The sequence below is a fragment of the Paenibacillus gallinarum genome (genome assembly GCF_014836635.1).
Taxonomy (GTDB): domain Bacteria; phylum Bacillota; class Bacilli; order Paenibacillales; family Paenibacillaceae; genus Paenibacillus; species Paenibacillus gallinarum.
Window position 1 is genome coordinate 173,014 of the sequence record NZ_JACSQL010000001.1, and the last position, 115,343, is coordinate 288,356.

116 protein-coding genes, 2 pseudogenes and 1 riboswitch (1 of these 119 running past the window's edge) are annotated in these 115,343 nt (G+C 40.7%); of the genes and pseudogenes, 82 read left to right on the forward strand and 36 right to left on the reverse strand.

The window, feature by feature from the left end:
- Window positions 1-285, reverse strand: partial view of a hypothetical protein gene (locus H9647_RS00815; RefSeq protein WP_191797280.1) — the start only. It extends 318 nt beyond the left edge of the window; 285 of the gene's 603 nt are visible here — the first part of the coding sequence; it begins with the start codon at window positions 283-285; its stop codon lies off the left edge, out of view.
- A 243-nt stretch (window positions 286-528) separates the two neighbouring features.
- On the opposite strand from H9647_RS00815, the gene H9647_RS00820 reads away from it, so the two are divergent.
- Complete coding sequence (locus H9647_RS00820) at window positions 529-1,362, forward strand: leucine-rich repeat domain-containing protein (protein WP_191797282.1); 834 nt, start codon at window positions 529-531, stop codon at window positions 1,360-1,362.
- A 150-nt stretch (window positions 1,363-1,512) separates the two neighbouring features.
- Window positions 1,513-2,142 carry a hypothetical protein gene (locus H9647_RS00825; RefSeq protein ID WP_191797284.1) on the forward strand — a complete coding sequence of 210 codons (630 nt, stop codon included), beginning with the start codon at window positions 1,513-1,515 and terminating at the stop codon, window positions 2,140-2,142.
- 357 nt (window positions 2,143-2,499) lie between these two features.
- On the opposite strand, the gene H9647_RS00830 is transcribed toward H9647_RS00825, so the two are convergent.
- Entirely contained in the window at window positions 2,500-3,300 is an 801-nt protein-coding gene (locus H9647_RS00830) for a Cof-type HAD-IIB family hydrolase (protein ID WP_191797286.1), read from the reverse strand.
- Window positions 3,301-3,359: 59 nt separating this feature from the next.
- Window positions 3,360-4,361: a lipoate--protein ligase gene (locus H9647_RS00835; protein ID WP_191797288.1), complete on the reverse strand. Its 1,002-nt coding sequence runs from the start codon at window positions 4,359-4,361 to the stop codon at window positions 3,360-3,362.
- A 214-nt stretch (window positions 4,362-4,575) separates the two neighbouring features.
- On the opposite strand from H9647_RS00835, the gene cobD reads away from it, so the two are divergent.
- From cobD to H9647_RS00895, 12 genes are all read left to right on the forward strand, one after another.
- The gene (cobD, locus tag H9647_RS00840; RefSeq protein WP_191797290.1) at window positions 4,576-5,667 is read left to right on the forward strand and encodes a threonine-phosphate decarboxylase CobD; all 1,092 of its coding nucleotides are present in this window, start codon (window positions 4,576-4,578) and stop codon (window positions 5,665-5,667) included.
- A complete protein-coding gene (locus H9647_RS00845) occupies window positions 5,667-6,431 on the forward strand; it encodes an adenosylcobinamide amidohydrolase (protein ID WP_191797292.1) in 765 nt (254 codons plus the stop codon). The genes cobD and H9647_RS00845 overlap by 1 nt, the downstream gene beginning before the upstream one ends.
- Window positions 6,432-6,433: 2 nt before the next feature.
- On the forward strand, window positions 6,434-7,411 hold the full coding sequence (cbiB, locus tag H9647_RS00850; protein WP_191797293.1) for an adenosylcobinamide-phosphate synthase CbiB: 978 nt from the start codon (window positions 6,434-6,436) through the stop codon (window positions 7,409-7,411).
- Entirely contained in the window at window positions 7,405-8,067 is a 663-nt protein-coding gene (locus H9647_RS00855; protein ID WP_191797296.1) for a histidine phosphatase family protein, read from the forward strand. The genes cbiB and H9647_RS00855 overlap by 7 nt, the downstream gene beginning before the upstream one ends.
- 271 nt (window positions 8,068-8,338) lie before the next feature.
- A riboswitch (cobalamin riboswitch) is annotated at window positions 8,339-8,551 on the forward strand.
- Between the two features lie 162 nt (window positions 8,552-8,713).
- Complete coding sequence (locus tag H9647_RS00860) at window positions 8,714-9,712, forward strand: ABC transporter substrate-binding protein (RefSeq protein ID WP_404822562.1); 999 nt, start codon at window positions 8,714-8,716, stop codon at window positions 9,710-9,712.
- Window positions 9,709-10,755 (forward strand): FecCD family ABC transporter permease, encoded by a 1,047-nt coding sequence (locus H9647_RS00865; RefSeq protein WP_191797298.1) that lies wholly within the window; start codon window positions 9,709-9,711, stop codon window positions 10,753-10,755. Before H9647_RS00860 ends, H9647_RS00865 begins: the two co-directional genes overlap by 4 nt.
- A complete protein-coding gene (locus H9647_RS00870) occupies window positions 10,752-11,579 on the forward strand; it encodes an ABC transporter ATP-binding protein (RefSeq protein WP_191797300.1) in 828 nt (275 codons plus the stop codon). Before H9647_RS00865 ends, H9647_RS00870 begins: the two co-directional genes overlap by 4 nt.
- A gap of 201 nt (window positions 11,580-11,780) precedes the next feature.
- Window positions 11,781-12,863 (forward strand): nicotinate-nucleotide--dimethylbenzimidazole phosphoribosyltransferase, encoded by a 1,083-nt coding sequence (cobT, locus tag H9647_RS00875; protein WP_191797302.1) that lies wholly within the window; start codon window positions 11,781-11,783, stop codon window positions 12,861-12,863.
- On the forward strand, window positions 12,860-13,414 hold the full coding sequence (gene cobU / locus H9647_RS00880; RefSeq protein WP_191797304.1) for a bifunctional adenosylcobinamide kinase/adenosylcobinamide-phosphate guanylyltransferase: 555 nt from the start codon (window positions 12,860-12,862) through the stop codon (window positions 13,412-13,414). Before cobT ends, cobU begins: the two co-directional genes overlap by 4 nt.
- Window positions 13,411-14,244 (forward strand): adenosylcobinamide-GDP ribazoletransferase, encoded by an 834-nt coding sequence (gene cobS / locus H9647_RS00885; protein ID WP_191797306.1) that lies wholly within the window; start codon window positions 13,411-13,413, stop codon window positions 14,242-14,244. The genes cobU and cobS overlap by 4 nt, the downstream gene beginning before the upstream one ends.
- A gap of 145 nt (window positions 14,245-14,389) precedes the next feature.
- Window positions 14,390-15,982 carry a cobyric acid synthase gene (locus tag H9647_RS00890; protein ID WP_191798598.1) on the forward strand — a complete coding sequence of 531 codons (1,593 nt, stop codon included), beginning with the start codon at window positions 14,390-14,392 and terminating at the stop codon, window positions 15,980-15,982.
- A 625-nt stretch (window positions 15,983-16,607) separates the two neighbouring features.
- Window positions 16,608-18,002 carry an L-cystine transporter gene (locus H9647_RS00895; protein WP_191797308.1) on the forward strand — a complete coding sequence of 465 codons (1,395 nt, stop codon included), beginning with the start codon at window positions 16,608-16,610 and terminating at the stop codon, window positions 18,000-18,002.
- 112 nt (window positions 18,003-18,114) lie between these two features.
- On the opposite strand, the gene H9647_RS00900 is transcribed toward H9647_RS00895, so the two are convergent.
- Window positions 18,115-19,206, reverse strand: a complete 1,092-nt coding sequence (locus H9647_RS00900; RefSeq protein ID WP_191797310.1) for a M24 family metallopeptidase — start codon at window positions 19,204-19,206, stop codon at window positions 18,115-18,117.
- A 220-nt stretch (window positions 19,207-19,426) separates the two neighbouring features.
- On the opposite strand from H9647_RS00900, the gene H9647_RS00905 reads away from it, so the two are divergent.
- Together H9647_RS00905 and H9647_RS00910 are read left to right on the forward strand one after the other, a co-directional pair.
- Entirely contained in the window at window positions 19,427-20,287 is an 861-nt protein-coding gene (locus H9647_RS00905) for an SDR family oxidoreductase (RefSeq protein WP_191797312.1), read from the forward strand.
- Window positions 20,288-20,396: 109 nt separating this feature from the next.
- Window positions 20,397-20,942 carry a GNAT family N-acetyltransferase gene (locus H9647_RS00910; RefSeq protein WP_191797314.1) on the forward strand — a complete coding sequence of 182 codons (546 nt, stop codon included), beginning with the start codon at window positions 20,397-20,399 and terminating at the stop codon, window positions 20,940-20,942.
- 44 nt (window positions 20,943-20,986) lie between these two features.
- Here the strand turns inward: H9647_RS00910 and H9647_RS00915 are convergent, their stop codons facing one another.
- From H9647_RS00915 to H9647_RS00925, 3 genes are all read right to left on the reverse strand, one after another.
- Window positions 20,987-21,424, reverse strand: coding sequence for a threonine/serine exporter family protein (locus tag H9647_RS00915; protein ID WP_191797316.1), 438 nt, complete (start codon window positions 21,422-21,424; stop codon window positions 20,987-20,989).
- A gap of 69 nt (window positions 21,425-21,493) precedes the next feature.
- Window positions 21,494-22,240 carry a threonine/serine exporter family protein gene (locus H9647_RS00920; protein ID WP_160032494.1) on the reverse strand — a complete coding sequence of 249 codons (747 nt, stop codon included), beginning with the start codon at window positions 22,238-22,240 and terminating at the stop codon, window positions 21,494-21,496.
- A 231-nt stretch (window positions 22,241-22,471) separates the two neighbouring features.
- Window positions 22,472-23,389, reverse strand: a complete 918-nt coding sequence (locus H9647_RS00925; RefSeq protein ID WP_191797318.1) for an ArsR/SmtB family transcription factor — start codon at window positions 23,387-23,389, stop codon at window positions 22,472-22,474.
- 364 nt (window positions 23,390-23,753) lie between these two features.
- Here H9647_RS00925 and H9647_RS00930 point away from each other — a divergent pair, with 364 nt between their 5' ends.
- A complete protein-coding gene (locus H9647_RS00930; RefSeq protein ID WP_191797320.1) occupies window positions 23,754-24,704 on the forward strand; it encodes a glycoside hydrolase family 43 protein in 951 nt (316 codons plus the stop codon).
- 328 nt (window positions 24,705-25,032) lie between these two features.
- Window positions 25,033-26,040: a glycoside hydrolase family 43 protein gene (locus H9647_RS00935; protein WP_191797322.1), complete on the forward strand. Its 1,008-nt coding sequence runs from the start codon at window positions 25,033-25,035 to the stop codon at window positions 26,038-26,040.
- 84 nt (window positions 26,041-26,124) lie between these two features.
- Here the strand turns inward: H9647_RS00935 and H9647_RS00940 are convergent, their stop codons facing one another.
- Both H9647_RS00940 and H9647_RS00945 read right to left on the reverse strand, forming a co-directional pair.
- Window positions 26,125-26,976, reverse strand: coding sequence for an FG-GAP repeat domain-containing protein (locus H9647_RS00940; RefSeq protein WP_191797324.1), 852 nt, complete (start codon window positions 26,974-26,976; stop codon window positions 26,125-26,127).
- 111 nt (window positions 26,977-27,087) lie between these two features.
- Entirely contained in the window at window positions 27,088-27,354 is a 267-nt protein-coding gene (locus tag H9647_RS00945; RefSeq protein WP_191797326.1) for a hypothetical protein, read from the reverse strand.
- 293 nt (window positions 27,355-27,647) lie between these two features.
- On the opposite strand from H9647_RS00945, the gene H9647_RS00950 reads away from it, so the two are divergent.
- Window positions 27,648-28,037, forward strand: a complete 390-nt coding sequence (locus H9647_RS00950; protein ID WP_191797328.1) for a hypothetical protein — start codon at window positions 27,648-27,650, stop codon at window positions 28,035-28,037.
- 89 nt (window positions 28,038-28,126) lie between these two features.
- Here the strand turns inward: H9647_RS00950 and H9647_RS00955 are convergent, their stop codons facing one another.
- Together H9647_RS00955 and uxuA are read right to left on the reverse strand one after the other, a co-directional pair.
- Window positions 28,127-28,990, reverse strand: coding sequence for an SDR family oxidoreductase (locus H9647_RS00955; RefSeq protein WP_191797330.1), 864 nt, complete (start codon window positions 28,988-28,990; stop codon window positions 28,127-28,129).
- Window positions 28,987-30,084 (reverse strand): mannonate dehydratase, encoded by a 1,098-nt coding sequence (gene uxuA / locus H9647_RS00960; RefSeq protein WP_191797332.1) that lies wholly within the window; start codon window positions 30,082-30,084, stop codon window positions 28,987-28,989. Before uxuA ends, H9647_RS00955 begins: the two co-directional genes overlap by 4 nt.
- Window positions 30,085-30,327: 243 nt before the next feature.
- Between uxuA and H9647_RS00965 the strand changes: the two genes are divergently transcribed.
- The 3 genes from H9647_RS00965 (at window position 30,328) to H9647_RS00975 (ending at window position 32,742) form a co-directional block, all read left to right on the forward strand.
- Window positions 30,328-31,368, forward strand: a complete 1,041-nt coding sequence (locus tag H9647_RS00965) for an NAD(P)-dependent alcohol dehydrogenase (protein WP_191798599.1) — start codon at window positions 30,328-30,330, stop codon at window positions 31,366-31,368.
- 168 nt (window positions 31,369-31,536) lie between these two features.
- Window positions 31,537-32,313, forward strand: coding sequence for a class I SAM-dependent methyltransferase (locus H9647_RS00970; protein WP_191797334.1), 777 nt, complete (start codon window positions 31,537-31,539; stop codon window positions 32,311-32,313).
- Between the two features lie 135 nt (window positions 32,314-32,448).
- Window positions 32,449-32,742, forward strand: coding sequence for a GNAT family N-acetyltransferase (locus tag H9647_RS00975; RefSeq protein ID WP_191797336.1), 294 nt, complete (start codon window positions 32,449-32,451; stop codon window positions 32,740-32,742).
- 106 nt (window positions 32,743-32,848) lie between these two features.
- Here H9647_RS00975 and H9647_RS00980 read toward each other — a convergent pair whose 3' ends face one another.
- Window positions 32,849-33,406, reverse strand: a complete 558-nt coding sequence (locus H9647_RS00980) for a GNAT family N-acetyltransferase (protein WP_191797338.1) — start codon at window positions 33,404-33,406, stop codon at window positions 32,849-32,851.
- 162 nt (window positions 33,407-33,568) lie between these two features.
- Between H9647_RS00980 and H9647_RS00985 the strand changes: the two genes are divergently transcribed.
- The gene (locus H9647_RS00985; protein WP_191797340.1) at window positions 33,569-33,895 is read left to right on the forward strand and encodes a hypothetical protein; all 327 of its coding nucleotides are present in this window, start codon (window positions 33,569-33,571) and stop codon (window positions 33,893-33,895) included.
- Window positions 33,896-33,969: 74 nt separating this feature from the next.
- Here H9647_RS00985 and speD read toward each other — a convergent pair whose 3' ends face one another.
- Window positions 33,970-34,839, reverse strand: coding sequence for an adenosylmethionine decarboxylase (gene speD / locus H9647_RS00990; protein WP_191797342.1), 870 nt, complete (start codon window positions 34,837-34,839; stop codon window positions 33,970-33,972).
- Between the two features lie 208 nt (window positions 34,840-35,047).
- Here speD and H9647_RS00995 point away from each other — a divergent pair, with 208 nt between their 5' ends.
- The gene (locus H9647_RS00995) at window positions 35,048-35,836 is read left to right on the forward strand and encodes a class I SAM-dependent DNA methyltransferase (protein ID WP_191797344.1); all 789 of its coding nucleotides are present in this window, start codon (window positions 35,048-35,050) and stop codon (window positions 35,834-35,836) included.
- Between the two features lie 21 nt (window positions 35,837-35,857).
- Window positions 35,858-36,619 (forward strand): hypothetical protein, encoded by a 762-nt coding sequence (locus H9647_RS01000; RefSeq protein WP_191797347.1) that lies wholly within the window; start codon window positions 35,858-35,860, stop codon window positions 36,617-36,619.
- 139 nt (window positions 36,620-36,758) lie between these two features.
- Here the strand turns inward: H9647_RS01000 and H9647_RS01005 are convergent, their stop codons facing one another.
- Window positions 36,759-37,790, reverse strand: coding sequence for an RluA family pseudouridine synthase (locus tag H9647_RS01005; RefSeq protein ID WP_191797349.1), 1,032 nt, complete (start codon window positions 37,788-37,790; stop codon window positions 36,759-36,761).
- A gap of 186 nt (window positions 37,791-37,976) precedes the next feature.
- Here H9647_RS01005 and H9647_RS01010 point away from each other — a divergent pair, with 186 nt between their 5' ends.
- On the forward strand, window positions 37,977-38,816 hold the full coding sequence (locus tag H9647_RS01010) for a MetQ/NlpA family ABC transporter substrate-binding protein (RefSeq protein ID WP_191797351.1): 840 nt from the start codon (window positions 37,977-37,979) through the stop codon (window positions 38,814-38,816).
- Window positions 38,817-38,995: 179 nt separating this feature from the next.
- Here the strand turns inward: H9647_RS01010 and H9647_RS01015 are convergent, their stop codons facing one another.
- The gene (locus H9647_RS01015) at window positions 38,996-40,366 is read right to left on the reverse strand and encodes an alkaline phosphatase (protein WP_225228985.1); all 1,371 of its coding nucleotides are present in this window, start codon (window positions 40,364-40,366) and stop codon (window positions 38,996-38,998) included.
- 340 nt (window positions 40,367-40,706) lie between these two features.
- Between H9647_RS01015 and recQ the strand changes: the two genes are divergently transcribed.
- The 3 genes from recQ to H9647_RS01030 all read left to right on the forward strand — a co-directional run bounded on the left by recQ (window position 40,707) and on the right by H9647_RS01030 (window position 44,918).
- Entirely contained in the window at window positions 40,707-42,584 is a 1,878-nt protein-coding gene (recQ, locus tag H9647_RS01020) for a DNA helicase RecQ (protein WP_191797353.1), read from the forward strand.
- 73 nt (window positions 42,585-42,657) lie between these two features.
- The gene (locus H9647_RS01025; protein ID WP_191798601.1) at window positions 42,658-44,427 is read left to right on the forward strand and encodes a B12-binding domain-containing radical SAM protein; all 1,770 of its coding nucleotides are present in this window, start codon (window positions 42,658-42,660) and stop codon (window positions 44,425-44,427) included.
- A 212-nt stretch (window positions 44,428-44,639) separates the two neighbouring features.
- Window positions 44,640-44,918 carry a hypothetical protein gene (locus tag H9647_RS01030; protein ID WP_191797355.1) on the forward strand — a complete coding sequence of 93 codons (279 nt, stop codon included), beginning with the start codon at window positions 44,640-44,642 and terminating at the stop codon, window positions 44,916-44,918.
- A gap of 309 nt (window positions 44,919-45,227) precedes the next feature.
- On the opposite strand, the gene H9647_RS01035 is transcribed toward H9647_RS01030, so the two are convergent.
- Entirely contained in the window at window positions 45,228-48,206 is a 2,979-nt protein-coding gene (locus tag H9647_RS01035; protein ID WP_191797356.1) for a DEAD/DEAH box helicase, read from the reverse strand.
- Window positions 48,203-49,945 carry an SWIM zinc finger family protein gene (locus H9647_RS01040; RefSeq protein ID WP_191797358.1) on the reverse strand — a complete coding sequence of 581 codons (1,743 nt, stop codon included), beginning with the start codon at window positions 49,943-49,945 and terminating at the stop codon, window positions 48,203-48,205. The genes H9647_RS01035 and H9647_RS01040 overlap by 4 nt, the downstream gene beginning before the upstream one ends.
- A 199-nt stretch (window positions 49,946-50,144) precedes the next feature.
- On the opposite strand from H9647_RS01040, the gene H9647_RS01045 reads away from it, so the two are divergent.
- Window positions 50,145-50,714 carry an NUDIX domain-containing protein gene (locus H9647_RS01045; protein WP_191797360.1) on the forward strand — a complete coding sequence of 190 codons (570 nt, stop codon included), beginning with the start codon at window positions 50,145-50,147 and terminating at the stop codon, window positions 50,712-50,714.
- 135 nt (window positions 50,715-50,849) lie between these two features.
- Here the strand turns inward: H9647_RS01045 and H9647_RS01050 are convergent, their stop codons facing one another.
- Together H9647_RS01050 and msrA are read right to left on the reverse strand one after the other, a co-directional pair.
- Entirely contained in the window at window positions 50,850-51,032 is a 183-nt protein-coding gene (locus tag H9647_RS01050; RefSeq protein ID WP_191797362.1) for a hypothetical protein, read from the reverse strand.
- Between the two features lie 432 nt (window positions 51,033-51,464).
- Window positions 51,465-51,983: a peptide-methionine (S)-S-oxide reductase MsrA gene (gene msrA / locus H9647_RS01055; RefSeq protein ID WP_191797364.1), complete on the reverse strand. Its 519-nt coding sequence runs from the start codon at window positions 51,981-51,983 to the stop codon at window positions 51,465-51,467.
- Between the two features lie 679 nt (window positions 51,984-52,662).
- Here msrA and H9647_RS25625 point away from each other — a divergent pair.
- The 7 genes from H9647_RS25625 (at window position 52,663) to H9647_RS01090 (ending at window position 60,423) form a co-directional block, all read left to right on the forward strand.
- A complete protein-coding gene (locus H9647_RS25625; RefSeq protein ID WP_225229051.1) occupies window positions 52,663-52,800 on the forward strand; it encodes a tyrosine-type recombinase/integrase in 138 nt (45 codons plus the stop codon).
- Between the two features lie 509 nt (window positions 52,801-53,309).
- Window positions 53,310-53,855, forward strand: coding sequence for an SMI1/KNR4 family protein (locus H9647_RS01065; protein WP_191797366.1), 546 nt, complete (start codon window positions 53,310-53,312; stop codon window positions 53,853-53,855).
- 265 nt (window positions 53,856-54,120) lie between these two features.
- A complete protein-coding gene (locus tag H9647_RS01070) occupies window positions 54,121-55,299 on the forward strand; it encodes a hypothetical protein (RefSeq protein WP_191797368.1) in 1,179 nt (392 codons plus the stop codon).
- A gap of 173 nt (window positions 55,300-55,472) precedes the next feature.
- Entirely contained in the window at window positions 55,473-56,609 is a 1,137-nt protein-coding gene (locus tag H9647_RS01075) for a hypothetical protein (RefSeq protein WP_191797370.1), read from the forward strand.
- A 258-nt stretch (window positions 56,610-56,867) separates the two neighbouring features.
- Window positions 56,868-57,251: a hypothetical protein gene (locus H9647_RS01080; RefSeq protein WP_191797372.1), complete on the forward strand. Its 384-nt coding sequence runs from the start codon at window positions 56,868-56,870 to the stop codon at window positions 57,249-57,251.
- A gap of 349 nt (window positions 57,252-57,600) precedes the next feature.
- Entirely contained in the window at window positions 57,601-58,929 is a 1,329-nt protein-coding gene (locus H9647_RS01085) for a GIY-YIG nuclease family protein (protein ID WP_191797374.1), read from the forward strand.
- An 813-nt stretch (window positions 58,930-59,742) separates the two neighbouring features.
- On the forward strand, window positions 59,743-60,423 hold the full coding sequence (locus H9647_RS01090) for a DUF4145 domain-containing protein (RefSeq protein WP_191797376.1): 681 nt from the start codon (window positions 59,743-59,745) through the stop codon (window positions 60,421-60,423).
- Window positions 60,424-60,840: 417 nt separating this feature from the next.
- Here H9647_RS01090 and H9647_RS01095 read toward each other — a convergent pair whose 3' ends face one another.
- Window positions 60,841-62,169: an MATE family efflux transporter gene (locus H9647_RS01095; protein WP_191797378.1), complete on the reverse strand. Its 1,329-nt coding sequence runs from the start codon at window positions 62,167-62,169 to the stop codon at window positions 60,841-60,843.
- A 254-nt stretch (window positions 62,170-62,423) separates the two neighbouring features.
- Here H9647_RS01095 and H9647_RS01100 point away from each other — a divergent pair, with 254 nt between their 5' ends.
- Window positions 62,424-62,708, forward strand: coding sequence for a hypothetical protein (locus H9647_RS01100; protein WP_191797380.1), 285 nt, complete (start codon window positions 62,424-62,426; stop codon window positions 62,706-62,708).
- A gap of 44 nt (window positions 62,709-62,752) precedes the next feature.
- On the forward strand, window positions 62,753-63,181 hold the full coding sequence (locus H9647_RS01105; protein ID WP_191797382.1) for a GNAT family N-acetyltransferase: 429 nt from the start codon (window positions 62,753-62,755) through the stop codon (window positions 63,179-63,181).
- 158 nt (window positions 63,182-63,339) lie between these two features.
- Here the strand turns inward: H9647_RS01105 and H9647_RS01110 are convergent, their stop codons facing one another.
- Together H9647_RS01110 and H9647_RS01115 are read right to left on the reverse strand one after the other, a co-directional pair.
- Entirely contained in the window at window positions 63,340-63,879 is a 540-nt protein-coding gene (locus H9647_RS01110) for a PadR family transcriptional regulator (RefSeq protein WP_191797384.1), read from the reverse strand.
- Window positions 63,876-64,307: pseudogene (locus H9647_RS01115) on the reverse strand (sialate O-acetylesterase); the annotation flags it as partial. The pseudogene H9647_RS01115 and the gene H9647_RS01110, both read right to left, overlap by 4 nt.
- 7 nt (window positions 64,308-64,314) lie before the next feature.
- On the opposite strand from H9647_RS01115, the pseudogene H9647_RS01120 reads away from it, so the two are divergent.
- Window positions 64,315-64,584: pseudogene (locus tag H9647_RS01120) on the forward strand (IS3 family transposase); the annotation flags it as partial.
- Between the two features lie 145 nt (window positions 64,585-64,729).
- On the opposite strand, the gene H9647_RS01125 reads toward H9647_RS01120, so the two are convergent.
- Complete coding sequence (locus tag H9647_RS01125; protein ID WP_191797387.1) at window positions 64,730-66,208, reverse strand: methyl-accepting chemotaxis protein; 1,479 nt, start codon at window positions 66,206-66,208, stop codon at window positions 64,730-64,732.
- Window positions 66,209-66,424: 216 nt separating this feature from the next.
- Here H9647_RS01125 and H9647_RS26265 point away from each other — a divergent pair, with 216 nt between their 5' ends.
- On the forward strand, window positions 66,425-66,679 hold the full coding sequence (locus H9647_RS26265) for a DUF5680 domain-containing protein (RefSeq protein WP_225229052.1): 255 nt from the start codon (window positions 66,425-66,427) through the stop codon (window positions 66,677-66,679).
- A gap of 800 nt (window positions 66,680-67,479) precedes the next feature.
- Complete coding sequence (comI, locus tag H9647_RS25635; RefSeq protein ID WP_225228986.1) at window positions 67,480-67,575, forward strand: competence inhibitor ComI; 96 nt, start codon at window positions 67,480-67,482, stop codon at window positions 67,573-67,575.
- Between the two features lie 323 nt (window positions 67,576-67,898).
- On the opposite strand, the gene H9647_RS01130 is transcribed toward comI, so the two are convergent.
- On the reverse strand, window positions 67,899-68,297 hold the full coding sequence (locus tag H9647_RS01130) for a hypothetical protein (protein WP_191797389.1): 399 nt from the start codon (window positions 68,295-68,297) through the stop codon (window positions 67,899-67,901).
- A gap of 645 nt (window positions 68,298-68,942) precedes the next feature.
- Between H9647_RS01130 and H9647_RS01135 the strand changes: the two genes are divergently transcribed.
- Window positions 68,943-71,153 carry an S-layer homology domain-containing protein gene (locus H9647_RS01135; RefSeq protein WP_191797391.1) on the forward strand — a complete coding sequence of 737 codons (2,211 nt, stop codon included), beginning with the start codon at window positions 68,943-68,945 and terminating at the stop codon, window positions 71,151-71,153.
- 218 nt (window positions 71,154-71,371) lie between these two features.
- A complete protein-coding gene (locus H9647_RS01140) occupies window positions 71,372-71,533 on the forward strand; it encodes a hypothetical protein (RefSeq protein WP_191797393.1) in 162 nt (53 codons plus the stop codon).
- A 159-nt stretch (window positions 71,534-71,692) separates the two neighbouring features.
- Here H9647_RS01140 and H9647_RS01145 read toward each other — a convergent pair whose 3' ends face one another.
- The gene (locus tag H9647_RS01145) at window positions 71,693-72,085 is read right to left on the reverse strand and encodes a hypothetical protein (protein WP_191797395.1); all 393 of its coding nucleotides are present in this window, start codon (window positions 72,083-72,085) and stop codon (window positions 71,693-71,695) included.
- 182 nt (window positions 72,086-72,267) lie between these two features.
- Here H9647_RS01145 and H9647_RS01150 point away from each other — a divergent pair, with 182 nt between their 5' ends.
- The 4 genes from H9647_RS01150 to H9647_RS01165 all read left to right on the forward strand — a co-directional run bounded on the left by H9647_RS01150 (window position 72,268) and on the right by H9647_RS01165 (window position 75,010).
- Complete coding sequence (locus H9647_RS01150; RefSeq protein WP_191797397.1) at window positions 72,268-72,645, forward strand: DUF6508 domain-containing protein; 378 nt, start codon at window positions 72,268-72,270, stop codon at window positions 72,643-72,645.
- Window positions 72,646-72,843: 198 nt separating this feature from the next.
- On the forward strand, window positions 72,844-73,575 hold the full coding sequence (locus H9647_RS01155) for a hypothetical protein (protein WP_191797399.1): 732 nt from the start codon (window positions 72,844-72,846) through the stop codon (window positions 73,573-73,575).
- Window positions 73,576-73,651: 76 nt separating this feature from the next.
- Window positions 73,652-73,834, forward strand: coding sequence for a DUF4083 family protein (locus H9647_RS01160; RefSeq protein WP_191797401.1), 183 nt, complete (start codon window positions 73,652-73,654; stop codon window positions 73,832-73,834).
- 549 nt (window positions 73,835-74,383) lie between these two features.
- A complete protein-coding gene (locus H9647_RS01165; RefSeq protein ID WP_191797403.1) occupies window positions 74,384-75,010 on the forward strand; it encodes a hypothetical protein in 627 nt (208 codons plus the stop codon).
- 131 nt (window positions 75,011-75,141) lie between these two features.
- Here H9647_RS01165 and H9647_RS01170 read toward each other — a convergent pair whose 3' ends face one another.
- From H9647_RS01170 to H9647_RS01185, 4 genes are all read right to left on the reverse strand, one after another.
- Window positions 75,142-75,588 (reverse strand): GNAT family N-acetyltransferase, encoded by a 447-nt coding sequence (locus tag H9647_RS01170; protein ID WP_191797405.1) that lies wholly within the window; start codon window positions 75,586-75,588, stop codon window positions 75,142-75,144.
- A 204-nt stretch (window positions 75,589-75,792) separates the two neighbouring features.
- Window positions 75,793-76,569, reverse strand: coding sequence for an AraC family transcriptional regulator (locus tag H9647_RS01175; protein WP_191797407.1), 777 nt, complete (start codon window positions 76,567-76,569; stop codon window positions 75,793-75,795).
- An 18-nt stretch (window positions 76,570-76,587) separates the two neighbouring features.
- Entirely contained in the window at window positions 76,588-77,163 is a 576-nt protein-coding gene (locus H9647_RS01180; RefSeq protein ID WP_191797409.1) for a LysE family translocator, read from the reverse strand.
- A 177-nt stretch (window positions 77,164-77,340) separates the two neighbouring features.
- Entirely contained in the window at window positions 77,341-77,955 is a 615-nt protein-coding gene (locus H9647_RS01185) for an acetate uptake transporter (protein ID WP_191797411.1), read from the reverse strand.
- A 292-nt stretch (window positions 77,956-78,247) separates the two neighbouring features.
- Here H9647_RS01185 and H9647_RS01190 point away from each other — a divergent pair, with 292 nt between their 5' ends.
- Window positions 78,248-78,439, forward strand: coding sequence for an NUDIX domain-containing protein (locus tag H9647_RS01190; RefSeq protein ID WP_191797413.1), 192 nt, complete (start codon window positions 78,248-78,250; stop codon window positions 78,437-78,439).
- A gap of 190 nt (window positions 78,440-78,629) precedes the next feature.
- Entirely contained in the window at window positions 78,630-78,926 is a 297-nt protein-coding gene (locus H9647_RS01195; protein ID WP_225228988.1) for a hypothetical protein, read from the forward strand.
- Window positions 78,927-79,056: 130 nt separating this feature from the next.
- On the opposite strand, the gene H9647_RS01200 is transcribed toward H9647_RS01195, so the two are convergent.
- On the reverse strand, window positions 79,057-79,671 hold the full coding sequence (locus H9647_RS01200; RefSeq protein WP_191797415.1) for a hypothetical protein: 615 nt from the start codon (window positions 79,669-79,671) through the stop codon (window positions 79,057-79,059).
- A 294-nt stretch (window positions 79,672-79,965) separates the two neighbouring features.
- Between H9647_RS01200 and H9647_RS01205 the strand changes: the two genes are divergently transcribed.
- From H9647_RS01205 to H9647_RS01225, 5 genes are all read left to right on the forward strand, one after another.
- Entirely contained in the window at window positions 79,966-80,478 is a 513-nt protein-coding gene (locus H9647_RS01205) for an AAA family ATPase (RefSeq protein ID WP_191797417.1), read from the forward strand.
- A gap of 38 nt (window positions 80,479-80,516) precedes the next feature.
- Window positions 80,517-81,185, forward strand: coding sequence for an HAD family hydrolase (locus tag H9647_RS01210; RefSeq protein ID WP_225229054.1), 669 nt, complete (start codon window positions 80,517-80,519; stop codon window positions 81,183-81,185).
- An 86-nt stretch (window positions 81,186-81,271) separates the two neighbouring features.
- A complete protein-coding gene (locus H9647_RS01215; RefSeq protein WP_191797421.1) occupies window positions 81,272-81,892 on the forward strand; it encodes a class I SAM-dependent methyltransferase in 621 nt (206 codons plus the stop codon).
- Window positions 81,893-81,950: 58 nt separating this feature from the next.
- Window positions 81,951-82,835 (forward strand): class I SAM-dependent methyltransferase, encoded by an 885-nt coding sequence (locus H9647_RS01220; protein ID WP_191797423.1) that lies wholly within the window; start codon window positions 81,951-81,953, stop codon window positions 82,833-82,835.
- A gap of 254 nt (window positions 82,836-83,089) precedes the next feature.
- The gene (locus H9647_RS01225; RefSeq protein ID WP_191797425.1) at window positions 83,090-83,662 is read left to right on the forward strand and encodes a DUF6241 domain-containing protein; all 573 of its coding nucleotides are present in this window, start codon (window positions 83,090-83,092) and stop codon (window positions 83,660-83,662) included.
- Between the two features lie 88 nt (window positions 83,663-83,750).
- Here H9647_RS01225 and H9647_RS01230 read toward each other — a convergent pair whose 3' ends face one another.
- On the reverse strand, window positions 83,751-84,107 hold the full coding sequence (locus H9647_RS01230; protein ID WP_191797427.1) for a hypothetical protein: 357 nt from the start codon (window positions 84,105-84,107) through the stop codon (window positions 83,751-83,753).
- Between the two features lie 219 nt (window positions 84,108-84,326).
- Between H9647_RS01230 and H9647_RS01235 the strand changes: the two genes are divergently transcribed.
- The 21 genes from H9647_RS01235 to H9647_RS01335 all read left to right on the forward strand — a co-directional run bounded on the left by H9647_RS01235 (window position 84,327) and on the right by H9647_RS01335 (window position 104,714).
- Window positions 84,327-84,920: a histidine phosphatase family protein gene (locus H9647_RS01235; RefSeq protein ID WP_191797429.1), complete on the forward strand. Its 594-nt coding sequence runs from the start codon at window positions 84,327-84,329 to the stop codon at window positions 84,918-84,920.
- 10 nt (window positions 84,921-84,930) lie between these two features.
- On the forward strand, window positions 84,931-85,326 hold the full coding sequence (locus tag H9647_RS01240; RefSeq protein WP_191797431.1) for a hypothetical protein: 396 nt from the start codon (window positions 84,931-84,933) through the stop codon (window positions 85,324-85,326).
- A gap of 75 nt (window positions 85,327-85,401) precedes the next feature.
- Window positions 85,402-86,199 (forward strand): aminoglycoside adenylyltransferase domain-containing protein, encoded by a 798-nt coding sequence (locus H9647_RS01245; protein WP_191797433.1) that lies wholly within the window; start codon window positions 85,402-85,404, stop codon window positions 86,197-86,199.
- Between the two features lie 35 nt (window positions 86,200-86,234).
- Window positions 86,235-86,783, forward strand: coding sequence for a hypothetical protein (locus tag H9647_RS01250; RefSeq protein ID WP_191797435.1), 549 nt, complete (start codon window positions 86,235-86,237; stop codon window positions 86,781-86,783).
- Between the two features lie 213 nt (window positions 86,784-86,996).
- The gene (locus H9647_RS01255) at window positions 86,997-88,247 is read left to right on the forward strand and encodes a sensor histidine kinase (RefSeq protein ID WP_225229055.1); all 1,251 of its coding nucleotides are present in this window, start codon (window positions 86,997-86,999) and stop codon (window positions 88,245-88,247) included.
- A gap of 23 nt (window positions 88,248-88,270) precedes the next feature.
- Window positions 88,271-88,924, forward strand: a complete 654-nt coding sequence (locus H9647_RS01260; RefSeq protein ID WP_191797438.1) for a response regulator — start codon at window positions 88,271-88,273, stop codon at window positions 88,922-88,924.
- Complete coding sequence (locus tag H9647_RS01265; RefSeq protein ID WP_191797440.1) at window positions 88,917-89,813, forward strand: hypothetical protein; 897 nt, start codon at window positions 88,917-88,919, stop codon at window positions 89,811-89,813. The genes H9647_RS01260 and H9647_RS01265 overlap by 8 nt, the downstream gene beginning before the upstream one ends.
- Window positions 89,814-89,941: 128 nt before the next feature.
- Window positions 89,942-91,483, forward strand: coding sequence for a nitrate/nitrite transporter (locus H9647_RS01270; RefSeq protein ID WP_191797442.1), 1,542 nt, complete (start codon window positions 89,942-89,944; stop codon window positions 91,481-91,483).
- Between the two features lie 260 nt (window positions 91,484-91,743).
- Complete coding sequence (gene mobB, locus H9647_RS01275; protein WP_191797444.1) at window positions 91,744-92,325, forward strand: molybdopterin-guanine dinucleotide biosynthesis protein B; 582 nt, start codon at window positions 91,744-91,746, stop codon at window positions 92,323-92,325.
- A gap of 127 nt (window positions 92,326-92,452) precedes the next feature.
- Window positions 92,453-96,133 (forward strand): nitrate reductase subunit alpha, encoded by a 3,681-nt coding sequence (locus tag H9647_RS01280; RefSeq protein ID WP_191797446.1) that lies wholly within the window; start codon window positions 92,453-92,455, stop codon window positions 96,131-96,133.
- A complete protein-coding gene (narH, locus tag H9647_RS01285; RefSeq protein WP_191797448.1) occupies window positions 96,123-97,595 on the forward strand; it encodes a nitrate reductase subunit beta in 1,473 nt (490 codons plus the stop codon). Before H9647_RS01280 ends, narH begins: the two co-directional genes overlap by 11 nt.
- A gap of 39 nt (window positions 97,596-97,634) precedes the next feature.
- Entirely contained in the window at window positions 97,635-98,297 is a 663-nt protein-coding gene (narJ, locus tag H9647_RS01290) for a nitrate reductase molybdenum cofactor assembly chaperone (protein ID WP_191797449.1), read from the forward strand.
- The gene (narI, locus tag H9647_RS01295; RefSeq protein ID WP_191797451.1) at window positions 98,294-98,974 is read left to right on the forward strand and encodes a respiratory nitrate reductase subunit gamma; all 681 of its coding nucleotides are present in this window, start codon (window positions 98,294-98,296) and stop codon (window positions 98,972-98,974) included. Before narJ ends, narI begins: the two co-directional genes overlap by 4 nt.
- A 125-nt stretch (window positions 98,975-99,099) precedes the next feature.
- Window positions 99,100-100,131: a ThiF family adenylyltransferase gene (locus H9647_RS01300; RefSeq protein WP_191797453.1), complete on the forward strand. Its 1,032-nt coding sequence runs from the start codon at window positions 99,100-99,102 to the stop codon at window positions 100,129-100,131.
- A 25-nt stretch (window positions 100,132-100,156) separates the two neighbouring features.
- Complete coding sequence (gene moaD, locus H9647_RS01305; protein ID WP_191797455.1) at window positions 100,157-100,387, forward strand: molybdopterin converting factor subunit 1; 231 nt, start codon at window positions 100,157-100,159, stop codon at window positions 100,385-100,387.
- A gap of 13 nt (window positions 100,388-100,400) precedes the next feature.
- On the forward strand, window positions 100,401-100,886 hold the full coding sequence (gene moaC / locus H9647_RS01310; protein ID WP_191797457.1) for a cyclic pyranopterin monophosphate synthase MoaC: 486 nt from the start codon (window positions 100,401-100,403) through the stop codon (window positions 100,884-100,886).
- 27 nt (window positions 100,887-100,913) lie between these two features.
- Window positions 100,914-101,405, forward strand: a complete 492-nt coding sequence (locus H9647_RS01315; RefSeq protein WP_191797459.1) for a molybdenum cofactor biosynthesis protein MoaE — start codon at window positions 100,914-100,916, stop codon at window positions 101,403-101,405.
- A gap of 51 nt (window positions 101,406-101,456) precedes the next feature.
- Window positions 101,457-102,467, forward strand: a complete 1,011-nt coding sequence (gene moaA, locus H9647_RS01320; protein ID WP_191797461.1) for a GTP 3',8-cyclase MoaA — start codon at window positions 101,457-101,459, stop codon at window positions 102,465-102,467.
- Between the two features lie 12 nt (window positions 102,468-102,479).
- Window positions 102,480-103,289 carry a molybdate ABC transporter substrate-binding protein gene (gene modA, locus H9647_RS01325; RefSeq protein WP_191797463.1) on the forward strand — a complete coding sequence of 270 codons (810 nt, stop codon included), beginning with the start codon at window positions 102,480-102,482 and terminating at the stop codon, window positions 103,287-103,289.
- 2 nt (window positions 103,290-103,291) lie between these two features.
- Window positions 103,292-103,960, forward strand: coding sequence for a molybdate ABC transporter permease subunit (gene modB, locus H9647_RS01330; RefSeq protein WP_191797465.1), 669 nt, complete (start codon window positions 103,292-103,294; stop codon window positions 103,958-103,960).
- A 28-nt stretch (window positions 103,961-103,988) separates the two neighbouring features.
- Window positions 103,989-104,714 (forward strand): YwiC-like family protein, encoded by a 726-nt coding sequence (locus tag H9647_RS01335; RefSeq protein ID WP_191797468.1) that lies wholly within the window; start codon window positions 103,989-103,991, stop codon window positions 104,712-104,714.
- Between the two features lie 200 nt (window positions 104,715-104,914).
- On the opposite strand, the gene H9647_RS01340 is transcribed toward H9647_RS01335, so the two are convergent.
- A complete protein-coding gene (locus H9647_RS01340; protein ID WP_191797470.1) occupies window positions 104,915-105,280 on the reverse strand; it encodes a DUF4181 domain-containing protein in 366 nt (121 codons plus the stop codon).
- 280 nt (window positions 105,281-105,560) lie between these two features.
- On the reverse strand, window positions 105,561-106,577 hold the full coding sequence (locus H9647_RS01345) for a phosphotransferase enzyme family protein (protein WP_191797472.1): 1,017 nt from the start codon (window positions 106,575-106,577) through the stop codon (window positions 105,561-105,563).
- A gap of 381 nt (window positions 106,578-106,958) precedes the next feature.
- Here H9647_RS01345 and H9647_RS01350 point away from each other — a divergent pair, with 381 nt between their 5' ends.
- Together H9647_RS01350 and H9647_RS01355 are read left to right on the forward strand one after the other, a co-directional pair.
- The gene (locus H9647_RS01350) at window positions 106,959-107,309 is read left to right on the forward strand and encodes a hypothetical protein (RefSeq protein ID WP_191797474.1); all 351 of its coding nucleotides are present in this window, start codon (window positions 106,959-106,961) and stop codon (window positions 107,307-107,309) included.
- Window positions 107,310-107,388: 79 nt separating this feature from the next.
- Window positions 107,389-108,045 carry a hypothetical protein gene (locus H9647_RS01355; protein ID WP_191797476.1) on the forward strand — a complete coding sequence of 219 codons (657 nt, stop codon included), beginning with the start codon at window positions 107,389-107,391 and terminating at the stop codon, window positions 108,043-108,045.
- A gap of 73 nt (window positions 108,046-108,118) precedes the next feature.
- Here H9647_RS01355 and H9647_RS01360 read toward each other — a convergent pair whose 3' ends face one another.
- The 3 genes from H9647_RS01360 to nirB form a co-directional block, all read right to left on the reverse strand.
- Window positions 108,119-108,904: a formate/nitrite transporter family protein gene (locus tag H9647_RS01360; RefSeq protein ID WP_191797478.1), complete on the reverse strand. Its 786-nt coding sequence runs from the start codon at window positions 108,902-108,904 to the stop codon at window positions 108,119-108,121.
- 66 nt (window positions 108,905-108,970) lie between these two features.
- Window positions 108,971-109,297: a nitrite reductase small subunit NirD gene (gene nirD, locus H9647_RS01365; protein ID WP_191797480.1), complete on the reverse strand. Its 327-nt coding sequence runs from the start codon at window positions 109,295-109,297 to the stop codon at window positions 108,971-108,973.
- Between the two features lie 28 nt (window positions 109,298-109,325).
- Window positions 109,326-111,755 carry a nitrite reductase large subunit NirB gene (gene nirB / locus H9647_RS01370; protein ID WP_191797482.1) on the reverse strand — a complete coding sequence of 810 codons (2,430 nt, stop codon included), beginning with the start codon at window positions 111,753-111,755 and terminating at the stop codon, window positions 109,326-109,328.
- A gap of 386 nt (window positions 111,756-112,141) precedes the next feature.
- On the opposite strand from nirB, the gene H9647_RS01375 reads away from it, so the two are divergent.
- From H9647_RS01375 to H9647_RS01390, 4 genes are all read left to right on the forward strand, one after another.
- Window positions 112,142-112,687 carry a GNAT family N-acetyltransferase gene (locus H9647_RS01375; protein ID WP_191797484.1) on the forward strand — a complete coding sequence of 182 codons (546 nt, stop codon included), beginning with the start codon at window positions 112,142-112,144 and terminating at the stop codon, window positions 112,685-112,687.
- Between the two features lie 34 nt (window positions 112,688-112,721).
- Window positions 112,722-113,285 (forward strand): hypothetical protein, encoded by a 564-nt coding sequence (locus H9647_RS01380; protein WP_191797486.1) that lies wholly within the window; start codon window positions 112,722-112,724, stop codon window positions 113,283-113,285.
- Between the two features lie 210 nt (window positions 113,286-113,495).
- Window positions 113,496-114,179, forward strand: a complete 684-nt coding sequence (locus H9647_RS01385; RefSeq protein ID WP_191797488.1) for a class I SAM-dependent methyltransferase — start codon at window positions 113,496-113,498, stop codon at window positions 114,177-114,179.
- A gap of 33 nt (window positions 114,180-114,212) precedes the next feature.
- Window positions 114,213-114,809 carry a DJ-1/PfpI family protein gene (locus tag H9647_RS01390; RefSeq protein ID WP_191797490.1) on the forward strand — a complete coding sequence of 199 codons (597 nt, stop codon included), beginning with the start codon at window positions 114,213-114,215 and terminating at the stop codon, window positions 114,807-114,809.
- Window positions 114,810-115,343: the final 534 nt, after the last annotated feature.

Here is a 115,343-nt window from a genome sequence, read left to right on the forward strand (position 1 = left end):
TACGTAGTACAATTGTTTGCGTCTAGAATTTTCGATTTTTGTAACTTCATAAGGCAGTGTGCACATTTCTGAAAAAAGATCATAAAATCCATGATCTGAGATTACGCAATAATAGACAGGAAACTCATCTAAGTTGTCGATCCATTCTGCTAATGGTTTGATTCTAAAACTTCCTGCTCTGGATAGAGTGATTACATATTTAATCTCCTCATCTATTCCGAATTCGAAATCATTCACTATATGATTTATTTTGATATGCTCATTGGCGGCATAACCAATATCCATTTAAATCGCTCCTAATATCTAAATTCCTCTTTAGTAAAATCATATTATGAAACAAAACCTGAATCTTTTGAGGAATCAGTGTCGCATGTTTCAGTAAGAAAACAAACTTTTAATCCCTTAGATTTTTTCCGTTTCGTGGTTGATCAATTATGTATGATAAAATTAGAAGAGTGACAAGTGAAAAATCATTTTTAATGAAGTTAATATCAACTGAATTTGAAGAGAGTTACAGGAGGCAACGAATTGCTATTACCAGAAGAACATCCTGAATATATTTTCCATATCGACGTAAAACCACGACTTATTGAAGATTTAGATAAAGTAGATGATTTTTCTACTGAATTGTTTATTCATGGCAAGACAAAGAACATCCAGAAGCTAAAATCCTTTTCAAAATTAACCAAACTATGGATTGAGACTGTAAACCAAAATGAATTTGATACTTTAATGAGTCTAGTGAATCCTAATTTGAAGATGCTATATATACACGAAATGAGAGTAAAAGATTTAACTTGTCTTGGTTCACTCGTCCACGTTGAAGTATTGTCACTTAGTTGGAATACAAAAGCAACCAGTTTATGGGACATATCTCAAAACACATCCTTAAAATCCTTATTAATCAAAGACTTTTCTAAGATACATGAAATTAAAGCTCTGCAGAATTGTACAAATTTAGAGCAGTTAGATTTATCAGGTGGCCAGTGGAATTCATTAAAAATAGATAGTCTTGAGTCACTAAGATCACTTCATAATTTAAAATATCTTGGCTTATCAAATATTAGTGTACAAGATCAGTCTCTAGAGCCAATCTCTCATTTAAAAGGACTTGGAGAATTTGCAGTCTCTAATCAATTTCCGACAGAACAATATGCAATGTTATCTGTAGCTCTACCGCATACTCAGTGTGATTATTTTCAATCCTATACATATCTGTATCATCCCATTGATGGTAAAGATGTTATCGTAACAGGTAAGCGAAAGCCATTTCTAAATTCAACACGTGATGCAAAAAAGTTACAAAAATACGATGAGAAATTTAAGGAACTTCAGAATAGTTACAGAAAAGATCAATTTTAGGATTGCTTTCTTTTGACTATTAGACAAACCCAACTCCATAAATATGCAGCTGATCGAATCAGCTGTTTTTTTTGCATCACGAATAAAATTAGAGGATTTGAGTTAATTTACAGTAAGCAAAGAAATACATAGAAGAGAGGGTTACTACTAGTGGAAGAAAATAATATTGTCGTTGCCGTATTCAATGATGACAGCAAAGCTTATCAAGTTCTATCTGAATCTAAATCAAAAAGTCATGAACAATATAAAATATTGGATGCAGCCGTTATTCAGAAAGAAAACGGAAAGATTGTTTTCAAAGATGGGTTTAGCTCACCAAGTGAAGCAGACGCTTCGGCATTAAAAAGCAGCCTGATTGGTTCCATGATTGGAATTTTGGGTGGTCCGATCGGTATTCTGCTTGGCGGAAGCATTGGTTCGATGATTGGGGCAAGCAAAGTCGTAAACCGTCACAAGGAAGGATTCAGCCTGATTGAGCGGACAGTCGCAGAATTATATAACGGAGAGACTGCTTTTGTCGCCAATATACAAGAAAACAACGAGGTCGCTTTTAATTACTTTCTTCAGCAGTATGATCCCAAATTTGTGTACCGAAAAGAAGTATCGATGATGGAACATGAAATGAATAAGGCAAGGGAGATGGAGCAGCAATTAGCTCAGGAGGAGGAAGAACGTAAAAGAAAAGAACGAGTAGAAGACATACAAGAAAAGGCAGAGGAAATGAAAGAACGGATTAAGTCGGAGTTTCATCGAATTAAAGAAAAATTAACAGAAAAATAAAAGGCAGGGCTTAAGAATGGAGGGTGAAACTTTAATCCTTATCTTATGCCCTTTTTTATAAGAATGTATGTATGAATTAGGAGTCTTCTTCATCCCATTTTTTTGAATAACCTTTCTTGATCGCATAGAAGAAGGAGTACATCAAAAGCGCAGACACGACGACAACGAGTCCAATAAGCAGTCCTGATTCCAAGGATATATCCCCCCTGACATTTCGTATTAACTGATTAATAACGTATTCCTTTACTATACTGGAAAGGTATATTTTTACAAGTGGAGCGAATATTCTATATCTCTTTTAACAAACAAATAACCCCGAGACCATGATAGGTTTCGGGGTTAACTTATGGTAAGAGCTTAAGCGTTCAAGACAAATTTCTCAATGACTTGCTTGATTCCATCTTCATTGTTACTGAGCGTAACATAGTCAGCAATTTCTTTCAGTGCAGGAATGGCATTACCCATAGCTACACCTAGGCCGGCAGCTTCAAGCATTTCATGGTCATTCCAGGAATCACCTACAGCAATGGTATCTTTAAGATCCACTCCAAAATGGTTCGCAAGGAACGTTAGCGCATGGCCTTTGGTTCCTTCATGATGCATGATTTCAAGGAAGTGAGGCTTGGATTTCGTAATATGAACCTCGCTGCCCAGCAGCTCACGCAGCTGTGGAGCGATTTCGTCCAGCAATTCCGGTGTATCGATCATGAGCAGTTTTGGTGCTGGCTGCTCAATCATTTTCATGAAATCAGGTTCAATATAATAAGGTGTCTTGTTCAGATTGCAGTAGTCAATCAGCTTCTCGTTCTCCTCGCGGGAGTACAGCTTGTCATCAACATAAGTTTGAAGATGCAGATTCCGCTCAAGACAGAACTCGTAAAGCTTGCGAGCTGCATCTTTGGGAACATAACGCTCATAAAGAACTTCTTCGTCCATCAGGTTCTTGATGAGTGCACCTTGATACGTAATGATGGGAACGTTGAGTCCTGTTTGTCTAGCAATCGCTTGAGCAGAAGCATAGGCACGTCCCGTTGCAAGGGTAACAACTACATCTTTCGCTACAGCTGCTTCTAGTGCACTTTGTGTTGCAGGCGTTACTTCTTTGTCGTCATTAATGAGGGTGTCGTCAATATCAATTGCAATCAGTTTATAAGTCATGGTCTCTCTCCTCTATATCTTGTTCTATTATTAGTGTGGTATAACTCTAAAGGGTAGCTCTACTCTTCAAGAAAAACAAGACCGATGAAGTCATCCATATCGAGATTACCAAAATAATGCTTTATATCAACGTCTTTGAGTGCTTCTCTAACTTCCGCATCCTCATAACGTTTACCACGAAGCAAGTTCTCGATATCAGCGACATCTCCTACACCAAAGAAATCACCGTAGATTTTAATATCCTCGATTCGACCTTCTTTGATATTCATACGAAGATCGATAATACCGACCGGGAATTTCTTAGAATGTTTCACGTTACTCTCCGGAGACTGTCCATAGTTCCAATCCCAGTTCTGATAACGTTCTTTAGAAATTTCATGGATCTTCTTCCAATCTTCTTCTGTCAGATGATACTGAGGAACTTCACTTGCTTCCATGCCAAAGATATGACGAAGAAGTTCTTCGCGGAATTCCACAATAGTCATGTCTTTATCCATCAGAGAGCGAATATTCGTTACGCGGCTGCGTACGGATTTGGTGCTCTTCGATTTGAACTTCTCTGGATTGACCTTCAATGAAGCTTGTACATCGTCGAGGTTCAGATCAAACATGAGCGTACCATGGCTGAACATCCGGCCGCGAGTTGCAAACTGGGCATTACCTGAAATTTTTTGTTCTCCGACTTGCAGATCATTACGTCCCGTAAGTTCTGCGTTTACTCCAAGATGGTGGAGTGCTTCAACAACAGGCTGGGTGAACTTACGGAAGTTGTGGAACGAATTTCCGTCATCTTTTGTAATAAAGCTGAAGTTAAGATTGCCTAAATCATGATATACCGCACCGCCACCAGAAAGTCTGCGCACGACGGTAATTCCATTCTGCTGTACATACTCCTGGTTAATTTCTTCAATGGTATTCTGATGTTTCCCAATGATAATAGAGGGAGCGTTGATATAAAACAGCAGGTAACTCTCGTCCAAAGACAAGTGTTTAAGGGCATATTCCTCGATAGCGAGGTTGATCCGGGGATCTGTAATGCCTTGATTGTCAATAAACAACATGGTGATTTCCTCCGATACCTTATAAAATATGTAAGCAAGAATCATAAGCGGGATATACCCCGAACGATTCTGATGAATACAAGAAGACTCTATTCTTATTGTAAACCAATAACGCAAACGATACAAAAGGGAAATCCCATTGACGCTATCTAAAATCTGCCATCATAATGGGTACGTGATACTGTAACGCAGCAAAGAAAGGAAGGACATGCCTTTGATTGAAATCTATGGACATGGCGGGGACGTAGAAACCGCAGCGCGTAGGTACGGAAAGAAACCTGCCGATTTTCTTGATTATAGTGCAAATATCAATCCTCTTGGACCACCGGAGGAAGTAAAAGAAGCCCTGAAAGAGGGCTGGAAAGCAATTATTCGTTACCCCGATCCAGGACACCGGGCGCTGAAGCAGGGATTATCAGCACAAGTAAAGCTTGGAGAAGAACACATTCTCATTGGAAATGGTGCGGCGGAATGTATGGCTCTTTTGCTTATGGCACTGTCACCGGAATCAGTGGGAACGATTGAACCTGGCTTTTCCGAATACCGTTCACTTGCCCTTCAATTTGGAGCCAAAGTAGATTCTATATATGGTCAACAGGATCTTGAATACCGGGCAGACGTAAACGACATTGCTACGCTTATGGAAAGGGTGCAGGTTCTTTTTATCGGTCAGCCAAATAATCCAAACGGGGTTCAGTATTCGCTAACAGATCTTGTGACGCTGGCGAAGAAGGCGCATCTAACAAAAACGAAGCTAGTTATTGATGAAGCCTTTATTGATTTTATCCCGGAGGAAGAGCGTAATTCCATTGCATCTTCACTAGAAAAATATCCGGAAGTTATCATCATTCGATCAATGACGAAATTTTATGCCATTCCGGGGCTACGGCTTGGTTATGCGCTTGCAAGTCCTGACCTCATTCGTTCTATGACGCAGAAGCAAGTAACTTGGAGCGTGAATGGTCTTGCCCTCCTAGCAGGGGAAGCTTGTCTTCAGGCAGGCTCTTCCTACGAACAGAATACGATATCGCTGATTAAAGCAGAGAGAAAAAGGCTTGCAGAGGGTCTTAGAAAATATGGGTTTACTGTATATCCAGGAGAAGCGAATTATCTGCTGGCTGAGGCAAGAGCCCCATGGACTGCGGGTTCACTGCAGGAAGCAATGGGACGACAGGGGATTCTGATTCGCAGCTGTGCGATGTACCCAGGGCTTACTGAGCACGCTTTTCGTATTGCTGTTAAGAGTACGGAACAAAATACACAGTTTTTAGAGACATTTGGGCAGATCATGGAGGGAGCAAAGTAATGGCGACGCCATTTCTACATACAGATTCTGAATCCGAAGGTTTACCGGTCTTGTCCTCATCTAGACGATGGCCAGGGATGACCATCTCACGTTATGAACGGCATCTGCTTCTAAAGTCTCCTCATATGCTGGATACGATCTCCAGCAGCATTCATGGAGGGGGGATGAGTCGTTTAGACCGTGCTGTCAACATTTATGTGGATCGGCACTATGATTCTAATGACCCTGCCCGTGATATTCATCAGTTGCTTAAAAAATGGGGACATCCGGCTCATCAGACCGCAGGGCTGTTAACTGCCGTGAGACTAGAGCATGCTTCTATTGTGGAAGAAGAGGCCGATGGAGCGGTTCTGTTATGCTGCACAACTGCAGGAGTATCTAACGGGGCAAGAGCAGGTTCAACGCGGACGGTATTTAATGCTGGCTATACGCCAGGTACGATTAATATCATGCTGTTCATAGCCGGAAAATTAACTCCATTTGCACTCGTGAACGCTTTGCAAACAGCGGTTGAGGCGAAGGTAGCTGCTCTTCAGGATTTAGGTGTAAGAGATGCAGAGAATGGACGATCTGCTACGGGAACAACAACCGATGCCATCGTTATTGGAACCAGTGGACTTGCTGCGGACGGAACAGAGGCGAGACTAACGCATGCTTATGCGGGTACGGCAACTCGACTCGGTGACAGTATTGGACGGCTTGTATATCAGTCCGTTACCGAGAGTTTATGTGCTTCAGGTTATACGGCAGAGAGGAGGCAATGATCATGATGGGAGCTTGGATTGTTCTAGCTGCTTATACACTGGACCTTATCATCGGTGACCCGAGGTGGATTCCTCATCCGGTTATTGCGATGGGGAAGGCGATTACGGGTCTTGAGAATATCATTCGCAAAAAAGTAACAACGGATCGAGGTCTGCGTTATGCAGGGTTTCTTTTTCCTTTATTGATTGTTACTGGGGCGTTTGTTCTGACTTGGGCGCTGTTAAAGTTACTATTTTATATCCATCCTGCGCTTGCTGTAGCGGGTGAAATCCTGCTGATTGCAACAACGATCGCTACAAAAGGATTACGAGATGCAGGTATAGATGTATATAAACATCTTAGGGCCGGCAAATTGCCGGAAGCAAGAGCTGCACTTGGTATGATTGTAGGCCGAGATACAAAACAGCTGGAATCCTCTGAAGTAGTAAGGGGAACCATTGAAACGGTAGCTGAAAATATTGTAGATGCGATTATATCGCCGCTATTCTTCGCTTTTTTTGGCGGAGCACCTCTTGCAATGGCTTATCGTGCAGTGAACACACTCGATTCCATGGTCGGCTATAAAAATGAAAAGTATAAATCGCTAGGTATGGCCTCTGCTAGACTAGACGATATTGCAAACTTCATCCCAGCGCGGATCACAGCACTCCTGCTATTTGCTTCCGCTGGGGTATTAGGTCTTCATGTGAAAAATAGTGTGCGCACAGTGAAACAGGATGCACGCAAGCACCCGAGTCCAAACGGCGGGTATCCGGAATCAGCCGTAGCCGGTGCACTTGGGATCCGGCTCGGGGGATATAACGTCTATCATGGGGTTCGTTCGTTTCGTGCTTATATGGGGGTTCCTTATCATGAGATGGAAGCGAGTCATATTCGGACAACAATTACGATGATGTATATTTCATCCAGTCTATTTGTGGTCATCCTCGTGTTTTTATTATGGCTGATGTCGATTACAGGAGTCGGTTGGCTGTGGTGAGTACGTTTCGTAAAAATATGCCTTCTGTTGATGTTTATTTGGTCCGGCATGGACGAACACTTTGGAATCAGCAAAAAAGATATTTGGGACACACGGATATTCCGTTGCTTCCTGAAGCGGGAGAAGAACTTGCGGAGCTACGTGCCTCCTTTGGGCAAATTCCGTTTGACCAAATCTACGTAAGTGATCTTGTCCGCTGCATAGAGACACTGGATATTATTGCCCCGGAACGGGCTCATACAGCCGTGCTGGACGCAAGGCTCAGGGAGTATCACTTTGGAGAATATGAAGGACAGACGTATGAGATGCTGCAGTATGATCCGAATTATCGCCAGTGGATTGATGATCCTCTCGGTGTGACTCCGCCGGGCGCAGAGACGTTTTCCCACTTTTCCGAAAGAATGGTGGAGTTTGTGGAAGAACGGATCAGACCTTATTTATATGAGACTAGACGGAGTAACCATCAGGATAGGGGAGATCATAACGAAGTACCTAAGATGCTTGTGGTAACTCATGGCGGAGTGATCAGGCAATGGGCTGCCAAATGGCTTGCTAAAGCTGAATTTAATACGTTTATGCCTCGCCCAGGGGAATGTCTCGTGCTTCGTTTTACTTTGTCAGGCGGAGAACTTTCGGCACAGAAACTGGATTTTTGAACCAATTTCACAACTCATTAAAACGATAAATTTGTAACGATATATAGACAAATAGAAGCGTTTTGATCTATATATCGTCCTGATTGAAGCTACTAAAGGTATTATGAAATTGATTCTCTTACACATAAAATAGATGTTTTTGGAATATAAAGGGAAAGATTGGTTGTCGAAAATTCCGCTTTCCCCTATAATGGCAAAAGATGTGAAGGCATGATACGAATTGAAATGAACATCTGAGTACATAAAGACTTCATGTGAATGCATATGAAAAGTCGATCATACTGAGCAAGGTCCAGAAGAATAAAGACACTACATTCTTTTGGTTAAAAGGGAAGCCGGTGCAAATCCGGCACGGTCCCGCCACTGTATACTAGGGACAGCTGCTAATCATCCACTGTTTTCGTCTATAGCGAAAATGGGAAGGGAGCAAGCTGTTACTTTAAACTTGGATAGTCAGGAGACCTGCCTTGCCTTTGGTAAACGTGTAATCCTTCGAGGAAAGGATACGTTTTGCATATTTGTTGTGCCTTTCTATTAGAGGGAGCAGCTGCGAGACGTAACCTTGTTCTTATGATAGGAGCAGGGTTTTTTGGTGTTCATACCTGATAAGATCGTTGGCTTCACTTATAAAGAGAGGGAGAGAAGAATGAAAAAAATGAATGGTCGATTTTTATCAATTTTGATGTCACTCATGCTCGCAATCATGCTTGCGGCGTGCGGTAATGAGACAGGTACAGAAGGACAAGGTACAGGTCAGACAACGGAGCAAGGTACCGCAGCAACAGATAACCAAGAAGAGGCTAGTCTCGAGACGGTATATCCTCTGACAATCACGGATGCTACGGGAGAGTCGTTTACTTTTGAAAAGGCACCTGAAAAAATCGTGTCTGTATCTCCAGCTGAGACCGAATCGCTATATGCGATTGGACTGGACGAGCAAATTGTTGGGGTATCCGACTATGACGATTACCCAGAGCAAGTAAAGGACAAGCCGAAGATGGGCAGCCTGTATACACCTAATGCAGAAGCAATTATCGCAGCTGAGCCGGATATTGTCTTCACGGGTATTTCGATGGATGAGGCAGCAGTGCAGAAACTGCGTGATCTCGGTATCGTTATTTTCAAAACAGATCCAAAAACAATCGAAGATGTAATGAAAAATATTGAAGTATATGGACAAATTACAAATCATCAACAACAAGCGCAAGAGGTCATCGCAAAAATGAAAGCAGATGTGAAGGAAGTACAAGATAAAGTAGCATCCCTTTCGGATGATCAGAAAAAACAAGTGTATGTAGAATTTTCTCCAGGCTGGACCGTAGGTAAAGGCGAATTTATGGATGAAGTCATTACCCTTGCAGGCGGAGTGAATGTGGCTGGAGATGCAGAAGGCTGGTATGAAATCAGTGAGGAAAATATCATTGCTGCGAACCCAGATGTCATTCTGTACGCAAGCGATGTGGTAGACAATGACAAAACACTCGATGAGATCATTAAAGCTCGTGATGGCTGGAATGAGATTACTGCAATCAAGAATGAGCAAGTGATCTCGATTAATGCCAATCTGCTTAGCCGCCCAGGTCCGCGTGTAACGGAAGGATTGAAAGAAGTAGCGAAAGCAGTTTATCCGGATCTATTCCAATGAAAAAGAAACTAGCAGGATATGGATTGATAGGAATCATCCTGCTTGTACTGACCCTGCTGTTATGTCTTGCGATCGGGTCAGTACATCTTCCGATTCGTCATATCGCAGGGATTCTTATGAATCATATTCCCGGGATGGATGGGTTCATTGAACCCGTATGGAATATATCGTCTGAACAGATCATCATGAAAGTGCGTTTACCGCGAGTGCTGCTCGGTATCCTGGTTGGTGCGGCGCTGGCCGTTGCTGGCGCAGGATTTCAGGGTGTACTTCGTAACCCGCTGGCAGATCCTTATACGCTTGGGGTATCGGCGGGTGCTTCTGTTGGAGCAGCACTCATCATTTATTTGGGTCTGCAATATGCTTGGCTTGGTGAATGGATGCTGCCGCTCGTTGCTTTTACAACAGGCATTATTACACTATGGGGTGTTTTAATGCTGGCTAGAGAAGGCGGAAAAATACCGACGAACAATTTGATTTTGTCCGGTGTTGTGATGAATGCTTTTCTAGGAGCCGTTGTTTCTTTTCTGACCGCCATGTCAAAGGATACGGTGAATCAAATTTTGTTCTGGACGATGGGGAGTCTTAGTTTGCGAGGATGGTCTTACACGGCCATCCTTTTCCCTTATGTAGGGCTTGGGTTGATCTATCTATGGAGCAGAGGCAGATCGCTTAATTTGTTGGCACTAGGAGAAAGACAAGCAGCACACCTTGGGGTCAGAGTGGACTTACTCAAAGTATCTGTACTCTTGGTATCTACGCTCTTAACGGCTGCAGCGGTATCTGTCGCCGGTGTGATTGGTTTTGTGGGACTTGTTGTCCCTCATATCATCAGGCTCCTTGTCGGACCGGATTACCGTTTGATTATTCCTCTATCTGCGTTAGGTGGAGGTATCTTTCTGGCCTGGGCGGATATGGGCGCGCGGACATTACTCGCTCCAACGGAGATTCCGCTTGGTGTACTGACCGCTTTTGTTGGGGCTCCGTTCTTTGCTTACTTATTGCACCGGAATAAAAAACGACGAGGAGGCATCAGCGGATGACAGCAAATTTCGATCATCAGTCTGACATCTCGTCTACAGTTCCTGTGGTGGAAGCTAGAGCACTCCGAAAAGAATATAGTCATTTCACTGCACTGGATCACATTCATTTCAACGCTGAGGAAGGTGACTGGTGGGGAATTGTAGGGCCGAACGGGAGCGGGAAGTCTACTTTGCTTCATTTACTATCTGGCATCCTGTCACCAAACCAGGGCACGATCCATATAAAAGGTAAACCAGTTCAAGATTACAGCCGTAAAGAGCTCTCACGAATTATTGCTGTCCTTCAGCAAGATGGATTACCTGAGATTGGTTATTCCGTCAGGGACGTTGTGGCCATGGGAAGATATCCCTATCAAGACTGGCTGGGCAGAGACCCGGGCTTTGGAGAAGAAAAAATAGAACAAGTCCTGAAGAAGCTGGATCTTACTTCTCTTGCGGAACGCAGATTGGATGAACTTAGTGGAGGACAAAGACAGCGGGTAGCCCTTGCCAAAGTGATGGTGCAAGAACCTGAAATTCTGCTGCTGGACGAACCGACTACTTTTCTGGATGTTCGTTACCAACTGCAGTTCATGGATTTGCTGGCGCAGTGGCAGCAAAGTACAGGGATTACGATTATTGCCGTATTACATGATTTGAATTTGGCTTCTCTTTATTGTGATTACTTATGTGCACTAAAAGAGGGTAAGCTTTTCCTTCAGGGCTCTCCGGCTGAGGTGCTTACGGAGGAGAATATTAGAGGTTTGTTTGAGATCCAGCCTGTGATGGTTCAACATCCGGATCATCACATCCCTCAATTTTTACTGCGTAAACAGCAAGAGTGAGATGATTTTAAATATCAGAACAACATAGAAGAGGACCTGATATCCATAAATCAGGTCCTCTTTTTTTAACCTATGGGAATATTTCTCTTGTTTTTCAGTTCCTTAAAAAATTGCATGATTTCTTTTGAAGTGTTAACTCACTTTTCGTTATAATCTAAATATAAAGGCTGTACAACAGCAGTGGATAAGGATGGAGATATCATGGAGAGAGAACAGCAACTCGAAGCATGGGTTCAGCAGATTACCGCATTAGATGAGGCAGCGCAGAAAGCAGCTGCGAATCATTTAGATGATTTAACGAAACCACCGGGGAGTTTAGGAAAGTTAGAAGAACTCACGATCCGGTTAGCGGGGATTACCGGGAAGAAAAAGCCTGCTTTTTCTAGAAAAGCAGTTATTGTTATGGCATCGGATCATGGGGTCGTAGAAGAAGGAGTTAGCAGTTTTCCAGCAGAGGTAACACAGCAAATGGTTCATAATTTCCTTGCAGGAGGAGCGGCAGTGAATGTGCTCGCTCGTCATGCCGGAGCTGAAGTAATATGTGTGGATATTGGTGTGAACGGTGAGCCTGACCATCCAGATCTTGTATCTCGTTCCGTTCGCAAAGGGACGGCAAATATGGCGAAGGGTCCGGCGATGAGCAGAGAAGAGGCACTTCAAGCAATTCTTACCGGGATCGACGTTGTTCAAGAATCCGTAAAAAAAGGGACGCAGTTATTTGTTACGGGAGAGATGGGAATTGGTAATACAACACCAAGTGCAGCAGTTACCAGTGTTCTTACGGGAGTCAGTGTGCAGGAGGCAACAGGAAAAGGGACAGGTCTTGATCAAGCAGGTGTTCAGCACAAAGCGAACGTGATTGCCCGGGCAATAGAGCTTAATCAGCCCGATCCAAATGATCCAATCGACGTGCTTGCTAAAGTAGGGGGGCTTGATATTGCGGGCCTCGCAGGTGTCATTATCGGTTCGGCTGCCTTGAAATGTCCGGTTGTGATCGATGGGTATATTTCTACAGCCGCCGCTTTAGTAGCCAGCCGTATTGCACCAGCATGCCGAAATTATATGATTGCTTCTCATACGTCGGAAGAAAGAGGGCATGTAGCACTCCTGCAAACATTAGACCTCTCCCCTATGCTTCAGGTTGGAATGAGACTTGGCGAGGGAACAGGCGGCGTTCTATGTCTTCATCTGATCGAAGCTGCAGGAAGAATTATGGACGAGATGGCGACATTTAGCAGTGCAGGTATTTCTAGCAACCATGAGATGAGTGAGGCAGAATTATGATTATTCTCGTAACGGGCGGTGCACGCAGCGGTAAAAGTACATTTGCCGAGAAACTGTGCATGAGCCGATCCTCTGAAGCGATCTATATGGCGACTGCACAAGCTTATGATCAAGAGATGACCGACCGAATTGCTGCACATCGCAGTCAGCGGGAAGATGGAGCATATCTGTGGCATACGATTGAAGAACCGCTTGAGGTAGCTGAGACGCTGGACGGGTTAATGGAGGCGACACTGCCTGTACCCACCATATTACTCGACTGTCTTACCTTGTGGCTCTCTAACGTGCTCATCGCTAAGGAACATGAGGGACCTGACGCAATAACAGAAGAGATCGACCGTCTTGTCCGTAGTGTTGCTGCTTATCCAGGTCTCATTATTCTAGTAACCAATGAAGTAGGAGACGGAATCGTTCCTGAATATCGATTGGGCCGGATATACCGGGATTATGCCGGCATTCTGAATCAGCGTATGGCAGCCATCAGCCAGGAGATATTCCTTGTAACCGCTGGTATTGCCATCGAACTGAAAAGCAAGGAGTATAAAGTATGAGAGAAAATATAAAAGCGGCTGCGGCCGCTTTTCAGTTTTTATCACGATTTCCGGTGAAAACGCAGCTTGAATTCACTCCAGAACGAATGACGAGAAGCACTTTATTCTATCCGGTTGTTGGCTTATGTATCGGGGCTTGTGTCTGGATCGCTGCTTGGCTCAGTGGATTCTTATTGCCTCCGGCTCCGTCGGCAGTGCTTGTTCTCACGATCTGGGTATGGCTCACAGGCGGGCTTCATTTAGACGGCTGGATGGACTCTGCTGATGCACTTCTCAGTTACCGAAGCAGAGAACGGATGCTTGAGATTATGAAGGACAGCAGGGTGGGAGCTATGGGTGTAATAGCCTGTGTTCTGCTGCTGATGCTGAAAGCAACGCTTCTATATAGTTTAATGGGACAACCTTTTCTCATTGGGGCAGCGGTCTTGCCTTTTCTATGGAGCCGTTTCTTTATGGTGTATGCCATGGGGAAATATAAACGAGCTAGGGCAGGAGAAGGTCTGGCAGCAATGTTTGCAGGAGTTCAGAATGAACTGCTTTATAAAGTGGGAGCGGTAACCTTACTTCTTTCTACTATCTCCTGCGGTGTATTTCTACTTGCAGCGTATGCTTTAGATGGGCTGCAGTTTACATGGAGTCTGAATATGGGCGTTATATTGTCTGCCTTTTTTGTTATTCCTCTATTTATATCGGTATGCGGAAAATGGGCTGCGGATCGTATAAGCCATCGCCTTGGCGGACTAACAGGAGATATCTATGGAGCACTTAATGAGGGGCTCGAAGCAGTAGGGCTGCTCATGCTAGTTATTCTCACTACAGTCATGCACTAAGATGAGAAACTGCGCCCTAAGTCATGTTGTTGGTGAATGGTGATAAGAGAAAGGGGACTCGCTCATGGAAAATAAAAATACATATCCCGGGAACATAAATAAGGAACAGTATAAAAAGAAAACACAGGATCGAGCCGCTGTTCTTATGCTTCAAGGAACCGCATCGGATGTCGGAAAGAGCATTGTTACAACGGCGCTGTGCCGCCTTTTTTTACAGGATGGATATCAGCCAGCTCCATATAAATCGCAAAATATGGCGCTTAATTCTTATGTCACCCTGGATGGGAAAGAAATTGGAAGAGCGCAGGGAGTACAAGCAGAGGCTTGCGGTTTGCCAGCGACAACCGATATGAATCCCATCTTGATTAAGCCAATCAAAGATATGCATTCTCAGATTGTTGTCCATGGGGTACCGAAGATGCAGATGAGCGCGATGGACTATAGGAATCACTTTTTACCGCAAGCGAAAACTATTGTTCTTGATGCCCTGGATCGTCTGCGGGAACAATATGATATTGTGCTGATGGAGGGGGCAGGAAGCCCTGCGGAGATAAATCTGAAAGACAGAGATATTGTAAACATGAATTTGGCGGGCTGGGCAGATGCACCTGTCCTGCTGATATCGGATATTGACCGCGGCGGTGTATTTGCTTCGCTAGTAGGGACACTTGAACTGCTTGAACCGCACGAGCGGGCAAGGGTAAAAGGCTTTATTATTAACAAGTTTCGCGGAGATCTCGCTCTGTTGCAGCCAGGGCTTGATTGGCTTACGGAACGTACGGGAATTCCAGTACTTGGAGTGCTGCCATATATTCCAGAACTACGTATTGAAGCTGAGGATTCGGTTGTGCTTGATGAACTGCAATATCGCAGACAAAAAGAGAAAGAACTTGATATCGTCGTCATTCGGTATCCCCGAATTTCTAATTTCACTGACTTTGATGCACTGGGCTGGGAGCCTGATGTGGTTGTACGCTATGTCAGTAATGCGGATGACCTTGGCGAGCCGGATGTTATTATACTGCCCGGTACGAAGGATACGATCAGCGATCTGGCCTTTCTTAGAGAAAGAGGACTAGACCGTGCGATTACCGAGGGGTGGCGCGAACGTGAGGTCCAGCTTGTCGGGATTTGCGGCGGATACCAGATGCTAGGGGAAAGATTGTTTGATCCTTATGCTGTTGAGAGTGAAACAAAGCAAGCGGAAGGACTGGGACTACTGCCGCTTGTCACTACCTTCTCTAAGGAGAAAAGAACGGTTCGAGTGAAAGGTATAGTTGCGAAAGAGTGTCCACTCCGAGTGGATGAGAATAAGGAAACACGCCCTACGGTAGAAGCATATGAGATTCATATGGGAATCACAGAAAGTGATGAGTCAGCTCGAACAGCTCGATTACGAAGTGAAGACTACAGACCGCTATTTATTCTGAATACAGAAACAAAAGAAGTAGAGGCAGATTCTTCTGCAGAAGGAATAGAGAGTGTACACTTGGAAGGATGTGGATCGGCAGATGGAAAAGTATGGGGAACCTATCTGCATGGTCTCTTTGATAATGATGAATTCAGGCGTACATGGCTTGATGGACTTCGCTTACAGAAAGGACTTCCACCGATTGGTGAAACTTTTCAAGCGGCTGTCTACAAGACACAGGAGTTTGATCGCGTAGCTGAGATTGTCCGTAACCATCTTGATCTAGATCGAATATATGAAATAGCAGGATTACGTAAAAACAGATGACATAGATAGTTTCTGAAGCGAAGTTTAAAGTTTGGAAAGAAACGATGAAAAAGAGTCGCGATGATCCAGAAGTTTGTCTCTGGTAAACGTGGCTCTTTTTTTAGATAGGGTAAGGTAGAGATGAATAAAGTAAACACTGAACGGCTGCTAAATTTCCTCGTGCTATGGAGTTGCTATGATTACTAAATTTATGATAGGTACTGTGATCTTTCGTATAACCCATGATGTAATGATCCATCCTATACAAAATGTCAGCCTGTCGAATCATACAATGCAAGAAATGAACTGATTTGAAATTTAGGGATAAGGAAAAAAATGTATATTATTTTATCTGACTAACCTGATGTTGAGAGGGCTGTGCGAGAAAAAAATGTGGAAATATGCTGTTGTTAGGCTGTTTGTATTCTATTTTAATAAAAGTCTACCTGTTTAATTGGTTTTATGATATAGTATGGATTATTATTAAAAATTAACCTAGACGCAAAGACCTAGATTATGCAGATGCCATTCTTTTATTTGTTTTCCCTATTGGATTAATGGGGTATATATAGGTGATACATGACAGAAGCAATAACCGAGTCTGAACGTTAGAGTTCATTAGATGATGTGGAGGGAAATAGTTATCATGGAAACGTTGCAGGTTATTATCAACGTGGCAGTGATGTTGGTTCTTGTCGGCATCCTGTATCGCATGCAAAAGAAACATATTTCTTTTACGAAGCGAGTATTCACCGGCCTTGGTCTAGGACTGGTATTCGGAATTCTTCTTCAAGTTATATATGGAGCTACAACAGGTATAGTGAAAACCAGTGTTGACTGGTTTAATATTATTGGGTCTGGATATGTAGGGCTCTTGCAGATGATTGTTACTCCGCTGATTATGGTATCTATTATTTCAGCGATCATGAATCTGAAGGGCAATCAGAATATTGGAAAAATGAGTGGTTCTATCATCGGAACACTCCTGATCACAACTGCGATCGCAGCAACCATTGGTATTGGAGTTACTCAAATGTTTGGTCTTGAGGCTATTAATATCGAAAGTGGTGAAGCGGAACAAGCGAGAGCAGACCGTCTGGAACAGCAGCTTGGCGATGTTCAGGATTTGTCCATTCCTCAGCAGGTACTGGAATTTATTCCGACCAACCCTTTTGCTGATATGACGGGTGAACGCCGTACGTCAACCATTGCGGTTGTTATTTTCTCCGCTTTTGTAGGTGCAGCAGTTCTTGGACTGGATCGTAAGAAACCAGAACAAGCAGATACATTCCGTAAACTTGTCAATTCGTTATACGCAGTTGTTATGCGAATTGTTACGTTAGTATTAAGACTGACACCATACGGGATCTTGGCACTAATTACCAAGGTCACGGCAACAACCGATGCCCAGGAGATTCTAAAGCTCGGGGAATTCGTAATCGCATCGTATGTAGCACTGATTCTGATGTTTATCGTTCATTTGATTCTTGTTACTGTATTTGGATTTAATCCAATTGCTTATACGAAAAAAGTCATTTCGACTTTGGTTTTCGCCTTTACTTCTCGTTCGAGTGCGGCATCGATTCCGCTGAATATTGAAACACAAACGAAGAAACTCGGTGTATCCCAAGGGATTGCGAACTTGTCAGCTTCGTTTGGTGCAACCATTGGTCAGAACGGATGCGCAGGGATTTATCCCGCCATGCTGGCTGTAATGATTGCTCCTACGGTTGGAGTAACGATGGATTGGCAGTTCTACGTAACATTGGTACTCGTTGTTATGATTAGTTCCTTCGGTGTTGCCGGTGTCGGCGGAGGAGCTACCTTTGCTTCTCTCATTGTTCTTTCTACGATGAATCTTCCTGTCGGTCTTGCCGGCCTGTTGATTTCGGTAGAGCCACTGATTGATATGGGACGTACTGCACTTAATGTCAACGGTTCGATGACAGCAGGTCTCGTATCCAGTAAGATGCTGAAAGAAAACGATCAAGAAATTTTCGACAAAGCAAACTTTGATTTGGATTCAGCACACGAAGGATAAATTAGTTCTAGTAAAATAAACCTGAAAAGGTGCCTCTTTTTATGAGCATGATACTCGTAAGAAGGGGCACCTTTTTCATTTTCATATATAACAGCTGAGTTATACTTGCAGATTAGCCTAGAATCTGAAGTTCTTTCGGGAAGCTAGTTAACAACTCAACACCGTCCGCAGTCACAATAACTTCATCTTCAATCCGGACACCGCCGAGACCTGGGATATAAATACCTGGTTCGATCGTAAAGGCCATTCCTTCGGTCAACAATTCCTGATTCGCACCATGAACAGAAGGATATTCATGTACATCAATACCAAGGCCATGTCCAAGACGATGGAGGAAGCGATCACCATAGCCAGCATCGATCGTTACTTGTCTAGCAGCCAAATCAACGGAAGCTAAAGTTACACCTGGTTTCACACTTTCAATTCCTTTTAGATTGGCCTCCAGCACGGTATTATACACCTTTGTCTGTTCAGGAGACAGTTCTCCAAAAGCAAAGGTACGAGTGATATCAGAAGCATATCCATTGACATATACGCCCATATCAAACATCAGCAGGTCACCGTAAGCAAGTTTACGAGTGCCAGGCACACCATGAGGGAGTGCAGTGTTTGGTCCACTAAGGACCATCGTATCAAAAGAAGGACCGGAAGCGCCGAGTTTTTTCATTTGGTATTCCATTTCAGCAACAAGTTCAACCTCGGTCACGCCTTCTTTTACGTGAGTGAGTCCTCTGCGAAGCACTTCTTCAATCATATTAGCGGCAACTTTCATTCGTTCTACTTCATGAGGTGCTTTACGAACGCGCAGTTCACGTAGAAGAGGACCGATATCCACAAATTTTTTGGCTTCCGCATATTGAACAAGTTCTTCATATCTGGACAAAGATAGATGATCTTTCTCAATTCCGAAACTGTTCATCGTACGTGGAAGGTATTTTTTCAAAATATGATAAGGGTTATCTGTATCTTGATGAGTGACGATATTTTTTACAGTCGAAGCTGCTGAAGCTGCTTCTTCATCAAGGCTCGGTACAATCAAAGTGGGTTCTTCCCCTTGTACCAGAACAAGACCAAGGAAACGTTCATGAGGGTCGCTTGCAAATCCCGTCAGATAGTATACATGTTTTGGATCGGTAATGAGAACGCCGTCTAGTGCATGAGTGGTTATCGCTTGATTCAGTAATGAGATAGGTTGTTTTGTCATTATTCGTTACCGCCTTTTCTTTCAGTATCAATATCTATTATAAAGCTTCTCCACAAAAATCCCAAAAGAGAAAAAAATAAATAGATCGATTCCTTGTAATTCTATCATAGTCCTCTTGTTAGATGGCTTTGATCTGCTTGATCACTTGTTTTCTTTTGTGATTCGTTTCTTGTATGATAATAGTAAGGCATGTCTGTTTCCACCCGAAAGGATGAATGGAATGAATACAAAAATAGCAATTGTTACCGGTGCCAATTCAGGAATGGGACTAGCCACTTCAATGGAACTCGCGCTACAGGGATACCATGTTGTGATGGCCTGCAGAAATGAGGAAAGAGGACGTATAGCTCTGAAAGAAGCGATCACGGCCACGGGATCAAAACAGATTGAATTAATGAAGCTGGATCTAGGATCTTTACATAGTATAAGGAGTTTTGTCTCTGAGTTTACAGCCAACCATCCTAAACTTGACGTTCTTATTAATAATGCAGGTGTTGTCTGTTTAAGAAGAGAAGAGACTTCAGATGGGTTTGAAATGACACTCGGTGTGAATCATCTGGGACATTATTTATTAACACGATTGCTGATTCCTTCCCTTAAGGCAGCGGCCGAAGCCCGAGTCATTAACGTTTCTTCAGGCGCTTATAAGGTAGGGAAGATTCACCGGGAAGACCCCAATTTAAAGAAACGTTATCATGTGATTAAAAGTTATTCGCAATCGAAGCTCGCAAACATATTGTTTACGAGAGAGCTTGCTGAACGCCTTCAAGGGACGAATATAACCGTAAATGCACTGCATCCAGGAGCGGTTGGAACGAATATCGGAATTAATCGTACAACTGGATTTGGAACAGCCATTATGGCGATGGTGCGAAAAATCCCTTCATTCCTTACTCCAGAGGAAGGGGCTAGAACAGCGATTTATCTAGCCGTTCATCCTGAAGTAAAAGGGATCACAGGAGAATATTTTTACGAGCAAGAAATTCAGGAACTTAAGCCTAACGCATTGGATAAGGAAACAGCTACTTTTTTATGGAACTGGAGTGCACAGCAGACGGGACTGCCTATTGAGATAGAGTGAAGCGATTAACTAGGAATGGTTCCTAAAGGAATCAAGCCGATTTTCGTATTGATCATTCACAGGTGATTCTGATAATCTAGGGATTATATTTAGAATATGAGATTGCTGGATGAATGTAAGATACTGGACGTGGGGGAGACTGCAATTGAAGGAACCAACGATTGAATTTAGTTATGCACAGCGGGATGATTTACCTGATATTGTTGCTATTTATAATTCTACGATTGCAGGGCGTATGGTGACAGCAGATTTGCAACCGGTTACGGTAGAGAGCCGCATTCCATGGTTTGAAGAACATACGCCAGATAAGCGTCCCCTGTGGGTCATGAGAGTGGACGGACAGATTGCAGGTTGGGTAAGTCTGAGTTCCTTCTATGGGAGACCAGCCTATGATGGTACAGCGGAAGTAAGTGTTTATGTTGATGAAGCTTACCGGGGAACCGGTGCAGGAAGCAGACTCATGGAAAAAATCATTCAAGATTGTTCACGTCTTCAGGTGACGACCTTGCTCGGATTTGTATTTGGACATAATAAGCCTAGCCTGCGGTTATTGCAAAAGTTCGGGTTTGAACAGTGGGGATACTATCCTGAAGTCGCTGTACTTGATGGAAAAAAACGCGATCTTGCCATCCTTGGCAAGAAACTGGATGCTTAAATAAGAAAACTCGCTCTTTCTATGGAGAAAGGCGAGTTTTTTTGTTATGACTTTACTTTTCTACGGAAGGCTTGGTTAAGCACTTCGGACAGAACTAGTCCAACAGCAATGGTTCCTGCAAGAATCAGAGCTTTTGCTGCGTGTTCTACTGCTGTTGAATAATCATTCTGTACAAAATACCGCATGGCATTATATGAAAGGCCGCCGGGTACGAGAGGAATAATGCCGGCCACGCTAAAGATAATAACAGGTTGTTTGTATTTTCGAGCAAAAAACTGGCTCATAACGCCAATGACCACCGTTGCGGCAAGAGTAGCGGAAACAGCTTGATATCCAGGCTCGATTACAAAATAAATAAGCCAACTCAGCATGCCGACCGTTCCGCACGGGATTAACATATTTTTGGGCGCGTTAAAAATCAGGCCGAATAGGAGAGAGGCAATAAAACTGGTAAGTCCCTGTTCGATGATCGGAATAAGCATAACACCTGAAAACCTCATCTTTCTTTTCATCACATATTTATAAAATAATACAAATTATCACGGCTTGGTTTACATTAAGGTAAATACCACAGCAACCCCTGCCCCAATAGCGAAGGCTGTTAAAAAGGCATCCGCCCCTTTGGACAATCCCGATACGAGATGGCCTGCCATCAGGTCCCGAATTGCATTGGTAATGGCAAGACCCGGAACAAGAGGCATGACAGAGCCGATAATGATCTTGTCGAGCTCTTTACCTGCTCCGATATAGACGAGAAACAGGGATAACATTCCAATGATAAAGGAGGCAATGAACTCTGAAAAAAAGCGAACTTGTACAAGTCGCTGAAATAAACTTACGGCAGCATATCCTGCTCCTCCGCAAAGAATGGCAGGTAAAAAATCAACCCATTGTCCTTGAAACATAATCGTGAAGCAGCCACTTGCTAGTGCAGCAGCAGCCGTTCGCATTGGGACACTAAATTGAACGGAAGAACATTCGATATCTTTTAATTTATGGTAAGCTTCGGAAGGATTCAGCTCTTGATTTCCAATCATTCTGGAAACGTTGTTGACAGCTGACACCTTGTGAAGATCGGTTGTGCGTTCTGAGATTCGAATAATTTTGGCAGGACTGAGTGAATCGGTAGAGAAAAGAATTCCTGTCGGAGTTACATAACTATTGGAATTTGGCATTCCGTACGCGGAAGCAATTCGCATCATCGTATCCTCAACTCGGTAGGTTTCAGCCCCACTTTGAAGCATGATTTTTCCGGAAAGCAAACACACCTCGATAATTTTAGTCGTTATGTCGTTCATGTCTGTCGTTATCGATGGTTCCAGTTTGTCCAAAATCGTTCTCTCACTTTCTTTATGTAGGTTTTGATTACACATTGTATCATAGTTTTTTCATTTTCCATAAGAAACCGAAAACTGCCAAAACGCCTGTGTTCTTTGCAATACCGATAGGCGGGTATCGTGAAGAAAGCAGGCGTTACATACGTGCAATTCATGGAATTTACGAATGATAAATGATCAATAATTTACGAGTTATGAATGATCAATATTATACAGTACACGAGCGAGAATATCCTGACTATAGTTCCCGAAATTTTTACCATAGAGAGTGAGTCCTCGTTTGTTCGTGTTTCCTTCTGTTACGGCAATCCGAAGAAGAATGTCGCTCTTGTAATGAAGACCAATATGGCTGAGTGTAACATCAGATATGCGGCAACCATCGATAAAACTTCCTTCTTCATTAATTCGAATCAGCTTCAGCATACCATATTGGTTCAAATGTGGCGGCCACCAATCTGGATTAAATGTACCTTTTGTATCACCAAAATCGCCAGGACTTGTCCAGCAGCCGATCTCAATACCATTCACATAGAAATAAATATCAGAAGGGTAGTTATTATTAAAGCCTGGTGCCTCGGAGCTCAGCTCCATGGAGAATTGAATTTCGCTGAAGGTTTCATTTGATTTCAAGTAGTTTGGAATCCGGTATTCCAGAAATCCTTCTGACAGCCAGATGAGTTCAGCATCTATTCGCATCGGATCTGCGAAATAACGAGGTTCATCAAAATCACCAACAATGCTGTCTTTTGTAGCTAGGCCGCAGGTAGGAACAGCATAGTAGTTGCTGAAATGTCCAACTTTAACCTCTACCTCATAGCGGTTATGGACTTCTTGACTTCGAAGATCCACCATCAGCTTATCTTCATTCAAATAACAGATCTTTTGAATACCGTGTTTACCTACGGCCGTGTTGATATTAATAAGGCCGCTCTCCTCCAACTTTTTGATATGCATCGTCACTGCTCCGTTTGTAAGCTGAAGCCGATTCGCGATATCGTTAAGGTTAAGGCTTTGATGATGAGACAACATTTCTATAATTTGAATTCGAACTTCCGAACTAAGCGCTTTGAAGATGGGGACCCCAGACATTAAATCTTTTATATAGATCATGATAAAATCCTTTCCCAGCAATGAAAAAGACTGCATCTGCGGTCTCATATCTCATTACGAGTTTAGTTGAAATAACTTTAAAGAAATGACAAGCAATATAGTAGTAATCATACAACAGATCGCTACATAAAAGAAATAACGGAAGAACGTTATTCCACAAGGGATAGATCGTTACAAAGCTGCTTACTTCATCATATTCTAATCGATGAAAAAGCTAGGAACAACCATTATTTGAAAATAAAATAAAAGGAAAAAATGCCCTTGTCAAAAAATGAAAACGCTTTTATAATCTGGGAAGCCTAAACTATTTTATATAAATGGAAAGTAAAATAGGTTAGTCCAATCATATGAAGGTGGTGTAATTATGAAAAAAGGCAAGAAATGGTTAGTTGCAGGTCTACTCGCAGGTTCGCTATTGGGTCTAAGCTCACCGAGTTTTGCTGCATTCTGGAATGTAACAGGAGATACGGGTGTTCATGATCCTAGTATCATCAAGGAAGGAAACAGTTGGTATACTTTTTCTACAGGCCAAGGAATTCAGGTATTAAAATCCGATAATGGCACTCAGTGGTACCGGGTTCCGCAAATTTTCCTAACTCCGCCTTCGTGGTGGAAGACCTATGTACCGAACCAGACTACGAATGACGTATGGGCTCCAGATATTCAGGAGTACAACGGCAGAGTATGGCTCTATTACTCCATTTCTTCCTTTGGTTCTAATCAGTCAGCAATCGGACTAGCTTCTGCATCAAGCATAGGTGCAGGGCAGTGGAGAGATGACGGACTTGTACTTAGAACAACAACATCTAACAATTATAACGCAATTGATCCGAACTTGGTTATCGATGCTGCTGGTGACCCTTGGCTGGTGTTCGGTTCTTACTGGAGTGGAATTAAGCTGACGAAGATTGACAAGAATACGATGAAGCCAACAGGCAGCATCACATCCATTGCAGCAAGACCTTCGAACTCCGGAGCGATTGAGGGACCAAGTATGGTATACCGAAATGGATATTATTATCTTTTTGCTTCCATCGACAGTTGTTGCCAGGGTGTGAATAGTACTTACAAAATGGTCTACGGACGTTCCAAAAATATTACCGGTCCATTTGTAGATAAGAATGGGGTAGATATGCTGAATGGCGGGGGAACGATACTTGATTCTGGAAATAATAAATGGAAAGGCCCAGGCGGACAAGACATTTACGGCACGAATATCATTGCCAGACACGCTTACGATGCAGAAGATAATGGTAATCCTAAACTGTTGATTAGTGATCTGAATTGGGACTCGAATGGATGGCCAACATACTAAAATCCAACGTTTTTACTCTTTATATTTATATTTATGTAAAATGATTTAAAAAAACGTTGAACAGTCTTCTAATATTTGTTACATTATAAAAACAAACAAAGTGAATTACACATTGTTATATTTTATAGGATCTAGAAGTTCTAGGCCTATTGAAAGCTTGTAAGATGCCTTCTCCACGAGACCAATGTATACGTTTACAGTAGTTTAGGGAGAAGGCTTTTTTAAGATATGGGGAAGAGTACTCTATGATTTGTGTCCGCTTCCTTATATCTCAAGAAATAACCTTATAAGATGGTATACACAATATTTACGAGGAGAGATATAAACTATGAGTTTACAACAGAATCCTTTGCAGTGGAATAATCCAGTCGTGGCCCAGCGTGCAGATCCTTGGGTATACTTGCATGAGGACGGTTATTACTATTTTACAGGTTCAGTTCCTTCCTATGACCGAATTGAAGTGCGACGTGCAAGAACGCTAGCTGAGCTAGCAGGAGCAGAACCCGTTGTAGCATGGAGAAAATATGAAGCAGGACCGATGAGCAAAAATATTTGGGCACCGGAAATCCATTATATTGATGGAAAATGGTATATCTATTTTGCAGCAGGTCAAGCGAGAGAAGGAGAAGTGGATCACTCTTTCCGTCACCGTATGTACGTTCTTGAGAACGAATCTCCAAATCCACTCGAAGGAACATGGGTAGAGAAGGGGCAGGTGATGACCGAGTGGGATAGCTTCGCACTGGATGCTACGACTTTTGAGCATCGAGGTAAACTATACTACGTATGGGCACAACAAGATCCTAATATTAAAGGGAATTCTAATCTCTACATATCCGAAATGGAAAATCCATGGACGCTTAAAGGCAAGCAAGCAATGATTACTACACCGGAATACGACTGGGAAGTCATTGGGTTTCTAGTGAATGAGGGAGCAGCTGTACTGAAGAAGAATGGTAAAATATTTATCAGCTATTCAGCCAGCGCTACAGATCATAACTACAAGATGGGTCTTCTCACTGCTTCTGAAGATGCAGACCTACTCGATCCAGCTTCCTGGATCAAGAACAAGGAACCTGTATTTGAAACGAGTGAGGCAAATGGACAATATGGCCCAGGCCACAATAGCTTCACTACCTCTCCAGATGGAGAGACGGATATTGTGATCTACCATTCAAGAACTTACAAAGAGACGATTGGTGACCCGCTGTATGATGGAAACCGTCATGCAAGAGCACAAATTATCACCTGGAACGAAGATGGTACGCCTAATTTTGGTACACCTGTTGCAGATGGTCCTATTTCTTTACAACAAAAAGAGCTTGTTAAAGGCTAATACAGAAGATACACATGATAAAAAGAGGACTCTTATCCGAGCACATCGGACGAGAGTCCTCTTCATTATATTGAGAATAGATTTTTATAGCTTGGGTACCACGAGATCTGTGCCATATACAGCCACCCACTGATTCATAAAATTCCACCCGCCATCTTTGTAAGTAAGGACATTTTGAACATATCCGAACCGATCTGCATTATACTGCCCCATAATTCCTTGGAAGATAAGAAGTTCATAAACTCCATTCTGATCAAAATCCACAGGGAATACCCCGCTTACGGGCAAGACGTCGCCTTGCAGTGGTTGCTTCAGCTTGCCATTCTCGTTATAAATATCCGATAAGTAGTCACTTCCGCGGGAGGAGATATCAATAAGATACGATTGCCGGTTATTTAAGCTCGTTACGCGCACCCGGTAATAATCAAGATATTCTACGGTGTACTTCTGTTTTTCGTTATATTGATTGGTATCAAAAAGAGTACGGAGCACCGCCTCTTTATAAGTATAGAGGAAGTTATATGTCATTGCCCCCGAACCTCCGGATTGAATGGAGATAAATAGATCCGGTATGCCATCCCCTGTAAAATCTCCGGCAAAGAGTGTAGGGCTGTAACCGGACTTTTCTGGGAGAGGAAAAGAGGCTTCTGCTCCCGTACTGCCACTACGAATAAGGAGAGTAATATCCGTTACATATTCGCTGTCAGGTGCGCTTTTATTCCAGGCAAGTCTTGCAGTATCAACAGTGCCATCTCCGGTAAAGTCACCTGTAACGATCGGAGATTCATGCTCAAATGGAGCACGTTCGTTACGATAGTTTTGAAGAACGTAAGTATAGGTGGCATACGGAGCAAATACGGTCTGACTGCAGGGCTGAAGACCTGCACGATAGCAATGTGTGGGTGCGTAGAAGTATGGATTAGGATGTATCATCATATAGAGGATCCTCCATCTTTTTTACAACAGCCTATGTTCGAACTTCAAGATGGGTGAATGCCCTGATAAATACAAGAGAATTATTCTAAATCATATTTTTTCATTACCTCATTATAAAAATTTTCGGATTGTTTGATTTGGTGTTCCAATAACAATTAAATCAGCATACTGCTCTAGAATCTGAACCGTTTCATATCTCATTGAATTTGTGCTAACGGAATACGTATCTGTGTAGGAAGGTTCTTCTACTACTAAGGGAGAGGGGGGAATAGGTGAGCTATTATTAGAATTCATATTGAAAAGGAACCATATCAGTAAAGTTCCAATTAGGACCGCTACAAAAATAAAATAGGTGCCTTTTCTTCGATTACGCAGCATGGATCTACCTCTTTTCTATGAGAAATCGTTTCTCGATCTGTTCGGTTAGATAGAATCATAGGTGTCGTAATATTGATCTTGAATTCTATGTAGGTAGTATGAACCCAAACATCGGTAGTGTTGTCGATTAAAACAATCGAGGGATGTATCGATATTATTGTTAAAATGTTTTTATTTGTATTTTTTTGGTTATGTATATTGTAGCACAGTAGCACAATCACCTCGTGATGTTACTCGAACTTAAGATGTATCTATTATCTTTCTTATGAATCCAAATTACAGGAGCTAAGCTCATGAAGAAAATTCTGCTTTTATGTATACTGATTATCTTTGTCACAGGATGTACCACCGATAATCCAGAAAAGGCAACAAATCATATATTAAAAGATCAAGAAAATGGTGTTTCCGTTATCGTTTTCACAAGTAAACCGTTGGAAGACTCTTATAGAGAATCATTACAAAAGGATATAGATTACATCAATAATAATCTCAAAAAGGAAAAACCCATTTTACATGTTTCGTTTATTAATGTTGAACAAGATGGACGATATGACTACGAAACGATATTTGAATTAAAAACATATCCCCAAATCTTACTCTTTGAGAATGATGATATGATTCTGAAGACGAATGATCCGGATGAGCTTGTTCAGCATTACGAGAATGAGTCAGTGGGAAAATAAGTGGCATGTAAAATAAAAAAAGAGAGATCACGGAATTGGAAATTGTCCCGGGTCTCTCTTTTTGTTTTATGAAAGTTTAAAAGGAATGATTACACTCCTGAATACGCGTTAAAACCACCGTCTACCGGAATCACGGTTCCTGTCACAAAGCCAGCTGCATTTGGATCGGCAAGCCAGAGCAGAGTACCGAGTAAATCTTCGGGTTTACCAAATCTTCGCATCGGAGTATGGGAGATAATTTTGTTGGAGCGTTCAGTAAGGCTTCCGTCTTCGTTAAGTAACAGTTTTTCGTTCTGCTCAGTAAGATAGAATCCAGGTGCGATAGCATTCACACGAATGCCTGCTTCGGCAAGATGAACGGCGAGCCATTCTGTGAAATTGCTGATTGCCGCTTTGGCAGCACTGTATGCAGGAACTTTTGTCATAGGGGAGTAGGCACTCATGGAAGAGATATTAATAATACTCGTTCCTTCTTTGCCTAGCATTTGTTTGGTAAAAACTTGGCTAGGGATCAGCGTACCAACGATATTGAGATCAAACACACCTCGAAATCCTTCTACTTTCATATCAAAAAAAGAAACTGTATCTTGCTGGTTTACATCTTCCTGCTTGAAAATCTCATTCGTCGTAATGGCTGTAGGGCGATTTCCGCCGGCACCGTTAATGAGAATGTCGCAAAGACCGAGCTGTGAAGCCACTTGTTCTGCGGCTTCCACTACACTCGCTTCATTCGTTACATCACAAGCGATGGAGATCGCTGTCCCGCCGGATTCCGTAATAGACTGAGCGACTTCTGCTCCTTTTTCGGCAGTCCGGTTCAGAATTGCTATTTTTGCTCCTTGTCTTGCTAATTCCTCAGCCATGACACGGCATAATACACCTGAGCCTCCGGTAATGACAACAACTTTGTCTTGAAGGGCAGTGTGATGGGGTTGCGGATGTAGCGTACTCATACCTTGCTCACCTCTTTTTTGGAAGATTGGTTCTCCTGTACTCGGTTGTAGGCGTCCCATAGACCCCATAAGTACATAATACCGAGCGCACGATCGTAAAGTCCATATCCGGGCCGGCATTGTTCCTTCCAGATTTGTCTTCCATGGTCTGGACGAGCGTATCCGGTAAAACCGATGTCGTGATAGGCCTGGACAATGCCCGTAATATCTACTGTACCGTCTATTGTACGGTGAGAAGTTTCGATAAAGTCACCATTATCAAATACTCTGATATTCCGAATATGAGCAAAAGCGATGCGCTCTTTAAACTCGTAAATCATAGACAAAATGTCATTCGCGGGATTCGCTCCAAGTGAACCGCTGCACAGCGTAATACTGTTAGCGGGGCTGTCATAAAAGGAGAGAAAACGTCTTATATTAGACTGGCTCGTAATGAGGCGCGGCAAACCAAAGATAGGCCAAGGCGGATCATCTGGATGAATTGCCATTCGAATCCCATGGGCCTCTGCTACCGGTATAATCTCCTCAAGAAAATAGGAAAGGTGATTCCATAAATCTTCTTCCGTTACGTTCCGGTAAGCTTCGAACAGGTCTGTTAAATGGGCAAGCCGTTCCGGTTCCCATCCAGGCATGGTGAGCGTCGTATCTTGCGTAATCTGTTCAACAAGATCAAAGGGATCTAGTCCTTCAATCCTTGCTTTTTCATAGAATAGCGCGGTGGAACCGTCAGGTCCTGCTTTGAACAAATCAGTTCGCAACCAGTCAAAAACGGGCATGAAGTTATAACATATAACTTTCACACCAACATGAGCGAGCTTTACGATCGTTTTCTTGTAATTCTCAATATAAAGGTCACGAGAAGGAAGTCCAAGTTTAATATCTTCATGTATGTTTACGCTTTCAACAACCTCTAAATGAAGTCCGAACTCATCAGCCTGAGATTTGATTTCCTCGATCCGTTCCATAGGCCATTCTTCACCAACCGGTATGTCATGCAGGGCCCATACAATACCTTCTACACCAGGGATTTGTCTAATTTGCTCAAGCGATACGGTATCATTGCCGAGACCAAAATAACGGAATACCATCTTCATTCGGGAGCAGCCACCTTTCTTCAAGTGCATGATAAAAATGCATATGTATCAAGTAAAAAATTCTCATTTCTTCATCATACTACCATACTTGTATGGTAGTATGAAAGAAGGAATTCCAAATGATATCCATTTATCTAATTGCAGTCAGAAGAATAGGCAGAGGAGCGATGAAGTATGCAATTATCTCGAATAAGTAAGGAATTAGATGCAAACCGAAGCGAAGAGCAGGATATAGGAACGGTCATGAAAGCTGCTGTTATGGATACGCCCGGAAACATAGAGATTAGGGAACTTCCTGTTCCTGAGCTTGGCCCAGATGAAGTGTTGGTTAAAATCATGGCGGTTGGCGTATGCGGCTCGGATCTCCACTACTATGAACATGGGAGAATTGGGCGATATGTTGTAGAAAAACCAATCATTCTTGGTCATGAATGCGCGGGAATCATCGCGAAAACAGGGGAGAACGTGACCCGTGTACAGGCGGGGGACCGTGTAGCCATTGAACCTGGTGTGACGTGTGGCCGCTGCCGTTACTGCAAGGAAGGCAGATACAACTTGTGTCCTGAGGTTCAGTTTCTAGCGACGCCTCCGGTAGATGGCGCTTTTGTACAATATCTCGCTATTCGTGAAGACTTTGTGTTCCAAATTCCAGATGAGCTTTCTTATGAAGAAGCTTCACTGGTGGAGCCATTCTCGGTCGGTATCCATGCTGCCTCACGCTGTAAACTCAGCCCCGGTTCCACCGTTGCCATTATGGGAATGGGCCCGGTCGGGCTAATGGCAGTGGCAGCTGCCAAATCATATGGAGCAAGCCGAATTATCGTCTCTGATCTGGAACAGATTCGTTTGGATGCTGCGATAAGAATGGGAGCGACGGAAGCGATCCATGCAGCAAAGGAAGATACGGATGCTAGAATTCGTGAGATTACAGAGGGTATAGGCGTTGATGCAGCTTGGGAGACAGCGGGCAGCCCCCGGGCATTGCAATCGGCGCTTGCTTCTCTCCGGCGCGGCGGAAAGCTCGTGATTGTAGGACTGCCTGCACAAGATGAAATTCCGCTGAACGTACCGTTTATGGCAGATAACGAGATTGATATTTACGGGGTATTTCGTTATGCCAACACGTACCCGGACGGCATTCGTTTTCTTGCAAAAGGAGATATTCCTGCAACTACGCTCATAACCGACCGATATCCACTTGAGCAGACACAAGAAGCCTTGGAAAGGGCCATTCATAACAAGAGCGGCAGTTTGAAAGTAGTTGTCTATCCTAACGGAATGTAGAATGTAGATTCGTAAATGGAGGGTTATGATTTCCAAGGTGCTGGTGCCCCTAATGAAGGAGATATAGCTGTTAACTATTAATTTCATAGGATACAGGTATTTAATTTCATGTAATCTGCTGTGCCATAATGGCTGTAGGTTCTTCTATATTAGGGAGATGAGGTCAGGATGGGACAACGAACAAGTAAGGGACAGTCATGGGCATCTGAACATTACGATGAGAAACTTTCTTTTGTATCCGAGATGGGCAGAGGAGTGATCGATTTACTTGAACCCGCAGAGGGGGAACGTATACTCGATCTTGGTTGTGGAACGGGGGATCTAACACAGGAGATTGCTGCAAGCAAAGCGCTCGTAACGGGGATGGATCTCTCCCCTTCGATGCTGGAGAAAGCGCGGATTAAATATCCTAATCTGAATTTTGTAGAAGGAAATGCGGAGCGTTTTACGGTACAAGAGCCTTTGGATGCGGTATTCTCCAACGCTGCCCTGCACTGGATGAAGAATGCGGAAGATGTAGTCCAGTGTATTCATGATGCACTGCGCCCTGGAGGCAGATTTGTGGCTGAGTTCGGAGGGAAACATAATGTAGGGACCGTGGTTCAGGCTATCAGTGAAGTGCTAATAGAGCAGGGGATCGATGCGGGAACACGGAGCCCTTGGTATTTTCCGAGTATCGGAGAGTACAGCGTTCTTCTTGAAAAACACGGCTTTCGGGTCACGTATGCACTGCATTTCGATAGACCTACCCCCATGCAAGACGGAGAGGCGGGACTCAGGCACTGGCTGAATGGATTTGCAAGTCCCTTCTTCACAGATGCTTCACCTGAGTTCTTAAACAGAGCATATGATGAGATCGCTGAGCGAACAAAAGCGGCTCTATATCATGAGGGAACTTGGAACATCGATTACAAACGTCTTCGTATAAGAGCAATCAAATTATAAAATAATCCAGGATGAATAATGACAAGCTACCTTTACACAGAGTTCCGTGACGAATCTTTGAATCATGCTTCAAGAAGCGGCGGAAAGTGTATAAAAGAGTAACGGGATATTGTCCCATAGAGAGGAGCTTAGACTATGTATGATATTTTACCTGGAGAAAACGAATTCTATGTGGATCAAAATGGAGAAAAGGCAGCCAGCATTGGCTTTATCCCTCGCGGTAAGGATTCAGAAGGTTATGAAGTGATCGACGTAGATCACACCTCTGTATCTGATGAGCTGCAAGGAAAGGGAGTTGGCGCAGCCTTGGTGAAGAGAATCGTAGAACATGCAAAAGAAAATAATCTGCGTATCGTACCTACTTGTCCTTTTACAGAGAGTACGATCCGTAAACATCCTGAGTATCAAGATGTTCTAGCGAAACAATAGTCGCTAATTATAGATGGATATAAAAAAGACCTGGGTTGTTTTCCACTGTAGGTAGCCGTGTAAGGTTACTTGCAGCGGGAAGATTCCAGGTCTTTTTGTTTGATTTTTATGCTTGAATCTTAGATTCCCATTCATCACGCAGCATGCTCATCAGAATAAGATCATAGGCTTTACCTCCGCGTAGCACGGCAGCGCGCTTTCTGCCTTCCTCTATAAAACCTGCCTTTTTATATGCATGATATGCTACTTCGTTATAAGAGATCACTTCAAGACCAACGCGGTTTAAGTTAAGTTCGTGGAAAGCGTAGCGCAAGATAATTTGCAGTGCATCGCTGCCATAACCTTTTCCCCGATCTTTCGCTTTACCGATGCCGATGGCAAGTTTCGCAGCCTGGTTATTCCACTCAATGCTGTGCAGGGCCACAAATCCGATCAGACGATCTTCATCTATCGTACGCAGCATGAATTCTACGCCGTTCTCCATCTTTGCACTTTTTGGGCCCGATTCCGCTACGGTTTGCGGAACGGCATAATCGGTATCTAGGTTACGCATATAATCGTAATCTTCTGTATAAGCGGCTAAGGTCTGAGCATCTTGCTGGATCGCGGCTGCGAGGCGAACCTTGCTGCCATGAAACCAATTGGGATTAGTCGTTGTTTCCAAGGGGATGGTACACTCCTTTAATATCAAGTTCGTCTATGTCCATTATAGCGGGTATTCATATAAATATCTTCCATATAAAGCTTGTCAGTTTAAGTCTAAGCCGTTATCGTTATACTAGATTCATTAAAGTACCGTTGATTAAGAAATGAATGGAGATATAAAATGACAAGTATGAACACAAATCAGGCAGCAAGTTTACTTGAGAAATGGATTGTTTTTCTCGATATGGATAATCCAAAAGCATGGGACAAGGACGAATACAGCTACATCAAAGATAGTTGTAAAATGATCCGATCTTCCGTAAGTTGCCTGCGAGGTAAAAGTCAGGGGAAAGGACCTTCCCGCAAGGAACTGTCTGATCTGCTGGAAGAGTTTATTGAAGAGATTGCGCTGGATGACCCGAATGAGTGGGAAAAGGAAAATAAGGATTTTGTGAGTGAAGTGCTGGTAGCAGCACGATTTACGGTGAAGTTTCTACGCCAGAAATAGCGGAAAACGTAAAGAAAGGGATCGCGTTTATATAAACGTAATCCCTTTTTTGATGATTAATGATGATCGATAAGTTAGTTTGATTCCGGAGCCCGCTGATATACAAAATCCTCTTCCGCTTCTTCGTCAATGGATCCTGCATCCATATTCATTCCGTAATAGATCTCATCCATCTCAAGTTTGAGCTGCTCCGAGATGTCCTTCTGTTCTTCTTCACTAAGTGTATCTTTTGTACTTCCAAACAGATAGTTATTCAGGTCAAATTCTTTCAATCTGCACTTGGTATGGAAAATATGATGCTGATATACATTGATATCAATCATATCAAATTGCTGCTGTACACTCTCAGGAATATAGTTCTGAATGGAACTGATATCATGGTCAATAAATAACTTCTTACCGTTAATATCCCGCGTAAAGCCGCGGACCCGGTAATCGATCGTCATAATATCCGTATCAAAAGAATGGATTAAATAGTTCAGTGCCTTCAGCGGTGATATCTCCCCGCAAGTAGATACGTCAATATCGGCCCGGAACGTACTGATCCCCTCATGAGGATGGAATTCCGGATACGTATGCACGGTGATATGGCTTTTATCCAAATGCATGACCACATGATCAGGAAGCGGCCCCGGTGACTCCTCAAAAGATTCCTCTCCTGCACCATCCACAGGTCCTTCCGATACCAGCAGTGTTACGCTGGCTCCTTGGGGAATATAGTCCTGCTTGGCCACATTCAGCACATGGGCTCCAATAATATGAGCAACATTCGTTAAAATTTGAGTTAAACGATCCGCATTATATTGTTCATCAATATATTCAAGATAGGCTTCGCGTTCCTCTTTCGTTTTGGTATAACACACATCATACATATTAAAGCTGAGCGATTTCGTCAAGTTGTTGAAACCGTGCAGCTCGATTCTTTGTTCTGGAGTGAGTGTCATAATGATGCCTCCTGTCCCTAGGGTGACTTGGTATCTGTATGTACCTTTATGTATTTACCCACATCGGAGTGACCTTAAAGCGTTTTGTTACGATTTAATATGAAGTTATCCAAATTGGGTTTATATGGTAAAGTGTATTGAAAGTAAAGTGAATTGAAAGAAGTCCGGCGGAGAATAAGAAGATCTATTAAGAGAGGCGGAAGTATCGATGGAATATCGTGGTTCGCAGTTTTATGATCGTAAGGAACAGTTTGCAAATTATACAGCCCGGAGAGGCATGCCGGAGAATGCGAACGATACGCTGGAGGAACCGATCATTTGGGAGATGGTGGGCGAAGTGAAAGGCTTCTCGGTACTAGATATTGGATGCGGTGATGCACAGTTTGGACGGAAGCTGCTAGATGCTGGAGCTGCGAAATATACCGGAATTGAAGGATCACAGAATATGTATGGTCTTGCTGTTCAATCATTACAAGAGGTAGCAGATCGGGGGAATGCGATATTCACCACGATTGAGGACTGGGTTGCAGCAGAAAACAGGGCAGAAGTGGAAGCAGCTATAGCCGAAAAAGATACAGGTACCTATGATCTTGTCATATCCCGCCTAGTTCTTCATTATCTTGAGGATCTAGCCCCTCTGTTCACCAAGATCTATGAGATTCTTAAGCCGGGAGGAAGATTTATTTTTTCCATCGAGCACCCGGTTATCACCTCTACACTTCAACCTTCAGGCATTCGCACAAACTGGGTCGTGGATCAATATTTTGTGCCTGGTTATCGTACGCAGGAATGGATGGGCGGACCCGTAATGAAATATCATCGTACGGTAGAAGATTATTTTCAGACGGCATGCAGGGCAGGATTTAAGGTATCTAATCTGCGAGAGTCTAAGCCGGTACGGGAACGATTTATCCATGAAGAGACCTATGAGCGTAGACTTCGGATTCCTTTATTTTTATTCATGGAGCTTACGAAAAATTCGTCCGAATCGAGGTAAGGCATGCGATATACAAAGACTATGGTAAAAAGGCGGCCTAGCCATCACTGGATGTTATTGCTTCTGCTGTCTATGAGTTTGCTTCTAAGTGGTTGTGAGGAACCAATCCCTGGGCTAACGAAGTCGAAAATACATAGAGACACCATCATTCATAGTACGAGATTCCATCACTATGAGCTGGGTGATACAGAACATGCGATATTCTATAAACCTGTCAGTCCAGATTTCCTGCTGGAGAAGTATGCGATATTGCGCCCGGGGCGCCAAATTCAGTTCAGCAGCAAGGACATGCCTTTTAAGGTGGAGAAAGAAGAAGCATTTCTAGTACAGTACGGCAGTAAAGAATCCCCTAGTTATCAGGTTCAACTGAATTATTATGGAAAAGCAGATGACTATGGCCGTTACGGAGATTTGTTTTATAAGATTAACATGATGGAAGTAAAGGAAGATCCTTTTCAATCGTTTACTCCTTACAAGGATGGAGATCGGGATTATTTGCTGAACCGGGTGGATGTGAGTACAGACGAAGAAGGAACGATGTTTTACCACTTCATTCAGACGACAGACAGCTCGTATGCATACAGTTCTTATGTAGAGAATGAGATGGGTGAAGTTATTGAAATGACAACGGCGGCGGATGAAATTATGTTTTACAAAAATGGATTTATGGTCGAGATCGGCTATCACACTCCTTCAAGATATAACGATCCGGAAAGGGTCCCAGATGAAACGGTAATTGCCGAGATGCTTGCAACAGCTCAGAAGCTTGCGAAGCAGCTTTGATAAGAAAAGAAAGATACCAAATCAGAAATAAGAATAGGATACAACAAGTTTGATAGGCTTCATATACAGATGAAGTTCCTTAGAAAAAATAAAAAGCTCGGGATTTCGCATGAAGCGAAAAGCCCAAGCTTTTTAACGTTTATTTTGGTTGATCCTTCTGGAAAGGTCTGAAGAACCCTTTTGGTACAGGACTCTCAAAACGCATCAGTTCGCCTGTTCCCGGATGAGTGAAAGCGAGCACTTTAGCATGCAATCCAAGTCTGCCGATGCCGCGGCTGCGCGCACCATATTTCTTATCTCCGGCCACCGGATGTCCTAATTCCTCCATATGAACGCGAATCTGATTCTTGCGTCCGGTTTCGAGCTGAACTTCCAGTAAGGAATATTCACTTTCCGCTTCCAGCGTTTTGAAATGGGTGATGGCTTTTTGGCCGTTATTAGGGTAAGGCGAAGAGTACATTTTGAGCGTTTTACTCTCTTTTAAGTAGGATGTGATGGTACCTTGGCTTTGTTTTACTTTTCCTTCAACAAGGGCAATGTAAGTACGTTCTTCTACGGTATCACGCCAAGTATCTTGGAGTGCCTTCTGAATCTCTTCACGCTTCGCAAACAGCATTACGCCTGATGTATCTCGGTCTAGACGATGAACGATAAAAATACGATTGCTTGGATGTTCTACACGTACATGCGTCATTAACTGACGATAAGCCGTTACTTCTTGCTCCTTATCGGAGGCAACGGACAATAGTCCGGAATCTTTATGAACGACAATAATGTCGTTATCTTCATACAGAATACTCAGTCCCAGAAGGGGAGGAGCTTCTTCTTTTTTCTCGCTGATAATGGAAATGGTCATTCCAGGTTTAAGGGCGTAATTATATGCTGTTACCACTTTGCCGTTAACGAGAATCTGTCCTCTCGCCAGCATGGATTTGATCGCATTACGGCTTTTAGAGAGATGAGTAAGCAAGTAAGCAAGCAGCTCACTGCTTTCTTCTACAACATAAGCTTTAGGTGAATCTACGGAAGATCCCGTTTTTTTGCTATTTGGACGAGGAGCAGAGTAGGTGCTCCCTTTCGATTTTTTATGTGATTTCGCATGACTTGGCGCTTGGGGACGAGTACTGTAACCATCCTCTGTGCTAAGATGCGGGGCTTGTTTTTTTCGCATGCCTTATGGCCTCCTGATTGGGTAAAAAGATTGTCCGGTTTAATTCCGATTGTCTTGGTTAATATACCACGTAGAGGGCAGAAATGCACGAACAGAGCCCGTTAGCAATTCGCATTCGTTAGATCTTCCATGGTAAGCTACTTGTATATAGAATAGAAAAACATCTATAGAGGGAGAATACACAACATGAAGACGAAAAAAATGTGGTTTAAATGGATGGCAGGAATGACTTTAGTCAGCGTATTACTCGCAGGATGCAGTACAACAACGGTAGACAATAACGGAGAAGGTTTGAAAGACCAAGACGAACCTCAAGTAATAAAAGTCGGGGTACCTGCCGGTTCCACTAAGGAAATGGTGGAGAAGACGATGAAAGATCTCGTTGAAAAACAAGGTTCCAAATTGGAAGTGGTAGAGATCAGTGACCCGGATGAATCCTTAACGGAACTTACAAATGGTTCGATTGATGCTTTTCTAAATACATTTACCAATAACAGTGAGAATGCAGTAACGTCCATTATTACCGTGCCGACAGAGCCGCTTGCGCTTTATTCCAAGTCGGTTACTGACGAGGATGCTATTGTGAAGAACAGTACGATCTTCCTTCCAGAAGAACCGATTCTGCTGACTCGCGCTCTATTGATGCTTGAAGATGAAGGTGTGATTGGTATTCGTACTGGAGCTTCTTACACGGACATGTCGATTGATACTGCGGTAACGGATAATCCGAAGAATGTTACGCTAAAAACCATGCCAGTAGATGAATTGGGACAAGCGGTATCGGATGAGACTACAGAACTCGTTGTGATGCCTGTTATGATGGCAACAGAAGCCGGATTTACGGATAAAGAAGAGCTGGATACAGAGGATATTCCTGAGAATCTGAGCAACCGACTCGTTGTACGTGCAGCAGATCAGAATGCTACCTTTGCCCGTACGTTAAAAGAAGTCGTTCAATCTGCAGAATACAAGAAGCTGCTTGATCAGAACTTCCCGGAATTTGAAGATCCAGAATGGATGGATTAAACGAGAATTTGAATGAATCTATAATCAATCTGGATAAATCTCTTATCCAATAAAATAAAAAGGTACTCCCTTATCGTTCGTATATGAACGCAAAAAGAAGTACCCAGACTGCAGGAAAACTAGCTTAAACTAGGCTACCTGCAGTCTTTTTTTATTTTATTACATTTCATTTCTTCCTATTACTTATGCTTACTCAAGATATCGAAAATAATGCGCGCGTTGTCTGTGTTATCGATCAGTCCTGCAAATCGATCTTTGCCTGGTCCATATGCGTACACAGGAACATCATCTCCTGTATGACCGCCCGTTGTCCAGCCGGTAAAAGAACGGTTATCAAAGATTGCTTCAATGGCATTATCAATATCGGTTACCTTTTTCTCTTTCGCTGCGTCTTGTACAGACTTGATCTCTTCTGCAGTCAGTTCAAGATCAATGTATTTCTTAAGTGTATCTTCCACAGAACTTCCTGCCGCGATCTCTGCTGCCATAAAGTCAGGCGTGCGTTTGGCTGCTTTGATCGGGGCTGCGAGGAAATTGTATTCGCCGTCTTTTCCAAGAGTAAGTCCACCAGTAGAGTGATCTGCTGTAGCTACGACAAGCGTTTCTCCATCTTCTTTTGCAAAATCAATGGCGGCCCTAAAAGCCTTCGCGAAGTCTTCCATCTCACTCATCGAACCAACGATATCATTATCATGACCCGCCCAGTCAATCTGGCTGCCCTCGATCATGAGGAAAAATCCATTCTCGTTCGTACTCAGGCGATCAATGGCCGTATCTGTCATCTCTGCTAGAGAAGGAGTCGCACTGGTACGGTCGATTGTTTTATCAAGTCCGCCATCTGCGAACAAACCAAGAATTTGGTTGTTGTTATCTTTCAGCAAAGCATTACGATCAGTAACATAGCTGAATCCCGCACTTTGGAATTCTTTCGTCAAATCACGATCTTCTCTCACGAAATTTGATTTCCCGCCGCCAAGCAAGACATCCACTTTATGTTTTCCATTCACGAGCCCATCGAAGTAGTCATCTGCGATCGCATCCATGTTTTTACGGCTGATATCATGTGCACCGAAGGCAGCAGGAGTTGCATGTGTAATCTCGGAAGTAGCGACAAGTCCTGTTGCTTTTCCGTTTTCTTTGGCCTGCTCGAGCACGGTTTTTACTTCGGTATGGTCGTTATCTACCGCAATGGCTGCGTTATACGTTTTGACTCCAGCTGACATCGCCGTTGCCGCGGATGCAGAGTCCGTTACATTCTGGTGCTCATCTTCAGGATACGTCATTTGTGCGCCAATGAGGTATGGATCGAACTCGGTTTTCTCCATGAGGGGAGTAGAAGGGTTATCTTTCATATAGCGGTAGGCTGTCGTGTAAGGAGTCCCCATCCCGTCACCAATCAGAAAAATAATGTTCTTGATTTTCTTCGTTTCTACACTGATCGCATTCACCGTGTCTACAGCATGTGCTTGTCCTGCAGAAAGAATCGTCGAAGCCGCAAGCGTGATCCCGAGAATAGCGGGCACCATTTTTTTCGTTTTCTTATGTAGCATTGTTATACTTCCTCCTCTTCATCGCTTAGGAAAAGATTGTAATTGTGTATTGATTAATTGAAGAATAACACTGGAATGTAAAAATAAAACTTCATCTTGGTCAGCGGAATATTAATATTTGTATTTTTGTAAAACGGTGATGAAATCTTAGAAACTTCCAGGATCTGTGCTTGTACAGTGCTTTATCTTGTTAAATCTGCTGTTTATTCTCTATTCAATACCTTGATGTCTGTATGTGTTATTCGGTACACTTAATAGAATGAACGGAAGAAAGCACGAATGGATAAGATGAAGTTTTCTTTTCCTGAAAATACAGGAGAAGGTGAGGAGTTTTTGAAAGATGAGTATTCAGACAAAAACAATGACAGAAGCGCAGGAGATACTGCAGACTTATTTTGGATATCCTGATTTTAGAGAGGGTCAGAAAAAGATTGTAGAAAGCCTGCTTCAACATAACGACACGCTTGGCATTATGCCGACGGGCGGCGGGAAGTCGATCTGTTACCAGATCCCGGCCTTGCTGTATTCGGGCCTGACTTTGGTCGTGTCTCCGCTGATCTCCCTAATGAAGGATCAGGTAGATGCGCTGCTTGCCATGGGCATTCCTGCTGCTTATATCAATAGTACGCTTAGCGGGCGTGAAGTGAATGACCGGATCAGAGCTGCCCGCAGCGGTGAACTGAAGATGCTCTATGTTGCACCGGAGCGGCTTGAGCTGGACTGGTTCCGTGATGAGATGGCACAGCTTGAGATTTCTTGTGTAGCGGTGGATGAGGCTCACTGTGTATCGCAGTGGGGGCATGATTTTCGGACGAGTTATCTATCGGTAGCTCCTTTTGTAGAATATTTACCAGAGCGCCCGATTGTAGCCGCTTTTACCGCAACAGCGACTCCGACAGTCATGGAAGATATCCTTAGACTACTGCGTTTACGTAATCCGGAGACGTTTGTCACAGGACTTGGACGAGATAATCTTGCGATGCAAGTACTGCGCGGGGAGAACAAAAAAGAATATGTAATGGACTATGCCCGTGAACATGCGGACGAAGCGGGAATTATCTATGCAGCGACCCGTAAGGATGTAGATGATTTGTACAGTCGTTTGCAAGAGGCCGGAATAGCTGCGGGACGTTATCATGCAGGAATGACAGATGAAGAACGAGCCGCAAGCCAGGAAGCTTTCTTATTCGATGATCTAAGAGTGATTGTGGCGACGAATGCATTTGGAATGGGTATCGATAAAAGTAACGTGAGATATGTTATCCATTATAATATGCCGAAAAATATGGAAGCCTACGTTCAGGAGGCAGGACGTGCAGGTCGGGACGGCGAGCCGAGTCAGTGTATCCTGCTGTTTAGCGCGCAAGATATTATGACTCAGAAGTTCCTGCTGGAGCAGGGGGATGCAGATCCTGAGCGTAAGCGCAACGATTACCGTAAGCTACAGCAGATGATTGACTATTGTTATACGACGAAGTGTCTGCGCAGTGCGCAACTGGACTATTTTGGAGAGGAACATGACGATGATGGCTGCGGGATTTGCAGCTCTTGTACGGATGACCGGGAACTCATTGATATGACCGTTGATGCCCAAAAAATATTCTCCTGTATTCACCGGATGAGAGAGCGTTTTGGCGTGTCTCTTGTGTCGATGGTACTCAAAGGTTCGAGAAACAAAAAGGTGCTGGAATATGGTTTTGACAGTCTGCCTACGTATGGAGTGATGTCGAATCGTTCGGAAAAAGAAATCTCTGAAATCATTAACGTACTCACCTCCGAAGGTTACCTTGCTTTGTCGGAAGGACAGTACCCTGTGCTGAGACTTCAACCGCTTGCGGTCGAAGTACTCAAAGGACAGCGCGAAGTGATGCAGCGAGTGGCGAGAGTAAGTGCGGCTTCTTCACGTAGCAGCAGATCTTCTAGAACAAGTAAACGCGATATGTCTCCATCTGCGGTGAATGAGACGATATTCGAACAGCTGAGACTGATTCGCCGTGAAATGGCAGAGCGGGAGCATGTACCGTCCTATATTATTTTTAATGATGCAACGCTTCGAGAGATGAGTGTGGTATGTCCGCAGAGCGAACGTGACATGCTGAAGATTAAAGGGGTCGGAGAAGTGAAGTACCGGAAATACGGACAACCTTTTCTCGATTTCTTCTTGAACCAGGGAAGTAGTGAAGTAGAAGCACCAGCTTATGATCCTTTTGAATTCTAATAGTAGTAGCAGATAGGTGTTAATTACAGGGCACTGTGATGAGCAGTTCCACTACGGTAAAGGTTGTGCGCATATGAAAGTGATTTTGTCGACACTGAATGCGAAGTACATTCATACCTCTCTTGCGATTCGCTGCTTGAAGGCTTATAGCGAAAAAGACTTTGATATTGAGCTTGCGGAATATACGATCAAAGACCCGGTGATGAACATTGTGTCTGATCTGTATCAGCGCGGAGCCGATGTGATTGGATTCTCTTGTTATATCTGGAACATTGAAGAGACGATCAAAGTGATTAATATTCTAAAAAGGGTCATGCCTGAGGTGAAAATCATCCTTGGCGGACCTGAAGTATCCTATGATGTGGAGCACTGGATGAATCGTCTTCCAAACGTTGATTTCATCGTGGTCGGTGAAGGAGAAGAGACATTCCATCAGCTTTTGCAGGAGATTGAAGGGAAGCAGAAATACCACTTTGTATATGGACTCGCTTACCGTAAAGGGGAAGAGGTTATCGTGATGCCAGGCCGGCCGAAAGCCGATCTGAACGAACTGCCTTCTCCGTATCGTTTTCCCGAAGATGTGCCGGATCTTGGGAAACGAGTGGTTTATTTTGAGACGAGCCGTGGGTGTCCGTTTAACTGTCAGTTCTGTCTATCGAGTATTGAAGTTGGAGTGAGGTACTTCGATATTGAACGAACGAAGGCAGATATTCTATATCTGATCGAAAATGGTGCGAAACTGATCAAATTCGTGGATCGGACATTTAACATTAAACGGGATTATGCACTGGAAATGTTCGAGTTCCTGATTCAAAATCACGGGGGATGCGTGTTCCAGTTCGAAATTACAGCAGACATCATGCGTCCGGAAGTGCTGGATTATCTGGCGGAGCATGCACCTCCTGGGGTGTTTCGTTTTGAGATTGGGGTGCAGTCCACGAATGACCCGACGAATGAACTTGTAAAACGCCGTCAGAACTTTACGAAGCTTAGCCGGACGGTAAGCAAAATTAAAGCCAGCGGCAAAATTGATCAGCATTTGGATCTCATTGCCGGGTTGCCGCTGGAAGATTACGATACATTCCGTAAAACGTTTAACGATGTATTTGCACTGGGACCGGAAGAACTTCAGCTTGGTTTCCTTAAAATGCTGCGCGGAACGGGTCTTCGTCTTGACGCAGACAAATACAACTACACGTACATGGATCAAGCACCGTATGAAATTTTGGGCAGCGATGTGCTTCCTTTTAGCGATATTGTAAGGCTTAAACGTCTTGAGGATGTGCTTGAGAAGTACTGGAATGCACACCGTATGGACCATACGCTGAAATACCTAATGGAGCAGGAATTTCCGTCTCCGTTTGACTTCTTCCAAGCCTTTGGCGACTACTGGGAAGGGCAAGGATGGCAGAAGATCGGTCATCAGTTAGAGGATCTATTTACCCGTCTTCGTTCGTTCCTTGAGCAGCGGGGGACTAAACAGATGGATCTGATCCTGGGCCTGATGAAGCTTGATTATTTCCTTGGCCACAAGTACAAGCCTCGTAAAATCTGGTGGGATTTCACGATGGAGAAAAGCGACTGGGCGTCGTATATTAAACGTCTCGCGGAGCATCCAGAAGATGTATCACCTGAATTCGCCAGCCTTTCACTAAGTGAACGAGATCTTCAGAAACATGCGGTTCTGGAAGTGCTGCCGTTCCACTTGGAACGTGTACTTGAGGGAGTAACGCCAGACGATGCAAGAGGGCAGACGCTTCTCGTGACAATCTATCAGCAGAATGAAGATCAGAAGCCGGTGTATTTTACCTTGCCGCTGGGAGCGGAAGCGAAGTTGATCTAATGATGGAATAGATGTAGGAATTAGATATCGATCTTGAATTTTGATATCCATTAAGGATAATTGACGAAATGTAAAGAATCCCTGACCATATATGGATGTAGCCTTTATGGTCGGGGTTATTTTTATTTATTGGAGTCCTATCTTAGTTAATGAAAAATGAATAAAGTGTGTAAGCATTTATTTGCAGAATATTCAGTCAACGAGGTGTATTTTTGAAAGGTTTTCTAGTTTTTATTGGACTCATAATTATTAATGGTGTTTTATTTCTGTTTGTAAATTTTGATGGTCTACTACTGATAGACTTAGCTTTCATCATGGCCCTTCTTGTTCTTATGTACGATAATCAGAAGATAATCCTGCGGAAATTAAATCGTAAAAAAGATACCCCGGAACAAAAGAACTTGCTCGCACAAAGAGAAGCGGCTGAGCGGAATTTTGATCAAAATGATCTTCCAAGTATCGATGAAGTAAAAGAGTTGAATGAGCGATAATATGCCCTGTTTTAATTTACAAAATTGGGACCACTGCCTTTTTTATTAGGGTAGTGGTTTTTTGTTGTTACGCATGTGTTAATGACCTTGTTTTCTTGTTTGAAGCCGGTGCCGTGTTATCTCACATTAGGCTAGATCTAACCACCTGAGGTACAGTTTGTCCGTTTTTTCAAGTGTAATGCTAACAAAGAAGAGGCCGCCTGTACGTCTTAACAGTGGCCTCTTCTTTGTTGTGCTTTGTATGATGATGACTCTCTAGTTGTGGTCGAACTAATAGTAATACACTGTACGTTTCTCTAAGGGTCATATTTATCCAGTAAGATCACGTCGTAACGTGAACAAGTCTTTGAGCGCCTCGGTTGACAGCTCGGTAATCCAGCTCTCCGTACTGGATATGACATTGTCGCTGAGTTGCTGTTTACTCTCAAGCATCTCATCAATGTGCTCTTCAAGCGTACCTAGCGCGATGAACTTGTGTACCTGTACGTCCTTTGTCTGACCCATACGGTAAGCACGGTCGGTCGCTTGATTCTCTACGGCTGGATTCCACCAGCGGTCAAAGTGGAACACATGATTGGCTGCTGTCAGGTTAAGCCCTACGCCTCCCGCTTTAATGGAAAGAATAAATACGTTTGGTTGTTCAGCAGGCGGCAGGGACTGGGATTGAAACTGTTCAATCATCCGGTCGCGAGCCATTTTGGAAGTACTCCCATTCAGGTAAAGTACAGGCTCCTGCAGTTCCTGCTGAAGTGTCTGCTTCAGAATCTCTCCCATGCCAATATACTGTGTGAAAATAAGGCAACGTTCGCCTTCTTCACGAAGCTCTCTGACCATTTCTAGCAAGCGTTCGAGTTTGGAGGAACGGCTGATTAACATGTCCGTGTTAAACGGACTGTCCTGATCGTCCTGAGTACCAGTAATAGACTCTTTTGTTAACAATACGGGATGATCGCAGAGCCGCTTTAAATGGGTAAGGGTTGAAAGTATTGCCCCTTTTCTTTCGATCCCCTCCAGCTCTTTCATTTTGTTCATTAAGTCGTTAACGGCTTGGTCATAGAGGGCGCTCTGCTCGGCAGTAAGTTTAATATAGGTTTTCATCTCATTCTTATCCGGTAGATCGAGCTGAATCGCAGGGTCCTTCTTCTTCCGGCGGAGCATAAACGGCTTGACGAGCTTTTGTAGTTGGATCGTCTTTTGCTCATCTTGGTCTTTCTCAATCGGTTGAATGAACCGAGCACTAAATGCTCGTGCCGTTCCCAGATAACCTGGGTTTATAAAATCATAGAGAGACCATAGCTCTGAGAGCCGATTTTCTATAGGCGTTCCCGTAAGCGCGATCCGATGCTTTGCTTGGAAGCTGCGGACAGCAGTAGACTGTTTCGTTTGTGCATTTTTAATATTTTGAGCTTCGTCCAGACATAGCGATTCCCACGTAACTGTACTCAGTAATTCTTGATCAAGCGTTGCTGTGGCAAAGGAGGTGATAATGACGTCCGCTTGCCTGATTTGTGCTTGAAAATCATCCCCGCTCGCGCGGTTACTTCCATAATGAAGCATGACCCGAAGGGACGGGGCGAACCGACTTATTTCCTTCTGCCAGTTGCCGAGTACCGAAGTTGGACATATCAAAAGGGAAGGATTTACGGGATCTGCAGCTACGTTGGTCTCTTTTAGATGCAATAAATAAGTGATAAACTGCAGGGTTTTACCGAGACCCATGTCATCTGCCAGACAAGCCCCTAGACCATAGTTACGCAGGAAGACCAACCAGGAAAAACCATCATATTGATACGTTCGCAGTTCCGCCTGAAGATCACTTGGAACGCTCAGTTTAGGCCACTCCGATTGTCGCCCTAATTGATTGATAAGCCGAGTCAGATGTTCATTGAGCTCGACACCAATTTGAATGTGCTGATTATCCGCATCTTCCTCTTCCTCTACCTGTTTCGGGGCACGACCGCTATAGGAAACTTGACTGTTCTCGAGTAGATGCAGATGTAATATATCTTGAAAAGATAGCCCCTGCGAGCTGTCTACCCCTGCCATAGCCTGGGAAATCTGTGCCAGCAGAGCCGGGTCAAGCGGAATCCATTGCCCTCGAAATTGCACTAATCGCTGATTGCGAGCCACAAGTTCGGCAAACTCCGCTTCGGTGAACTGAGCGTCTCCAATGGCAATACGCCAATCGAATTGAATGATGGAATTTAGCCCGAAAAATGACTTCCCTTTGCCTGCTTGTCCTTCGCTATTTCCTTCATCTGCTCGAACCTTGGCCCGAAGCTTAGGACGTCTGCGACTAGCGGCTTCCCACCATGCCGGAAGCAGTACCTGCCAGCCCGCTTCTAGTAAACGACGGCTATCCACCGTTAGGAATTTCCAAGCGGCCTCATCGGACAGCGGTTTACTAAGGACATCTCCGCTATGTTCAGCCCATTGATCTTTAGGAAGACTTGCACGTAAATGTTCCAGCCATCCCGATGAGCGTTCGCTAATGTGGCTTGACCAAGAATCCGGCCACCCACCAGATACATGTCCATCCTCAGCAAGACGCACAGGAATAAGAATCACGGGATCGATTTTATCTTGTAACACGAGTTTAAGTCGCCATGACGGATCATCATCGTCTGGTTCCAGTAACTGTAGTAAGAGACGGAAGGGAGCAGCATCTGCTCTCCAACCAATCGAAACGAGCCATGCTTGTTCATTTATACCAGCCACTACACGATCTTTGGTGAAGAGCAATGGATACTCCGTGCGTAGATCGGTAGCAGTAACTTCAGTTCCGTAATAGCGGTAAAACACGGCAGACGAGAAAGCTGCGTTTAATCCGGCATAATCACTTGGATGATTGTCTTTTAATTGCTTTAATGTAGCCGTGGCTGCTGTAGTTAATGTTTTTGTGTCCCAGGTCCAGGCGAGTTTTCCTTGCCGGAAGGCAGTAAGGCTAGGAATATATTGCCTCTCTTCAATACATACATTCAAAATTGAGGCAAGCTCAATCCACTGCGCAGCTTCTTCATCCCACAGCCATTCGATATGATGTAAGAGCCTGCGTTCTGCCAAGAAGGGGAGAACATGCTCTGCGGGGAGAATAATAAGTTCAACCTCTTCAATTTGTTTAATTTCGAGCTCCGTACCATACATCGATGCCTCGTGCCAGGCAAATAGACGATGTTTCAAATCCATTCCGGATACGTATCTGTTTGCTGCGGTCAAACCGTAAATAAGAGCATCTCCATAGGTGCTGAGACTGATATGGACGGTGATCGTTTCTGTGTATTGACTCATGGTATCAGTTTCCCCTTTCGAAGCTCCTCTTGCAGCGCACGCAGACGACTATGACGGTTAGCAAAAGTAGTGATGAACTCTTCCCAGCGCGTTTCTTGTTTCATTTTTAGATACAGCTTGGACAATCGTTTTAATAGTTTCACGGCTGCTTTATAGCCATCTCTATTCTTAAGCAGGATATATCTTTCAACCGCTTGATGATAGAAGGGCAATAGCAGTTCGGGTGCATTTTTCTCTATCGGTTTTAGGACGGTAACACGGAAATCCAAAGGCTCTGTACCGCTGCTTAGCTGAAAATCCATCCACTGCTGCCATTTGCTATGAGCGAGCAGGGTTTCTTCATATATCTTCCTTGAATAAGGAAGCATACGGACCAGGCTGTCCCACAAATGCTGTTCAGAATCCGGACTTGAGGAATTCTGTATTACCTGTTCCCACAGGTTCACATACGCCTCAATATGCTGCTCCCGAGGTCTGCTCATCATCATTGGACCGATGGCGAGAAGCCAATCTTGCAGCCGTGACCACTGCTCTTTGGCAGATAGAATCTGCAGAAAGAGAAAGAAGCGCTCAGGAGGAATAACTCCTTTGTCATTAGCTTGCCGAAGCAGGTCCAAAGCAAGCTCATCCTGATCTAAAAAGAAGTGAATTTGGCTTTGAGCTAATAACCAGGGAAGCTTGGCAAGCGAAGTTTTAAGCTCATTTTCTGCCAATCTTAACTGTTCTAGTTCCTCTTCGTACATTGACTTGTCCTTAAGGTTAGGATGAATCCAGTGCAACCAGAGCAGATCATAAGTCGCGGAAAAATAACGGAGATTATTGGATTCCACCAGCATACGGCTCCGTAAGTAGTCAGAAGTTTCTGACACACGAGACCAAAGCTCCGGTTCGTCCCCGAACGTAAACGGCTCAGTCAATATCCGTGTAATTTCTTTTTGTACATCATCCGCAGCAACCTGTGTGTGAAAGCCGATGAACACATTTCGGTGCATTTTTGAGTTTTGCAGGGGCCTTACCAGATTATCAAGCACAAACACTTGGGCATGGAGCTTATACAGCTGGTCCAAGACAGGTGAAAGCTCAGGTTGCTGTTTATGGATGGAAGCTAGAGCTTCCTGTGCATATTGAACGTTCGGGCTGTCAGTTCCGACGGAGGAGGTGCACAGCTTGAAAAAAGCATGCCAATCTTGGATGGGCATGGACGGTAACTTACCTGCTAGCTCCTGCAATTGTAACTGTGCAGGGTTGTTTCTTTTGCGAACACTATTCTTTGGTTCTACACTTAGTTCTACATCTAGTTCTGCATTTTGTTCTGTAGTTGGTCCTGCACCTGAAGCTTGTTGGTTAGATTTTTTAGCAGGACTCGTAAGATGAGTAGATCTATCTTGCTGGGTAAGCGTCGCTGCTGAACTGCTATTTACAATCGCATGAACAGATCGTCCATATTGATTCACGTAAGCAAGAAGTACGGCAACCATATGTTTACAATAGGATGGAACGGAACAGGTACAATGACTCTCGGATAAAGTATCTAGATTGAGCGTAACTTGGTACCGCTCCTCATCCTTGCCTTCAACAAAGCCTTCTATATGTTCGGGATTGGATATTTTCATAAGATGGACAAGTTCTTGTTTATACTGTTCAAATCCACGTTTTATCGTAATATCATTGAAGCTTTCCCAAACCCTTTGAATGAGCGTTTGCCACTCTGTTTCATCAAGCATATATTTTAAGTTCATTATTAATCTCCTATGGGAGTGTAGTGTTTATCTATTATAATCAAATTCGTATATTTGAGAAATTTCCTCTAATGAAAAAGAGGGCTGATATTTAGGATAACGGTATGAGTTCGGAAGGGCAACTTTGTTAGCAGAAGGTGGGGTTAGATAATGACATATAATAGGGAAGAGATCATAGGACTTAGGGGGGCATTAAAGGATGCACACACATAACCATTTACAGTACCAAGATGAGTTACAGCAGCTTGCCACACTATCAAGCGTAATATGTTGGGGAATCGTTACGGCGAGATTTTACCTAGATGGAGTTCCGAATGAAAAGCTAATCAGTAACATCAGCATAATTCCGGTTGTGGGAGATCAGTATGTAGTCATGCAGCTGGACGATGGCAGGTGGGAGCTGATTGGCGGAACACTCGAGCCGGAAGAGGCGTACATGGACGGGCTACGAAGAGAACTAATGGAGGAGATCGGCGCGGAACTCATTAGCTACCATCCATTTGGTCATTTTCAGTGTACATCAACGTTGGAGGCCCCTTATCGCGCACATATTCCGCATCCGCATTTTGTAAGACTGCTCGGATATGGAGAGGTGAAGTTAGTAAGCAAACCGCTCAACCCAGCAGATGGGGAACAGGTATCCTTGGTAGAACTCGTTGATATTAACGAGGCCGTACGTAGGTTTAAGGAGATAGGTAGATATGATATTGCAGAGATGTACCAGCTGGCACATCGGGTTAGAATGAACAGTAGAAGTATGGGAGAATAGAACGGATACATAGAGTAAGACATCTACCTGGCTTTTTAGAGGGAACGTGGGAGTTCACTGAATAGGCAGGGAGAGAATCGATCACCAATGAGAAGTGAATCAATCCGAATGCTATTAAAAGCAGGATATCAGTCGTTAATGCATACGCCAGTAGTAGATCCCGACGATCACGGCGAGAACAATGGCAGCAACCATGAATGACATTAGCAGATTGCTTCCTACCGAGTAATGATTGGAAATTTGTTGTTCTTTTTCTTCCACTTTTCTCTTGGCAACTTCTTCATCATTAGGAGTCAAAAGGTGATTAGGAAAAGGCATAAGACTCACTCCTTATTCGTATATAGTATCGTCTCATCAAACTTCTTATCCTTATAATGAATCAATGGTATCATACATCAGATGGATTATTAACCATTTACTCTCATTTATAAACAGGGGATTTGTCGCTGATTTTAATATGTAATATGAATAGGTACCTGCTTCCAAGTAGATCCCTAAATGCTGCCTGCAAACCAGCTGGCAACCATGTTATATTTATTCGGGTTAAGAGGATATATCTAACAAGAGGGGGATGCATCCATAACAAGAGAGAATGTATTCATAAAAAAAGAGCCTTATTCACTCTGGATGATCCCTATCTCAAAAACAAAGGGAAGTCCCCTCCAAATGGAGTATGAAAAAGGCTCTTTTGCATTATATATTACAAGTGTACTCTAACCATTTCTTAATATGAGGATTTCTCTATAAATCTTAATTCTCCCAATGTTCTGAGATGTATTCATCCCGACCTGATTTCTCGCGATCTTCTTTATAGTGCTTCTGATTCTTCTTATGATAGTCCTGATGATAATCCTCAGCAGGATAGAACGTTTCCGCAGGCAGAATCTTCGTTACAATCGGCTTATCAAATCGGCCGCTGTCGGCCACTTCTTTTTTTGATTGGAGGGCAAGTTCCTGCTGCCGCTCGTTATGATAGAAAATGGCGGTTCTGTACTGACTGCCCCGGTCGTGAAATTGACCGTCTGGATCGGTTGGATCGATCTGCGGCCAGTAGAGTTCGAGTAGTTTTTCATAAGGGAAAACATCCGGGTCAAACGTAATTTGTACAACCTCGTAGTGTCCGGTGGTTCCCGTTTTCACTTCTTCATAGGTCGGATTCGGTACCGATCCTCCTGTGTATCCTGATACAATGCCATGAATGCCGGGCAGCTCCTCGAAGGGAGTGACCATACACCAGAAGCATCCTCCTGCAAAAGTAGCTTTTTCCATAGGTTCTACCTCTTTCGATATGTCGTAGTTGGTTTAAAGTAAAGATAATAGAGTTCAGTATACCAAAAACGAGAGTTGGTACAAAGTGTAAATGATTTATAGAGATTCAAATCTCCTTTTTTGCATTATAAGTAATTTATTGTCTTTTAAATTAGTATGAAGAAGTTACCTTAAGAGATTTATTGCAGGTTAATTTACTTTTGGAACAGTAGTTGACCATTGTAATTTACCTGACTGCTTGTATTTTCATGGGAGTGATCAAATTGTATTCGAATAAAACTAAAGTATTTTATGGGTTCTCTATAGGTGTGGGGGTCTTACTAGTTTTGTTAGGGTTACTGCTTTGGATTCCTCGATCAACAAGATCAGACACCCCAGACGCTTACTATTATAATATCTATTGTTTGCGCATCCTTTTACCTATGGTTGGTATTCTCCTTATGTTTATTGGTTCATCAGTAAATGCTTCTTATAACTCGCTTAAAAAGGAAATTGATATTCTTCAAGAAAAATATAGATCATTGGAAAGAAAATTATAAAATTAACATTCATTAGATATATCTTAAACTTTGGGTTTAAGTACAGTATCGGTCTAAGGATATGTGCATCCACCAGTAAGAAGTCGCTATTTAGCGGCTTTTTTATTTTGAATTTTTAAGATAACTTAGAGTTTCTCATGATGTTATATCTGGTTTACGCTTTAGGCCTTCGGGTCAGCGAGGTAGTGAGATTAAGACTGACTAATTTTGATATAGACAGAGGAACGATCTTGATTAGGCAAGGCAAAGGAAAGACAGACAGATTTACAATTTTCTAATCTGCTGCATGGGAACTTGTACAGAACTATGTAAAGAATGAGAGTCCAAGAAACTCGTTGTTTCCCGGACAGATCAAAGGGAAGCACCTTACAGAGAGATCCCTACAGAAAGTGTTTGCCCAGGCTTTATTAGAATCTGGGATACAGAAGGAAGTTGGCATTCATGTACTGGCACTCTTTCGCTACACATTAACTAGAGGGAGGTACGGATCTCAGGTACATTAAAGAATTGCTTGGTCACACACGCTCTTCTACAACAGAAAGATATACCCATGTGAGCAGAAAGTCTAAAGAAGATGCAAAGTCCGCTGGATCGAATAAAGGAGGATTTTGGAGAATAATCAATTACAATATATTCAATGTGAGTTATAATTTAATGGTTATTGAGGTTCGTGAATACATGATGAATTTGATGATATACGTATTACAGAAGTATAGGTTAGAAGAAGATTTTTACGACGTACAGAGATAAAGAAGTTATAAGAAATGGCCAAATAAAGAGAGGTAATATGAGCGAAACCATAATTGACAAAACAATAATTTCTTTAAAAAAGAGACTATCAGAGAATAATAATTTATTAATCTTACAGTTAAATGAAGGTTATGTAACTGAACCGACTTGTAATTTTAATGAGCCATTTACAGATAAAGGAATTAAGCAATATATTCAAGAATTAGGTTATGATCTTCCTAGTGACTATATAGCTTTCTTAAAAATATGTAATGGATGTAATTTGTTCGACCATCCAGTCTATGGAGGAGAGTCATACTTATATAGACTTGAAGACATTAAATTACTTACATATGAAGAACCAACAGAAGGATATTTGAAAATTGGATACTTCTATCAAGATAATTTAGTTATAGATTTAAAGAAGTATAGTGAAGGACAAAAAAACTATCTATTAGTTAAAGGGCATATTGATAATTTTTATGAAGCAAGAGAGTTAAACATGAATTTCGAATTATGGTTTGATAGGTTTATAATGAGTCAAGGTTCAAAGTTTTGGACATGGTCTAACTACACAGCAGAGAATTATTACTACTTAAGATAGCCCGGTTTTCGAAGAAGTCAGCCACGTCTTATAACAATATATTCACGCTTCGGGCTTGGCGGCCCTTGGTCCGCTTGAAGCGATTGGCAGGGGAGTGGATTCAGCGGCCACATCCTCACCGACTAACCGCAACGCGGCCGCTCCAGTTGGTCGCTTAAGTCGGTGGGACGTCATGAATAAGAGAACGTTAAGTGAATTTATCACAAAAGCTTTATTGAAAGATTTTTTATGCTAAGTTTAGTTTTTTCATAAGGAGAGCGATAGGATGAAAACAAAAAATAAAGTTGTCACAAATTTTTTAACTAATAGAGCTGGAATAGTAGAAATTTTTATTATTGCATTTGCTATCGCTTTGAGTGTGAGTTTAACAGCTAATTACCTATTTTTGATTGAAGGACTTAATAAGATATTTTTATTAGTTTTAGGATTAACATTGTTTTTCTCATCTATGATTTATTTGATATTTATCAAATTTAAAACAATGAGATTTGAAAAGAAAATAAGCGGATTTTTTATATACAACAAAGTTGAAAATGAATTAATACCAGTTTATGGTTATAATTATGGCGAAAATATAGCAAGAATAATCAAATCAACTATAACTGAAAAGCCAGCATATTATCATGCTTGGAATACAAGTAAATTATCAGATTCTAGTCCAATAATTATTGGCGAAAAAACGAGTGATGCTTCTAATGCTGCGCAGAAGCTTATTATTGAAAGTACGCAATTTTTTTTGATTGATGCATTATCAACCCATTTGTCAAAATATTTTAACGAATATGACAAAGATAAATTTATAAAAGAATATGGCCGAAATGATATTTTACAAGTACTTTCAAAAAATCGCATTATGGAGCTATTTACAACACCAATCGAGAATAGAGAATCATTTGTGAATAATGAATATAATAAGAAAAATTACATTGATATAATAAAAGTTTCTGATGATGGTTCTAAAGAATTAGTAAGGAGAACTTTACCTTCAGGAGAACAGTTTGTTAAGTTCGATTTGATTTTACCTGTAAAAAGTTCAATACAAGCAATAGACTCAAATACGATAATGATAAAAACAGCTAAGTTATCTATGGTCATAAAAGTAAAATTTTCAGGCATGAATACTTACATCCCACCTTTATTTGTATCGCAATATCTAAAACAGAAAAGTAATGATGTAAAGGCATACCAGGTTGATGTCAATATAAATGTGAAAATTAATTACAAGGGATTTTTCTCTTTAAAGGGATGGGAATATTTTGAATGGGTAGACTCATTTTTAGATTATATAGAAGAAAAAATGAGTCGAAAAACTTTCTTTGAAAGTATTGATTGGTCTAGCCTTCAAGCACAAATAATAGTTTTTAGAACTAACTTGAGAAGAAAATCCAAGGATACATTAAAAACAGATAAAGAAGGCATTATTAGTGATGACAAGGAGCTATAAATTGAAATAGTGAGCTGTTTTTAAACATTTAAGGATAATGACAACTTCACTTAACAATATATTCACGCTGCGGACATTCGTCCTTGGTTCGGCACTCGCCGGACACTCGACATTCGTCGAGTCGTGAATACAGGAACGTTATCGGAAATTTCATTTCGAGGAGGATTTTTAAAATGATAAGAATTTTCGAAGGAGATAATAAACTAAATAGTTTAATAAATTCAATTTTAGATATATTTGTAGACATGTTCGTTGAGTTTGCAGGCAATCTTCCATTCGAAGAAATGTATGCTGACGTTTTTCCACAGCATTTAAGCAATGAAGAAGATGACTGTAAGAAGGAAATAATGCAATTGCGTCAACATATTACTGACAATTTCCCACATACACTAATGCCTTTGCATGAATTTATACTATATAAAGTACTGGATTACATGAATGATGCATTAGATTTAGATGAACAAGAAGATATTTTCAATGAACAACTCAAAATTTACTATGAGAAGTATGATGAAATATCTGATCAAACTAGCGAATTGTTGGATTCATTTCAAAATATAAATTATTTGATTGATTTAATCTTTGAAGATGTTGATTTTCTTGACGTTGGTATACTTTATCAAATGTATATTATGGACCAGACTAACTTTGAAAAAAGGTTTAATGTTAACCTAGATAATTATGTTGATTTAATGCCCGCTGATGTGAAGAAAGAATACGAAAAGATAAGAAATGCTAATCCATCTAGCATTGTAGGGTCTCTTATTGAAATTCCAACAAAAGAACGCTTTATTGAAATAATTAAAGGGCTAATGAGAAGATTTGATTACTATGTAAAACATAAGCAGCTGTATAAATTAATCAATAATGAGGAGAAGGTCTTCTCAGAAAACGAGATTCAAATTCTTTTTGATTTTTATATTGATTTATACTTAAAAAATTATAATTTAGATATCTCTAGAGAAAGTCATACCGGTAGAGGGTATGTCGATTTTAAAATTAGTTGTGGAAAAAGATATAGGGCTCTTATTGAGTTTAAAGTAGATTCTCATAGTAGCTTAAAAAAGGGATTAGAGTATCAATTGCCTTTATATCAACATGTAACTGAAATTGATTATGGTATTTTTTCAATTATTTATTACAACAAAAAAACATATGAGAATAGAGCTATATTTGAAAAAGAAGCGGAGAAAATATCTAGTGAGTATGGGATCACCATAGATTTCTTTTCAATTGATGCTCGGTATAACAAAAAATCGGCTTCAAACGTAAAAGACAAAAAAGATATGTTCGTTGACGAGGAAGGATGAAACATCCGATAACATAATATTCAAACGGCGGCTCCTACGAAACTTGGTCTGCTGTATGGAGTTCGAAGATGTATTTCAGCAGACACATCCGACTACGTCGGACGTCGTGAATACGGGAACGTTATATGAAAGGGACGAAAACCTTAGTATTTAAAAACCAAAGACAGCTAAATGGAATCGATACATATTTTTTGTTTATTTCTTTATATAGTACATTTGCGTTGTAGACTTTTACTTGCTTAGAGAGAAGGGATATATTTGAACGAACGAGAAGCTATAGATGAGTTTGGAAAAGTTCTAATGAATGATTTAAGGGATAAGAGCATTGATTTCTTTGAGTTACTTGTTGGAAGAAAGTGGAAATCACCTAGCCTCCAGAAGTTACAGACCGACCTACAATCTTTTAATGAGGAACAAATTGAAATAATTAGAAGGATACTAATAAGAAGTGTGGATTCAGGAATACACGATTTTTTATTTAAACTACAAGATCAAGCTGATTTTGATAATGAAATAGAGATTACAATACAGGGGGTTAATATTATTAGTGCAAGTGATGGACTACACGGAGAATTATTTACTGAAGATGGTTGGTACGTGAAATTTAGTAAATACGGGGAGAATAATAAAGAAGATTACTAGTCTAATCGAAGAAGCCGTCCCAATCATATAACAACGTATCTACGCTGCGTCGCTGACGCTCCTTGGTCTGCTAGAAGATAATTCGGGGAAGTAAGATCAGACAGACATCCCTCTGCACTGTCTAATCGCGTCGCGGCCAATCGCTATCGCTCCCTTAAGACAGTGAGAGTTCGTAGATACAAAAACGTTATATGACATTGACCTACTGAAATAAACTCATTCCAAACCCACAAGCTGAAAGCAACATATAAGTGGGGCTTATCAGGGGGGTATCGAACAAAATTTCGCATTCTGTCGGTAAAATGTAATTGAATATTTCGTATTTATTAAGTAGATAAGGAGTAGTTAAATGGGATTCTTAAGAAAAATTTTTGGAAACAAAGAGCCCCAAAAACCGAATGATAATGAGAAAAATTTCGAAGATATGGGGAAATTACTAAAACGAGAAAAAGAGAATAAACCACATAAAAGTACTTACGATGGAAGTTTGGGTGTTTCTATAAATCTGTCACCTGATGAAAACGGAAACAATAGATTCTCTATTTCTTCATTACCTGTGGGCGTTTCTACTGGCAGTACAGCAACAGATTTTTATGTATATGAATGGTTTATCAAAGATACTGGGGAAGTATTCTATGTGGGAAAAGGACGCGGTAACCGTTATAAAGAGTTCCACGAACGAGCATATGAAGCCGAAAAAATTCGTAAAATGTATGATACTGACTCTCGCTTTGTTGGGACTGGGTTAACCGAAGAACAAGCAATAGAGTTAGAGGATAGAGAAATGAAGAGAATACTAAATGAAACAAACGATAGACTAACAAACCGGATAATCCCACTGTTAACTAAAAGAAATAACGGATATAACCGCAGCCCTAGCACACCTAAACTGCAATTTGAAACAGTACCATATCTTTATGCAAGTGAGATAGAAGAACATTACTTTGGATCAAAATTTCGACCATTTGATGAGATTAAGTACGAAAATTTAAAATCAGTGGTCTATATTACTCGGAATGTGCAAGTTGACGACATTAGTATCATTTATGGTGGGAGATTAGAAAAGTATCAAAGCGACACAAAATCATTATTATCAATAAATGGCAGCAAAATACTTAATAGTAAATATGCTAAATCAGTTACTGCTTGGATATATATTAGTTGTGATTATGTAACGAATTATGAATTAGACCAAGGGCAAGCAATAGAAAAGCTAGGGCGAAACATACCAACTTATCATTTAATTGATGTTTGGAAGTTATTAAAAGAAAAGTTTGGCGAAATTGAGGCAGTTTCAATGGAAGAGATACCGATTATTCCTATCCATAATCGAGTTCCACTAAAAGATATAAAGAACCTGCGCAATTGGGAGAAAGGCTTTGATGAAGGAATGCCTTATTGGGAAGAAGGCGATAAGGAACGAAAAGCTAGCAATTTTGAACGATCTATTGAGTTATTTGATAAAGCACGTTACAACGGCTACAATGCTCCAGCATTATATAGGTCGTATGCAATGGCATATCGAAAACTCAAAGACTATGACAATGAAATTGCAATTATTGATGAAGCGATAGAACGTCTACGCTCAGAAAAACTTACCGTAAACCAACCACGCATCGTGGAATTTAAGGAACGTCGAGCAAAAGCTTTAGCATTGAAACAACAACTAAATAGATAGGAAACATAGATGATTTAGTAAAAGGGGTTAAACGATATCTGGATCAATACAATGGTATGAGTAAAATTAACCCCCTTATTAAACTAAAGACCAAAACATAAAGACAATCTACAAAATGTGTAGAAACAACTTGGTTTTTATGTATTAACAGCAACAATCAATACGAAAACAGCCATATAAAAAATCAAGATCTTAAAAAAAATGGTTTAAGGGCAACTAATCTTCCTTGGGTAACTCTATAACATAGTGTTCACACAGCGTACTTGTAAAGAAGGAGATCGAGGAAGATAACCTTGGTCTGCCAGAAGTTATAATACACAGAAGTAAATCAAGCAGACAACCCTGCGAAACTAAGTGCTCCGCACCCAGTCCCTGGCGTATGCCAGTTGGCCCGCTAAAGGAGTAATGAAAGATAATGACTACATTGTCTATCTATATAGTAATAATCCTGAAAGGGATAACTAAATGAATTTGGATTAAGAATTAGTGACATCAATGAGTATGCAGAGAAAAGATATAGGCTCTTAGAAGTACTAATTCAAAAAGTCGAGTTTTACATAAAGGCACCTCATATAATAACAATGTCAATAAATTAATTCATCAGGATAATGTCCCTACAATGCAAATAGAAATTCTGATAAAGGAAAACGAAAGTAGGTACGGTGAGGGTTATGGCTATTTTGAGGAACTAGATCATATTCGTAGATTATTAAATGCCAAAGAAAATACAAATGAGGGAGCCTCTCAGGTTAGTAGATACAAGAACGTTATCGGAAATTCAGGTGAATATAAAAATCGGGAGGTCAGAATGTTATGATTTGTCCATATTGTAATATTGGAATTCAAGTCCAATTTAAGAACCATACAATAATTCCTTATATTTGGGATGATGAGGATTGTGACTATGGTAAAGGTTATGAACTTAAGAATGGTCTTTGTCCAGTTTGTGGTGAACTGATTATTATATTAACAGATGGAAGAATTGAGAATAATAGAGATGGAATTGAAATATATGAATTTGGAGCAGAATTTATTATTTATCCAGTGCATAAGAACATAAGAGATTTACCTATTGAAGTACAAGGGATATATAGAAAAGATTTTCTTGAAGCTTGCCAAGTCCTTGAAATTAGTCCAAAGGCTAGTGCAGCGATTAGTAGAAGATTGCTGCAACATTTACTAAGAGAAGAATTTAATATTAAGCGAAAAAATTTAGTTCAAGAGATTGAAGAATTTATTTCTAAACATGATGTTCCGACATATTTAAAAGAATCAGTGGATGCTGTTCGACATATTGGTAATTTTGCAGCTCATCCTCAAAAAAGTATTTCTACAGGTGAAATAATTGATGTTGAACATGGTGAGGCTGAGTGGTTACTTGAAGTCCTAGAAGCACTTTTTGATTTTTCAATAGTACAACCTAAAAGGTTAGATATTAGAAGAAATAAACTAAATAAAAAGCTTAATGAAATGGGAAAACCAGAGATGAAGTAAAATTAGTTAGTGAAGTCCGTACATCTGATAACAACGTATCTACGTTGCGTCTATTAGGTCCTTGGTCTGCTCGATGGTTTTCGGAGAGGTGTATTCAGCAGACAATCTTGCACTGCCTGACCGCGTCGCGGCCGGTCACTGTCGCTTCCTTAAGGCAGTGAGGGTTCGTAAATACAAGAACATTAGATGGAAATGCTGAAGAATACCCTTCTTCTACTGGAAACTTACATTTTGAACATCCTTATGCTGGGACAGTACTTGAGGGAACTGCAAAGTCGTATGATAGGCATGTATTTTGGGAAGATTCTAGAGCGGAGACTGAAAAAAGATTTTAGGATTTTTGTAAAATATATTTATTCAACAAGAACAGACGCTAATATTATAGCGTCTGTTCTTTATTTTTATTTCCTGGCCTAATTATTTATATTTTAATATAAAATTAAATTTTATTTTTGCTATATATCCTAAAGATAGTCCGACATAACAAATTCCTAGTCCAATATATAATCCTGGAAGTTTAAAGTACTCAATCATAAGATAAATAATAACAAGTGAGATCCCACAAATAAATGAAGAATAGAGTAATACCCACTTTTCTAAGTTTATGGCTTGTAGCGTAGATCTGAGAATCATTTGTATTCCATTAATTGTACTTGTTGCAAGCGCAATTGGTAGTACTTGATGGACAAAAAGCACAATACTCACCTTGTCGGTAATCAGTCTGGCGATCGGTGATGAGAACATAATCATTATAAGAGCAAGAGGAAATAGTAGCGCTAGAAGAAAAACGCAAGATAACCCAGTATATTCCGTACCTTTCTGTGGTTCTTTACCATATGCCTGAGCTGAAAGCGTCATACATACGCCTGAAAGAGCGTACATTGGGATCATGAAGAGCTCTGTTAAAGTTACGATAATCGTATACACAGCCAGCAAATGAACATCCATTCTTGAAACAAATGCCGTTAGTGCAATAGCAAACAAAGTATATTCAATTAAATCTTGAAGTGCTAGGGGTATGTACAGACGAAATAAGCGATAAAAGATATCTTTTTTTAAAATAAAAGAATAATTAAATATTTTATATTTTCGAAAGAAAAAGATACTAAGAATTAAGCTCATGGTATATCCAATTACTGAACCAATAGCAGCTCCTGTGGCTCCCAATTCGGGAAATCCAAATTTCCCGTAAACAAGTACGAAATCTACGCATACATTCACTATACTAGCAGCAGTTAAGCTATACATTAATATGTGAGATTTATTGATGTTTTTAAAATAAGATGAGAAATTAAATAAAATCAAATTAATACCAATAGTTAAACCAGCTACATTAAGATATTCTCCAGCCACAGCAAGGGTTTCCGCATGTAAGCCATAAATACTCTTCATTATTTTTGTTCCATAACCTAAAATAAGAATTTCACATAAAACTCCGATGATTAAGGAAATACTCATTGTTACATTAAAAGATTTGCCGAATTTTTTAATATTGTTTTCCCCTAAATATTGACCTCCAACGATATTAAATGCACTACATAACATTCCTATCGTGCCGGTAATTAGAAATATAAAAGAAGAAGCTACTCCAACTGCTGCAAAATCTTCAACTTTTAATCTTCCTACAATAGCTTGGTCTGTAATTTGAAAAACAATTTGAAAAAATTGAGTCACCATAAGCGGCACTGCCATATTCGTGATTACATTTAACTTGCTTCGATTATAGCCAAAACGATTTTTAATCATATAATATCTTCACAATCCTACTAATTGTTATAATAATATATATATTCAAAATTTATCCTTCTGTTTTATGTGAATTTATATCTTTTTAAAAGAGATAAATATGAGTAATGTCACTTTTATAGGTTTAATGAAAAAATCATGTAATCCGCCAAGGTTATGCTTCGACTAAATCTTGATTCTGTCGAAAGAAAACAAAGTAACTACGTAATATCCTAAAAAGCTATATACTCTCCATGAAAGTATGGTGACATTCAATGAGTTGTGATTACAGTAAATCTTGGTTCCATGGTTCACCTCTTGCAAATGATGAAACAGGAAGTATCTTTCATAATGGAAAGTTAGACGGTCATATATATGTGATTGATGAAGTGATTTCTCCCAAGGATGTATATTTACATCTCACTACTACAATGAAACCTGGAGATGAGTGGCTTATAACAAGACCGATAAAAATAAGAAAGATTCAAGATACTATTCCGAATCCAGCAGAAATACTAACGGAGGAAGAAGAAGCAGAGCTGTTAAAACAAATAAAATAGAATTAATCGGGCATCGATCCTGTATATTTAATGGAGGTGTGTTGATGGAGGTAATGTATAAAAATTATCTGATCTCAGATGATAGGGAAAAGATTAATAGAGATGTAGTTTTAGATTTCTTAGCTGACAGTTATTGGGCAAACAGGAGACCACCAGAGCGTATTATAAAATCTATTGAAAACTCTCATTGTTTTGGTGTTTACCATAATGAGAATCAAATAGGCTTTGCAAGAGTGGTTACAGATAAAGCCACCGTATATTACTTGTGTGATGTATTTGTTTTGAAAGAATATCAAGGGCAAGGAATTGGAAAAAAGTTAATAGAAATTATAACGAATTTAGAAGAATACGAATGGATGACCGGTATTTTAGGAACATTGGATGCTCATGGTTTGTATGAACAATATGGGTTTGAAAGAGATCCTGACAGATTCTTGAGAAGAACACCTCAGGGGAGAAGAGAAATACGGTAGCAATAAAAAAGTTATATAATTCCTATAACAATGAATTACAACTAGTATATGTTCTCGTCTTGATTAGTCCTTAAGATGGGGAAGGAGAAAATAGAAAAAGGCAGTGATGAAACAATTCTTCGACTGTTTCACCACTGCGAGTAGAAGCGGCACCTTTATTATTCAATAGGTCCTTCTATATCTGCTTTCAATTGTTCAAACCACTCTAAATTAACTAAGTGATGGGAACGTGAATTTTCGTTCATGCGGCGGAAGTAATTGATTGTGCCGGGAGGCTCTGGTGTGCTTAATAGATATTCATCAAGAAGGGCGATTCGAGCTTTAGTCTGGTCAATTTGCGATTGGACAAGTTCGAGCAATTTGTCTCTGTCGTATTCATCTGCAAACAGTAGTGCCCCATAAAATTGCAGGTTCACATATTCTGATTTGGTGCCGTATTTGACCATTAATTTTTCGAATTCAGCCATTCCTGATTTGGTGATTTTAAAGTTCCGGGTTTCATGACCACTGGTTGAAGGTTTCTGCTGAATCTGTTCGATCCAACCTTTTTCTTCAAGCTGTTGCAGGTTGTAATAAAACGAGCCTTTTGTGAAGTTTACAATGTACTTGTAATGGCGTTTTTCCATTAAGGCCAGCAGTTCGTACCCGTGTGCACCAGGGTTTTGGATGAGCAAGCCAAGAATGAGTAAGGGGATCATGGCTGCATCACTTTCGCCATTTGCGCTTCGAATTCTGCGTACGTAATTTTACCCGAAGCTAAATCCATGCTATGAAGGTAGATCTGTTCTGTTTTTGAATAGTCGCGCTTCACATTCAGCGATTGTTCTTCTCCCGGAAAGGGTTTCAGGATATGACACTTTTTCGAAAAAGCCTCGTAATAACGATATCCGAATTTCCGCTGCGAAACGGCGTTTAAATGAATGCCGTCAGGATTTGCGGTCAAATCTGCCGCTGTTACAAAAAAGCAATTTTGCTGTTCGCTGGCGAAGCGCTGCAATTGTTCATTGACCTGTTGATATTCTGTCGCGTGCTGCCCAAAACCGCTCTTCCCAAGGAAATCACCAAGTCCACCAATGATCAGCGGTACTTCATCAAGATTTAATTCGTTTCTTAGGGTGTCGATGATATGGGCAATAATGCACTCAGATCAAGGTTGGCATTATCAAATGAAACCCTATCGCAAAGTTCTTCAAAAGAGAGGAATTACACAAAGTATGTCACGTAAAGGTAACTGCTATAATAACTCTGTAATGGAGAAGGAAAATTTCTTTGGGATTATGAAGTCGGAATTCTTTTAATTAAAGGAAGAATAATATATAAACTATTACAACACAAAACGATTGAAGGCAAAATTAAAAACGAGTCCGGTGCTGTACCGAACTCGTTTTACCCAAGCTGCCTAATGAAATAGCCGTGTCTAACTTTTAGGGGTCACTTCAGGCTCATAAGGAGTCAGGGGGTTACTTTTGGTTATTGTTCAATTATCTGTTATGAGGTCTATATGCCTCACTTAGCATGATTAACATTCTGAGATCTCTTTATGTAAAACTACATTATAACTAGATCTTTAAGAGCTTGGTCTGTCTCTTCGATTCGATGAACTATTTTTTCATTCTGATCTGTCAAAGTATCTACAGTCGCTAACATCTCTTCTAATGTTGCCGAGGATTCTTCAATTATTGCTACAAAATCATTTACAGCACTCTCTACTTCTCCAGTCACTTCTTTTACAGAGCTTGCATAACTTGAGAAATTTTCAGTGTTCTTAGCTAATTCCAATACATTCAGATCAATGGTGTCAAACGATCCCTTCGTCTGTTTAACTAGCTCTAAACTATTCTTCATGTAATCTGTATTCTCTTCCAGACGGATATTGGATAAGTCTGCTTGGCGAGTGACTTCGGCAATATTCTCAGTAATGCGCTTTGCTGAGCTATTCGTTAATTCAGCTAGTTTGCGAATCTCATGTGCAACCACCTCGAAGCCTCTTCCGAATTCACCTGCACGCGCAGCTTCAATGCTCGCGTTCAGTGATAACAAACTTGTCTGGTTAGCGATTTCTTCTATCGTATTCGTTAGCTCTTTAATATCATAAATGTTAGTAATGAGCGACCCCATCTCCGCCTTCATCTCATTCATATTCTGATGGAAACGATCAATCGTAGTGGTCAGCTGGAGGATCACTTCCCCTCCGTCGTTAGAGGCTGTTTTGGCTGATACAATCTGAGTCACAAGACTGGTGATTGAATCAATCATTTGATTTACTTTCTGATTAGAAGTGATGATATGCCCCGATATCTCCCCAATCGTTTCATTCTGTGTAGCCGATCCAGAGGCCAACTCTTGAAATGCAGTATTCATTTCTTTAAAAATATTATGATTTTCCTGACTATTCACTCTTATTCCACTAATATTACCGTAGATAGATTGAGTGGTATCGGCAATCTTCTTCTCTCTTTCCAACTGTTTCTCAAGCATCTCAGAAGACTGCGCATTTAAGCTGCGTACATGAACATTAAGTTTTCTAGTCAAATACGATTGAATAATAAGAATAATAGCAGACAAAATAAAGTAGAACAGAATGTAGTAAATTGTCCTTTGATTCGCTGTGATTTCTTTCATAGTTGCCATGCTGTAGACTATAAGGATGACTGCTTCTGTGAATCCAAGCGCAACAATCTTGGGGAAGTTGGCATAAAGTATTCCGATACTCATGACAAAAAATGCAGACACAACCGTAGGAATACTGCCACTACCTCGCATAATTTGAATGAGTAAAATAATGAACATTCCCACCACTGCAAGAATTGGAATCAAATTATTCATTTTTTTGATGTAAGCTACCCATAACCCTCCTGTCAGTAAAAGACTAGGAATTACAGTGATCCATAGGACAAAGCCAGAATAATTAGCTATGGTGACCATTGCAATCATCAATATAAAAATCACAGTAGCCGCAATACAAATTAATAAGTTCCTTCTACGTAAATCTTGATACATGAATTGATCCTGTACTGACTCTGCCATGCTGTTGACAACCCCTTCTAACATTCTAATAGTAAGCTCTACTATAAATATCGTCATTTATCATTAAAAATGAACAAGGATTCAGTAAGGTTACCTGTAAAATAAGATTTTGTTTCATTACTTGTGTAGATTGTGCAACTCTTCATTGGTATTCCCTCTCATACATCCAGCCTCAGTCTGATCATATCTCTACAAGGTATTCCAAAGTTGAGGTCAATGATTTACTCAGGCGGAACTATAGACAATCTAACAGGGAATGACATCAAAGAAACATATGAATTTCTAAGAAAGGCATTAGGCTTGGTAAGTACTAATGATATATATAGGGGACCAAGTAAATATCAAGATGGCATATTAGTTTATTACAATGAGGTTCATGGACACTTAAATAACTTTTCAGGTCAGGAGATGATTTTGAAGAATGGAAAGGAAATATATGAACTCAAATATAGTGGAGGGTTAATCAAATAGGATTTTAAAGGTTATTAGAAGAAGAGGGTCGCTTCATATAACGCTGTATTAACGCATTGAGTTGCACCCTCGGTCGCCAGAGGATTTCGGGGAAGTTGGATCAGGTGACAACCCTGCACTGGCTAAGTCCGTCGGACCTGCGCTGTCGCTCTTAAGCCAGTGAGGGTCATGAATATACAACGTTATGTGAAATTCCTGCTATGAAAATTAGAATCAAAGTAGAAGGTGAGATCTTGAGTTACTACAATGCCATTAATTTCTTAAAAGAACATCAACCCCTACCTGATGATGAACTGTTGAATGAAGAGACTGTTAGTAAATATCAAGAAGTACGACGTTACTTTTTAAACAACCCATATCCCCAGAATGTATTCCACTTTTTCTCAATTCATTCGGTATTGGCAGTGGTTTGGAGTATACCAACTTGTTGAAAATGTTCTATTGAAATTTAGTGAGGAACAAGTGTTGCGACATTAAATAGATGTTTTGGAAAGCTGTAATATAGGAGTTATATATTGATCAGTACAAGTAGCTTTTTATTATCCAAATGTTGATCTGGTGCTCCCTTTCTCAGTCCTTTTAAATAATCAGAACTTGAATCGCATAACAATATATTTACGCTGAGGAGCTTACGTCCCTTGTCGTCCGATGTTGAATCATGGAACATAACGTAGAACACATATAAAATCAAAGATGAAATTCATAATAAGAACACTTGTACGCAGATGTAAATAAAGGTAAAATATAACTACAATTGAATCTTGGGTGGGCATGGTTTCCCTTCGAAAGGAGGTGAAGCCATGGAAGTAAAGGATGCATTAACGTTAATGTTCCTATTTGGATCATTTATTCTTGCACTTTTAACTTACATTAATAATAACAACAAGAGAAAGTAAAAACCCACCCAAAGGTTAGCTGCCGTGGTGGGTTTTGTTCCTATGACTTAGAAGGGAATAGACCATCCAAGCCAATTGTATTGACCAAGTGTTAGCGCACTTGGTCTTTTATTAAATATATTCTACCATAATTGAAAAGATGTATCAAAGAACTAATTGAGTAGAAATAGACGATAAACTAATTATTCGAAGATGGTATCCCCATCAGATAACATTGTATCTACAACGCGGGCCGGTTTAGTCGTTTGAAAGTGAATAACGTATTCTTTAGGAAAACGAGAAAAGGGAACAATCATAGCTTGATTCTGTGCAGTTCCCTTTATTTATTGTTGTTCATGTAAACCATATTTCTCTAATACCGAGTTACGGAATGTGTTGTATTCTGACAGTTCTGATTTAGTTAAAGTTTGCAAAGGGGCTTTTGGTTCCTCATCAGTCAACATGATTTTACCTAAGTTATCATTGACTAAAGAGTAATCACCGAAGCTATTCTTCATCAAAAAAATCACACTTGGCTCATCTTTCTGGAGCTCTATATAATTTCCCACTGTAAACTTTTCTCCTTCATGAAGACTAACAGGTTCAATTATAGTCAACTCTTTCTGGTCTTCTGGAAAGTCAGCTGGCTTTTTTAATATTTTATTGATTTTGATAGTTGTTCTAGTGGAGAAATCCTGCAGGTAACTATCTGCATAAACCTTTACTTTATGCTCTCTATCCAAAAAGTCTTCAGTAGCATAACCTACTACGATTAGCTCGACATACTCGTCTAACTTATCAATATCTTGTAATTTGAGAGAATTAGCAGATAAGTGTGTGATCTGTTTGTAAGGCTCAGCACTAGTTTCTTAGCCGTCGCGGCAATAAGCATTACTGCTAATAGAGCTATCCCCATATATTTGTATTTTTTCTTCAAAATAACCCCACCCTTTAGTTAGGAGATAATCCTATCGCTCAGTAAAAAGTAATTAATTCTAAAATATACTATATTTAGTAGATGTACAAATGTTTCTCCTATTTAAACTGCAGTTAATCTTATTATATTTGTTAGAATTAATAGTCAATACAATCCATCATAGAAATAAAATAAGAATGGAAAACAGTGTTGGAATTTGTATAATACATCGGCTAACACTGTATTTATGTTGTCGAAACTCCTTTTTTAGTACATAGATAAGCTTTCGAAGTCGGATAGAGTGTTAAATAACAAAAACATCTTACTTTTTATTAAGTTTTTATTAAGAACTATTTAATGTTTATCTACTAAACTAATTTATGTTACTTACGGCAGACTTTTATTCTCGCCAAAAAGTATACATAATAGGTGGTTGGTTCTTACTGGCTGCGGAGAAAAAGGAGATTATGCTATGAGGAATCGTTTTCGCCTGCGACGAATGTTGTCGCTAACACTAGCAATGGTTATGCTGGCGGTCCTATGGGTGAGTCCAGCGATGGCTGCAGAAACAACGGTAGATAAAACGGATGTGGTAGATATTGTCCTCAGCGATGATAGTATCACTGTAGACGGTGAGGCTGCATCGAAGGATTCGAAATCACCCGTTTACGTCGGTGGAGAGATTATTTATTACCACGACCAAGATACGTATGAAAGTGGAAATCCCTACGGAGAGGGAACTGAAGATGAGAAGCATTCCGAAGAGGAAGCCGCACTTCACACTGCTGTAACGATTACTAAAGAGGGCACTTACCGAATTTCCGGTAAGCTGTCATATGGTCAGATTGTGGTTGACCTCGGTGAAGATCGCCGCACAGACCCAACTGCGGTTGTAAACTTGATTCTTGACGGTGCAGATATCAACTGTACTATTGCTCCGGCTGTCATTTTCTACAATGTATATGAGAGTGATCAAGCTTGGGTCGCTTACGATAACGGAGAGACCGAAGAATACACAGCTTCTGCCACTCAGGATACAACCGATGCGGGGGCGAATGTAATTCTGGCTGACGGCTCTGTTAACAACATTAGCGGTTCTCATGTTGCTCGTATTTACAAAGACAATGATCAGAAGAAGAAAAAATATAAGTATGACGGTGCATTCTACTCCGTTCAGTCAATGAATGTGAACGGTGAGAAGCTGGGTACAGGCGTATTGAACTTAACTGCCGACAACGAAGGTATGGATACAGAAATGCATCTAACCATCAATGGCGGTAAGATCAATATTCAGTCTCAGGATGATGGTATCAATACAAATGAAGATGGTGTCTCTGTTACTACGATCAACGGCGGTAGTCTGCATGTTGTGGCAGGCTTGGGATCTGAAGGTGATGGTATCGATTCTAACGGATATCTAGTCATTAACGGCGGAACAGTTATTTCTCTAGCCAAGCCTCAATCAGATTCGGGTCTAGATGCCGACAAAGGTAGCTATATTAATGGCGGTTATGTAGTTGCGACTGGTTCCACTATGGACTGGGCTGAAAGTGACTCTGAGCAAGTGACAATGAACCTTCAGTTTGCTTCTTCTCAAAATGCCGAGGAAGCGATTATTGTTACTGACTTAGAAGGAAAAGTCGTATTTGCTTATGACCCTGAAAAGGACGAGTCCTCAGGTGAAAACTACCGTGGCTACCAGGGTGCTGTTATCAGTAGTCCTGAGTTTCAGGTAGGTCAGTCGTACAACATTTATGTTGGCGGCGATGTTGAAGGTACAGAAGTAGACGGTCTGTACGACGTTTCCACGGTAACGGGCTTCTCTGAAGAGGCGACGAAGCAGCAGTACACTGGTACTGATGTGGGTATGGGAGGTCCAGGCGGTGAAAGACCTGAAATACCTGACGATAGTGAAAGACCTGCACTTCCTGAGGATGGTCAAAGACCCGAACTACCTGATGGCGAAACGCCTGGTAATGGTGAAATGCCTGATGGCGAAAGACCGGAAATACCTGACGATAGTGAAAGACCTGCACTGCCGCCTGATGGTGAAATGTCAGGAACAAACGGCGAGAGCTCTACAGGAAACGCATCCACCGTATTTTATATGACGGATAAAGTTAATGCTTTCTCTGGTGTTTCTGATTTTAAAGCTAGCTCCATGTTTACTGATGTGGCTGCGGATGCATGGTATGCTGACGATATCACTAATGTAGTTAATAATGGTTGGATGAACGGTATGTCGAGTACTACTTTTGGTCCTAATATGAACCTGACTCGCGGAATGATGGCGACCATCTTGTATCGTATGGCTGGTTCGCCAGATGTTACAGTAGATACTGGGTTCTCCGACGTGTCTAGCGATAAGTATTACGCTAAAGCTGTTGCTTGGGCTGCTGAGCAGGGAATTGTGGAAGGATACAAGGACGGTACATTCCGACCTAATGAAGATATGACCCGCGGAATGATGGTTACGGTTCTTTACCGCATGGCCGGTTCACCGGAAATCACGGATGATTCTGGATTCCCAGACGTATCCAGTGCTAAGTACTATGCTGATGCTACTGCTTGGGCTGTTAAGCAAGGGATTGTGAACGGTTATCCGGACGGTACCTTCAAGCCAGACACAGATATCACACGTGCTCAAACAGCGGCTATTTTAAGTCGTAACACAGCAAACTAATAAATAATGAAAATAATACAATTTCAAGGCGAGGGAGCGATTTGCTTTCTCGCCTTTTTCAATCACCTATTCCGATAGTTGATGCGAGGAGAATATTGATAATAACCAAGTCCATAAAGGTCCCTGTATTCTTGGTATGTGAACCTCATTAATGACATACAGTTATTGTAGTTGATCTAGAAATTGCAATCCCATTATTGGAGGGAGGAATTACACGCGTGGAAACATTTGGTAGAGGGTGTCTCTGGCTTATTATTGGTGTCATCGGATTGATGCTTCTCGCGTTAATCACACAAAGTACGATCAACATTCCATGGTTTATCTTTATCCCCATTGTAATACTCGTCTTCTGGATTGCATCAAAGAAAAGCAAAAAATAAAGGTGCGGTGCAAACATCACTTGTAGTTTACATTAGATCGTATGGCAACATTTTTGAACAAGTGGATAGAGACAGATATGTAAAATCGTTATAAGTAAATGAGTGAATCTCAAAAAGGAGTTCTGGAAATTCTCTAGAACTCCTTTTATATGCTGCTTATTACTTTTGAGGTTTACCTTTTGATTGGTTGATAACTAAAGCCATAATAGAAAACACTATAAAAGTTGAATAAATTAAAGTTGCTAAAAAAACACTCCCACCTTTGAAAACCCAAGCGATGACAGCGATGATTAAACCTAAGATATTAAATATGAGCAAACGTAAAATGAAGTTGCCAACCATTTTTGCAATTACATAGTTAACGATACTCATCGCAAGATTAAATGCATATAAGATAAGGAAAAGAACAAAAAAGGACATGACCCAATCGTCTCTATTGCTTAATACCGAATGGTTTACAACTATTTTTGCTCCAATCCAGCCTGAAATCAAAGCCAGAACCATCGATATGACAAAAGTATTAAGGATAAATTCTTTCTTGAGTTTTTCCATAATCAACTCCTAATCCTTCCTAAAAAGAGTTAAATTATCTATTCGATGTTAAGTTTAAACAATAATGATTAGATAAGCAATCTCATTTAAAGTCTCCACTGTTTTCGTTGATTAATGCTGCGATGTACACCCTCGTTAGTGGATCAGAGTATATTTATAGAAATGGAGAAGGTAGATCGAAAATGGATGTACTACAAATGAAGAGATTAACAAACTATCTTGAGTTCTTTCAGAATGACCGTAGTGTTTTTTTCACTGAGAACAAGGGTTGGAGGATAGAAAGCCCAGAAGTAAGTCAATTTAGAAAAGAACTATATGATACCGAATTTCTACTCGTTTTTGATTGGGTTCAATGGATTACTGAAAATGATGAATTTAAAAATGTGAATAATAATGTACAAGATAAAATTATGAATGCAGATTTAGAAACCCTTAGGAAATTGATGACTAGTTATATTCGTGGGGATCGGTTTAATGAAGGTCTATTTATTGATGTGATATTAAAAGGACATGTTACTGATATATTATTAAGACTTCAAGAACTGGAAAATACAATGTAGAGAACTCTTAGAAGGTACTGGTGACTTATAACATAGGGTTTACGTTTTAGGGCCATCACCTCTAGGTTGCCAGATGTATAACGAAGGAATGCATAGCCGACAATAAACGACCCAGCCTAAGATAAGAGCTTTATCTAAGGTTGGGTCGTTTCGTGAATGCCAGAAGGTTATATGATATTCTCTGGTAGAGGTGTATATATGAAAAAGAAACGGATTTTAGATATAAGATTATTTGAAGAGCTAGAGCATGCTAATTCACTTTCTGAATATGCCGGAAAATTATATGAAATTGAACAAGAAGCTCATTTAATATGTGCTAGATATGCAAGAAAGCTTAGAGAAGAGGGATTCATCACAGGCGATTTCGATCATGTATATATCGTTATGACTCCATCACTTGAAGAACAAAAGATATGGGAGTCAGAGCGGAGAATCGAAAATTGGATGAGAGAGTATTACGTAGGGGTTTCATCTACCTTCTTTAATTGCAAAACAAACCAGGAGAAAGAGGAATATATCCTAGAACTTATCTCAAATGTATTGAGAAGAATTGCGATGAATGCTGAACAAGCAAGATTAGTTAGTGATGTACAAAATGTACTGATTAGATCAGGCAGTGAGATAGAAATCACTCATTTATCGAAGGAAACAAGTAAATACAATGTGAAAATTGTATACCAAATCAAGCCTTTAAATAAGAAATCAAAAGCAATCATTGAATATCATGATCTGATTTATCATGTGAGAAGGAAATCTGTATTTTTAGAATTGAATTTTTACGAAGATATATACTTCTTAGTATCTTCAGTAACGTTGAAAAATGGAGTTTTGAGTATAAAACCGAGGGTTTCACAAAGTGCGAATTATCATATTAAACCATATAAAACTCCAATTTTAATTAGTATTAGTGAAATCCCAATAGTAGAATAGATAGATCAAGAAGAAGGACCTCAACATAACATAATATTCACTCTTTTAAAAACATGGTATAGAAGGGAAAGAAATAATGAGTTTTCACTGGGGAATAGCAGTCTATCAAATAGTAGTATTTGGATTTATCATCTTATTCTTTGTGGGGATATATAAATTTACACAACGAATTTTAAAACATTTTAAAAATACAAAAGAGACATTGGAAAGAGTAGAAGGGAAAATTGATTACTTAATAAGTGAAAAACACAAGAATTAGTTTATTTAAGATAGGGAGTACGTTAATCGATGGCAGCTAGTTGCCGATCATATGAATAAAGCCCTAATACATTGGTGGACTCAATATGAAATAGTGAAATGAAATAAATGGAGGGTCATAATTGGATTTAAACATAGTGTATTTTTTAGTAGGCGTCATATTTATGTGGAGTCTTATCAATAGTTTTAAGAGTTCGCGATATCAGACAGTTTACATGATCATAGCAAGTTTAGTATTTGGATACATGTATTTTCACGTTACAAAGTTATTGGGTATCAGATAAGTTAAAGCATCCGTTAAGGGTGCTTTTTTCATGCTCAAAGAATATTCTACGGAAGAGGCTTGAGGTTGTTGATTTTTGAAATATGACAACATTCTTCAAGGATGGATCGTTTAGAATTATGAGAAGCTAATCTACCCCATTGCAACAATCGATACTACCTAACTGTTCATAGCACACAACATATCACTTTTATACCCCAAACGGATGATTTAAACGGCATTAATGCTTTCTATTAAAAAGAAAGTGAGGAGATAAAATTGAAATGCGTGAAAGTAATAGTTGGTTCAATCGCAACAGTTGTATTTCTTGCAGGATGTTCTTCCGCTCCCTCTCAGTTGAGTCGAGAAAAAACTACATCAACAACTGAGCAAATATCCGTAGCAAGAAGTGACCCTAAATCTCAGTCCGTCTCTGGCGGTTCCTCTGGCAGTTTGGCATATTCGTATGAAAGCTTAGAAGAACTCGAAGCAGCCTCAGTAGTAATTGCTGAAGTTGAGATAAAAGATATCCATAGCGAAGATGTGGAAAAAGATTCTACGTTGTATAATGCTGCAATTATAGACCTGTTAAAAGGCAATGGTGAAGAGAAGGGAATTATTCTAAAACAAGTTGGTGTGGAAGAGGCAAGGGAAAAAACGGGTGATCTTACTATTCAGCGAGATAACCCACTTATGAAGCCAGATGAAAGATACATATTATTTTTAAAGGCAGGACAGAAGGCTGAGGTCGGACCTCTCTATTATGTTGCTGGCGAGTATCAGGGGAAATTTGAAATTCGCGGTGATCAAGTATTCTCTGTAAATCAACAAGAGCAAACCAAAGCGATGGTAGCTGGACAAGATTTAATTTCATTTAAAGAAGAAATCAAGCATATCGTTAGCGTAAAACAATAGACAGATTAGAGCACACTAGTTGAAAGACAGTAGCCGAGATCCGGCTACTGTCTTGTGTTATCGTTCCTCGTTATCGCAATAAAGGTTTCAGTAATTTACTGACAGCCAAAATTATTTACTATATGGCCCGTTTAATTAAGCTGTAGAAAACGAATGATCTCACCGTCAATTATGTCTTCGCTAGCCCTTTGAAACCCTAAGGATTCATAAAGGTTCCCAGCAATAAAGTTATCGGGTCTGTGTCCGATCATTAATTTTTTACAGCCGTTTTGCCCCATAAGATGAATCAATTTTTCCATTGCTGCTTTGGCATAACCATTGCCTTGATGATTCTGATCAATCATAAGTGCAGGTATCCAGTGGTTACCATCCTCGTCAGGATTTTTACAAAAGACAATAAATCCGACTAGTAATGCCTCTGAATATATCGCACGCAATTCAAAATCATCAACATATTTCGATTCTGCAATCCAGTACACAATAGGAGCAGGAAAAACGCTGATTTGTTCTTGCTTTACATGTAACTTGGTACAATCGTACCAGTTGTCACTTGATACTGGTTTTAATTCAATAACCACATAAATTCCTCCAGAGATTTGATATCACAGAGGAATTCCTCTGTGACTATAAATGTGCTTTCTCCGTAACAACCACCACAGTAAGGATATTTTTCATACCACATCACTCCTTTCGATAATGGAAAATATATTCATTATTATACCTATAACTTGTTTTCTCTGGTTGGTACAAAACTGTTATACAAAAGAAGTCTTGAATCTGCCTTAATTTAGATGTGCTATGTATTCAAATGCTGTTGTTCCATATACTCTTTTAAAGTGTTTATTTAGATGGGTCAAATCAACAAAACCGCAGGCAGCTACTGCCGAATAAATGTCTTTATTTTTTTCAATTAACTGTTTTGCACATTCGATTTTGCAGTTAAGAAAGTATTGGTACGGTGAAATGCCAGTATGAGCCTTAAATAATCGAATAAACTGAAATTTTGATAAATCGAGCTCTTTGCAAATCTCATCAAGCTTAAGTACTTGTTCTAGGTTAGCATGAAGCATATCCTTTGCTTTTCGAATTAGCGTGTTATCTTTTTTGTCATCTGTAGAAAGATTGGTTTGAATAAGATTATCCGTGAGGGATAAGAGCAATTCACTGCACAACGCCTCATCTTTTTCGCTCAAAATGGCTTGAGAAAGATTTAATATTCGTTGTTCAAGTCTACGATCATACATAATAGGAGTTGAAAAGCGTACGATATCTTTTTTCTCCATTACCTCTAAAAGCAATTGGGGTTCAATATACAGCATGACATAATCAAGGCCTGACTTATCATGTGCCATTCCGTCATGTGCCTGTTCTGGATTAAACAGCATAATTCCATTTTGATAAGATAATTGTAGATTTCCATCCAAGTTATAATGCTGAATACCACGCAGTGTTACCCCTATTGCGTACTCTTTGTGGGCGTGCTTTTTATACTTAAATTCACTCATACTTGCTGATAATGCCGTAATGCCTGCCGATCTTTTATAGATAAATTTGTCCATTCGGAACACCTCTCCATACTACATCCAGATCATGATAGCAGCATAAGCTAAAAATAGAGCCATCATCATATTAACCGTCTTATTATATTTCTGTAGTAACTTCTTAAAGACTGCACCAAAAAGAACCCATGTTGTAAAAGCTGAAAGTCCAATCATTGTTATCACTATAATACTGATCGTCAAAGCAGAGATCGTGCTATAGTATGGCATAATAAAGCTTGGAATTACAGTCAGTGTAAAAAGTATGGTCTTTGGATTTAAGAACTGCATAAGGAAACCTGATAGGAAGGTAGTCGTTTGGTTTACTATTGGGTTTGATGTATCCGTTTTGTAAATTTGATAAGCAAGATAGAACATATAAATGCTCCCAATGATCTGCATCACAATTAATATTTTCGGTATGATCGTTATCATAATCGTATTTAGCAGTGCTGATATAACAAGTAATAAACCAAAACCAATCGTTGCACCATACGAATATTTTATTGCCTTTTTTGCTCCGAAATTATGTACGATGGACAATATGACGATATTCGTAGGCCCTGGGGTAAAAGTAGCAATCATACAGTAAATCAAAAAAGATGTAGTATCCACGAGTAAGCTCCCTTCAAGATCTTCTCATATCCTACATCTAATGTGAAATGCCATATAGTATATTATTGCAGAAAGTAAGCTTCTTCCGTTTGGGAGTAGAGGTGGCAAAAAGCCCTGATGAGATCAATAGATTGATCTATCAGGGCTTTTGTATTATCTAGTTACCTAGACAGCTAATTATTTAAAAATGCCGAATGGCGCGCCAATCGGAAGGAAACGGCGACCGAAATGTGCGTTAAGAACGGAAGCGCCACAACCATATAGGGATACGATAGCAATACCCATTTCCGCATAGGCTGCAATGGTATGGAATACATGCGGTGCAACTCCAAATGCGTCGAGTGTTAATCCTAAGAAAAGAAAATCAATTAACACAAATATAATGAACAGTACTTTATTGGTTTCCATAGCACCGATCGTCATGAATAGTGTGAATATCAAATAACCTAGAAAGGCGAAGCCAAGCTGCTTCCCATCTATGTCAGCGGCCAAAATCGGACCAAATGCGCCCATCTTCATTAACCAGCTGCTCGCTACTCCGAGCCAGAAGAAGCCATAGGCACCGAATGCCGTCATCCCAAACGTATTATTATGCTTTGCGTCTTGAACAGCTGCGAAGATCTGGGCGATTGCACCAAGGAAAATAGCCCAAGGAATCACGTAACTGAGTCCTGTTGTGAGACCAAGCTTCTGTGAAGATGCGACAAGCGTTACGATTGCTAAGCCAAATAGGCCAATTCCGCTTGGGTCTGCTGTAACGATTTGTACTGATTGTTTTGCATGTGATGTCATAGTTGCCTCCAGTAAATTCTACATGTGAAATAAGCCAAACAGTTGGATCACCATTCTGATTAGCCTTGGAAATCATATCACAGTCATAGAAAAAGTGTAAGTAGAAATTTTTGATAAGAAATTCATTATTAAATAGTAGTGTATGAGATTACTACAATCTAACGTTTTGCTTGCTCAAATGGCTATCGTCCCAAGGATAAAATATGTATAATTATGGAATAATATTTGGTACCAAATGCTCTAGCCTAGTATAAAAGCTATCAAAATTAAACTACTTATTTTTTTGGGGGTTATGCCTAGAACACATGATGCGTCAGGAATAGTAATTATTGATGAACAGAACCGGATTTTATTAGTCCATCAAACTTATAAGAAGAAACACTGGTCGTTGCCGGGTGGAATAGTCGAAGACAATGAATCGGTTTGGGAAATGGTTATATATATGTTTTTAGAACAAGAGAGTATTTTGGTGAATGTAAGGTAGATGGGAAAGAAATAAATGAATATGGATTTTTTGATATCGATGATCTCCCTAGGCCTATTACTAATTTTACAGTGGAAAGAATAAGAGACGCAATTGAGAATACAAAACCTGTATTTAAAGACCAAAACATCATAGACTATATAACACTTACATAGATTGAAGGTAGAATATAATAATCAGGAGAAAGGTGATGAATATGAAAATAAGACATTTTCTCGTTATGGCGATGTTATTTAGCATCATATCTCTTTTAACGGGATGTGTGCCTGGGGATGGAGCGAATAATGCTCAACATCTTGCGGGATTTTTTAGTGGAGTATGGCATGGATGGATCGCTCCGATCTCATTAATAATCGGTATATTCAACGATAACATCAGATTATATGAAGTCTATAACTCAGGTTGGTGGTATGATTTTGGCTTTTACATCGCTGTCATAAGTGGTTTCGGAGGACTTTCACTTTTCCGTCGTAAAAAAAGGAACTAGATTGAGGTTAACTTCGAGTAAGAGAGCTTTTTAGGAAGATGAACTAGGCAACAATCCTATACTGGCTAAGTTTAATGACTTTTTCGATGTCGTTTACTTTAGCCAGTGAGGGTTTTTGTGGATTTAACAACTAGAATGAATCCTCTTCAAGATTGCCTAGCTTCCTTATAATCTTGTAAATTTCTTCGGTTCCAAAACGATCGTCGCCAAAAGCTAATATAAATGATCCTAATTGTACATAAAAGAATTGGTCCTCAGTTTCAACGATATTTGTAAAACTAATAGTAGCAGGAATCGGCTTGCCATCTTTATCATTTATCTTTGTTTCAAAACTACCGCTTAAAAGGTTCTGACCATTTTTTAGTTCAACATGTGAAATCAATGAGCTATCTATCGTGAAATTATATTTTGTTCCTCTAATAAGGAGTTCACCCGTGCCACCCTCGCCTACAAGATAATCTCCATCGGGCTTAATTTCCTGATTAATAGATATTGTGCTGTTAGTGCTACTTAAATCATCAAAATCATCAAAGCCGAAATTTTTAGCTGTTTTTAAATTATTCAAACCATCGAAAAGGGGAGGTATTTTTTCGGGATTGTAATTTTCTTTTAAATGTAGTGTGTATGGACTCGTTCCATCAAAGGTAACTGGTTTAGAAGTTTCATTTCCTATTAGTAAGCTTACGCTAATAACAATCGCTAAACCAAGGACTCCTCCTATGGTTAACAAAACTTTTCTTTTCATAAATGGATACACGCCTTTTCTTTTTTTGTAACATATTACATTTCCAATATTTAAGCAATATTAATTATATAAACAAACTAATAATCTCTTATAACTTCTATTTGTGAACACTACATCTTAAATATGTAATCTTTCATCTATATCATCCCTTAATCAAGTTATGTATAATTATGGAAGTCAATTAGACAACAATCGCCTTAACCTAAGATAAGTTCTACTAAGGTTGGGGCATTTTCTGATTTCGGACGTGTTAGCTGCATTTTGTATAAACATACGATAGGAAGTAGGAAGTGTATGTCACTAATTATTTTGATCCGAGGAAGAGCAGGCGTAGGTAAAACAACATTATCAAATGAACTAGGAAAAGAATTGAAGCTGCCCATCATCAGGAAAGACGATATTTACGACTCTGTATTTAACTATATTCAAGATCACCATACTCGTAATCGATTTTGTTATGAACTCATTTATCAAATGATAAAAACAACGTTGGAATGTAAAGCAGACATACTAATCGATGCCCCACTTCCAGAAATATCAGAATTAAAAGAGTGGGTTACAAAGCATGGGGGAGTTCTAAGACCGATTCTCTGTATTTGCAGTGATGAAGAATTATGGGCATATCGATTCAATCAACGAGAGATAAATCCTAAACCCAATCAAATGATTACTAATTTTGAAGAAATGAAAAAGCATTATGGTGATTCGAGAATAAACGGGGTTGAAGGAGAACTAATACTAGATAGTGTTTATGACCTGAAGGTATTGATAGAGCAATCGAAACAGTATATTCAATACAATCTTTGAGAGCTATATCTTGGTACAAGGGAGCGGACTAGGCGTTGATGATATTCTTTGATTTAGACGAAACGTTATTTGATTTTAAGGCAGCAGAATATCTCGCTGTGAACGATTTTTTTAAGCAATGTGTTGAACAGTCTAATCAACATGCAGATGACTTTTATCAATTGTGGTGTGAAGTTGGCAAGACACATTTTGATAGATTCTTACGCGGAGAGCGTACCTTTGAACAACAGAAAATAGAAAGAATTCAAGAACTTTTTCATAGATCAGGATTACAAATAAGTGATGTTCATGCTCAGGAGTACTTCCAGATTTATTTGAATCGTTTTGAAGATAACTGGAAGGCGTTTGATGATGTTATACCTACACTGACAGCACTGAGTAACCATCGTTTAGGGATTATTACTAATGGGGATTCCGCTCAGCAGAGACAAAAACTAGAGAAGATCGGGATTATGGATTATTTTCAGGTTATCGTGGCAGCAGGAGATATCGGTATATCCAAACCGAATATAGAAATCTTTGAGTATGCCTGTCACCTTGCTGAGGAGAACCCTGCAGATTGTTATTACGTGGGGGACAATATGGATTCCGATATCATACCATGTGAGAAAATAAAGATGAGAGGCATCTGGCTTAATAGAAAAAATGAAAATAAAAGTCATACTCGAAGTATTAAACGCCTGAATGAGTTACAAAGTCAATTATGAGATAAACGATAAGGGGGAAACTAACATGACGAAGATACATAAAATGAAACCCAAGATAGAAGTATTTTACTTAGGAGAGCCAAATCATGAATAATGTTTGGAATAAAATAATTTATAAAATCTGGTCTCCAATCTATGATAAAGTTTTTAATTCGAAGATTTTTCTCCGTGCACGAAAAGATATATTTCATAAGACGCTCTTTGAGAACTCACAAAGGGTCCTTTTTGTTGGTGTAGGTACAGGAGCTGATTTAGAGTTATTGAACCATATTGATTTAGATATAACAGCTATTGATTATTCACCTGATATGTTGGGAAAAGCAAGAGAAAAATTCAAAAATTCTTCCATTACGTTTTTAGAAATGGACGCTCAAAATATGGAATTTGACGATATGTCATTTGACTATGTGGTTGGAAGTCTCATCCTTTCCGTAGTACCTGATGCTGACAAGTGTTTTCAAGAAATGAGGAGAGTTGTAAAACAAGAAGGAAGAATCGTTATTTTCGATAAGTTTAGTCCCAGTAACTATAAACTCTCGTTAGCCAAAAAGGCGATTAGACCATTAATTCGAGTGTTAGGCACAGATATTGGATTGAATTTTGAAGAGTTGTACCTAAAAAATAATAAAAATTTGTTAATAGAAGAAGATAAACCTGTCATGCTGAAAGGGATGTATAGAAAAATAGTTATTAGAAAAATCAGTTGACCATCACTGTTCTACTAACGATCCTGCAACTATAGACAAAATACTAGGAGGATTTAATATGTCTGAATATTACTGGGACAACCAAATCGAGTATCTAAGAAATACCCGAGGGCTATATTACAATGATGATTACTTAAAATTTTTAGTGGAAAGCGTTTGGAAGGTATACAAACCTGTGAATATCGTAGATTATGGATGTGGCTTCGGATATTTAGGGCTAAAACTTCTTCCGTTACTACCGGACGGATCTACATACACTGGTATTGATCAGGGGAAAGAATTGATTAATCAAGCGAAAGAAATATTTTCGAAGCTTTCTTTTGATACGGAATTTATCGTGCTTGATATCGATGATGCTGAATTGGAGCCGAAGTATGATATAGCCATCAGTCACGCATTTTTATTACATATGACAGATCCAAAAAGAATTCTACAAAAGATGGTTGATAGCGTTCAGGATCATGGAATGGTTATTTGTTTTGAGCCGCACTGGATTGGTAATATGGCAAATTGTTACCTAGATGGAACCGAGCAAAGTAATGTGATTCGTTTAGGTGTTCTACAGAAATTATATGAGAGAGATCATAAACGTACGGGTAAGAACGGCAATATAGGTATCCAATTACCGATCATGCTAAGTCAGTTGGGCCTCAGGGACGTAGACTGTCGAGTTAGCGATAAGGTTAACTTTTTTGATCAAAATATGGACCCTGAACATAAAAATACGCTGTATCGTTCCTTGAAAGAAGAAGGTTTGGGACAAGAGCCTCATCGGGGTTCAGAAGTGATCAATAATTTAATATCTAGAGAATTAGACGAAATCGAAGCCAAAGAACAGTATGAAGCAGAGAAAACCTTTTTTGAAAAATTCAGCCTTGAGTCTTGGTTGACCTATGCACCGAATATGAAAATTTCCTATGGGACTGTACATAGAAATTCGTAAGATAGCTGAATAAGTATGGATTAGATAGCCCTTTATGGGCTGTGAATTCCCCTGGGAAACCGGGTTTTTTTTTTGTTTTCATGAAACATTCTTTAGTTGAAAACGTCTGTATTAATATCGTTAGAAAATTATTTGAAATATAGGAGGAATTAAGAAATAAGGAATTAAAGTCAATTTATTTTAACGATCCATAGCTACTGTAGGTGTGACATAGACTTTGATTTGTACAAAAGCGAGCAATGGAGGAATTTTAAATGTCTACCAAGAAAAAGATTACCATTACCATATTATCTGTATTTATAGTCATAACAGCCACCCTAGCTGTTTATTATATTGTTAATTACAATAGTGCCCAATCCATAAAAGAAGATGTTGGAGCAGTCAAAAAGACATTGAAACCTGGAGAGTCATTAAGCGTGATCGGAGAAATAAAAACGACCGATACGGATGAAGAAATTGATTTAGCAATGGCTCTTGCATTAAAAGATGATGTATATGTTATGAAGTCGAGTGTTGTTCGGGTGATGCATGATATGACACATCAGAAAGTGGTTGCTTCGGATAAATGGAACTCGATTCAAATGACTCCTGAACGGATCGAACAGATTATTAAAGTCATCGAAACCAAAGGAACCGGTTGGGATTTGTACGACAACATGCTCAAGATCGCGAAGAAATGGCAAGCAGGAGATTTTTCGGAGATTGATAAAGATCATAATTATTTTTGGGAATTAGAGAATGGCAATATTGGTAAAGCGAAAGGGATCATGACGCCAGAAGAGGAAGCTGCTTTTATAGAAAAATATTGGGGTGAAAAAACCGAATAAAAAAAGACCGTTAAGGTCTTTTTTAGTATAAATGGATGATGTCTCAATCCTTCTTATGATGCTATGTAGGATGGTCTTATAACCAAGCCTAAGGACTACAATAATGTTTAAATTTGTTTATGAATGTATACCATTGTTTCATAGCAGCCGTGAAATGTAACCCGTACTGTTGTTTGAACTCCTCTTCCGTATGATCTTCAAAATATTCAAAGATAAAATAATAGATCGTATTTTCAACCACGTTTATTAATTCTTTTAATCTGAATTTTTCGCTTGAAACGCAAGGTAATTTATTAAATTCCTCCAGTGCGATGACATGAACTTCCATATGTTCGCGATAATAAGCTAAGGCTTGACTAGCAGTAAAACTCTCATTTCCCATTAATACCTCAATTATTTCATCGATTCGATTGATTTCATTTTTTAATATTTCTATTTCCTTCATTGCAGGAAATACTCCTTTCATAGAACCATACCAAACATATAATCTATCTATCAAAGTATAATTTTCAAGTCAGATTAGTCAATGTATCTGAAATAATTCTAATATAATAATTATATTAATAAAATGGATTTTTAGTAGGCATGTCGTAAATTGACCTATAATTTGTCTTATATTGATTTCCTTATTCCATTAATAACTTATAAAGAAAGAGGGATAGATATGGCCATCATCGGACTGATAAGACACGGAATTACAGATTGGAATAATGAATATAGAGCACAGGGCCTAGCAGATATACCTCTAAATGAAGTAGGACAAAGGCAAGCTGAATTACTAGCACAAAGATTGAAGAACGAGGACTGGGATTATATTTATTCGAGTGACTTATCTAGAGCCCTTGAAACAGCGGAAATCATCGGGAGAATTAAAAATATCGATGTGAAGATTGATGAGCGATTAAGAGAAATGAACTGCGGACTGATCGAGGGAACAACGGAACAAGATCGAGTGAATAAGTGGGGATACGGCTGGTCCAAATTAGATCTTGGGATGGAATCGAATGATGACATTATTTCAAGAGGTGTGGAATGTTTTATGGATCTTTCAGAAAGGCATCCTGACAAAAAAGTATTGATCGTAAGTCACGGAGCACTGATCGGTCTATCATTAAAAAAACTCATTCCGCACTTTGATACATCAGAACATTTACACAACACATCGGTGACCATTCTAGATAAAGCGGAGCCTCGTTGGAATTGTAAGCTATATAACTGTATTACTCACCTGAATACGGAAAGGTGTGAATCTAATTAATATAAAATGCGTGGTAGCGATCGTATTAGTTCTCATGTTTATTACAGGCTGTACGAAGTCCGAGCCGAAGGATGCGATTACCTCCATTACCTCTATAGAGCTAGAATGCAACACTCCAATATCAGAAGTGAAATGTGAAAACCAATCTTTTAATGATGAGGAATCAATTAAGATATTTGAAGAGGCAATAAATACGGCAGTAGAGATGTTGGGACAGCTAGATTACAGTGCAGAATATAATATGACCATTTCATATTCCAACAATGCAACTAAAAATTATGATCTATCTTTGAGATCAGATCGAACAATGAAGGGATTATTGGTGGACCAAGGGAATACAAGTCAGGGATATGAAATATCAGTGGATCATGCCAACAAATTAAGGGATTTAATATCTAAACGCTAAATAATGATCCTGCTATCGGAACTAATATGACACATGTAGTTCCATGGAAGAATAATGACAGAGGGGAACTAAATAATGAATATGTATGGTTGGGAGAACTGCCCACAAGAGGTACGAGATCAGGTATACAAGCTTAATTCATCTCTCATTCACTATTTAGGATCAAAAATAATAGGAACGTATATTCATGGTTCACTATCACTTCATAGTTTCAATCCCAAAAGCAGTGATATTGATATGATAGTTCTCGTATCTGAAAAAATTGATTTAGAAACAAGATTTAATTTAGTTAAGGAATTGCTTCTCCTTTCTACAAATCCTTCCCCAATTGAAATCAGTTTTATAACAAGCGATGCAATTTTCCCGTGGCAACATCCTACTCCTTTTGAATTACATAGCAGTGAATATTGGAGAAGTAAATATGAAGAACGTGTGGCTGAAGAAGATAAAGAATTCTGGGCTGAGACACCGACAGATTCGGATTTAGCATGTCACCTTACATTAGTAAGGAAGAAAGGGATATGTATTTATGGGAAGCCCATCTATGAAGTTTTTCCTGAAGTACCTGAAGCGGACTTTCGTTCTTCAATATGTAGTGGGATAGGTTACGCTGCATCTGTTTTAAGGTCCAACCCGATTTATGGAATTCTTACACTTTGCAGAGTGCTGTCATATTTAGAGACAAACGAAATATTCTCAAAACGAGAGGCTGGTTTATGGGCACTCCCAAAGATACCGGATCATCTAACGTACATTGTTATAAATGCAGTTGAAGTGTATGAAGGTACAAGAAATGAGATGATTGATATCAATGAAGATCACTTGGAGGAATATAGTACACTCATGAGGAACCATATTGACTCCGCTTTATGATGTCCGCCGGAAAAAGAGGAATAAGGAGAATGGTATTGAACAAAAAAATACGCTTATCCATCCTTATTATTGGTATAGCTTTGATCACCTTCATCATGATATCCATATACCCGAAGACCATTCACTTACATGCACAAGGAATGAAGTATAGACTAGGTGCTGAACATATTGGAGATGAGAAGTCTGTAGCAATAGATATGGATGGCACCGTATATACAAGCCTTACAGGGAATAAAAGATTTGTAGGAACGATCACGATTGAAGGCGAAGAAATACCAGTACCTGAACATCAAAGACAGATAGAGATTAATTTGGGAAAAGACCTTAGTGGGATTATGCTATATCAATATAATGAAGATAAAGGGATTAGCCATTTTTTGTATGGAACCATTTTTCTGAATCGTTCCTTTCGTGAGGCAACATTTACGGTGATGGATCGGGATTTAGAAGAAGGTAACCAAGGGGGTAATTGGAGCGGATACGATGGAATTATGATCACCGTTCCCGCTTCAGATCGAGCGGAGGCACTCCGTATATCGAATCATCTGATGAAAGAATATCTGGACGGTTATATTTTACATTAACCATTTTAAAATAAAATATGGGTACGAAAGGAATCTTATCTACTATAGATGAGGTTCTTTTTTTATTCTACAATAAGGCACCTTTATTAATTGTCTGCTTTTGTTAAATATATACCTTTATATATTGTGATATTAGTCACAATTGTGATGCGATTCTGAGTGTTAGAATTTAAAGTAAGCAACAAAGAAACAAAGAAGGGGTGATTGTCTTTGATGTCTACACCGGCTCAGAAGACGAGAGCTTTTATGAAATTCATGGTGAAAAACGGCATTCTCACGGTGAGTATGACGTTAATTATAGTCCTTACCATTCGTGCCATTGAGCAGGAAGTAGATCGAAGGTGGGTAGAAGATCTGCCTATTTTTTTATTTGTGCTCGTCATTACGACGTTATTCTTCTTCATGATCTATTGGCAAAGCCATAAGCTTCGTTCTGAACAGGAATTGTTCACGAATGTATTTCAGCATAGTCCTGATGGAATTCTGGTGACGGACAGCGAACTAAATATCATCCGCATGAATCCGACAGCGAAAGAGCTTCTTAAGATGGATCAGGATCCTGTCACGGTTAATTTTTGTAATCATTGTTCCAATTATGCGGGACTGAATAAGCTATGTTCCTACCATAAATGCTTTATCACAGAACCGGGAACACAATATGTGGAAGTTCAATTAACGACGACAAAAGGAATAACGAGATCCATGAATGCCAGTGTATCGCATTATAAAGATCCGATGTATGGACCACTGAATATCATTCGGTTTCAGGAAGTGGAAAAAGCAAGGCAAGAAGAACAAAACAAAATTGCGAAGATGATTACTCACTCTATCTTGTCAGCACAAGAAAATGAGCGAAAGCGAATCTCCCGTGAGCTGCATGATGGGATTGGTCAGTCCCTGTATAGTATTCTCATTCAGACAGAAGTGATGAAATCTTTATTAGAAGATGAGAAAAAGTCTGTGGTCGACGAGCCATTAGATGCTCTGCAGGAGTCGATTCGAGACACGATTGAAGATATCCGTGATTTATCCGTAGAGCTCAGACCTTCTGCGCTAGATGATATGGGACTTGTGGCTGCGCTGCGTAATTATGTCCGGCTGTATGGTCAGAAATTTGGCATTCAAGTGTTGCTCACCATTGAAGGGGATAGTGAGTTGTTACCATCAGCTCATGAAATTGCATTTTACCGAATTATACAAGAAGCTCTTACAAATGCGGCTAAATATTCACGTACAGAAGTAGTTGAAGTAAAACTGAAAGTTGAACCTAGACTAGCAGAGCTGCAGATCCGCGATTACGGCGTAGGATTTACGGTGACCTCTGAACTTCGTCAAGGAGTTGGTCTTTACAGTATGGAAGAGCGAGTGAATATTCTCCAAGGTGAATTTGATATCAAATCGAGTCCAAGGGAAGGAACAGTAATTGAAGTGAAAGTGCCCATCGACGAATCGATACCTTTTTAAGAAGAGAGGATTATAAAAAATATATGGATATAAAAGTACTAATAGTGGATGACCATGCGGTAGTTCGTAGTGGGATTCGGGCTGTGCTGGATACAAAGCCGGGAATTACAGTGGTAGGTGAAGCGTCGGATGGAAGATCATGTATAAAAAAAGCGCTGGAGCTAAAACCTGATATTGTTCTCATGGATCTGAGTATGCCGAATGGACGAGATGGACTGTATACGACAAGTGAGCTTTTGCAGTCTATGCCTGAGGTAAAGGTGATCATTCTAACCATGCATAACGATGAACAGTATTTGTTCAGGGCACTGAAGTCAGGAGCATCCGGATATGTATTAAAATCGGCTCCCATTACAGAACTCGTAACAGCGATTAAACAAGTGCAGCAAGGGATGGTCTATTTACAACCAGCGGATACGAAAAAAGTGATACAAGCTTATCTGCACGGAAATGCAGAGGATGCTGTAGACCGATTTGAAACGTTAACAGAGCGAGAAAAAGAAATATTTACGCTAGTCGCCAAAGGATACACCAATAAAGAAGTCGCGGAACTCCTTACAATCAGTGTGAAAACGGTGGAGAATCATAAAGGGAACATCATGGAAAAACTAAAACTAAGTAATCGCCGTGAGTTGATGGAATTCGCCTTTAAAAGGGGGTTGCTCGAATTTGACTGAACCTTCTAGCCACCATGTAACGATCCAAAAACAAATACAAACGGAATTGGAGCAACTTAAATCGGATTTGAAACTGGACTTTATCGCGGTAGCACTTGCTGATGAGAATTATCGAGATATTCATTGGAAAATGGCGCTCGGGGCGAACACAGAACGCTATAAAAAAATTATGGTTCGTATGGGAAAAGGGATGGCTGGAAAAGTGTTGAAATCAAAAGCCCCTTATATCGTCAACTATTTTCCAGAGGAAGTGCGGGATGAAATGCTGGAATATCCGATTTTCCTCATTGAGTCGATCCGTTCTGGTATGGGGGTATCTGTTGACTCATCACGGCCTGAACAAAAGTTATCCTATGGTGTATTACTTGTAGGGCAACGAGAAGAACGAATATTCAGCCCACAAGAAGTCGAACGAGTAGAACAAAGTGCAGCAGCGCTCGCTGCTCTCTATGATCATACCGCCGCATTTGTCTCCTTAGCCGAGCCAGAAGAAGCAGAACAAGTAGATTTGACAGGTCCACTGCTACAGCAACTACGAAAATTGCATAAAGAAGGGGTTCAGTGTGAACTGCTGGATCAGCGGCTTACACGCCTTTCAAGTCATCGTCAGCAAGAAATTGCAGAAGTCTTAGATCTTCTGGTACATGATTATTTCAGTGGATTATCTAGTGCCAAAATCACGCTGGAGCAGGATGCCATAGGGTATACACTTGTCGTGTATGAAGGGAAGGGAGCAAGCTCCCATACCCATGAGTCTTTTCATGCCTTGAGAGAACTTCTAAAATCTCTGAAGTCGGATCTTGAAGTATCTGTAGCACAGCATCGTCAGTCCGTACGATTCGCCATTCCTACCCGTCAACTAATGGATGAGATTCACTGGGAAGTATAGGCTAATTTAAAATAGGTGCATGAAGGGGGATTTCCTAGAGAACAATTGAGGGAATTCCCCAATTCTTTTTCGTCCTCTCTATAAGGATAATGAAATCATAGTAGTTAGTCTTATGAGGAGGATAGGTCATGAAACCACCTAAAGCAATACTCCCCTTACAAACCCTAAGTTTGGTCTTAGGTTTTGCGGTTTGGGGTATTCTATCATCGTTAATCGTATTTATTAAGGACGGAATTCCATTAACGCCGGGACAATTGTCTCTCGTTACAGCAGTACCTGTCGTACTTGGTTCAATCTTGCGAATCCCATTTGGTTTTTGGACCAACAAATACGGTGCTCGCAATATGTTTTTGGTCAGCTTCCTTGTATTGCTGATCCCGGTATTTTACATTAGCCGAGCAGATAGTTTCATTGATTTAATTATTGGAGGTTTGTTCCTGGGGATCTCGGGTGCAACATTCTCCGTCGGTGTTACTTCACTGCCTAAATACTATCCAAAAGAAAAACATGGTCTTGTTAACGGAATTTATGGACTTGGTAACTTAGGGTCCGCACTTAGTACGTTCTTCGCACCGGTGCTTGCAGAGCAATTTGGATGGCGTACTACGGTGCAAATTTATATGATTTTACTTGCTGTCTTTATTCTTGCGAACTTCTTCCTTGGTGATCGAAAAGAATCTAAAATGAATACTTCCTTGAAAGACCAAGTTAAAGGTGTATACAAGAATGAAAAGCTATGGTTATTATGCTTCTTCTACTTTATTACCTTTGGTGCTTTCGTTGCTTTCACTGTATTCTTGCCGAATCATCTCGTGAATAATTTTGGAATCAGTAAGGTGGATGCTGGACTGCGCGCAGCTGGATTCATTACACTCGCAACATTTATGCGTACAACAGGAGGATGGCTTGGTGACAAATTCAATCCATTCAAAATCTTGTTGTTCGTATTCGCCGGTTTAACCATTGGCGGTGTTGTTCTTGCGTTCTCTCCAGGAATTTCGATCTTTACCGTAGGATGCTTGCTCATTGGACTATGTGCAGGGATTGGTAATGGTACGATTTTCAAATTGGTTCCACTTTATTTTGCAAAACAATCGGGTATTGCAAATGGTCTGATTTCTGCACTAGGGGGCTTAGGTGGTTTCTTCCCGCCGCTGATGCTTTCTTCCCTGTTTGCGATTACAGGTCACTATGCGATCGGATTCATGGCACTGGCGATGGTTTCCTTGTGCAGTATCCTTCTCGTACTGTATATGTACTGGCAAGATCGTATGAAACTTGCTGAGAAAATCGTAAACACTACGTCGCAAGCTGTACTTGTGACGAACTCAAAAGGAATCATTCAGACAATTAACCCGGCCTTTACGGAGATTACCGGTTACACTGCTGAAGAATCGATCGGAAAAACACCTGGATTCTTGAAATCAGGTAAACATGAAGGTCCATTTTATGATGTGATGTGGAAGCAGCTCAAAGAGAAGCATTCCTGGTCAGGCAACATTTGGAACAAGAAAAAGAACGGAAATCTATATCTGCAGTATTTAACGATTAACGGCATTCAAAATGATGTCGGAGAAGTCAATTATTATGTAGGTGTATTTAGTGAAGTTGATCCGAAAGAAGTTCAGAATGCTTCACTTAAAGTAGATCGAAATACAAAACAAAAATAAAGGGATACAAGCATGAACCACCGGAAAAATAGTGGATAACTTTATGTACAGGTGCCGTTCATGCAAAAATATCCTGTAGGACATTGGCTGTGGAGCTTAGGCGCTTCACAGCCATTTTCCGCATTACAGCCGTTCTGGTATGGGGGAGTTCCCTATGTCCTTGTGTGGAGTATGATCTCATGAGCTAACAGAAAGGGTATCTGCCAGAACATGATGATATGATGATATAAGACGTAATCAAAGAATATGGAGGTGCTGCTGTGTTATCAGGAATGAAACAAGAAGAGGTGCGAAGCATAGGCAGTCTGCCTGTACTACAGGTGATCGGCTATAAGAATAGCGGCAAAACCACCTTATGCTGCAAGCTAATTGCAGCGCTAACGGCAAAAGGAGTTCGTGTTGGTTCAGCTAAGCGTGATGCACATACCTTTGAGCTGGACGATGCGGGAACGGATAGTTCCAAACATCTGGCCAGCGGAGCGGTAGAGACCGTACTTACATCGAAGACAGCGACTCGCATGATGCGAGAATCGGAGACATCTTTAGATCAAATTGCGGAGCAAATGAAGGAAAGAGTCGACCTTTTGCTTGCAGAAGGCTTCAAAACGGCCCCTTATCCAAAAATCGCACTGCTTCGTGATCAAAACGATATGGAAAGTTTGCTGAGACAAGCTTCTAATATCAAGCTATTCCTTAGCTGGCAGGATTCTCTCGTCTTAGAAGGAATCCAGTGGCAGCGAGAAAACGGCTATGCAGAGATTCCGATCATTTTCATGAATAACGAAACGACTGTCCTTCAGCACTCTATTTCCCTCGCATTATCTCTTTTATCACAGAAATGAGTCAACCTCGCATTCAGTACATGAACATCGGGGAATCCCTACCTTGGAATGGGGGAGTTCCCCCCTCTTAATCACCCTAACCTTGCGTATACAATAGAAGTATCAAAATGCGCAAGGAGCTGGAAAGATGAATAAAACCAATCCTCTATTACAAAGATTAAAATTTTTCCGTAAGCGCGAAAAGAACTCGGAAGGATGGAGTGAAGTTACTGTTGCCGACCGTTCTTCTGAAGAAATGTATCGCAATCGTTGGCAGCATGACAAAGTTGTACGTTCAACACATGGCGTCAACTGTACAGGTTCTTGCAGCTGGAAAATTTTTGTTAAAGACGGCATTGTTACTTGGGAAACACAACAAACAGATTATCCTACGACTGGGCCGGATATGCCGGAATTTGAACCTCGCGGTTGTCCGCGTGGAGCAAGCTTTTCCTGGTATCTCTATAGTCCACTGCGTGTGAAATATCCATACATTCGTGGTAAATTGCTTGAACTATGGAGAGAAGCAAAACGCGAACATCAAGATCCTGTGAAAGCATGGAATTCGATTGTTGCAGATAAGAACAAAAAATTAATATATAAATCAGCACGTGGTAAAGGTGGAATGGTCCGCGCAACCTGGGATGAAGTATCCGAGATCATTTCTGCTTCCATGCTACACACCATTAAACAAAACGGACCAGACCGTATCATTGGATTTTCTCCAATCCCTGCGATGTCCATGGTGAGTTATGCAGCAGGATCTCGTTTCCTTTCTCTTGTGGGATCACCGCTGCTTAGTTTCTATGACTGGTATGCGGATCTGCCTCCGGCATCACCGCAAATTTGGGGTGATCAAACGGATGTTCCTGAAAGTAGTGACTGGTACAATTCCAGCTATTTGCTAGTATGGGGTTCAAACCTGCCTATGACGAGAACACCGGATGCTCACTTCATGACAGAAGCACGGTACCGTGGAACGAAAGTGGTATCCATTAGTCCGGACTACGCGGAATTTGTAAGATTCGCAGATAAGTGGCTCCCAGCAAAACAAGGAACGGACGGAGCACTAGCGATGGCAATGGGCCACGTTATTTTAAATGAGTTCTATGTGAAACAAAGCACACCTTATTTCAATGAATATTCCAAAAAATATACAGATTTCCCATTCCTCGTCATGTTGGATGAGAAAGACGGCGCCTTTACGGCAAATCGCTTCCTCACTGCCAAAGATCTTGGTGTGGATACCAATAATGCAGAGTGGAAAACCGTACTGATCGATGAAAATTCAGGCGAGCTTCGCATCCCGAACGGAACCATCGGTTCACGCTGGGGAGAAGAAGGAAAATGGAACCTCGAAATGGTGGATACCATTACTGGGGAAGAAATTTCTCCACAGCTTGGGCTCGGAACATCGGCTGATGGTCAACTGACAATTAAGTTCCCTTACTTTGACGACGAAGGAAATACCGTTGTTACTCGTAACATTCCATACCGTACGATCACGACTCTAAATGGGGAAACCTACCGAGTAACTAGCGTATTTGATCTTATGCTTGCCCACTACGGTGTTGATGCCGTAAACGGAAGCAATTACGATGATGCGAACACGGTATATTCACCTGCATGGCAAGAACAGATTACAGGCGTAGATCGTGAATCTGTGATTCAAATTGCGCGTGAATTCGCTCAGAATGCAGTGGATAGTAAAGGTCGTTCCATGATTATCGTGGGTGCCGGTATTAACCACTGGTACAACTCCGATACCATCTATCGCAGTGTGCTGAACCTTGTGTTAATGACAGGCTGCCAAGGTGTGAATGGCGGAGGCTGGGCGCATTATGTTGGACAAGAAAAACTTCGTCCTGCAGAAGGCTGGGCTAATGTTGCGTTTGCACGTGACTGGACGATGCCGCCGCGCCAGCAAAATGGTACATCTTTCTTCTATTTTGCTACGAATCAATGGAGATTTGAATCGAATCCAGTAGATGGACATACATCTGCGCTGGTAGATGGAGCACGTTATTCTCATTATGCGGATTACAACGTAATGGCTGCTCGTCTAGGATGGCTGCCTTCGTATCCGCAATTTAATAAAAACTCGATTGAAGTTGCGAAAGAAGCGTCCGAGCAAGGTCACAATACACCGGAAGGTGTAGCAAGTTATGTTGCACAGCAGCTGAAAGATCGTAAAATGCAGTTTGCAATTGAAGATCCAGATGCAGAAGTAAACCATCCAAAAGTCATGTTTGTATGGCGTGCGAACCTGATCTCAAGTTCAGGTAAAGGACATGAATACTTCCTGAAATATTTACTTGGAGCACACAACGGACTGCTGAATGATGATTCGGAGACGATTCGTCCGAAAGAAATCAAATGGCATGACAAAGCAGCGGAAGGAAAACTCGACTTGATGGTAGACATCGATTTCCGCATGTCCGGAACAGCTGTTTATTCTGATATCGTGCTTCCTGCAGCAACTTGGTATGAGAAGAGCGATCTGTCTTCTACAGATATGCATCCGTTCATCCATCCATTTAACCCGGCTGTAGCGCCGCTATGGGAATCCAAGTCTGACTGGGAGACATTTAAGACGATTGCCAAAACATTCTCTGAAATGGCAGAAAACCAGTTCACAGAACCGCAGCGTGATCTTGTAGCTGTTCCGCTTCAGCATGATACACCAGATGAATTGTCTCAGCCTTTCGGCCGAATTTTGGATTGGAGCAAAGGTGAGATCGACGCAATTCCTGGAAAAACAATGCCGAAGTTTGTGGTAGTAGAACGGGATTATGCTTCTGTGTATAAGAAAATGACGGCACTTGGACCTAATATCAAAGATAAACCTTACGGTATTAAGGGCATTAACTGGTCTGCAGCAGAAGAATATGAACTTATGAAAAAAGTGAATGGCGTAGTGGAAGAGCCTGGTATTAGCGAAGGATGTCCGAAACTCGTAACAGACCGGCATATGGCGGAAGCCATCCTGTCCTTGTCCACGACAAGTAACGGTAAAATGGCGGTTAGAGCTTGGGAATCACTAGAGCAAAAAACAGCCCTTAAACTGAAAGATCTGGCGGAAGACCGGATGGAAGAACGGTTTACTTTTAATGAAATTACAACGCAGCCAAAAACCGTAATCACTTCACCTGCTTTCAGTGGTTCTGAACAACATGGTCGTCGTTATTCACCATTTACAACGAATGTAGAGCGCCTGATTCCTTATCGTACGCTTACAGGACGTCAGCATTACTTCCTCGATCATGAAATGTTGACTGAGTTCGGTGAAAACATGGCGATTTATAAACCAACGATGAAACATGCACCTTTCCATACCAATAAAAAACGTCCAGCGACGAAAGGGAAAGAAATTGTACTGAACTTCATGACACCGCATAGTAAATGGTCTATTCACAGTATGTATTTTGATTCTCTGCCAATGCTCACATTGTTCCGAGGAGGACCAACAATTTGGGTCAATAAAGACGATGCAGCAGACGCAGATATTAAAGATAACGACTGGATTGAGTGCTTCAACCAAAATGGTGCGGTCGTTGCTCGTGCCGTTGTCACGCACCGTATGCCTCGCGGAATGGCTTACATGCACCATGCGCAGGACCGCACAATTAACGTGCCTGCAACGGATGTGACTACGACACGCGGTGGTACACACAACAGTCCAACACGGATTCACGTGAAACCAACGCACATGATTGGCGGCTATGCCCAACTGAGCTACGGATTTAACTACTATGGCCCTACAGGAAACCAACGGGATCTGTATGTTGTGATCCGCAAACTTGAGGAGGTGAACTGGCTTGAAGATTAAAGCGCAAATCGGAATGGTCATGAACTTAGATAAATGTATTGGATGTCATACCTGCTCGGTCACTTGTAAGAACACATGGACAAACCGTAAAGGTGCCGAATACATGTGGTTTAACAATGTAGAGACAAAGCCAGGTATTGGATATCCAAAACAATGGGAGAACCAAGATAAATATAAAGGCGGTTGGGAACTGAAAAAAGACGGCAAGCTTGAACTTCGTTCAGGCAGCCGTGCGAATCGCCTGAAAAATATTTTCCATAACCCAGATCAACCAACAATCGATGATTACTACGAGCCATGGGACTATGATTATGAGAAACTTCAGCAGAGTCCTGAGCTTAAACACCAGCCAGTAGCACGTCCAAAATCGCAGATCACTGGTGAATATATGAACCTCGAGTGGGGACCAAACTGGGAAGATGATCTAGCCGGCGTACATGAGTCAGGCTATGAAGATCCGAATATGAAGGGGATCGAAGAATCCGTTCGTATGGAGTTTGAACAGGTATTTATGATGTACTTGCCACGTATTTGTGAGCACTGCATTAACCCAGCCTGCGTATCCAGCTGTCCTTCCGGAGCGATGTACAAACGGGAAGAAGATGGAATCGTTCTGGTTGATCAGAATGCTTGCCGTTCCTGGAGATTCTGTGTATCGAGCTGTCCATATAAGAAAGTGTACTTCAACTGGCAAACGAACAAAGCGGAGAAATGTACACTTTGCTTCCCGCGGCTCGAGCAAGGACTGCCTACGATTTGCTCTGAAACTTGCGTAGGAAGAATCCGTTACCTGGGCGTTATGCTGTATGATGCGGATAAAGTGGAAGCAGCAGCTTCGGTTGCAAACGAGCAAGATCTGTATGAATCACAGCTTGATGTATTCCTGGATCCGAATGATCCTGAAGTCATTGCTGCAGCGCGAGCAGCGAATATTCCAGAAGACTGGATTGAGCATGCACAGCGTTCACCGATCTACAAGATGGTAGTCGACTGGAAGATTGCACTTCCGCTTCATCCGGAATACCGGACACTGCCAATGGTATGGTATGTACCGCCGCTCAGCCCAATCACGAACATGGTGGAAGGTAAAGGCGCATCGGCAACACCAGAAGATATTTTTCCGGCAATTGATGACATGCGTATTCCTGTTCAGTATCTGGCAAACTTACTGACTGCTGGAGATACAGATGTGGTTACGAATGTGCTGAAAAAGATGGCGGTTATGCGTTCACATATGCGTTCTCGTAACTTAAACAAAACACCTGATCTTGACATACTGAAACAATTTGGTATGACGGAAAAAGATACAGAAGAAATGTACCGTTTACTTGCAATTGCGAAATATGAAGATCGGTTTGTCATTCCTTCCGCGCACCGAGAGGAGTTCGCAGATCTCTATTCCGAACAAGGAAATTGCGGGTTCACGAATATGATGGGCGGACCTGGACCTTGTGGCGGGTGAGTCTTACGTTTCCATCGAATCGAAAAGGAGTGATCGGATATGAAAGAGATAACGCTGCGTTCAAGCTGGATGCTCTTCTCACAGCTATTGCAATACCCGGATGCAACATGGCAAGAAACGTCAGATGACATGTATGTTGATTGGTGCCATTTGATTCAGGAAGAGAACGAAGATGTGAGAGATACACTGCAAACCTTAGCTGGAGACTGTATTGCCTCCTTTGCTGGTATGGATGCAGAGGCAATTACATCCGCCTATGTGAAGACTTTTGATTTTAATAAGAAATCAAATTTGTATCTAACTTATGGACAACTGGGTGAAGATCGGGAACGTGGTCCTGCCTTGCTGCGTTTGAAGCAGCTGTATGAAGAAGAGGACATGATCATGGATACCGATGAGTTACCTGATTTTCTGCCGCTGGTGCTTGAATACGTGGCTGTTGCACAAATGGACAGAGGTATAGGGCTTTTAGTCTCTTTCCGTAAAGCACTCGAACAGCTGAAATCAGCACTAGATAAGCAAAATAGTCCTTATCGATATGTTATGGATGCCATACTGTGGATACTTGATGATTCGGGTATCACGGAAGGGTTAATCGAAATATCAGCTCCGGCTGCATGCGGAAGCATACCTTCTGCACAAGGCTGCGGTCCGATGTGGGCCGCTGCCGGATATGGACAAGTTAAGGAGGGAACCTCATGACTTGGGGAAGTCAATTTTTCTGGGTGATTTATCCCTATATCATACTCATCTTGTTTTTGGTGGGTCTTTATTATCGCTATCAAACAGATCAGTTTGGCTGGACAGCGAAATCGAGTGAGCTCTTAGAGAAGAAGAAGCTGCGCCTTGGAAGTAACCTGTTCCACATTGGAATTATCCTTGTCTTCTTTGGTCATGTAGGTGGTATTCTTATCCCTAAATCTTGGCTTTCAGCACTCGGAGTTTCAGATCATCTTTATCATTTAATGGCACTTTCGATTGGAACGATTGCAGGACTTATAACGCTGATCGGTTGTATTATTCTTGTTGTTCGCCGTCTATCCGATGTTCGTATTCGGAGAACTAGCAGCTTTGGAGATATGTTATCCATCATTCTCCTTACCCTCATTGTCGTTGTTGGCATGAGTGCTACTCTATTCAATATGGCGGGCAGCGGAGAGTTTGACTACCGGGAGACCATTGGTCCATGGCTTAGAGGGGTGCTCATCTTTAGACCGGATGCTTCACTCATGAGCGAGGTGCCTCTCATTTTCCAAATTCATGTAGTTCTAGGACTATCGTTATTTGCCGTTTTCCCTTTTACAAGACTTGTGCATATGCTCAGCATGCCTATCAAATATTTGAGACGCAGCTATGTAGTGTATCGCAAACGGGGTTAATAGGGTTTTCTAAATATTATATATAGATATCATATGATTCGGATGTATTGAAAAAGGGCATGGTCCGCTTAGCGGAATCCATGCCGCTTTTTTCTAAACAGGAGATAGAGGAAGGAGGAGATCGTGTGAATCAGGGTCGCTATAGCAGACAGGAGAATTTTCAGCCTATTGGTTTACAGGGGCAGCAGCTTCTCTCTGATGCGCATGTGCTCATTATCGGTGCAGGTGCGCTTGGTTCAGGGAATGCGGAAATACTTGCTCGTTCAGGAATAGGAACGATCACAATCATTGATCGCGATGTGGTGGAATGGAGCAATCTGCAGCGCCAATCCTTATATTCTGAACAAGACGTAACTGAGCAGCTTCCTAAAGCGATTGCAGCAGCGAATCGATTAAAGGAAATTAATTCGGATATTCGTGTGAACCCCTATGTAATGGATTGTTCGGCACTGGACCTTCAGAACATACTAGAGAATCACAACATCGATTTAATTCTTGATGCAACCGATCATTTTCCTATCCGTTATATGATCAATGATATATCCTATCGCTATCAAATCCCCTGGATTTATGGAGCTTGCTCCGGTAGTTTTGGTGCGGTGTATAACTTTATCCCTGGAAAAACACCTTGTCTTCATTGCTTACTGAAGCGCATGCCTTTTGGTTCTGCTTCTTGTGACATTGAAGGGATTATTGCGCCCGCCGTACAAAGGGTGGTTTCTACGCAATCTGCCGAAGCGCTCAAATGGCTAACCGGTAACAAAAGTAAGATGTCTGATCGTTTTATGGTTTTTGATCTGTGGACGAATATGTCACAGGCGATCCGCATTCATGATGAGGCAGGGCATCGAACATGCCAAACCTGTGGAGCCGAGCCGACTTATCCATACCTGGGGTATGATACAGAGATAAAAACAGAGGTACTATGTGGCCGAAGCTCTGTCTGGGTCCGTTATCCGAGAGAAGAATTACTTGATCTAGAAGGTGTTGCTAAGCGTGCAATGGGGAAAGATACTGGCGTAAGAGTGACCCCTCACCTTATTCAGATCGAAGAAGAGAATTTCAGGCTTGTTATTTTTCAAGATGGACGGGCACTCATTCATGGCACCTCGGATCCTGTAGAAGCTAAGAAACTGTATCAGCGATATGTGATGTGACTTCATGTAAAGAAGGTGATCTTTTATGAAAATATTATGTTTTGCGCATTTAAGTGAGCAATTAGGAACTCATGAATTGGACTTAGATCTGGGTTCGACCACAGTTGCTGACTTTCGATTAGAGATGAAAAGACGTTACCCTGAGCTATTACTTGATCACGTGATGATCGCAGTAAACGAACAATTCGCAGATGACCAAGATCAGATTGGTCCTAACGATACGGTAGCTTTGCTTCCGCCCGTTAGCGGCGGGTAAGGAGTACATGCTGATGAGTAATGATAAACTAACCCATTTTAATGAACAAGGCCGGGCTCATATGGTTGATGTTACGGATAAAAAAGAAACGAAACGGATCGCTGTTGTGAGAAGCCAGATCCAAATGCAGCCGGAAACCTTAAGAAGAATTAAGGAAGGTTCCATGGAAAAGGGCGATGTCCTTGCTGTAGCCCAAATTGCCGGCATCATGGCAGCAAAAAAGACATCCGATATGATTCCCATGTGTCATCCCATCCCGCTGACAGGGATTGATATTACCTTTGAATTCGTGAGCGAAGAGATCTTAGCTTTTGAAGTGACAGTGAAGACAACCGGCGTAACAGGTGTTGAGATGGAAGCTTTAACGGCAGCTCAAACCGTAGGATTAACGATATATGATATGTGTAAAGCAATAGATAAAGGGATGATTCTCGGACCTACTTATCTAGCGCGCAAGCAAGGCGGAAAAAGCGGTGATTACCAACGTCAAAATCCATGAGATCTACGGAAGAAAAGGAGGCCGAAAGTGGACAGTTCATTATTCCTGATCACGGATCAACCTATTGAAGCAGACGAAGTGATTAGTAAAGTAAAGCGGAGGGAAGCAGGAGCAATCACCCTGTTTTTAGGTACAGTACGAGAACTTACCTTTGGTAAACGAACCTTATATCTGGAATACGAAGCTTATCCCTCTATGGCAGTTAAACAATTAGAAAGCATTGGTGAGGAAGTACGCGCGCGCTGGGCAGATACATGTGTAGCTATCACCCACCGTATAGGCAGGCTTGAAATTTCTGATGTTGCCGTTGCAATTGCGGTCTCTTCTCCCCACCGAAAAGTGGCTTATGAAGCGAATGAATATATCATTGAACGGATTAAACAAATTGTACCGATCTGGAAAAAAGAATACGGCGAAGATGGTTCGGAGTGGATTGGAGATCAATTAAACCAAGTCACCTATCCAGAAGGTCGTCCATTACTTCATGATCTATCCAAAGAAGAAACGGATCATGCATAAGTAACTTGGTTACAAACCACCCTATTTTAAAAGAAAGGAGATGATGACCGGATGACAGTACCTCGTCTCGTAGATTCGTTTGGCCGAAAGCATGAATACTTACGAATATCAGTGACAGACCGCTGTAATTTGCGCTGTGTTTACTGTATGCCGGAAGAAGGAATGGAATTCGAACCTTCCGATAAGATACTTACTTATGATGAGATAGCTGACGTAGTGCGGGTTGTTGCAGGAATGGGAATATCCAAAATCAGACTGACAGGAGGAGAACCCCTTGTCCGAAAAGAACTGGAGAAACTAGTGGATATGATCGCCCATATTCCCGGGATTGAAGATATTGCTCTTACAACGAATGGGATTTTTCTAGGACCTCGTGCAGCGAAGTTAAAAGAAGCAGGCCTGACACGTGTGAATATAAGTTTGGACTCCTTACGCCCAGATCGGTTTAAAATGATTACACGCGGAGGCAACGTTCAAAAGGTACTGGACAGCATTGATACCTGTCTCAAAGTGGGGCTGACTCCCATCAAGCTGAATGTGCTACTCATGAAAGGGATTAATGATGATGAAATCGCTGATTTTATTTCCCTGACGAAAGATCGGGATATCCATGTGCGTTTCATCGAATATATGCCCATCGGACACAGTGATGAACAGTGGAAAAAACTTTACTTGCCACTCAGCACAGTGAAAGAAGTATGCACACAGCAGGAATGGGATTATGAAAGTGTAGGCAATGTAAAGGGGAATGGACCCGCACAGAATTATCGACTGAAAGGTGCCGTTGGCAGTTTTGGTTTGATTCATCCTGTTAGTGAGCATTTCTGTCAGTCTTGCAACCGTCTGCGTCTTACCGCTGATGGGTATATTAAGCCATGTCTAGCATGGACTGAACAGTTCCAAGTCCGAAATGTAATCGGGGATGACGAAGCACTGCGGCATATGTTTCTAGAGGCGATTGGTACGAAGCCCGAACATCATGAAATGTACAAGTTCCTACAGGGTGGACAAGAAACATCCCATACGCCTACCCACCGTAGAATGTCACAAATTGGTGGTTAGGAGGGGGTAAGTATGGGGGTTTTTTCTAAGAAAAATATGAAATATGTTGTTCTTTTTTTCACAATTTTTCTGCTATTATTGGGATGTGGGAATCAACAGGCTGAGAAGCAGACAGATGGTAAAGAAATAGAGATTACGGTTTCTGCCGCAGCGAGTCTAACCGATGCTCTGCAAGAAATTCAAGATAACTATAGAGCGGAAAACTCCAATGTTACGATCTATTTTAACTTCGGTGGATCGGGAGCATTGCAGCAGCAGATTGAGCGAGGGGCCCCAGTTGATCTGTTTATTTCTGCATCCAAATCCTATATAGAAGCTCTTGCTCAGCAAGGAATAATTGCAGAGGACGAGCAGACTACCTTGCTGACGAATGAACTTACTGTGATTACCGCAGCGGATGACAAGACAACGATTCGAGATGTGAACGATTTGCTAAGAACGGAAGTTAGCAGTATAGCCATTGGGATTCCTGAAACCGTGCCAGCTGGTAAGTATGCGAAAGAAGCGCTTCAGCATGGAAACGTATGGGATGATGTAGAGTCCAAAATTATTCAAGCGAAAGATGTGCGTCAGGTTCTGCAATATGTGGAGACGAAAAATGTAGAGGCAGGTTTTGTATACAAGACAGATGCTCTCTCTTCAGATAAAGTAAGAATTGCCTATACGGTGGATCCCTCATTCTATACTCCCATTGAATACCCTGTAGGCGTAATTCATTCTTCAGCAAATAAACAAGAGGTTATGGAATTCTACACTTATTTGCAATCGGAGGAAGCAATGTCTATTTTCAAAAAGTATGGTTTCTCGGCTCCTGGTGAGTAAACATGGATATAGACTTTATGCAGCTATGGAGTCCGATACGCCTCTCACTGCAGGTCGCTGCGATCTCCAGTGTCCTCAGTACCTGTTTTGGTATTTTTTTTGCTTGGCGTATGTCTATTACAAGATTCCCAGGGAAAGTGATCGTCGAGACGATATTCATGCTTCCACTTGTATTGCCTCCGACCGTGATCGGTTTTTTGCTGCTTGTATTTCTGGGTAGGAACAGCTGGGTTGGTGAGCTTATCGAAAGTATATTTTCTACTTCGATTATTTTTTCCTGGGGAGCTGCAGTCATTGCTTCCGTTGTTGTATCTTTCCCGCTGGTGTACCAGACGATGAAGAACGGGTTTGCTGCGATTGATACGAATATTATGGACGCAGCGCGCTCTAGTGGTGCGAATGAATGGCAGTTATTTCGTTATGTTACCTTACCTATAACTCTTCCTTCGGTAATGACCGCTTATATTCTTAGTTTCGCACGCAGTCTTGGGGAGTTCGGTGCAACCCTTATGATTGCCGGAAATATTCCGGGCAAGACACAAACGGTCCCAACGGCCATTTTTGTAGCAGTGGAATCTGGTAATATGACGATGGCCTGGCTCTGGACGATCTCTATCATTCTTATTTCGTTTCTGCTTCTGCTCCTGACGAGAATGAAGAAAACGAGTTGAATAAACAAAAGAAGAGAGGACCATACCGATGAAGCAGAATAAATTGGTGATTCCTCATGAACATGGGGGATGGGCCATGATTAGTGTTCCGTTCTTATTTGGCGTGATGGCAGGGACACCCCGCTTTAGTCACATTCTTTTATTTATAGCGTGGTTGTTCTTATACCTAGCTTCGTATCCTTTATTACAAGCAATAAAAAGAAAAAAACAACGGACGCATTTATTAAAATACGCCGTCATTTATGGTGTAATTGCTATAGCAGCACTCCTATATCCTCTTATTGACAAACCTCAATTATTTTATTTTGGAATCCCATTCCTGATCTTATTAAGTGTGAACATATGGCATGTCAAACAGAAGGCGGAAAGAGCTATTTTGAATGATTTCTGTGCCATTGTGATCTTTTCCTTAGGAGGAGCTGCATCTTACTTGTATGGCGGCGGCACTTGGGATGCAGAGATGCTGACTATTGTGATCTATAACTTAATTTACTTCATGGGAACAGCGCTTTTCGTGAAAACGATATTCCGGGAAAGAGGCAATTCAGCTTGGGAAAAAGCAGCTAAAATCTATCATATATTGATTCTCATCATTCCATTTATATTAAGCCAACCTTGGATGATTTTACCGTTTATTTTCCCGCTCGTGCGTACGTATCTGTTCTCTGGAAAATCAATGAAGCCAATGAAAGCAGGAATTCTGGAGGTGATTGGAGCATTACAATTTATTATGATCTCGTGGTTAGTGTATTGAAGAGGACATTAATTATCATTGAGAAAAAGAGTATAAGTGTAATAATGGCAATAATTAGACGAGAAATAGACCGTTCCGAGAGTGAAGGCGGTCTATTTTTTATACCATAAAAACAGGATCATGGGATTCTATTGTCAAAAAAATGGAGCCACTATTTTAATGCCTCACTCCGTAGATTTAAAATCTTATGTATTTTCTGTCTAATCCTTAAAAGGATAATAATCTATATTATATACAATAAGAAGAACCATTATTAGTAATATAATTGTACTGATATACTGTCTTGATTCCTTTATAAAAATATATTCCATAATTGCCTGAAAACCAAATAAAAATGCCAAATAGGTCATCCAATAAGACATTCTTAGAGTGTCTGATTCGTTAGTAATACCAAACCATTGTGTGATTAAAAACAGTATAAGGGTAGTAATACCACCCCAACGATCTACATTTTTACCAGAGGTTTCTGATAATTTTTTCTTTTCAACCCCAAGTATCTTATTTGATATTCTATCTATCAAGAATAACAAAATAAGCAGACCAATTATAAACAATAATAACTCCACCTAATCCACCCCTTATTATACCTTTCATGTCATTAACAAACAATTCTCTGAGTGTATCACAAGTTTTCGTATCTTGTAATAAACTCTATTTTAATAAATAGAATATATGCTATACAAAATTTCTGTTAACTCATAGTAAAAAACTAATAACCCAATTAAGACGGTAATTGAACTATCTTGCCCAATTGGATAACGAAAAGAGAGCAGTTACCAACTGGCAAGCTGCTCCCTGCTGTGCTCAACTATCGTTTTTTCGTTAGTAAAATGTAATGCTCCTAGGTTAATGAATACTATTATAAATACTTTTAAATTCTTGAACAAAATCAATCGGCAGCATAGGTTCATCAGAAGCGGCTACTCGTTGCAGATCTTTTAACCAGTTCTTTGATTTTTCATCCAAATTTGACACATCGTTTGCTTGATGAAAATAAATATAGAACAATGCATAACGAAGTTTAATAGACTCTTGTAAATATTCTATTTCTTCTTCTTGGATTGTATTTTCCTTTAGATATCCTTTTATAAAATGGCGGAAAAACAATCTATAATATTCCGTTTTATTTTCAAATTCCTTATACGGAAAAAAAAGTGCATAACACAATGTAATCCCAATATCGTTTACGAAATACGTATAACTGCAATCATCGAAATCGAACAAATAAATGTTGCCGTTATGCAGATAAAAATTACTTTGACTAAAGTCACTATGAATCAAACCGTATGTATCTTTGGACTTGGGCAGAGAAGTAAGTTTTGTTAATCTTTCTTTTAGAATTGAAATCATTACATCATCAGGTCGCAGGTACTTCTCCGCCTTTAATTGAACTTCTTGGTCCCAGGCTTGTCGTTTAAACGCCGGATTACTGCATTCATAACCCTTTGTGGAATGATGGATTTTCCCCATAAATTCGCCCCATTTTTCGTAAAGCGATTCATTCCAATCTTCATCCGACACTTCTTTTCCAAGAGCCATTTCGTATGAAATGGCTAGGAACGAACCATTTTCTGCAGCAATTTCTTCAACCATATTACCTCTGGTCGATGGAACAGCATTTGAAACTGCCAGTCCTTTATTCGACAAAAAATTTAAAAATTCAAGTTCACCCAGTATATTATTTCTTGATCTTCTAATTGTATGTGAGATTTTTAATATGAAAAATGCGTTGTTTTTCTGGTATTCATAAACAAAGCTTTCATAACCGCCCAATGAACGAACAGTGTCTTTATTAAGGTCATATCGCTTTATTGCTTCGGTAAGGATCTCTTCAGTGAATTGCTGTTCAATTTCTCGTATCATTTTCTATACCTTCTTTCATTCATAAGTTAAGTAGTTGCAATATTGAAAACGAAATGCTAAGTACAGTAAATGAAAACATCGACAAGAATGCAATTATCCCCAGAATATATGAGATCCGAATTATGCCCAAGTTCATTCCCCTTTGACCTTTCATGGGTCCTCACTCCTAACCTCAAGAATATATCCTTATGTTACCATGTTTGGAACTAACCTGCCGAATAGTTTAATGAGGTATCATTACTTGTATGCCTGTAAAACTCAGGGCTTCCATCTCATAGCAGCGGTAAAATGATCTGCCCTGCAGGGATTTAACTTCCCTGTCCGGCTTGGTACAATCTACATCGATAACGATGCGGATCTCCGCGGGGCAGAAAGGAGGGCATGATGAGCAATTTAAACGATATCATGGTAGAAACTTACGTTAGAATAGTCTTAGTTACATTAATATCTTTAGTTGTTGTATACTACGCATATCTATTGGGACAAGCAAGAGATAGATTAAAGCAAGCCTACAAGAACCCGACTGATCAAAGTATGGAACGCATTGCACTTCTTAAGCAAAAGCTCGTTCCCACGGTATGTTATTTACTAGGTATGCTTACCTTCGGGGTACTTTATCTCGTAGGAATTAATCTTGTAGTTATGTCTTATGTGCTCGTCATCTTCAATGTTATTGTTGCTTTTCTTGGCGACAAAAGGTTTTTGTCAAAAGCAGAATTCAAGAATAAATAAGAATATTACCTTATACAAAATGACTTCATCTAACAATCGATTTACACATCAGATATGATGTGGAGAGGGAGTGTCTTCCGTGGAAATGAAAGATGAGAAAGGAAATGTACTAGGTATACTAGAGATTGACTCGCTTAACAGGAACAACGTGATGGAGACCATTATTAAGGAACTAAAGCCTGGTATGGGTAAGGGGATTTATATCGCAGATGCTGGTGAAAAAAAGATTAGCCAACAAACGAATTATAAAGCAGTAGAATGGAATGCAGGTCTTACTGCTTTAAGAGAAAAAGCCTCTCCGTGGGAACTTTCATTTCCTATGGATGCGGAAATTGAGAATATTCAGGTGTACTATGGATTTGATAATTTAACCAACCAAGAAATAGATGAGATGATAGAGGAAAGCAGAAGAACGGGCAAGCACGTAGTGCTGCGAGATCTGAGGCCAAATCATACATTAGTCGGTTTAAGCCTCACTTACAACAAGAGGGGTCAGAACTTTGAGTTTCGAATATTTGGAACTACAAAAAGCCGAATTCAATTATCCGATATAGAGGATTATACCTATGAAAATGTACAGATACGAGGGAATGAGGCTGTATACATTGGAAATGATGAGAAACAACAATTGATCTGGATTGAAATGGACTCACGTGGCAAGGCGCTGCAATATGAGATTGGAACGGAAGGTAGTGACCGGGATTGGGTCATATCTATTGCTGAGACTTTGTTATAGAAAAAGCCCCTTTGTGCGCTGCACTTCAGGCCGGATGGACCGTGCCGAAGTGAATCACAAAGGGGTTATCTTTTTATTGTTTTTTCGATTTTGCCGAACTCATAAACCAGTAGGCCATACCTACAAAAACGGAGCCGCCAACGATATTCCCAAGGGTAACAGGAATCATATTATGCAGCCATCCTGCAAATGTAATCGTTTCTGGATGCCCAGGCAGTATAAGAGCAATGGTCATGAGTGACATGTTGGCTACACTATGCTCGAATCCTGCCGCAATAAATGCGTACAGCATCCACCAGATGAGAATAAGTTTCGCTGTATCTTCTTTCGTTCTCATCGATGTCCATATAGCCAAGCATACGAGCCAGTTACATAAAATGCCGCGGAAAAACAATTGGTCGATAGGCATGGTCATTTTTCCTGCAGCGGCTGTAAAGAGCAGGTGATCTGGCGGGATTTTTCCGAACACACCAGATCCATAGATCAGAAGGCAAAGTACGACAGCACCAAGCAAGTTGCCGAAGAAGACGATTGCCCAATTCTTAAATGTAAAAGCCCAAGATGTTTGCTTCGATAAACTGCTTACCGTGAAGAGCATATTATTACCCGTAAATAATTCAGAACCTGCAAAGATAACAAGTGTGAGTGCAATACCGAAGGACATCCCCATGACGAGCTGAACGGCTGGAGAGCCTGCGGCTTTAAATGAACCGCCTACTGTGAAAATAAGCATAATACCAATTCCGACATAAGCCCCTGCAAGCATAGCAGCAATGAAGTAACGTAACAAACTTGTTTGCATAAGCTTTTTTTTCGCTTCTACTGATTGATTAACCAGTTCGATCGTTGATTGGAACATCGTCTTCCCCTGCCTTATCAATGGTTACGAATAACGATTAGGTAATAGTGTTTATATCACCAAATTTTACCTCATTGTAACATATATTTTATTTTCTTCTACAAGAACGGGGAACGTGCGAACTTGACCTTCGTCCGGTGCTTGAACGCATCCATCTCGCATATCAATTTTCCAATCATACAAAGGGTCATACACATAGTGTCCAGAGACAATCCCTTCGTTCAAAGGTCCGCCTTTGGGATGAGGATTGCGATCCTCGAGTGCATAGATCTGTTCAGCAGTTTTAAATATAGCAAGACTCTGCCCCTCAATCACAACCGTTCTTCCTACACGTTCTAAAAATTCATCTGTCGTCCCGATATAAACTGACTTTTCGGTGATCGTATTAGACATCTATGAACACTCCTTTATGCAATGTAGATTAAGATTTCGCAACGACTACTTTTTCAAATAAGGTTTCTTTCAGTTTTTGATCTTTCAATACTTTTTGCCATGGATCTTCCGTACGGCTTAGTGCAATATCCATTCGTTCAGCAAGCTGTTTCCGTTGTTCAACATCTGCTACCGTGTTACGTTGAATGAGATCTAGTCCCACACGTTCTACCCAATCCGAAGTACGCTCTAAATATTTAGCTGTTTCTCTGTAGAATTGAAGTACAGCAGCACTGATTTCGATTAGTTCTTCATCTGTTTTTACTTTGCATAGCAGATCAGCAAGTCTTGCTTTAATACCGCCGTTACCGCCTACATAAATTTCCCAGCCACCGTCATTACCGACGATACCAATATCTTTTGTACAAGATTCTGCACAGTTACGTGGACAACCGTTCACTGCAAATTTGACTTTGGCAGGGAAGTCGATACGTTCAAATTTACGTTCAATCAGATCACCAATATGGAGGGAATCCTGTGTACCAAAACGGCAATAAGCAGAGCCGACACAAGTCTTAACGGTACGCAGGGATTTCGCATAAGCATAACCAGATGGCATATTTAGCTCTTCCCACACTTTAGGCAGATCTTCTTTTTTCACACCCATCATGCCGATCCGTTGACCGCCTGTCATTTTCACAAGAGGCAGATTATATTTAATCGATACATCAGCAATCTTTTTCAAATCTTGAGGTGTTGTCATACCGCCATACATCCGAGGAACAACGGTATAAGTTCCGTCTTTTTGAATATTCGCGTTCATACGCTCATTAACAAAGCGAGAAGCAGGTTCATCTTGATATGTGGTTGGCCACAGCATACCGAGATAGTAGTTCAGAGCAGGGCGGCACTTCGAGCATCCTTCTGGTTGACTCCATTCCAGGGCTTTCGTTACTTCTGCGACAGTATGAAGATTTTGCTGTTTAATTGCCTCAACAATCTCATCTCTCGACATCGTGGTGCAGCCGCAAATACCTTCTTTAACTTCTGCATCAAATCCATTTCCTAGGACAAGCTGCATTACTTGTTCTACCAGCGGTTTACATCCGCCGCAAGAGCGGGATGCGCCTGTTTTCATTTTCACTTGATCAAGAGTGGTTAGACCGTCAATAGTAACGGCATCGACAATCATTTTTTTCGTTACACCATTACAGCCGCAGACGATATCTTCATCAGTCAGTTCCGCTGCTACGTTCGCTTTGGATCCGCCGCCGCAGCATCCGCCTGTACCTGTTAATTCTGCATACAATTCTTCCGTCATGAGTTCGCCTTTTTTAACGAACCGCTCAAGTCGGGAAGAGTCATCAATGTCCCCAAATAGAACAGCACCAACGATCACATTGTCCAGCATTACAATCTTTTTATACGTACCTTTCCATCCGTCATGCATCGTGATGGTTGTATGTTGTTTTTCTTCCATAAAAGTACCGGTTGAGAATACATCAACGCCCGAAATTTTAAGCTTCGTTGAGCAGATCGATCCTTCGTATGGCTTCGTTTCCACGCCCGCAAGGGACTTTGCAAGTACCGCACCTTGCTCGAATAATGGTGCTACGAGACCGTAGCATGTGCCGCGGTGTTCCGTACATTCACCGACTGCGAATACATCAGGTACAGAAGTCTGCATGTAATCATCAACAACAATACCGCGATTTACTTCGATTCCACTATTGCTTGCAAGTTCAGTATTTGGACGAATACCAACAGACATAACGACTAACTCCGCTTCGAGCTCAGTACCATCTGTAAAAGTAAGGCCAGTAACACGAGTATCCCCTTTCAAAGCAGAGGTCTGTTTACCTAATGCGAATTTAATACCTTGGCTTTCCAGTTCTTTTTCGAGCATTTTAGCTGCAGTTACATCAAGTTGACGTTCCATGAGATAATCAGGCAGATGAACAACAGTTACATCCATGCCTAGCTGAACAAGTCCTTTCGCTGCTTCCAGGCCTAACAATCCACCGCCGATTACAGCGGCTTTTTTATACTTCGATGCTGCTGCAATCATCGTCTCACAGTCTTCAATATCGCGGAAGCCAATGACCCCTTCGAGATCAGAACCCGGAATAGGGAGGATAAATGGATTCGAGCCTGTCGCGATAATAAGGCGATCATAGTCAACTACCGTTCCATCATCCATTTGAACTGTTTTTTGTTCAGTATTAATTTTTGTGCCACGTTTACCTGTAATCAGGTGAATGCCGGCCGATTCATACCATGCACGATCATTAATTACAATATCATCAATCGTCTTGCTTCCCTCTAATACATAAGAAAGCATGATACGATTATAGTTAGGGTGGGGCTCAGCTCCAATTACCGTAATGCTGTATTGATCTGTAAGTTTAAGAAGCTGTTCAATTGTGTTCATGCCAGCCATTCCGTTACCAACAACAACAAGCTTTTGTTTTTGAGTCATAGTTAGTTCCTCCTCGTTGATTCCACTGATATCCTGCTAAGTTCTCTGTCTAATTCATTATCTTTTTATTGGAAGTGAGGTAAAAAAAGTATGTGAGTTTTTTCACATAAATATTTAAAAAAAAGGGTGTTTTATATCCTAGCACCTATTCACTGTTAATAAATATCTTCTTTATGTATCCAATAATAAACAATATAAATAATACATATTGTGAGAAAGGTCACAATATGTATTTATTTTTTGAGGGAATAGTGGACGTGGTGAAACGTAGCATTATTCTTAGTTTTCATATTTTAGCAGTAAGGGGTAGCATCATTTTACAACGGGATGTATATTTATGGGATAAACATCTATCAATTTCCATACATCTGACTTAGGAGGTTTCTATGAAAGAACTACCGACTATTCGATTAGATAGACTTTACTTGCGACCATTTCGTCAAGAGGATGCCGAGCAGGTTCAAGAATTAGCAGGCGATAAGTATATCGCTGAGACAACATTATATATCCCGCATCCCTACGAGGATGGAATGGCAAAGGCTTGGATCGATACACATACCGAACATTTTAATGAAGAAAGATCACTTACTTTAGCTATTGTACATAAAGAGGAATCTTACTTGATTGGCGCGATAACGATTGGATGCAATAAGAATTTTGATCATGGGGAGCTCGCCTACTGGATTGGAAAAAAGTATAAGAGTAATGGTTATTGTACAGAAGCTGCTAAAGGGATCGTGCTTTATGCATTTGAAGAAATGAAATTGAACCGAATCTATGCTCGTCATTTAGCGAGAAATCCTGCATCAGGTAAAGTTATGCAAAAGATTGGTATGAAATATGAAGGATTACTAAGACAGCATGTTAAAAAATGGGGCGAATATGAAGACATTGTGTGCTATGGACTGTTGAAAGACGAATATGTTAATTGAAACGACTCGTGAGTGTTAAGGAGGGAATGCAGCGATGAGGATAAGAATCGGGCTTACCTTCATGATATTTATTCTGGGATTACTGATGGGATGCGACGGAGAAACCGTAAACGGAAATCAGGTGACACAGGAGGATGAAACATCCCAAACGGAAGAAGTGCTGGGCAATAGAAAAGAAGAAACTGCTGTTCCTTATAAACGACAGATCTACACTAAAACTGGTTCGGATTTCTCTTGGGAATGGAGCGCGAAGAATCTACCCGAGGAAATAATAGATCAATATGAGAATTATGTAAATTCCGTACCTGGTGGATTTGTGATACAAGAAACCCCCTCCGAGTATTTTATATGTGTAAGTTTTGGAAGGAAGGAATCCGTAACGAAGGGATTTAAGATTAATTCTTTAGCTATGCACGATATAGATTCAGATAGAAGCTTTCTAAGGATTCACGCCATCCCTGTATCTGACGAAGATGTGATGGATAAGGATGTGCAGGGAGAAGTCACTATAAGAGCTCTGATCAGTGTGGCAAAGAAAGATTTACCTGGGGGAATTGGTATCAATGAGATGATCTTGAGTGTTGAAGAGGAAAAATAGTAATTTGCATGAGAGGAAATCCAATGACAAACATCATTTTAATCGAGCCTATTTGTGTGGGGAAATCGACATTTTGTAGAGCATGACTCCAATGAGAAGTTAGCGAAACATATTATTTATACGAAAAATCAAACTCCCGAAGAAACGATGAGAGAAATTATGAGTTATACATCTGTAATCTAATAGAAAGATAATAATGGAGGGATTTTATTGGGAATTGAATGGTATGACATGATCGCGAGACGAAATGGCGGTTATAAAGGAAGAGCGGAATGTACAGTCGAAGGTCGTTCTGCGGAAGACATTTTTGAAGAACGTTTAATTGATTTAATTCCAAACTATCATTCTGTCCTGGATGCAGGCTGTGGTCATGGGGAATTTACGTTAAAGATGTCCAAGTACGCGAATAACATCATTGGATTTGATAATTCTCAAGAACTCTTCAAGATTGCACAAACTTTATTACAAAACAGTTCAGTTCAAAACGTTGACTTTGTTTACGCTACAACTAAATCTGAAATGCCTTTTGAAGATGGTCAATTTGATCTAATCTATGACCGTAGGGGACCGACATCCATTATTAATCATAGTAGATTACTAAGACCGGGTGGAATGATATTTGGGATTCATACGAATGTTGACAAGGTAAAAGTAAGATTGATAGAAAATGGTTATGAAGAAATCGAAATTGAAGAATATAACCACTCTGTTACTTATTTTCCGAATGAACAAGAGTTTGCTAAGTTTCTATCCGACATACCTGGTAATCCAGACTTTACAAATTCAGAATTAAAAGAAGAACTTGAGAAGAAATTAAATGGAAATATCATTAACGGAAGAATTGGCGTTAGAGAACATAAATTCATTTGGAGAGCGATCAAGCCTGGTTCATGATTTGATAATTCATATATTTAGGAGCTGATCTTGGTGACAAGAAAAAGAAATGTAGCCGTACTGCTGTATGAACATGTCGATGGCTTAGATTTTTGCGGAGCATTTGATGTATTTGCCACCGCAAGCGATTGGGGGAAAGACTTTTATACGTATACTGTCAGCGAGAAGTCGGAGTTAATAAATACGATAAGTTCTTTTACCGTTGCTCCTAAATATAATTTTAGTGATTGTCCGAAGCCCGATATTTTAGTTGTTCCTGGCGGTATAGGGGCTAGGACTGAAATGAACAATTTAGAACTGACATCGTGGATTAGGCGTACTTCGGAAAATTCAGAAATTGTATTATCCATATGTACAGGTGTCCTATTGCTAGCAAAGGCGAATTTATTAAGTGGACTTAAAGTAACAACGAATCAGCGGGCTATGGACTTGTTAGTACAAGTGGCACCTAAGGATTGTGAAATCTTGAGAGATGTTAGATATGTAGACAATGGTAAGATCGTGATGTCCGCAGGCGTTACGGCTGGAATGGATGCTTCTTTGCATGTGGTCTCCAAATTATTAGGTGAAGAGCGAGCTGTAGAAACTGCTTCAAGATTAGAGTATCGATGGAATCGGGAACTTCTGTAGTCAGGTTATTGAGAATTCATTTATTCGCCGCATGAAATCCAAAGTAACATACTAAAGAAATAACAGAAACATAAGTGATCGCTCTAACATACGTAAATACGTCATTCAGGTGGATCTCAAAAAGATATAAAAACTCAGTATCATTTTGAGTTCCAATAAATACAGCATCATTGATAAGTAAGATATTGATTATTACGGACAGAGCGAAAACAAGTAAAGAAAGTTTTGATAAATATCGTCCATCTTCACTTTTCACAATAAATAAGACGGAGAACAGAATACAGAAGATTAAAAGAGCTAAGAGCATATGATATCCCTACATTTCATCAATATATTTTGTGTGTTTTTTGGCGACTTGAATTGGTTCTATGAGGTTCATTCGAAATCGAAAGTTTCTTTAATATAGTAACACATCGAACACAAATTTTCTTATTTAGCAAAATGACCCATTTTATTAGGTGGATGAATTATATTAACGCTGGAACTATCTCGATCCTATAAAGCACGAAAGTGTTAGAAAGTAGAGCTGACTAT

Bases quoted from the DNA above. Each gene is read 5' to 3' on its own strand.
- H9647_RS00830 (WP_191797286.1), bottom strand. From the start codon at position 3,300: ATGACTTATAAACTGATTGCAATTGATATTGACGACACCCTCATTAAT.
- H9647_RS00835 (WP_191797288.1), bottom strand. From the start codon at position 4,361: ATGTTGTTTATTGACAATCAAGGCATTACAGATCCCCGGATCAACCTC.
- H9647_RS00845 (WP_191797292.1), top strand. From the start codon at position 5,667: ATGGCGACGCCATTTCTACATACAGATTCTGAATCCGAAGGTTTACCG.
- cbiB (WP_191797293.1), top strand. From the start codon at position 6,434: ATGATGGGAGCTTGGATTGTTCTAGCTGCTTATACACTGGACCTTATC.
- H9647_RS00860 (WP_404822562.1), top strand. From the start codon at position 8,714: ATGAAAAAAATGAATGGTCGATTTTTATCAATTTTGATGTCACTCATG.
- H9647_RS00865 (WP_191797298.1), top strand. From the start codon at position 9,709: ATGAAAAAGAAACTAGCAGGATATGGATTGATAGGAATCATCCTGCTT.
- H9647_RS00870 (WP_191797300.1), top strand. From the start codon at position 10,752: ATGACAGCAAATTTCGATCATCAGTCTGACATCTCGTCTACAGTTCCT.
- cobT (WP_191797302.1), top strand. From the start codon at position 11,781: ATGGAGAGAGAACAGCAACTCGAAGCATGGGTTCAGCAGATTACCGCA.
- cobU (WP_191797304.1), top strand. From the start codon at position 12,860: ATGATTATTCTCGTAACGGGCGGTGCACGCAGCGGTAAAAGTACATTT.
- cobS (WP_191797306.1), top strand. From the start codon at position 13,411: ATGAGAGAAAATATAAAAGCGGCTGCGGCCGCTTTTCAGTTTTTATCA.
- H9647_RS00890 (WP_191798598.1), top strand. From the start codon at position 14,390: ATGCTTCAAGGAACCGCATCGGATGTCGGAAAGAGCATTGTTACAACG.
- H9647_RS00895 (WP_191797308.1), top strand. From the start codon at position 16,608: ATGGAAACGTTGCAGGTTATTATCAACGTGGCAGTGATGTTGGTTCTT.
- H9647_RS00900 (WP_191797310.1), bottom strand. From the start codon at position 19,206: ATGACAAAACAACCTATCTCATTACTGAATCAAGCGATAACCACTCAT.
- H9647_RS00905 (WP_191797312.1), top strand. From the start codon at position 19,427: ATGAATACAAAAATAGCAATTGTTACCGGTGCCAATTCAGGAATGGGA.
- H9647_RS00910 (WP_191797314.1), top strand. From the start codon at position 20,397: ATGAATGTAAGATACTGGACGTGGGGGAGACTGCAATTGAAGGAACCA.
- H9647_RS00915 (WP_191797316.1), bottom strand. From the start codon at position 21,424: ATGCTTATTCCGATCATCGAACAGGGACTTACCAGTTTTATTGCCTCT.
- H9647_RS00920 (WP_160032494.1), bottom strand. From the start codon at position 22,240: ATGAACGACATAACGACTAAAATTATCGAGGTGTGTTTGCTTTCCGGA.
- H9647_RS00925 (WP_191797318.1), bottom strand. From the start codon at position 23,389: ATGATCTATATAAAAGATTTAATGTCTGGGGTCCCCATCTTCAAAGCG.
- H9647_RS00930 (WP_191797320.1), top strand. From the start codon at position 23,754: ATGAAAAAAGGCAAGAAATGGTTAGTTGCAGGTCTACTCGCAGGTTCG.
- H9647_RS00935 (WP_191797322.1), top strand. From the start codon at position 25,033: ATGAGTTTACAACAGAATCCTTTGCAGTGGAATAATCCAGTCGTGGCC.
- H9647_RS00940 (WP_191797324.1), bottom strand. From the start codon at position 26,976: ATGATGATACATCCTAATCCATACTTCTACGCACCCACACATTGCTAT.
- H9647_RS00945 (WP_191797326.1), bottom strand. From the start codon at position 27,354: ATGCTGCGTAATCGAAGAAAAGGCACCTATTTTATTTTTGTAGCGGTC.
- H9647_RS00950 (WP_191797328.1), top strand. From the start codon at position 27,648: ATGAAGAAAATTCTGCTTTTATGTATACTGATTATCTTTGTCACAGGA.
- H9647_RS00955 (WP_191797330.1), bottom strand. From the start codon at position 28,990: ATGAGTACGCTACATCCGCAACCCCATCACACTGCCCTTCAAGACAAA.
- uxuA (WP_191797332.1), bottom strand. From the start codon at position 30,084: ATGAAGATGGTATTCCGTTATTTTGGTCTCGGCAATGATACCGTATCG.
- H9647_RS00965 (WP_191798599.1), top strand. From the start codon at position 30,328: ATGAAAGCTGCTGTTATGGATACGCCCGGAAACATAGAGATTAGGGAA.
- H9647_RS00970 (WP_191797334.1), top strand. From the start codon at position 31,537: ATGGGACAACGAACAAGTAAGGGACAGTCATGGGCATCTGAACATTAC.
- H9647_RS00975 (WP_191797336.1), top strand. From the start codon at position 32,449: ATGTATGATATTTTACCTGGAGAAAACGAATTCTATGTGGATCAAAAT.
- H9647_RS00985 (WP_191797340.1), top strand. From the start codon at position 33,569: ATGACAAGTATGAACACAAATCAGGCAGCAAGTTTACTTGAGAAATGG.
- speD (WP_191797342.1), bottom strand. From the start codon at position 34,839: ATGACACTCACTCCAGAACAAAGAATCGAGCTGCACGGTTTCAACAAC.
- H9647_RS00995 (WP_191797344.1), top strand. From the start codon at position 35,048: ATGGAATATCGTGGTTCGCAGTTTTATGATCGTAAGGAACAGTTTGCA.
- H9647_RS01000 (WP_191797347.1), top strand. From the start codon at position 35,858: ATGGTAAAAAGGCGGCCTAGCCATCACTGGATGTTATTGCTTCTGCTG.
- H9647_RS01005 (WP_191797349.1), bottom strand. From the start codon at position 37,790: ATGCGAAAAAAACAAGCCCCGCATCTTAGCACAGAGGATGGTTACAGT.
- H9647_RS01010 (WP_191797351.1), top strand. From the start codon at position 37,977: ATGAAGACGAAAAAAATGTGGTTTAAATGGATGGCAGGAATGACTTTA.
- H9647_RS01015 (WP_225228985.1), bottom strand. From the start codon at position 40,366: ATGCTACATAAGAAAACGAAAAAAATGGTGCCCGCTATTCTCGGGATC.
- recQ (WP_191797353.1), top strand. From the start codon at position 40,707: ATGAGTATTCAGACAAAAACAATGACAGAAGCGCAGGAGATACTGCAG.
- H9647_RS01025 (WP_191798601.1), top strand. From the start codon at position 42,658: ATGAAAGTGATTTTGTCGACACTGAATGCGAAGTACATTCATACCTCT.
- H9647_RS01035 (WP_191797356.1), bottom strand. From the start codon at position 48,206: ATGAGTCAATACACAGAAACGATCACCGTCCATATCAGTCTCAGCACC.
- H9647_RS01040 (WP_191797358.1), bottom strand. From the start codon at position 49,945: ATGAACTTAAAATATATGCTTGATGAAACAGAGTGGCAAACGCTCATT.
- H9647_RS01045 (WP_191797360.1), top strand. From the start codon at position 50,145: ATGCACACACATAACCATTTACAGTACCAAGATGAGTTACAGCAGCTT.
- H9647_RS01050 (WP_191797362.1), bottom strand. From the start codon at position 51,032: ATGCCTTTTCCTAATCACCTTTTGACTCCTAATGATGAAGAAGTTGCC.
- msrA (WP_191797364.1), bottom strand. From the start codon at position 51,983: ATGGAAAAAGCTACTTTTGCAGGAGGATGCTTCTGGTGTATGGTCACT.
- H9647_RS25625 (WP_225229051.1), top strand. From the start codon at position 52,663: ATGTTATATCTGGTTTACGCTTTAGGCCTTCGGGTCAGCGAGGTAGTG.
- H9647_RS01065 (WP_191797366.1), top strand. From the start codon at position 53,310: ATGAGCGAAACCATAATTGACAAAACAATAATTTCTTTAAAAAAGAGA.
- H9647_RS01070 (WP_191797368.1), top strand. From the start codon at position 54,121: ATGAAAACAAAAAATAAAGTTGTCACAAATTTTTTAACTAATAGAGCT.
- H9647_RS01075 (WP_191797370.1), top strand. From the start codon at position 55,473: ATGATAAGAATTTTCGAAGGAGATAATAAACTAAATAGTTTAATAAAT.
- H9647_RS01085 (WP_191797374.1), top strand. From the start codon at position 57,601: ATGGGATTCTTAAGAAAAATTTTTGGAAACAAAGAGCCCCAAAAACCG.
- H9647_RS01090 (WP_191797376.1), top strand. From the start codon at position 59,743: ATGATTTGTCCATATTGTAATATTGGAATTCAAGTCCAATTTAAGAAC.
- H9647_RS01095 (WP_191797378.1), bottom strand. From the start codon at position 62,169: ATGATTAAAAATCGTTTTGGCTATAATCGAAGCAAGTTAAATGTAATC.
- H9647_RS01100 (WP_191797380.1), top strand. From the start codon at position 62,424: ATGAGTTGTGATTACAGTAAATCTTGGTTCCATGGTTCACCTCTTGCA.
- H9647_RS01105 (WP_191797382.1), top strand. From the start codon at position 62,753: ATGGAGGTAATGTATAAAAATTATCTGATCTCAGATGATAGGGAAAAG.
- H9647_RS01110 (WP_191797384.1), bottom strand. From the start codon at position 63,879: ATGATCCCCTTACTCATTCTTGGCTTGCTCATCCAAAACCCTGGTGCA.
- H9647_RS01125 (WP_191797387.1), bottom strand. From the start codon at position 66,208: ATGGCAGAGTCAGTACAGGATCAATTCATGTATCAAGATTTACGTAGA.
- H9647_RS26265 (WP_225229052.1), top strand. From the start codon at position 66,425: ATGATTTACTCAGGCGGAACTATAGACAATCTAACAGGGAATGACATC.
- comI (WP_225228986.1), top strand. From the start codon at position 67,480: ATGGAAGTAAAGGATGCATTAACGTTAATGTTCCTATTTGGATCATTT.
- H9647_RS01135 (WP_191797391.1), top strand. From the start codon at position 68,943: ATGAGGAATCGTTTTCGCCTGCGACGAATGTTGTCGCTAACACTAGCA.
- H9647_RS01145 (WP_191797395.1), bottom strand. From the start codon at position 72,085: ATGGAAAAACTCAAGAAAGAATTTATCCTTAATACTTTTGTCATATCG.
- H9647_RS01150 (WP_191797397.1), top strand. From the start codon at position 72,268: ATGGATGTACTACAAATGAAGAGATTAACAAACTATCTTGAGTTCTTT.
- H9647_RS01155 (WP_191797399.1), top strand. From the start codon at position 72,844: ATGAAAAAGAAACGGATTTTAGATATAAGATTATTTGAAGAGCTAGAG.
- H9647_RS01160 (WP_191797401.1), top strand. From the start codon at position 73,652: ATGAGTTTTCACTGGGGAATAGCAGTCTATCAAATAGTAGTATTTGGA.
- H9647_RS01175 (WP_191797407.1), bottom strand. From the start codon at position 76,569: ATGGACAAATTTATCTATAAAAGATCGGCAGGCATTACGGCATTATCA.
- H9647_RS01185 (WP_191797411.1), bottom strand. From the start codon at position 77,955: ATGACATCACATGCAAAACAATCAGTACAAATCGTTACAGCAGACCCA.
- H9647_RS01190 (WP_191797413.1), top strand. From the start codon at position 78,248: ATGCCTAGAACACATGATGCGTCAGGAATAGTAATTATTGATGAACAG.
- H9647_RS01195 (WP_225228988.1), top strand. From the start codon at position 78,630: ATGAATATGAAAATAAGACATTTTCTCGTTATGGCGATGTTATTTAGC.
- H9647_RS01200 (WP_191797415.1), bottom strand. From the start codon at position 79,671: ATGAAAAGAAAAGTTTTGTTAACCATAGGAGGAGTCCTTGGTTTAGCG.
- H9647_RS01205 (WP_191797417.1), top strand. From the start codon at position 79,966: ATGTCACTAATTATTTTGATCCGAGGAAGAGCAGGCGTAGGTAAAACA.
- H9647_RS01210 (WP_225229054.1), top strand. From the start codon at position 80,517: ATGATATTCTTTGATTTAGACGAAACGTTATTTGATTTTAAGGCAGCA.
- H9647_RS01215 (WP_191797421.1), top strand. From the start codon at position 81,272: ATGAATAATGTTTGGAATAAAATAATTTATAAAATCTGGTCTCCAATC.
- H9647_RS01220 (WP_191797423.1), top strand. From the start codon at position 81,951: ATGTCTGAATATTACTGGGACAACCAAATCGAGTATCTAAGAAATACC.
- H9647_RS01225 (WP_191797425.1), top strand. From the start codon at position 83,090: ATGTCTACCAAGAAAAAGATTACCATTACCATATTATCTGTATTTATA.
- H9647_RS01230 (WP_191797427.1), bottom strand. From the start codon at position 84,107: ATGAAGGAAATAGAAATATTAAAAAATGAAATCAATCGAATCGATGAA.
- H9647_RS01235 (WP_191797429.1), top strand. From the start codon at position 84,327: ATGGCCATCATCGGACTGATAAGACACGGAATTACAGATTGGAATAAT.
- H9647_RS01245 (WP_191797433.1), top strand. From the start codon at position 85,402: ATGAATATGTATGGTTGGGAGAACTGCCCACAAGAGGTACGAGATCAG.
- H9647_RS01255 (WP_225229055.1), top strand. From the start codon at position 86,997: ATGTCTACACCGGCTCAGAAGACGAGAGCTTTTATGAAATTCATGGTG.
- H9647_RS01260 (WP_191797438.1), top strand. From the start codon at position 88,271: ATGGATATAAAAGTACTAATAGTGGATGACCATGCGGTAGTTCGTAGT.
- H9647_RS01270 (WP_191797442.1), top strand. From the start codon at position 89,942: ATGAAACCACCTAAAGCAATACTCCCCTTACAAACCCTAAGTTTGGTC.
- H9647_RS01280 (WP_191797446.1), top strand. From the start codon at position 92,453: ATGAATAAAACCAATCCTCTATTACAAAGATTAAAATTTTTCCGTAAG.
- narJ (WP_191797449.1), top strand. From the start codon at position 97,635: ATGAAAGAGATAACGCTGCGTTCAAGCTGGATGCTCTTCTCACAGCTA.
- narI (WP_191797451.1), top strand. From the start codon at position 98,294: ATGACTTGGGGAAGTCAATTTTTCTGGGTGATTTATCCCTATATCATA.
- moaD (WP_191797455.1), top strand. From the start codon at position 100,157: ATGAAAATATTATGTTTTGCGCATTTAAGTGAGCAATTAGGAACTCAT.
- moaC (WP_191797457.1), top strand. From the start codon at position 100,401: ATGAGTAATGATAAACTAACCCATTTTAATGAACAAGGCCGGGCTCAT.
- moaA (WP_191797461.1), top strand. From the start codon at position 101,457: ATGACAGTACCTCGTCTCGTAGATTCGTTTGGCCGAAAGCATGAATAC.
- modA (WP_191797463.1), top strand. From the start codon at position 102,480: ATGGGGGTTTTTTCTAAGAAAAATATGAAATATGTTGTTCTTTTTTTC.
- modB (WP_191797465.1), top strand. From the start codon at position 103,292: ATGGATATAGACTTTATGCAGCTATGGAGTCCGATACGCCTCTCACTG.
- H9647_RS01335 (WP_191797468.1), top strand. From the start codon at position 103,989: ATGAAGCAGAATAAATTGGTGATTCCTCATGAACATGGGGGATGGGCC.
- H9647_RS01345 (WP_191797472.1), bottom strand. From the start codon at position 106,577: ATGATACGAGAAATTGAACAGCAATTCACTGAAGAGATCCTTACCGAA.
- H9647_RS01350 (WP_191797474.1), top strand. From the start codon at position 106,959: ATGATGAGCAATTTAAACGATATCATGGTAGAAACTTACGTTAGAATA.
- H9647_RS01360 (WP_191797478.1), bottom strand. From the start codon at position 108,904: ATGTTCCAATCAACGATCGAACTGGTTAATCAATCAGTAGAAGCGAAA.
- nirD (WP_191797480.1), bottom strand. From the start codon at position 109,297: ATGTCTAATACGATCACCGAAAAGTCAGTTTATATCGGGACGACAGAT.
- nirB (WP_191797482.1), bottom strand. From the start codon at position 111,755: ATGACTCAAAAACAAAAGCTTGTTGTTGTTGGTAACGGAATGGCTGGC.
- H9647_RS01375 (WP_191797484.1), top strand. From the start codon at position 112,142: ATGAAAGAACTACCGACTATTCGATTAGATAGACTTTACTTGCGACCA.
- H9647_RS01380 (WP_191797486.1), top strand. From the start codon at position 112,722: ATGAGGATAAGAATCGGGCTTACCTTCATGATATTTATTCTGGGATTA.